Below are 111,203 nucleotides of genomic sequence, written 5' to 3'. Positions count from 1 at the left end.
CACACAACGGCAACATTGAGTATGGTTGCCAGACGCATCTGGCGATAAACGGTATCAAGAAAGCCATCCATGGCCTGACGGGCATATTTCTCCTCGCGATTGGAATGGGAGAACAGCTTGACCGTGGCGATATTGGTGTAACTGTCGACAATGCGACCGGTCATCATCGAGCGCGCATCGGCCTGAGCCTGGGATATTTTGCCCATCCTGGGAATGAAATAAACCATCAAGGCGACATAGCCCGCCAGCCACGCAAGGAACGGCAAAGCCAGACGCCAGTCACTGCTCGCTGCCAAAATGGTAGCGCCGGTAAAATAGACAACTACATAGACCAGCATGTCGAGCAGTTTCATGACCACTTCACGCACGGCAAGCGATGTCTGCATCAGCTTGGCGCCGATACGTCCAGCGAACTCATCCTGAAAATAGCTCATCGACTGGCGGATAAGATAGCGGTGGCTCATCCAGCGGATACGATGAGGGAAATTGCCCAACAGGGTTTGATGCATGGTCGCGGTACTGATCACGACAATGCCGGGCAGAACCAGCAGTACGAATACCCCCATCAGCGCCAGTTTCCAGCCATCGGTTTCGATAAAAGTCGACCGATCGGCCGAGGCCAGCCAATTGACCACGTCGCCGACAAAACCGAACAGAACGATCTCGCCGACGGCAATAAGTGCCGCTGCGCTGGCCATCAGGGCCAACCATTTTTTGGCGCCATGGCTATAGTGCAGGCAAAATGCCAGCAGGCCCTTTGGTGGCTCCGAGGGTTCGGCCTCGGGATAGGGATTGAGTCGGGTTTCAAACCATTGCATCAGCCGCGTAATCATGATCGCCTCTCAACAGGGATCGAGCGACGCGGCAAATCCGTGTTCCAAGTGGAGCGCGACTTCCCGCTGGCCAAACCAGCCCGATCAACCCAATATCTGATACCGTTCCCGCCACGCCGCAGATTTGGCGTTACCGAGACCGTGCTGCGATGCAAATCGTGACCCAATGCCGTCAAATTTGGCGTAGAAGGGTGTGATAGGCGAACGCTAGCCGCACAGAATACACGAAATCGACCAATTGGCTACCGCCCGAATGCGGGATAGAACAAACACAATCGCAACTGGATATTTGCCTATGCGCACCGATACCGAGCACACCATTTTTCTCAAGGACTATGCGCCCAGCCCCTACAGGATAGTTGCGGTCGATCTCGATTTCGATGTTTCGGACAAGGTGACGATTACCCGGGCGCAATTGACCATCGAGCCGGGCGACGACACCCCCCGGGTACGCCGCTGGTGCTTGACGGAGACGGGCTGAGCCTGTCCTCGATTGCCATTGATGGGGCACCGTTGATTCAATCGGCTTTTGCCAATGATGCCAACAGCCTGACCATCATCGAGCCGCCGCAACGCCGATTCGTGCTCGAGACCGAGGTACATTTGACCCCGGAGACCAACACCAAGCTCATGGGACTCTACCGCTCCAACGGTGTGTGGTGCACCCAGTGCGAACCTGAAGGTTTTCGCCGCATAACCTATTATCTTGATCGCCCCGATTGCCTGGCGGTTTTCAAGGTCACGATTACCGCCGACGAAAAAGTGGCGCCGGTGTTGCTTTCCAACGGCAATCTGGTCAACCAAGGCGACGCGGGCGATGGCAGGCATTTTGCCGTCTGGGAAGACCCCCACCCCAAGCCAGCGTATCTCTTTGCCATGGTGGCCGGAGATCTCGGCTCGATTACCGACAGTTTCACAACCGCCTCGGGTCGCAAAGTCGATCTGGCGATCTATTGCGAACATGGCAAGGAAAGCCAGTGCGACTGGGCCATGGACAGTCTCAAGCGCTCGATGGCGTGGGACGAAAAACGCTTTGGCCGCGAATATGATCTCGATATCTTCAACATCGTGGCGGTCAGTGATTTCAATTTTGGCGCGATGGAAAACAAGGGCCTGAATATTTTCAACGACCGGTTGGTTTTCGCCCAGCCCGAAAGCGCCACCGACGCCAATTATGCTGGTATCGAACGGGTCATTGCCCATGAATATTTCCACAACTGGACCGGCAACCGCATCACCTGCCGGGACTGGTTTCAGCTGTGTCTTAAAGAGGGTTTGACGGTTTACCGCGACCAGGAATTTTCCTCGGATGAACGCAGCCGCCCTGTCCAGCGCATCCATAATGTCCAGGGACTGCGCAGCGCACAATTCCCCGAAGACAGTGGTCCTCTGGCGCATGCACCAAGGCCGGATCACTACAAGGAAATCAACAATTTCTATACAACCACTGTCTACGAAAAGGGTGCCGAAATCGTCAGGATGCTGGCAACGCTTCTGGGCGAGGCCGGTTTTCGCAAAGGCATGGACCTCTATTTTGAACGCCATGATGGCGAAGCCACGACAATCGAAGCGTTTTTGCAGGTCTTTGCGGACAGTAGCGGCATGGATCTTGACCAGTTCAAGACCTGGTACCTGCAAGCAGGTACGCCCCAGGTCAGTGTGCGCGACAGTTACGACGCAAAGAGCCAGACCTACAGTCTCGAACTTGACCAACTCACCGCCTCGACCCCGGGTCAGTTAGAAAAATCTGCCCTGACCATACCAATCCGGTTCGGGCTTATTGGCCCGAATGGCAGTCCATTGGGTTGGACAAGCGTCAGCGGCGCAGAGGTGCGTGACGATTTGATCGTCCTGAGTGAAGACAGCGCGATGCTGCGGTTTGAAGGCGTCGCCAACCGACCGGTTCCATCGCTGTTTCGCGAGTTTTCGGCGCCGGTTCAGGTCCATGCCGACCGCTCGCAGGAAGACATGCTGTTTCTGGCCCGGCATGACAGCGACCCGTTCAATCGCTGGGAAGCGTTGCAGGAGGTCAGTTCGACCCTGCTGATCGATGCCGTCGGGGGCAAGCCCTGGAGCGCGCCGGCGCTTGATGGCCTGCGCAGCGCCATGCTGGAAACGCTGGAAAGTCGCGAATTGGACAATGCGTTCAAGGCGCTGGCGCTCGATATTCCCGACACATCGGTACTTGGCCAAAAAATCGGCAAGGACATTGATCCGGCAAATATCAGCGCCACGCGCAAGGCCTTCATTGCCGCACTGTTTGCTCCGGCAGTCGAGACGCTGGAAACTGCCTATGACGGTTTGTCGAGCAGCAAACCCTATGCGCCCGATGCCGAACAGGCCGGGCGCCGTGCCCTGCGCAATCAGTTGCTCAAGCTTGTGGTCACCGCGAGCAAGGATGACCAACTGGCGGTCAAGCAATATGACGACGCCAGCAACATGACGGACCGCTTCGCGGCTTTGGCGATTGTTGGTACGCAATGGACCAACGATGCGTCGGCCATGCTGGCGGATTTCCACACGCACTATGCCATCCACGACCCACTGGTTCTGGACAAATGGCTGACGGTCAGCGCCCGTGCCGACGATGACGATGTCATTGGCCGGATGGAAGCAATATTGGCCGACCCTGCCTTTCCAAAGAGCAATCCAAACCGGTTGCGCTCATTGGTGGGAAGCTTCGTTTTGGCTAACCCCGTACAGTTTACCCGTGTCGACGGGGCCGGGTTCCGATTCGTGACCAGGTTTGTAGCGGATGTGGACGGGCGCAACCCGCAGGTGGCGGCACGGGTTCTGACCGGGTTCAGAATCTGGCCGATTCTCGAGCCAAAACGGCGAGAAGCCGCCCGTGCGGCCCTGACGAGCCTTGCAGCAATCGGCCAGCCTCAGTCGCAATACTGCCGACATTCTGGGACGGATGCTTGCGGACTAGCAGAGAGGACAGACGAGTGCCAAAGATTGGAAGATTTTTTCTTCGGCGCTAAGTGATTCAACAGACTCACGAAAATGGCGCGCGGGCAATCGCGCCGCTTAGTGGGGTCTGGACAATCACACCCGGCTTGATTCATTGTTTGTTAAGGACAAATCGGGCGGGGACTATTTCCCGAAAACTATGGAGACGGGCATGCGGTCGTCGGATATTTCCGACGTCGGCGCCGAAGGATTCGGTACCGACGATCAGGCAACAATTGCTTGCCAAACCGCACCCAATGTCGGGCTTCTCCGCCTTTCAGTCTGCCGAAATCCGTCTTTCAATGCGGTCGCCATTACCGCGCTCACCAGCGCTGGCCTGTTCATAATCTATGATATGGCCCGCACCAGCGCCGAGGTCGGTTCGATAGACGGCGTCTGGCAGCGCGCCGCAATTGTCGGGCTGATGGCGCTGGTGCTGATCTGTATCACGTTGCTCAGATATGGGCCGCGCCCCGATGCCAGTCAGCGCGCCAGTTTCCAAACCCTGGTCGGCGCGATGCCCTTGGGTGTGGCGTGCTGGACCGAATCCGGGCGCATGATCGTATGCAACGAACAATATCGAAATCGACTGAACCTGACGAGCAGCGGTCTGCGCGACGCCGCCACCTATCACGAGGCCGTCAAGCACCTGATCCAGGGTGGCTATATGAAGCTGCTCAATGACGACGACAACAACCGTCTTCTCGAATTGCACCGGCACGATGGCAGTTGTCTGTTGATCGATGAGCGTCCGCTGGAAACCGGTGGGTTCATGACGTTGGTGTCAGATGTTACCGAACGCAAAAAAACTGACCTGCTGCTCGATTCAATCCGACAGGAGCAACGGCTTCTGGCACGCCGCTATCACGAGGAAAAGCTGAAGGCGGAAGCTGCCAGCCGATCCAAAACCAACTTTTTGGCCCACCTCAGCCACGACATTCGTACCCCGCTCAATCACATCATTGGCTTTGCCGAACTAATGGCCCATGAAACCTATGGCGCGCTCGGCGATCAACGATATCGCGACTATGTCGAGACGATAAAATCCTCAGGCGAGGGCCTGCTGGCTTCGTTTGCGACAATCCTTGACCTGGCCGAGCTTGAAAGTGGACAAAAAGTGCTGCGCAGTGAGCCGATGCAGGTCGACGCTCTGATCGAGAGTGCAGTCTTGCGTTATCGCGGACAGGCGGCGCGCGCCGGCGTGGAGTTCCTCCTCGGCGATGGAACACAGGCGATAGTGTGTGCCGACAAGCTGGCGTTGCAGCGGATGCTGGGTAATCTTATTGACAATTCGCTCCGTTTTACCCCGCGCGGCGGCTCCATAACAGTTGCAGCCTATGCGGCGGCTGACGGGGTGGTGATCGAAGTGTCCGATACCGGTCTTGGCATGTCGGAGGAGCGGCTTGAAAGCCTTCAGCAACCATTCGCACTGGGAGACGCGCGGTTCACGCGCGAGGGCGTCGGTCCCGGCCTTGGGATTTCGATTTCACGCGCCATTGCCGAATTGAGTGGCGGGCATATGGCCATCGACTCCAGTCCAGCAACCGGGACCACGGTCGCGATTTCCCTGCCCGCTATGGACGGCAGCACGGGCGTCATGCAGGCGGCGGAATGAGTTAAAGTCGAGCAGCCTTTTCATACCATCGTGCCGCCGCCTTACTCACCTCATCCTGCATCGTCACCAGATCCAGTTCCAGTCGCGAAAAGTCGGGATAGTTGGTCAAACCAGCCAATAGTTCCCGGAATGCGACACTCCAGGCTTCGTCCTTGAACGGGCTGATCAGCGCAACGCTCATGACTTGCAGGATCGTTGAGTAGACGCTGTGGATTTCAGCCAACCGGGTGCCCTGCTCCAGCAAACCGGTTTCACCCATCCGCTGCAATACCTTGGTCGTCAGTGCCTGCGGAGCGGCGACCTTGGCACCGGCTACAAGCTGGGCCGACTGCGCGATAAATTCGAGGTCGACCAACCCCCCGGCGGCGAGCCTTGAGGTCGAACGGATGACGAGCGGGCCGCTCCTCGGCCATCAGTTTTCGCATCGCCAGGACGTCGGCAATGGTCTTTGTCACATCGCGCGATCGCTCGATAATCTCGGCGATGGCGTCGTCAATGACGTAGCCCAGATCGCCGTCGGCCATGACAACGCGGGCGCGGCTCAGCGCCAGATGTTCCCAGGTCCAGGCGTTGTCGCGATGATAGGATTTAAAGCCCGCAAGACTGGTGGCTAGGGGCCCTGCATTGCCTGAGGGCCGCAGGCGCATGTCCGCTTCATAGAGTACACCTTCAGCGGTTGGTGCCGTTATCGCGGCGACCAGCCGTTGCGTCAGGCGCGTAAAGTAATGATTGGTGGTGAGGGATTTATCGCCATCCGACTCGGCTTCGAGCGGCGCGTCATAAAGCAATATGAAATCGAGATCGGACGAAACGGTCATTTCGCGGCTGGCCATTTTGCCAAAGGCCAGCAAGCCCACCTTGGCATCGGCGATCTTGCCATGACGCTTTTCGAATTCGGCCCGCACGGCATCAAACAGGCGGCGCAAGAGCGCCTGGGCCAGCGCAGTGAACTGTTCCCCGGCAATTGTTGCACTCAAGGTGCCCGACAATAGACCGGCGGCGATCAAAAATTGCTGTTCCTGACCAATGATGCGGGCGCGGTCGATGGTTTCCTCGTAGGAGCGCCCTTCCCCCAGAAAGGCGTCGACCTTGGCCACCAGCACATCCTGGTGGGTCACGTCATCTGCAAAGGCGGGGTCGATCAACCCGTCCATGACATGGGCGCGATGAATGACGGCCTCGGCCATTCGCGGCGCCGATGCCATGAATTGAACCAGCAGCTTGCGAAGTTGCTGATGGTTTCGGATCAAGGCGAACAGTTGCACACCGGTGGGCAGGCGAGACAGAAAATTGTCAAACTGCGCCAGCGCCTGATCGGCATTTCCGGCATTGCCCAGTGTGTTCAGCAAGGCGGGCAGGAGTTCTGTCAGATGGGCGCGCGCGGCTGAAGCGCGGGTTGCCGGGTAGCTGCCATAGTGCCATTTTCGAACCGTCTCGATAGCCTTGCTCGCGTCGGAAAACCCCATCGCGGTCAAGTTCTCCAGCGTACCCGGATCATCGTCAGAACCGGTAAATACCAGATTGCCCTCGCCGCTTCCCAGAGTTTCGCCGTCGGCGAACAGGTCCGAGTAGTAGTGGACTACCAATTCAAGTGCGGCGCGATAATCGGCTTCAAATTGCGCCAGATCCGCCTGCCTCATGAGAAGCGCGATGGTGGCAACCTCGTCGCGGGTGCCGGGCATGGTGTGGGTTTGCTCATCGGCCAGCATTTGCAGACGGTTTTCAACCGCGCGTAGATACCAATAGGTATCTGTGAGACTCAGTTGCGGTCTTGTCGCTTATCCAGTTGGCTTCGGCCAGCGCCGCTAACGCCATGGTCGTCGGCTTGACGCGCAGGGTGGCGTCGCGCCCCCCCGCAATCAGTTGCTGGGTCTGGGTGAAAAACTCGATCTCGCGGATGCCGCCCCGCCCCAGTTTGACATTATGCCCCTCGACCCGGATATCGCCGACCCGCTTGGCGATATTGATCTGGCGCTTCATGGCTTGAATATCGGCAATGGTGGCAAAATCGAGGTGCTTGCGCCAGATGTAAGGTGCCAACTCCTTGAGAAATGCCGCACCCACCTGTTGATCGCCTGCGCAGGCGCGCGCCTTGATCCAGGCGGCACGTTCCCAGTTCTGGCCCCGGCTTTCATAATAGGCAAGGGCGGCATCAAATGAGATGGCAACGGGGGTGGAGCCGGGATCGGGGCGCAGGCGCAAATCGGTGCGGAACACATAGCCATGCTCGCGTCGATCCTCCATCAGGCCGACCAGCTTCTGGACCATGCGGGAATAGATTTTTGTGGCTTCGCCGGGATCGGTCAAAACGCCTTTTTCCGGATCGAAGAACACCACAATATCGATATCGGAGGAATAGTTGAGTCTCGCGTCCGCCATGTTTACCCAATGCAAAAATGGCGAGGCCGCAACTGGTTGCAGTCGCATCTTCAACCGATAAATTCAATTGCCCCTTTTGTGCTGCCTGGCGAACCAACAGATTGAGCGCGGCGTCCAGCGCCGCGTCGGCAAGATCGGACAATGCCGCGGTAGACTGCGCGGTACTCCAGGCACCGCCCGTTTCCGCCACAGCCGCCAGCAGCGCGGTGCGCCCCTTGGCGATCTGCAAAACTGGCGCCAACGACTCTTCGTCTGCCGCCGATTTACCAACGGCTTCGACGTTGGCGAGAATATCGGCAAACGCTGCATCGGCTTGGTCGGCCAAAACCTCGGCCAACCATTGTGCGTTGGCGCGGGCCATATCGAGCAGAAAGGGTGCCGACTGCAACAGTGGACCAAGACACGGCGTTGCAGCGCTCATGCGCTCCTGAAGTTCGGGCGGCAGTTCGCTCAACCAAAGATCGACATCCGGATGATCAATTTTGGGCAGGGGTGAAAGATCAATGCTCATTGCCAAGGGATAGCGTGGCGGCTTGAGCGCGACAAGGGGCACGAGCACCAGCGCCACGCCCCGCTACATGGACGTGGGCCGCGATTGCAATCGCTCTCAAGCAACGGGCAGGTCGATGATGGCGCGAACGCCGGGAGCGTTGTCGTCGAGCCTGGAACGTGCCCTTGTGCAGGCGGGTGACTGCATCCACCAAGGACAGGCCAAGCCCGGAGCCTGGTTCGGTACGACTTTTTTCGAGTCTGACGAAGCGCTCCAGCACGCGTTTGCGGTCCGCCTGCGGGATGCCGGGGCCGTTATCGCTGACCTCGATGATCACGCGACTGTCTCGTTGCTCGACGCTCACCCGGATTTTTCCGGCGACGCCCGCGCCCGGCTCATGATATTTCATGGCGTTCTCAACCAGATTGACCATGGCCTGACCGATCAATTCGCGATTGCCGTGCAAGTGGATGCCGTCGGCAATCGCTGCCTCCAGCTCAAGCCCGGCGTCTTCAGCGACGGGGCCGTAAAGCTCGGCGACGTCGGCGACAACCGCGCTGACATCAACATCGCTCAGGGCGCCCGAGGGCGCACCTGCTTCGGCTCTGGCAATCATCAGCAGCGCGTTGAATGTCTGGATCAGCTTGTCGCTTTCAACAATGGTGGTTTCGAGCGCGATGCGGCGCTGTTCATTGTCCGCCCCATCGCGCAGCGCCGACTCGGCCTGATTGCGCAGGCGGGACAGCGGTGTTTTCAGGTCGTGGGCAACATTGTCGGTGACTTCCTTGAGGCCCTGCAGCAGCTGTTCGATGCGGTCCAGCATGGCGTTGAGATTGGTCGCCAACCCATCAAACTCGTCATTGCGACGGGTAATGGGAATGCGCTCGGACAGATTGCCGGACATGATGGTGGTCGAGGTGGCACTGATGGCATCGATGCGCCGCAGCACGCGGCGCGCAGTGACGCCGCCGGCTATCAACGAGAACAGCAATATGCCGCCCACCCCCACCAGAAAGCTCTGAATGATGATGGCGGTAAAGCCGCGCCGTTCGACAACGTCGCGGCCGACGATTAGGCGCAAGCCGCTATCGAGCAATATTGAACGGGCAACCGCATAACCGCGCCGGACGTCCTCGGGGCTGTCATCGTTGGCATCGATAGGCAGCGAGCGCTGATATTCAAAACTGTACATCCCCGGATTTTGCAGCACATCGGCGGGAATGGTTGAAACATTGCCGAGCAGATACTGGCCCGACAGGTCGCCAAGATAATAGATGCCCGGGCCGGGATTGCGCGAGAGCCGTTCAATGGCAAAGGCGATGCCGCGCACGCCCTGCTGATGTTCCAGGCGCTGGACCTGACGCACTTCGCGATCAATGTCATTGGCCTGCTGGCGTTGAATCTGAACACTGGACTGCCAACCGATAAAGCCCATCAGCAATATCGAGAACAATACAAAAATCAGAATGAAGGTCGCGGTCAGCCGAACGGTTGAGGTGCGCCATATCTGGGCCAGTCGATACACGCGCTACTCGCGGATCATGTAACCGGCGCCGCGCACGGTTTGCAGCAGCGGATTGGCGTGGCCCTTGTCGATCTTGGCGCGCAGACGCGACATGTGGACGTCGATCACGTTGGTCTGGGGGTCGAAATGATAGTCCCAGACATTTTCCAGCAGCATTGTCCGGGTCACGACCTTGCCGGCGTTTTTCATCAGATATTCGAGCAGGCGAAATTCGCGTGGTTGCAGCAGAATGGTATCGCCGTCGCGCTCGACCTTGCGGGACAGTCGATCCAGCGACAGCCCGGCGACTTCATAGCTGGTGGCCGCCTCAGAGGGGCTTGTGCGCCGCGCCAGCACCTCGACGCGCGCCAGCAATTCGGTGAAGGCGTAGGGTTTGGTCAGATAATCATCACCGCCGGCCCGCAGGCCGGTAACACGATCATCGACCTCGCCAAGCGCGGACAATATCAAAACGGGTGTCTTGTCGTCTTCAGCCCGCAGTGACTCAACGATGGAAAGTCCATCGCGGCGGGGCAACATGCGGTCGACGATGAGCACGTCATAGTCCATGCCCGAAGCCATGGCGTAGCCGGTTTCACCGTCAGCGGCGTGGTGGGTAACGTGGCCAGCTTCGTCCAGCGCCTGGATGAGATAGCTGGCGGCCTCACGATCATCTTCGATTAGCAGGATTTTCATGTGCGGCCCCAACGATGCGACCTCGGGACCAAGCCCCGAGGTCGCCAAATTGATTATTCAGACAGTGGCAAGCCGACGAAGCGGGCCTGCCCATCACGGCTGGCTTTCACCAAAGCTGTGCTCAATCCCTTGTCCTTGACACCCTTGATGGCGGCTTCGAATTCGTCAAGCGTGGCAACAGGCTTGTTGTCGACTTCGAGAATGGCGTCACCGACGGCAAAGCCTTTTTCCGCTGCGGGGCTGTTCTCATCGATATTCTGGATGAGAAGGCCACCGCTGCCATCAGAATTGGGCACCAGGGTCAATCCAACGCTGGACTTTGCCGGCGCAACTTCTTCCTGGGGCACAGGCGTTGCGTCCTGCGCATCGGCGGTCTCTTCCTTGAGCGTCTCGAGCGTGACCTTGACCTTGGTTTCAGCACCATCGCGCCAGATGGTCAGTTCGACCGGTGTGCTTGGTGCCTTGCTGGCAATGGTGCGCGACAGATCGAGCGCGTCACTGATCTGCTTGCCGTCGACAGCGGTAATGATATCGCCGGAAACAATGCCCGCCTTGCCGGCAGGACCATCAGGGGTCGGTTCACGTACGATGGCACCCTTTGGCGAGGGCAAACCGACACTGTCGGCAATGTCGCGCGTTACGTCCTGAATGGACACACCCAGGAAGCCACGAACAACCGTGCCACCCTTGATCAACTGATCAACGATTTGCTTGACTGTCGATGCAGGAATAGCGAAGGCGATACCAACATTACCACCATTTGGCGAATAAATTGCGGTATTTACGCCGACAACCTCGCCCTTCAGGTTAAAGTCGGGCCCACCCGAGTTACCCGAATTGACAGCCGCGTCGATCTGAAGGAAATCACCGTAGCTGGAGCCACCGATGTCACGGCCTTCGGCCGAGATGATGCCAACCGTTACGGTGCCACCAAGACCGAATGGATTGCCAACGGCCACCACCCAGTCACCAATGCGGCTACGCTCGGTTTCAAGTTTGACGAACGGCATATCGGTGCCATCGATCTTGAGCACGGCCAGATCGGTCCGCTCGTCGGTTCCGACAATGGAGGCAACCTTTTCGTCGCCATTGTCAAACACCACGGTAACCTTGGTGGCGTCCTTGACCACATGGTTGTTGGTGACGATATAGCCGTCCGCCGAGATCACAAATCCCGAACCGGCAGCAAGAAACTTACGCGGCTGAGGCTTATCCTGACCATTGCCGCCCTGCTGGCCAAAATTGTCGAAAAAGTCCTTGAACGGATGCCCGTCTGGCAGATCGGGGAAGTTGAAATTCGGCTGCCCGCGGCGCGAACCGGATGCACCGGTCTCCTGCGCTTCAACCAGAATTGAGACCACCGCCGGTTTAACCGCCTCGACCAGATCCGCAAAACCTTGCGTTGGCGCGACACCCGGCGGCACGATCTGCGCGGCGGGTTGGACTTGAACCTGCGCTGTTGCCTGTTCACTGGTCATGACCAGGGCGGTGGATACACCACCCATGGCAACGATTAATGCCAGGGCGGAGGCACCGAGCCAGCGACGGGTACGCGAAAGAAATGTCGAACGCATCTAATCAGTCTCCTTGGTAAAGCTCTCAACAGCTTGTGGGCCTATAGATATAAGAGCCGTCATTGCTGCTAAGTTGCGCTCACATTAAACTATGGTAATGCTCGCGGCAGCACCAAGGCGCCAGGGTGCCCAGCTTTGATCACATTGTAACCGTTCAGCGCCGATCCGGGTCCGCAAGGTTGCGCGACAGATCGTTGAGCGCTGTCTGCTCCTCCTTTGTCAGCTTTTCGGGACGACTGGGCTGGGCGCGCCTTGCCGCAAAGAACAGGATGAGCAGACCCGCCAGCAGCAGCACCGGCGCCGCACCCCACAACAATATTGTCCGGGGTTCGATGCGGGGACGGAGCAAAACAAATTCGCCGTAACGATCAACAAGATATTGGCGCACCTGATCGTCACTGTCTCCGGCAACAAGACGCTCGCGCACCAAAAGGCGAAGATCGCGCGCCAGATCGGCGTCAGAATCATCGATGGACTGGTTTTGACACACCAGGCATCGGATCTCGGCGGAAATATCACGCGCCCGGGATTCAAGGGCCGGATTGTCCAGCACTTCATCGGGGCTGATAGCCAGCGCAGACATGGGCGACAGGCACAGCACCATCACCAGCACCGCGCGCAGCCACCCCATCATGCCGCCCCGCTGGTCTGGCGCGCGGCGCGTTTGGGAACGCCGACCCGCAAGCGACGATCCGTCAGTGACAGCGCGCCGGCAAATGCCATAAACAGCGCGCCGATCCAGATCAGCGTGATGTAGGGTTTGTGCCAGAGACGCACAACATGGGTGCCGTTAACCGCTTCCCCGAGTTGCAGGTAAAGCTGGGAAAACCCATAGGTCTGGATCGCCGCTTCGGTGGTTTGGGACCCACTGGCCAGATAGGTGCGCCGAGCCGCCTGCATCTGGCGCGTACTATGGTCGGTGCTGGTCACGGTAAAGGTGCCGACCTCTGCGGTGAAGCCTGCGCCATTGACCGGACCAAAACTGTCAAAGGCGATGGTGTAGTCGGCCAATGTTGTTGTTTCACCGGGATTGAGTGTTGTGACCAATTCGGTTTCCCAGGCGCTGGTCGCCACAATACCCAGCACGGTGACGCCGACGCCGAAATGGGCAATCGCGGTTGCCCATGTGGTGCGCGGCAACCCGGCCAGACGCCGCACGCTGTCCATTGGTGGAATGCGACCGATCCGGCCGCGTTCGACCAGTTCGGCAAAGGCACCAAACGCAACCCAGAAACCCAGCAGCAGACCGATGGGTGCCATGGAAATTGTCACGCCGCTCAGTGCCGAAATCAACACCGCCAGGAAAATCGCCAGCGCCGCCACGGCGATCAGGCGCTGGGCGGCGGCAACCACATCGGCGCGTTTCCAGGCGAGCAGTGGCCCGAAGGGCAGCACGATCAAGAGCGGCGACATCAAAACGGCAAAGGTCAGATTAAAGAAAGGTGGGCCCACCGATATCGACACGCCGGCCAATGCGTCCAGCACCAACGGATAGAGCGTGCCGACCAATACAGCGCCGGTTGCTGTTGCCAGAAACAGATTGTTGAGGATCAGTGCCCCTTCGCGGCTGACCGGTGCAAACAGGCCGCCAAGGCGCAGCGACGACACTCGCAGGGCAAACAATAGAAATGCCCCACCGATGAACAGCGCCAATAACGACAGGATAACCAGACCGCGCGTGGGGTCACTGGCAAAAGTGTGTACAGAGGTCAGAATACCCGAGCGCACCAGAAAGGTACCGAGCAGCGACAGCGAAAAGGTGATGATCGACAGGAACACTGTCCACACCTTGAGCGCGTTTCGTTTTTCCATCACCAGGGCCGAATGCAGCAGCGCCGTACCGGCCAGCCAGGGCATGAAACTGGCATTTTCCACCGGGTCCCAAAACCACCAGCCGCCCCAGCCGAGTTCGTAATAGGCCCAATAGGACCCCATGGCGATGCCCAGAGTCAGGAACAGCCAGCTCAAAATGGCCCAGGGCCGTACCCAGCGGGCCCAGGCCCCGTCGATCCTGCCGGAAATCAGCGCGGCGATGGCGAATGAAAAGCAGATCGAAAAGCCGACATAGCCGACATAAAGCAACGGCGGATGAATGGCCAAGCCAACGTCCTGCAGGACTGGATTGAGATCAGACCCTTGAAGCGGGGCCGGAGAGAGGCGCCAGAACGGGTTGGAGGTGAAAATCGTGAAGCCGGTGAAGGCGGCGGTCAGCAGTGCCTGCATCGCCAGTACCAGTGTCAGCAGGTCGCGGGGCAGGTTTTTACCAAAGACGGCAACCATGGCGCCAAAACCGACCAGGATCAAAATCCATAGCAACATGGAGCCTTCATGATTGCCCCAGACGCCGGAAATCTTGAACAGCAGGGGAATGACCGGGTTGGAGTTGTTGGCCGCCAGCGCCAGGGAAAAATCTGACACAATGAATGCCTGGATCAGCGCGACAAAAGCCACCGCCGTCAATACAAACTGCAGCAGCGCGGCCTGGCTGACAAATTGGGCAATTCGCTCGCCGCTGCGCCAGAAGGTAAAGCCGCCAATGGCGGCGACACTGGCGATGGCGAAAGCGAGAATGAGAGCAAAATGGCCGAGTTCGATGGGCATCAGTTTGCGGCCTCTGTCTCGGGGTGCCATTCGCCGCGTGCCCTGAGGGACTCGACAACCTCTTTTGGAATATAGTTTTCGTCGTGCTTGGCCAAAACGTTGGTGGCAGCAAAGTCACCCTGTGGCGTCATCGCGCCTTCGGCCACTACGCCCTGCCCATTGCGAAACAGATCAGGCAGGATGCCGACAAATTTGGCCGTGACCTCGGCGCCGCCATCGGTAATGACAAAGGTGTTGGTCTCCCCGTCCCGCACCCATGAGCCATCCTTGACCAGCCCGCCAAGGCGAATGGCCTGTCCGGGCGCTACAGATTGGGCTCGCAGGTCAGACGGGGCATAAAAGAATACAATCTGATCACGCAGCGCCACCAGCACCAGCGTCGTGGCCAGACCGACGACGATGGCCAAGCCGCCGATGACCGCAAGGCGTTTCTGCTTGCGGGTCCAGCCTCGTTTTTTGCTCAGGGATGGCGATGTCATGGCTTGGCTCCCTCTAATGTCAGCCCGCCGGCGGCGGCAATGGTGTCGAGATCGGCGCGGTCGAACGTTTTGGGATAGGCTTGCACGGCCGCGTCATAAGTCTGTTGGGCCGACTGTTTGTCGCCCAATACCAGATAGGAGCGCACCAGCCGCACCCAATCCTCAATCGGGCCGCCCTGATCCGCCAACCTTGTTGCCAGTCCCCCGACCATGCCCTGGATCATGGCGTTCTGATCCTCAGCGCTGATATCTGCACCCTCCTCGGGCACGCCATCGGCCTCCGCCAGTTTTAACCCACGATTTGCCGTCGCCAGCCAGGGTTCGCCACCCTTGGACAGTGCCAGCAACGCCTTCCAGGCGTCAACGGCGGCAGGATAATCTCCTTGTCGCGTCAACTCACCGGCGACATAAAATCGTGCCCGGACGTCGCCGGGGTCCAGTATCAGGGCATTTTGCAATAGTCTCATCGGCTCGCCTGAGGCATCGCCATCGGCCTGCATCAGGAGCGCTTCGGCCAGATCCGTTTGTGCGGTGGCCGTCTTGTCGCCCAGCGCCACGATCCGGCGATAGGCTTTGGCGGCGTCCGCAAACCGTTGTGATTGCATATAGACCGGTGCCAGGACACGCCAGCCACGCAGATCATCGGGATTGCTGGCCAGTTGCGCTTCAATCCGGGTCACGGCTTCCTTGATGTCTATAGCCTGGGCGGCGTCAGCGCGGCTTGCTAATGGCTGGCTGGGCATATCGGGGCGGCCCACAAGTTGGTAGGTGCCCAGCGCCAGAACGCCAATGGCCAGGATCGCAGCAAACGCCATATTGCCGCCAAATAACAGCCCTTTTGAGGTCGTTGAAACCTCTGCCTTGTGGCGCATGATTTCGCGGGCCAGTTCGCCCTTTGCTGCCTCGGCCTCGGCCTCGCCGAGCTTGCCGGTGGCACGGTCAGCATCGATGGCTGCCAAAACCTGCTGGAAATGCCTGTTGGTTGCTACTGAATCGCCTGCTGCCGCGTTGACCGGACGGGCAGTAGCCGCATAATACAACGCAGCACAGGCGATGGCGGTAACGATAGTGACTATTAACCAGAGCAGCATAGGTTGGGATAGGCTCGACGCCGTGGGAAATTGATGGTCCCGCATCTATAGTCGCAATGTGGCGGAAAACCACAAAAACGCGCGTGATCGGCGGGGGCTTATTGCCACAGGTGAACAATTCGTTGCCGGCGGTCGAGATGCAATGACACCAATCGAGGTTGATTTTGCTGTTGTCGGCAACAGTCCGCTGGCGCTTTTACTCGCCGCCCTGCTGGCAGGTACTCACAAGCAAAAAATTGTTCTGATCGGCCAACCACCATCGCCATTTTCGCTGGCTGGCGGGTTGGCGCTGTCGGTCGCGCCGCTGACCCGGCCCGAAACCTGGTCGATGCTGGCAGCCTGTGTGCCCGAAACTGAAAAGCTGATTGCCCATCTTGGCGGCAAGGCGGCCCTGCTGCGTGCCGATCCAATGTTTTTGGCCAATAGTGCCAGCGGCGTGCAGGCCCTGTCCCATATTCGCCATATGGCGCATGGGTTCGGCCATCCGGTCGAGCGGGTGAGCAGTGGCGAGGTGAACGGACAGGCCATCCGGTGGCGTGACGCTCTCTGGCTCAATCAAGTCACGCTAACCTCGGCCCTTTTGGAATGGCTCGACGACAACAAGATATCGCAGCACCAGACCGCAACACTGGCCACGCGGCGCGATGGAAAGGGGCGCGCGGTATTCAACGCCGGCGAGCATCAGATTGCCGCCCGCAACGCCGTTCTCGCCGATGACGGGGCGATTGTGGCAAATTTGGCGCCTGCGGTGCTGCAATCACGCTTCAACAGGGCAACCGGCACCAGTATCCTGACTGAACCGACAACGCCGCTGGCAGCTACGGTCATGGTTCAGATTGATAGCGGCGTCCAACTGAGCCAAGGTGCCGCCGGGGGGATAGCGGCCACGTCGCCCCTCGCCCCGGATCGGGCCCTGCCCCAGTTGGCGGGCCTTTTGAAGCCGCATCGCCATTTACGCCTCGCGGGTCAGGACCAGTTCACCCATCTGGCGACTCGCCATGGGGCGCCGCTCGTTGGTACCTTGACGCCGTCGGGTCCGACCATATTGGCGGGGCTCGGCCTGGTCGCCCCGTTCCTGGCACCAGCACTCGCCCGCTACCTCGTCGGACAGGCCAGTATCGGCGAATCCACTTATTTCGCCGACCGCGGCGTCGGTGCGGGTCCCCACATTGGCGACTATAGCGCGGTCGTTGCGGCATGAAGCGTCAGATTTACCGCCTCGCCGCATCATCATCCCACCCGTTGACGGGCACTGCCATTGTGCGCAACACGCCGTTGAGCCTTTCGGCTCGATGGTCGCCTGATCAATGGTTTTTCTGGTGACAGCGTTTTAAGCGCCTTGCTGGCCAATGGCATTGATACGCTGGGCACGCATCGCGGCCATCCCATTGGCCTGACACAAAGGCTGGCGCCTGCCGCCATTGAAACAGCGCTCGTCGACGAGCCGGGCCACGCCATCCCGATTTCGCGGCTTCCGGCCACCAATGGCGCCAATTACCAGTTGATCGGCAGTTATCGACGCGCCGGGCCGGTCGGGCGGGTTGCCACCATGGTCGGGCGGGCACCAACATCGCTGGGCTTCAATCTGGACGAGCCGCGCTCGATGCCACCGACATGGCTCGACGCGCCGCACGGGGGGCGCAGCGACGTTGATCTCGTGGTTATCGGTGGTGGCCTTGCCGGCATGAGCGCGGCTGTTGCCGCCGCCAAGCGCGGTAACAGCGTCGTTTTGGTCGAGCGTCAGGGGTGGCTTGGTGGCACCGCCGAACTGTTCGGCACCATCGACGGTGAACCGACGCCTGCTGAAAGCGCCGCCCGGCTGGGCAAAGCCATTGCCGAGCATGCCAACATTACCGTCTTGCTGCGCGCCGAAGTCGTACTTTTGCGTCCCGGACGGGTTTTGGTGCATCACGTGGAAACGGCGGGCGCGCGGCCACGCGGCAAATTGCTGGCGGTGACCAGCAAGCGGTTCATTCTGGCCACCGGCGCCGTTGAGCGCCTGCCATTGTTCAGCGGCAATCGGCTGCCCGGCGTCACCGGTGCCCTCGAAGCCTTCTGGCGCGGTCGGCATTATGGAATATGGGCGGGTAATTCGGCAGTTCTGGCGAGCGTGACCAGTGCGCCCTATCGCCTGGCGATGATGGCCAGCGACGCGGGCATTACCATAAAGCGGCTGGTGGACAATCGGCTGAACCCCCAATCGCGTTTCATCGAATTTGCCAAGGCCTACGGTATGACCCAGGTTGCCGGTTCCGCCCCTGTTCGTGCCGAGCCCAGCAGTTCGCGCACCGAGCGGCTGACCATCAACCTGGCGCTGGCGCTTGAGGGGATGGAACAGCATGTTACGCCCCACCAATGCGACCAGTTGGTGGTGTGCGGGGGATGGCAGCCGGATCTGGCGCTATGGCACGGCGTTGGTGGTGCCAGCCACTGGAGCCGGGACAAGCATCGGTTGGAAGCGCTCGGCGGACCGGACCATATCGTTCTGGCGGGGGCTGCTGCTGGCTGGGTCAGCAAGCATGCCTGCCTGCACAGCGGCACGGACGCGGCCAATCAACTGTTTTCGCGCAAGCGCAAGCCTGTGGTGGAGCGCGTCATTGACCCGATCTACGAAACAGCCGACGGGCCAACGCCGGTGACGCGACCCAATGCCGCTGCCGGCGCACCCGCCTATCTTGATGGTGGCAGCAGCCTGATCGGCATACAGGGCGCCGAGCGCCGCCGCCTGCTTTTTGCCCGGCCGACGCCCTGGTCGCTGGCCGACCAACCCCAGGCACTCGAGGTCGGCGATGTTGCCGCCGGGGTGCAGATCGGGGACATACCGTTTGACCAGGCGGGAATTATCGCGCAGGCCCGCTCGGTCGCCATTGCCGAACTGGATCACTTCGCGCCACAAAAAGCATCTGAGCGACCGGCCCGCGATATGCCGCCTATGGTACCTGACTTTTTGCATGGGCGATTTGGCCGCAGTGCACAATTGTGGCGATTGACACTGGTCGAGACGCGCGCCCTGGATCCCGGTTCGCTGATATTTGCCAATTCAGACCAAACCGACCCGCATCAGGCCATTGGCGTGATCGTTGGTGCCGACAATGGGCGGCCTGTCGGCTTGATCCGGGCTATCTCGGCGGTCGAAGGTGTTGGGGTGAGCGTGCGCGAAATTGATCGCCCCGTTGCGGCCCGGCTCGCCGAACCCTATCGCAGCACGAGTTCAGCCGCGCCGCTCCGCGCTGAGGCGGGCGCGTCGTAACGTATCGGCATATTGGCGATTAAAGCGCACCTCGGCCATCTTGATTCCGACCTCCAGACGCCGAGCCGTCATCACATCGTCGGGGTTGTGGCGCAGCGCGTCAAGATTTCGGTTCAAATGCAGTTCGAGGGTTTCGCCCGCGTGGCTCCATGCCTGATCAAGCAGGGCATTGAGGGCCAGTGAGTCTCTGCAGTCGCGGATCGTTGCCAGTAGATAAATACCGTTGAGCGCCGCCAGCAAGCGATCATCGTCGAGACGGTCGGCGCCTTCACGTCCCTTACGCATGGTTTGGTTGATGTCGGGCAAAATTTGCTTGAGGCGGGGTTCGATCCTTTCGGAAACATGCTTGGTCATGCTCCCCACCACAATGCCCCATCGGCTGTTGCGGCTCAGTTCGACATAACCGGCGACGGCGCGCACCAACCGATGAAATCGCTCAAGACCACGACAGGTCAGGTCAATATCGGCGAAAGTGCCGACCGGTTTGAGTAAATAGGCCTGGTTCTGGGCGTGTGCCAACAGCGCATCGATGAGCGGGGCAAAGCCCGAACGCTCGACCACCGCTTCCTTGCCACTTCCCAGCAGTCGCACGACGCTCTTGACCATCCGGGAGGGATTGGCAACGTGGCCTACGGCGGCGTGCAGCAACAAGGCTGCGACCGGCGCGTCCTGCAACGGCATGGATTGCAGGGCACCACCGAGTGCTGCGTCGTCGCTCATATCGTTGGTGGCCTGACCGAAGGCCTGCGCCTTGACCAGCAGGGCGCGACAGCGTAACGCATCCATTATGATGGGCAGGCGCTCATAACCTGCCTCGCCGCGCAATTGGGCGATAAGACGGCGCTCTGCCTCGACATTGGCCTTGGCGGCCTGGGCAGCATCACGCATTTTTTTCAGAATTGTCGGCATGAGCGGTTCGAGTTCGCTCATCTCAAGACTATTGTCGGCCGCGCGTTCATAGTCGATCACGTCGGCGCACAGATCGCGCGCGACCCATGTCCAGATGGCCTCTGCCCGCTCCCGGCTGATCGAACCGGCAAAGGTAAACTCGACTGGATCCTCCACCAACACCGCGTCGATCAGGCCCGCAAACGGGCGACCGGGGGCCAAAACTTCATGCCGACGGTGCCGGGGCGTTGATGATTGTGCGCTCGCGAGTGAGTTGGATAATGGCATCGGGACTATTACTACTGGACCAGGCTTGGTCACAGCCTAGTCCCGCAAGGTAAACAATCCGTCTTTGTGGTGCCTCAAATGAGCGCCAGCAGATCACCCCACATTGCCGACGACGCCCCAATTGCCCGTCTGCTCGCGACACGAGGTGCCTTTGCGGACATAATCCTTACCTGAGATCGTGACTGTGTGAGTGAAATCGCGGCAATCGAGATTGTTGACGCGCACATAGGGGCCAACATTGACGACACCGCTTACGCCCTTGTCGCCTTTCCAGGCCCGGGGCGCACCGGGGCGGCCGAACTGCAGCGCATAATATTGAGCGCTGCTGGCCTGCGCCGTGTCGTTGGACGACATCAGCGACAGAGCCGCCGAATCGACAAAACCCGAGCCGACGTTGGTGGTTTGCAGCGCTGCCCGCGTGGTTTGGGCCGGAGTCGGACCCGAAAATACCGGCGCGGTGACTGTCGGTGCCGCGGCAACCGGGGCCTGATAGACGGTGCTGGTGCGGCTCATGCCGGTACACCCGGTTAGTGCCAGGGCCAGCAATGGCAGTGCGAAACGGACTGATGTGTTCATGTGCTCAAATCTCTTGCGGGTCGCTGCTTCTATTTTGGGCATGGGGCTAAATTGAGTCTATGCCTGAGCCTTTGGTCATGCCCCCTAGTCGGGCCGTTGGCAAGCGCAGTTCCACCAATAACCCGCCCAGAGCCGATCGCTTCAACTCAAGACTGCCGCCGTACACATCAACCAGTTCCTTGACAATATCGAGTCCCAATCCGCTGCCCGGCGTTTTCTCGTCGAGCCTGACACCGCGGCGCAACACTTTTTGGGCGTCGGCCTCCGAAAGGCCCGGACCATTATCATCAATCCGCAGCAATAGCAGCGCTCCATTGTCGCCGCGCTCGCTCAAAAGCCGCACGCCAACCTGGCCTTTTGACCATTTGCAGGCATTTTCAAGCAGGTTCCCGGCCATTTCCTCGAGATCGGCCTCATCGCCGCGAAACCAGGGCAGCGAGGCGTCTGGTCGCTGGAAGGCGATGGTACAGTCGGGATGAATTTTGCGCATGACGCGGGTCAGGCGCAGCATGATCATGGTGGCGTCAGATTTCTTGCCGACAATCGAGGTTCGCGCCGCCAATCGCGCCCGTTCGAGGTAGGTCGCGACCATGTTGCTCATCTTGTCGCTCTCGGACAAAACGATCTCGGCCAACCCCGCCTTGTCGTTGCTGGCTTCATTGCGCAATACCGCTATCGGGGTTTTCAGGCCATGGGCCAGATTGCCGACCTGATTGCGCGCGCGCTCGATGATCTGCGCATTGGAGCGCAGCAGTTCGTTGACCTCGTCGGCCAGCGGCGCAATCTCGGTGGGATAGGTGCCGTCTACTGATTCGCTATCGCCCTCGCGGACGCTTTCGATGGCGGCGCGCAACCGTCCGACTGGCCGCAACGCGAAACGGGCGACAATGGCGCTCATGATCGCCAGCATGGCGCCGACCGCGCCCAGAACGATAAAAGCCTGGCCGCGAAAATCGCCGACCAATTGCAAAATTTCGGTAAGACTGCCGCTGACCACGATTTCGTAGCTATTGTCGCCGACGGTCACGGTGCGTTCGACAAGCCTGATCTGGGTGCCGAAAACGTCGTTCAACACTTGGGTGCGAACGCCCGATTGCCCCGCATCGCCTTGCAATATGGGCAGATCGATCCCCACCAGTGATGTCGACAGATTGTAGAGTTCGCCATTGCCGCCCCGGATGGCCCAATACCAGCCCGAGCGTGGCCGGTCGAATCGGGGATCATTGAGCGTGATGCTGGCCGCCCTCGGATCACCAGTTTCCAGTAGCGATCCGGTCAGGCTCTCGACGTGAAATTCCAGTGTTTCGGTCAGGCTGGTGTCGAGTGCCCGCGAATAGAGTTCGGTCAGCAGAAAGCCGGTCGCGACCAGGGCCACCACCAGCCAACCGGCCGATAACCAGAACAATGAAGCGGCGATGGAGCCCTTTTTCATCTAGCGCCCTGCCCGCACCAGTCGGCCAAACTAGTCTTCCGCAATCTGATAGCCCAGGCCACGGACGGTCTGGATACATTCGTCCGGCAGTTTCTTGCGCAGGCGGCCGACAAATACCTCGATGGTATTGCTGTCGCGGTCAAAATCCTGATCATAAAGATGCTCGGTCAGTTCGGTGCGCGAAATGACCTTGCCCTTGTGGTGCATCAAATAGCTGAGCAGGCGCAGTTCGTGGCTGGTCAGCTTGATCGAATGGCCGTCGACGGTCACCTTGCCCGAGCGCGCATCGAGCCGCACGGCACCCGCCACAATCTCATTCGAAGCATGCCCGGCGGCGCGGCGGACCAGCGCCCGGATGCGGGCCAGCACTTCTTCCATGTGAAAGGGCTTGGCTACATAATCGTCAGCGCCTGAATCGATCCCCTGCACCTTGTCGCTCCAGCGGTCGCGTGCCGTAAGGAGCAGGACCGGCATGGATTTTCCCGACCGACGCCATTCTTCGAGAACGCTCAGCCCATCCATTTGCGGCAAGCCGATGTCGAGTACGACGGCGTCATAGGGTTCGGTATCGCCGAGAAAGTGCCCCTCTTCACCGTCAAATGCCACATCAACAGCGTAACCGGCCTCGGTCAGGGCTTCCTTGAGTTGACGATTCAGGTTGGTATCATCTTCGACTACCAGAATACGCATCGGCCATCCCCCAACCGCGCACAGTGCTACTGTGCGCCAAGAACCAAGTTCTGTGCCTGCCCGTCAGGGCTCAACACGCCGATAACATACACTAACTGACCGCCTTGGTCACAGACCTGAACGCTAAGGATTTTCTGGTTACCGTCAATGCCCGCGCTCGCCAAAACGGCGTCGAGCGACATGATCTGGCCAGATGAGACCTGTTCCTGAATGGTGCGCTTGTCCAGGCACGCCCCCTGGGCCATAGCAATAGGGCTGGTGGCAAGCACCAAGCCCACCACCATTAACACGCAGGTCAGAAATTTTGCTATCGGTTTTTCCATGGCGCCAAACTATGTCAGTCTTGCTGAATGGGACATGAATGTGGCGGCGCTGTCAAAGTACCATTTTCATTCATGCACTCCCGGCGGTATTTTTGATGCCGTGGCGCAAGAATATCATTGCCAGCGCCTGCATGATCAGTTGGCCTGCCGAACTGCCATCCATCGCTGGCAGGTCGATGCCCAGAATTTGGGCAATCCCCGCCAGCACCATGATTGCCGCCACAATATAGGTCTTGTAGCCACTCAATAAAGCCATGATGGAACTCCAGATTGTTGTTGAAGGGATTTTGGGGCGCGATTTGGCTGCGGCGGCCAGCGCTGCGGCCTGAACGGTTTTGACCCGACGCGTCCAGCCGACGCCGAAATGGGCAAAGGTTGAGAGGGTTTGCAAAAAAACCAGTCGATCCGCGCACAATTGTCTGACCAGGTTACTGGCGCCCGCTGCCGCGATCTTGTCGTCAATCGCCGCCAATGTCCGCACGCCGATGACGCCATCGGCCACGACACCCAACAAGCGTTGCAGGGTTTTTACCGCTCGGCCCGGTCCGGAATTGATGGCAAAATCAAATAGTGCCAGATCAAGGCCCGGCACCAGCGCATCACCCCGGATCACGTCCCAATAATTGGCACGATAAATCTGTGCCGCTTCGGCACGGCTGAGGCTTTTGACCTCGGTCTTGGCCAAATCGGCCCAGGGACGAATCTGGCGCCACGCCGCCAGCGTCCTGCGAGTAATTCCCCTATTGGTGGCGCCGCCGGGGTCGTTGGGATTATCGACATAGCCGCCCTCCAATTTCAGCACCAGGGCGAGGCAGGTCGCGAAGCGCTCAGCCATAAAACTCTCCTGCACCGAGGTTGCCGGGGCCAAAAACCGGATCGATCTGCGCGATGGCAAACTCGAAATGTTCCGGCACGCTGCCGAAATCGGCAATTTGGTCGGCCTGCGTATAGGTCCATTCGGGCGCGTCGCAGTCGATGGTGCGCCGGGTGACGCCCGCCAGCGAAATGGTCAACCGATAGCGTTCAGGAAGCAGCACCAGAGGCGCGTCCTCGGCGACCCAGCCATTATCATCGGCCCGGCTGCGCCGGACCCAGCGACAGACAATATCGTTATTGTCGGGCTGCTTCAGCGCTTGAAGGTGCACGGGTGCCAGCGGCAACACCACCTCGCGCCGACTGGTGAGGCTAAGCGGCGTGCCGGTCACGTCGGCACTGCCACCATAGACCCGCAGGGCGTGATCGCCTTCTAGCCAGGCACCGCCGACCGGCAAGATGGTCGTCTTTCTATCGAGCATTATGATCCGGCGACCCACCGCAACCGGTCCGATGGCTGCGTCCGTCCCCTGAAGTCCGCGCAATAGCTGGCTCAACTCATAGGTTTGCGGGCTCACCAGTTCGGCGTTGGCAAAGCCGATGACCTCCCAACCGCCAGCATCTGTTTCCACCGCCAGACGATTGCCCCCGGCCAGCACCGTTGTGGGCGCCATTGAGGCCAAATGTCCGGCATAGAGCCTTGACCGAAAGCCTGTTGGCCAAGTCCCAAACCGCCGTTGGCCCGGGGCCAAATGCGTCAAGGGTCACGCCAACGGCGCCGCGGCGAGATAGTTGGGCCAGTTGCACACCGCTGACCGTATCGGCCACGCTAACGGCGCCCGGCCATGGTTCAGCATAAGCGGCAATTGCCAGACGCATTTTTGCCGGATCGCTTGGCACTGGCGGTAATTGGGCGATGGCAACCAGCGGCATTGCCCGCGCCATTGGTGCGGCGCGAGTCTGCGCTGAAACTGCCGCCGTTATGGTGATCCCGCCCGGATTAGGCAGGCTTTTGGCCGTGATCGCCCGTGTACCGCCGTCGCGGGTTTCGGTGACCTGCAACAGCGTGCTGAGAATGCCCGAGAGCGTCAGCATGTCGCCGGTTTCGACGGCGCCGAGCGAGGGCGGCAACACCATGCTTACCGTTTCGATATTCTGGTCAAGATCGGCCAATTGCCGCTCCGCCACCAAGCGCGCACTGGACATGTCCAGCACCAGCGCGCTCGTGTGCCCGAAAAGTGTACCCGCATCGTTGCGCACCGCGCTGACTTCAGCAGTCAGATAATCATGCTCGCGATCTATATAGGTCAGCGCCACCCGACTAACCGCTTCACCCGGATCGGCGCGACGCCGCGATATTGTCGGCCTCTCGGTAACCGCCAGCTTTTCGGGATCGACAATCATGTCCACTTGCACGCGGGCGGGCACAATCTGTAATCCTGTCGCCGCCGAGCGAAGGCTCAAACCGCAAGACTTGAGCACCGGCTCCAGCGCGTCGCGGCAGCTTCCCGCGCCGGTCAGTTGATAGCCCGCAAGAAATGGCCCGCTGACCTCCACGCGGTCCAGCGCCACGCCAAAGTCCTCGGCAATCGCGGTGATCAACTCGTCCGCCGCCACGCCGCCGAGCCGCCCGCTCAACCAGTGGCCGGTGGCATAATTGCCGCCATCGGCCCAAACATCGAGCAAGCCGGGAAATGCCGGATAGGGACGCGCGTCCCATGTCCAGAGATAAAGCCGGTCGATATCGACCATCCCCGCCGGATTATTGGTCGGATCACGCCAGAATGCCTGATGCGCCCGCAGGAACTGTCGCTGCATCAGCGGGTCGGCATTGCCATTGGAAAAATAGGGCAAGCCGCTTTCGGCGCTTTTGGGATCGGCAAATTTATTGGGCTGGTTGGCCCCCTTGTCTACCGCCCCACAGCCCAGTTCGGTAAACCAGATTGGTTTGGACTGCGGCACCCAGGCGGTCGATGACGCCTCGCGCACGCCGCCGGGACGGTCATGGTGCGGCTGGTTCCACCAATTGGCGATGTCCTTGAAACGCCATATCCACGGCTCGCCCGCCCCGTCCGTAATCGGTGTTCTGGTGCCCGACAACCGGTCCGTATCGCTGGCATAATACCAATCATGGCCTTCGCCACCGGTAATATTGTCCCGCAAATAGTTCATCTCATAGATCGAATTGGCCATAGACGCATCAGTGTGCGTCTCGCCATCGCGCCAGTCGGCCAGTGGCATGTAATTATCGATGCCCACGGCGTCGATATTGGCCGAAGCCCAGAGCGGGTCGAGGTGAAAGAATTTTTCGCCCGCAGGTTGATAGCCACTATATTCGGACCAGTCGGCGGCGTAGGTGAGCTTTGGTGCCGACCCCGACAATGGCACGCACATCGGCGGCCAGTGTCGTCAGTGCGGCGACAAATGGAAAACCGTTGCCGGCGCCGCGCAAAGTGGTCATGCCGACCATTTCCGAGCCGATCAGCAGTGCATTGACGCCGCCGGCGGTTGCCGCCAGTTGGGCATAGTGCAACATCATCTGCCGATAGCGCGCCGCAAAGGCCGAGATCTGCGCATCGACGGCACTGGTCTTGTCGGGTGTGCCCGCCCGATCCGGCGACGGGTCGCAGGTGATGCGACCGCGCCAGGGATAGGCCGCCTGCCCTGTCCCGCCCGAATAGGGATCGGCCAGACTATTGTCGTTGGCAATGTCCATCAAAATGATCGGATAAAGCGTAACCGCGATGCCGCGAGACTTGAGATCGGCAATGGCTGCCAACACGGCACTGTCCGAAGGCGTGCCGCCGTAGGCCGCCCCGCCATCGTGGCGCGTGACCACCGGCACTTCGCTTCGCCCCAGCCCCGCAACGCTCCAGGTTATCGCGTCTATGACCCGGCTATTGTCCTCGACCCGTGGCCCGATATTGCAATTGGCGCAGCGCAAATCGTCGCCAAACCATGCCACTACCAACGCGACATGCTCAAGGTTGGGGCAAAGCGCCTGCAGCTGGTCAATCGAGACGCTCCAGTCGCTCTGGCTTGCCAGTAAATGACTATTTTCGCCGCGCGTTTCACCCGGCCCCAACAGTTGTAGTCGGGGCGTTGGATCATAGCCAAATTCGGTGGCGCCGGGGATCACCGTGACCGCCTTGATCATCGGTTCCAGCGCGCCGACAACCCGGCACAACTCGATCGAAAATTGCGGAATGCGATTGCCAAAGCGGCTGAGCGGCAATTGCTCGAATACGATATAGCAGATGCCGCGATAGGCGGGCGCTGCGCCCATGCCCTGCGTGGCCTCGATCAGGCTATCGGGCAATTGATCGTCGCTGCCGTCATAAAATCGAAAGTTCAATCCCGCCGGATCAAGCAATTGACCATCAGCCCAGATGCGACCAAGCAATTGCACCGGACCTTCGCCAAAGGCCACCGCGAAACTGGCGCCCACTTCGTCATCGGTATTTTGATCACCAAATCCCTTGGCACCGCTGCCTGCGGCCTCGAGTAATTCGAGTCTCGCGTGCCCAGATCACATTGCCGCTGACCCGGTTCCAGCCGTAAAGCCGGGGGATCGCTCCGCCTTCGCTTGATCCCTGCAGGCGCACATCGGCGCCCTGGGTTTTTGCCGGTTCACCGCCAAAAAGCGCATTGTCGACGGCGCTGCCTGCCAGCGCGCCCAGCGCCCGGCCGACCGTGGCGCCAATCGGTCCGCCGACCAATCCGCCCACAACCTGTCCAGCCAATGACAAGGCCAGAGTTGCCATCGTGGCCTCCTATCAAAAAGAAAAATCAGTTGTTTGGTGGAAAGTCGAACTGCCCGGCCAGCCGTCTGGCCCAACCCGGCGTCATGTTCGCTTCGATCACGCCAAGCCGCTCCTGGGCATGGATGAATTTTTGCGCGCCCAGCATGATGCCGCAGTGCTTGGGGTACGGTGCATTGTTGAGCCTTGAACAGTACGACCTGCCCCACAGCCAATACCCCGCTGGTCTCGGTGAGCAGGAGCCGCGCTGCCCCCAGGAGCGTTTCGGCGTGGGCATGGTCGCGAATGTCGGCCCTATAGGGCGGCATGGCCATCGGCTCGCTGCCATAAAGGGAACGCCACACGCCGCGCAACAGTCCAAGACAGTCGCAACCAGCCCCCAGTGTTGCACTTTGATGTCGATAGGGCGTGCCCAACCATTGTCGGGCCGCCGCCACCACGAGATCGGGGTTCATCGCACCACCGCCCGCCCGTCCAGCGCATCGCCCTGGCGCGGATAGCGCAGCACATAATCGCTGCCGGGAATGTGCGGAAAACCACGAAAATTGACGCTGTTGTCAAACTTTTGGCCGCAGGTGGCAAAACGCCGGTCGCAACCTGCGTAAAGTGTCAACGCATCGCCAACACTGGCCCAATCGCCCACTGGCGCGGCAAATTCGAGCACTTCGACGCCGCCCAGCCGCTGTTGCGCCCGCACCGCGTCGCGCAAACCGGATCGTTGCCCGGTGGTCCAGACGGCATGACCAAAGTTGAACCAGCCGGGCGCAAAGCTGTTCAATCCGCTCAGCGCCAGTCGAAAACGCCCCTCAATAGCGGCAACATTGGCGTAGCCGCGAAAGGCAGGCACGTCCAGATTAATGCCACATTGATTGTCGCCAAGGCTGGCATTGCAGAGGCGCTGATAGACCCGCCCCTTGATCTGGTTGAGCGCTTGCTGACCCGACCGCAATTCGGCGCGAAACACCCCGTCTTCGCGCACAATCTCGCCAATTGTATCATGCCGCAGCAGATCACGCTGGCTGACATCGCGCCAGTTGACGCGAAAGGTTTCAACCCCCGCACCATCATAGCGCCCCAATGCAATATCGATTTCGGTTATCGCATCGGCATGGAGCACACCCAATATTTCGGCAGTATCGACCTGTGCGCCCAGTTTGGCTGGCACCTCGCTGCCATCAAGCCCATGGGCGGGCACAAAGTCGGTGTCTTCAAACCGCAATATTTGATCGTGGTCGGTAAATCCCAGCACCGTCCCATCGGCTCGCGTCAGGCGCCAACAATAGGCCAAAGTCGTCGCCCCGCTGGCGATATGGGCTGCATAGCCTGCGTCCAGCGTCCTCATGGCATTATCTCCACCAGCGGAATATTGGGTGCCTCGGCGCCGTCAAAGCTGGTCAGTTCGATTTCCAGCCGATCAATATCGAACCGCACCGGCACGTCGAACAGAAATCCGGCAGTAATCACGGCATCGGCACTCGGCGCCGTGGCAAATTCGACAATCCCGGTATCAGCATCAACGAGCCAGCCGCTGGTTGCTTCAACGCCATCCACCGCCACCCGTACGCTGCCCACCACCGGTTTGGTGATCGGGCGTAAAAACGGGTCAAAGCTGGCGCCATATTGCTTGGTCAGTTGAAAATGTGCGGCGCTGCCGTCGCCAGTGCCAATGGTCTGATCCGTCGGCGTAGGCACAGCGGCGCCCGACGAATAATCAAGCCCGTCGCGCCACAGAAAACCGTGAAAGCGCCCGCGCCGTTCTTCAAAAAACGCCAATACCGCCTGCATGTCGGTTCGTGACTTGACGCCGTAACCGGCATTGTAGCGCCGCCGCGAAAGCGCCCAGCGGCTGTTTCGTTCCTCGGCCCCGCTGGCCAGGGTGATGATATCGGTCTTGCGTTCCGGCCCGCCTCGCGCGCCAAGCGCAATGTCGAGCGGAAAGCGCACGGCATGAAAAGCCATGTTGCCCTCAGATCTAACTAGGTTTCAGGAATTGAACGGTTGCTAGTTGCCGCGCGCGCCGCGCTTGACCGCCCGCAGCAACATGGCACTGACATCGGCCTCGCTTTGCACGAAGCTGCGCGCATCGCTGGCAGTCACATTAAAGGTCACATTGACCGCGCCGCCGCCCCCTGCGACGCCGAGACGCCCGTCGCTGCCGCGTTGCAAAGGCATGATGGCCTCGGCCCCGGCCTCGCCCATCAGCCCCAGCCCGCTATTCATCGGAAAATAACTCGGGCTGGCAATCACCCCGCCTTTGGCGAACGGGGTCACTCCACCCAAAACGGGATTGGTGGCGCTAAACAGATTGCCCACCGCATTGCCCACCAGATCACCGAGCGGCTTGATGGCAGCCTTGAGCGCAATGTCGCTAAAAGCGCTGGCGATATCCCCCAAAACGCTCTTGAACGATTTGCCATCGGTCAACGCTCCGCGAAATGCCTTGCTCAACGAGCGCGAAACACCGTCGGCCAGATTGCCGATCCGTTCCAGTTCCACCGAGACATCGCCCAGCTCGCTCCCAAAATTGTCCGGAAACAGATTATCGGCCATCGGGATAAAGCTCCATCAATCGGGTCAGTTCACTACGGACCAATGGGCTCGCACTCGTACGTTGCCCGCCCCGCATGGCTGCAGCAAGTTCGCGCGGCGTCATGGTCCATAGGGCCTCGGGCGACAGTTTGAGCACCCCAAAACCGAACTGCATGACATTGGCCCAGGGAAAGGCGTTCACATCGTTTCTCCAAAGGTGACGCGCAACAGGGCGGCAGCGATTTCGGCGGCGCCCTTGAGCCCCCCTTCAATGCTCATGCGCGCCAGATCATCGTCGGAAATGGCATTACCCGCGCCGCGCAATCCAGCGCCAAGAATGGCAGTCAGATCGCGCGCCGAAATGCGCCCACCCGAAAATCGTTCGGCCAGTCCCACCAGATCACCGGTTTGCAACCGGCCCTCCAGTTCGGCCAGTGCGCCCAACGTCAGGCAAAGCGTTTTGCACTCACCGTCAATTCTTGCTTCAACTTCACCGCGCTGCGGATTTGCCATTTTTTGTGCTCCCCTCTAGTTGTCAGGCGGCGGTGAAGGTCAGTTCGCCCGCACTTTCCAGTGCCAGGTCAAACGTGACTTCCCCGGCGTGATCGCCGGAAAATTCCAGCGCCACAATCTGGAACAGGCCCGCCACCGCGCCGAAATCGGGAATGATCAATTGCCAGTTGCGAATGGTGCCGCCAAAAAACAGCGTGCGGATCATGGCGTCGGAGGCCTGGTCCTTGAAAATGCCGGAGCCGGAAACCGAGGCGCGCTTGACCCCGCCGCCGGCCAGCAATTCACGCCAGCGTCCGGCGCTTTCCTGATCGGTGGTATCGACGGTTGTGGCATTGAAGGCCAGCGCGCGGCTGCGCAATCCCGCCACGGTCAAATAACTGCCCGACCCGGTCTGGTCGAGTTTTAGCAACATGTTTTTCCCGCTTTGGGCCGCCATGTCGTATCCTCTCAAATTTGAAAAACGTGCCTTCAGGCAAGCTCGGAGAACAGTCGAAGACTGACCGCCGCCCGCGCCTGCCCGCTCTTGGGGTCAATGTCGGTGTCTGTGCGCAAATGCTCGGCCAACGTCACCCGCCAGTCGCTATCGGACAGGTCCACCGCCAACAGGGCTGCCACCATCGCCTCGACAATAGCCAACACCGCGCTGCGGCTGGCCTGGCTGGCCCAGACATGCAGCAATAATCGATGTTCATTGCCCGTCACCAGATCGGTGTCGTGGGCCAGCACATCATGCCGGGCAATCACCACATAGGGTGCCGTCTTGTGTTTGGGCGGTGCGTCGAACACCGCATCGCTCCCCAGCAATCCGGCCAGTGTCGCATCAGCCGCCAACGCGGCCACCAACCGGGTCTGCACTGCCGCAATCGGATGCATCATGTCCCTAACCAATCATCTGGATTTCGCTGCACAGGCAGCTCAGATAGGCTCGCCGCCCATTGATATCGGCGGTACTGATCACCTCAAGATTGCGGCCGCGATAGATAATCCGGTCCCCGGCGCCAATATCGTTGCGATAGCGCAAGACCACGCTGTGACTCACCACTACGGCCTGTCCATCGGCGCTTCTGCTTGCCCGTCCACTCAAGCGCCGCACCCGCGCCCAGACTGTCGCCAACGGCACCAATAGCGTCGCAATACCGCCCGCGTCCTCAAGGCTCATGTCCTTGCGCTTGAGTTGCACCCGGTCGGTCAGTGTACCGATCGCCGGTATCCGCTCGCTCATAGCCGCACCCGCTTGTGGGGCGCGATCAACCGGTCAAACCCCGTTGGCACCACCGCGCCGGAGCCTGCCACGATCACTGCGTCGCGGTGCTCGAACCAGTACGCAACAAGGCTCAACATCGCCTGGGTCAGATCAGCGGGCACATCTTCGGGGTCGCTGCCAAACCCGGCGACATAGTCAATTTCAATGCCGCCACGCTCACGCAATGTCGGCATCCCCGCGACCATGATCGGCAGCAACAACCGGTTTGGCTCGGCAAAGAACTGTGCTGCCGCGATGGTGTGCGGCTCGCCGTCGCCGTCATAGGCGGTAATGGCCGTAATCGAGACCAGCGGCGCGACGGGCAGTTTGACCACGCGGTTTTCGGGCCAGTAATCCAGCCCCACCCGCCAGGTCTGGGCCATCAGCGCCTTGCCGGTCACCCCTTCAATGTGCAGTCGCGCAGCGGTTATCAGCGTGGTGATCAGGCCGTCTTCGGCTTCATCATCCACCCGCAAAAAAGCCTTGGCCTGGGCGAGCGAAATCGGCTCCCCGGCGGGCCCCGCCAGCAGATAAGAGGTCATGACACTGTTTCCTGTTGTTGATTGGTTGTCACCCTCCCTCTTTGGGAGGGATCGCGGGAGAGGGTGACGTCGCGCCCTTAGGAGACGGCGAACTTGAGCAGTTTGATCGCGTCGAAATCGGCAACACCGCCGCCGACGCGCTTGGTTGTGTAAAACAGCACATAGGGCTTGGCCGAGAACGGGTCGCGCAGGATGGATACGCCCTGCCGGTCAACGATCAGATAACCGCGCTTGAAGTCGCCAAAAGCAATCGAAAGTGCGTCCGAGTCGATATTGGGCATGTCTTCGGCTTCCACCAGATCAAAGCCCATGAAGCGCGCCTTGCCATCGGCACTGGCAGCGGGCTGCCACAGATAATTGCCGTCGGCATCCTTGAGCCTTGCGCAAGGCCCCCTGGGTCTGGCGGTTCATCACCCAGCTGGCGTTCTGGCGATAGCCGGCCTTGAGCGCATAGACCAGATCGACCAGCACGTCGCTGGCATTGCTTGTGGGCAATGCCCCATCGGCGCCCGAGGCGATATAGCCCAGCTTGCCCCAGGCCCAGCTGCTTTCGGCTACCGTTGTCGACGCCAGAAAGCCGGTTGGCTTCTTGACGCCATTGCCGGTGACGAACGCTGTGGTTTCCTGCGCCGCAAACGCTGTGTTGACCTCATCGGCAATCCATTGGCCCACATCGACCGCCGCGTCCTCCAGAAACGCCGAGGTTGCTGCCGGCATGGCGTAAAGCTCCATGGTCGGATAACTCAATTCAACCAGCGGCTGACTATCGGTAATCGGGCGGGTGTCGGTTTCTCCGACCCAGCCCACCGCAGGCCCGGATACCGAAACGGCGCGTTTATAGACAGAACCCGACACCTGCCGTACCCCGGCAATGGCGCGAATGGGCGAAACAGCGGCCAAAAGGCGGGTGATTTCGGTTTCGGTTTCCGAAGGCACCACATAGCCGCCATCGGCATTGACGCCGACCGACAGTGCCTTTTCCTCGCCGCGTTTCACATAGGCGGAAAACGCGTCCTTGTAGCCGTCGGGCTGGGCCGAAACGACGCCGTCGAGCGCGGGACGGGCCCGCTCGATGGCGGCGCGTTCAAGTGCGGACTTTTGTCCGTCGAGCACCTGATTGAGGCGATCGAGCCTTGCCTTCGAGCAAGCCATCGGCAGCACCACGCTTTTCAATGTCCTTGAGCCGTTGGTCATTGGTGGCCTTGAATTCCTCAAAGGCCCCCGCTAGCTCGGCATAGAGCGCATTGATATCGTCGTTTCCGGCCTTGATTTCGAGGCTTGATGTCGTCTGATCCATAGTTGGTCCTTTAAGGTTGGCGTAAGGCTGAAATGGCCGCCGCGATTGCCGCGCCGGTTGCCGGTCTGAGGGCCTGCGCGATGCGGGCCCCGTCCATCATCGGAAAGGTGACAATGGAGATTTCCCAAAGATCGATCTGCCAGAGCCTGGCGTTGACCCCCTGGCTTGCTGCGGGTGGCGCGAATGGTGCGAAAACCGATGGAGAGCCCATCAATCGCGCCGCGTTCGATCAGCGCCCGCAACGCATCGGCACGCGGCACGCCCGCCACCAGGCGTCCCTTGACCCAGAGCCCGAACCCGTCCTCGACAATGGTTTCCCACACCCCGACCGGTTCCTTGGGGTCATGCTGAAACAGCAGCCGCACCCGGTCCGCATTGCGGCGTTTGAGGCTTTTGGCAAAGGCTCCCGGCATCACCACGTCGCCGCTGTCGTCGGGCAAGTTGAAAACGCTGGCATAGCCGACAAATCGGCCATCGGCATCAATCGGTATTGACCGCGTCAACGCTTGCCTCCACCTGCCTTGGCAGGCTTGCTGGTGCCCTTGGCGCTGGCAAGCGTTCCCGCCAGATGCCAGGCAAACTGGCGAAACGTCTGCTGCGCATTGTCCCGGCCGGTTTTTTCCGCCATGGCTCAATCTCCTTTTTTGAACAATTGGTTCAGGCTGGCGATCTCGTGGACAAAGTGGTTGAACCGCCGGTTTGCCGCCGCCAGTTCCCTGAGCGTCCACACCAGCAGCCCGCTGGCCCCACTCGCCCATAAAAACAACGCCAAATGCGCCAGATCGCCCCGCTCGATCACGGTGCGCGTCAACTCATCCATGTTGGAAAATCCCTTGGCTCTAGCCGTTTTCAACGCCGAGCATGGCCCGCTTCTCATCGTCACTGAGAAAATCGGCGGCCCCGATCCGCGCCCACATGGCGCTGCGATCCTCGGCCAGCGCTTCAACGCCGTCGAAATCAGCAGTAATCTGGGTACCTTCAAAAGCCGGGGCCAACCAGTTCGAGAGATCATCGGTCACCCGACGCACCAGCGGAATGATGGTCTGGCGCCATAAGGCGCGGTTGGCTTCAGCCAGATTGGCGTAGGTATTGTCGCCGGGAATGCCCAGCAACATTGGCGGCACGCCAAAGGCCAGGGCAATATCGCGGGCCGCCGCGTTCTTGGCTTCGATAAAATCCATGTCGCGCGGCGTCAGGCCGATGGTTTTCCAGTCCAGCCCGCCTTCGAGCACCATGGGTCGTCCGGCATTGGCGGCCCCGGCAAAGCCCTGTTCCAGTTCGGCCTTGAGCCGGTCAAACTGCTCGCCGCTCAAATTGCCCCCGGCCACTGAATAGACCAGCGCTCCCGAAGGCCGCGCCGCATTGTCGAGCAGCGCCTTGTTCCATTTTCCGGCGGCATTATGAATGTCGAGACTAGTCTGGGCGGCATCGAGCGGGGCCATGCCATAATGATCATCGAGCGGATGAAATAGCGCCATATGCAGGACGCTGGGAACCGGTTCGGTTGTCTGGCTCAGCTGCATTGTGCGTCCGGCGGCGGTATAGGCATAGGCGGCGGGCCAGCCGTCGCGCCCCGGCACCACCCGCATCCGGTCGGGCCGCAGGCAATAGAGCGCCTTGACTTCGCCATCGACCATGCCCGCCTGCAAGTAGGCGTTCCCCGCCGTTTGCAGATAGGCATAGACCGCTTCTAGCATTTCCCCCCGGACTGGCGCGAATTGGGTCGCCCCAATAGCGTCATGACCGGATGTTCGCTCAGGCGCTTTCCGTCATGGTTGGCCACCAGTGGCACCCGATTGGCGGCTTCGGCGATCAGGCGCACGCAGCGATAGACCACCGGATTCTTGGCAAACCCTTCATTGGCCAGCGACGAAAAACCGCGATTGCTCCATTGCGCCTCGCCTAACGGGCTTAAACTCACCATTCCCCGCGCCTTGCTTTCGGCAGGCGCGTTCACCCGCCCGCCCCGCAGGCGGTAGATCCAGTTCGGCATGTTCTGTTCCTTTGCTTGTGGCGTCAGCCCTAGAGGCCGCGCACTCTTGGCGTCAGATCATCGAGCATCAGTTCGGTCAGTGCCCACACCAGCGCATCAACCCGGTCGGGCGAATGGCCCTGGCTGCGCCCATCAGCGCCAAAGCCGCACATTTCGTCTTCCAGATCGGTGAGGCCAGGCACATGGCTGATCAACCCACGGCCATAGAGGGCGGCGACCGGCTCGGCCCGTAGCCACTTGCCGCGTTTGGCCCGCACCGGTTTGACCGGCACATTGGCATCGACCTGAGCAATCACCGATTTGACCAGATCGCCGCCCTGATTGACTTCAACCACGATGGCGTCAGCCCCATGGGCATGAAACGCGGCCACTGCCCGATGCGCCCAGGCCAGCGGCGCTGCCGGCTTAACGGTTCGGTCTTCCAGCACCACCGCGCCCTCGCCAGCGCGTCCGGCAACGACAATGCCGCACGCATCGGATCCGGCATGGCCGGTTACCGGCGGATCAACCGCCACCACGATCCGGCCCATCGCCAGATCATTCGGCGGTTTGAACATGGCGCGGCTCCACAATGCATCGGGCAGGTCCTCGATCATTTCACCATCGAGTTCCTGACGCCCCAGTACCGATCCGCGATAGCGCCCGACAATGGCCTCAAGAAAACTGTCGGCCAGATTGTTTCGGTTGTCGGCGGTTTTCATCCGCGTCACTTCGGTACGCGGGTCGGTCAACAATCGCTTGAGCAGTTTGGTTGGCTTCGGCGTTGTCGTGGCCAGTTGGCGCGGGCGTTTGCCAAGCCGCAGGCCAAATTGCAACATGTCCCAGGCAACCTCGGCATTTGGCCATTTGGCAACCTCATCACACCAGGCAGCGGCAAATTGTGGCCCGCGAAACCGGTCCGGGTCCGATGCTGACAGCACCATGGCTTCCACACCATTGGGCCAGATCAAACTGTTTTGACGCAAGATTGGCCTTTCGTCCGGCAAATGAACATTGAGCAGACCGCTGTCGCCCTTGATCATCACGGCGATGGCCTCGCTGATGGTTTCGCCCACCAGCGCTATCGGGGATACGCCCTGACTGGCCAAGTCCCGCACCCATTCGGCCCCGGCCCTTGTCTTGCCCGAGCCGCGCCCGCCGATCAAAAGCCAGGTGGTCCAGTCCCCTGATGGCGGCAATTGCGCCGGCTCAGCCCAGAATGGCCAGTCAAAGATCAGCCGTTCAAGATCGTCGCGGGCAAGGCTTGCCGCCAGTTCGTCCGCTTCAGCGCTGTTTGAGCCTGGTCAATGCGGCGGGCCAGCTTGTTGCGCAGCTCGGAAATATCCTTTTTCTGAACCGGCTCGCTGCTGCGCTCGGCCTTTTCGATTTCGATCAATTTTTCCAGCGTCTTGGCCATGGTGCCAAGCAAGGCCGCTTCCTTGTCGATTGATTGTGTCATCTGTTTCTCCAGCACACGCACTTGCTGGTCGAGCACCCTGAGCATGCGGTTGATGATGGGACCGCGTCCCTGCACCCTGGTACGGCAGTCCAGCCAGTTTTCCTTCTGGCGGCGATAGCGCAGTTGGAAAATGGTGATGCCGTGCTGCTCGCAGATGGCAGCCGGCGACATCTCGCGGCTTTCATAGGCGGCCCTGATGGCCTCCCAATCGCGCCGGGCAGTGCCCGCTTCGTTCAAACCCAGTTTTTCGACCATGCCTGAACAATAGCATCGCCCCGACACGCGGGGATTAGATGGATAAATTACTGGGCAAAGGCCGCCGCGCGTTCCAGTGCCGCCAGATCGCTTTTTGCCGTCAGGGCGGCGCGGGCGCGTTCGGCGGCATCACGCGCTGTAACCAGCGCAACTTCTGCATATTCCGGTTCACCCGCTGCAATAGTTTCAAGGCCCGCCAGCAGGCGCAGCACCACCTCGACGCTGGCCGCGCCATCGCGGGCGATGGAGCGAAACGCATCCTCGAGCAACTCCGCCGGTTCGAGCGCTGCTACCGACAGGCGGACATATTTTACAGCGCGTGGCCCGTCATCTTCCTTGTGGGCGGCCAATATCCGCACCAGCGTGCCAATCACATCGATGGCCGTGCCGGGATCGTTGATGCCGGGCGACAATGCTTTTCCGGCAATTTCGCTCAAGGTGATCAGCCCATATCGCGGATCACTTTCAAACGTCCTGCTGTCGCCGATGACAAAGGCATTGACCAGCCGTTCGCGCGTCTCGTCGTCAACCTCGCCCATCACCACCATCAGCGGCCAGTTCGGCGCGGCATAGGCGCCAGGGCGCGAGACTATGGCAATTTGCAATTCGTGCTCGTCGGCGACGCGCTGGAGTTTGGACACATCAATATGCTGCACATAGCCGATCTTGTCGGCAACCAGCGGCACGCCGGACGGTTCACCGCGCAAGACCGAGCAGCCGAACAATTGCCGGTTGGACAGCGCATCAAAAGCCTTGGTTGTCGCCGCCTCGACACGGTCGATGGTTTCGGTGACCCGGCCGATTGCCGAAATCTGACCGATCCAGCGGATCAGCGCCGCGATGACCAACACAACCACGACGATGGTCACCGCAAACAGCAATAACCGCCCCGCTTCACTATAAATGCCCGACGACAGGCCGATAATGCCAACAACTGAAAACAGGAACGCCCCGATAAAAATCGAAATCGAGGTCTGGGCGCTGCGATCGCCCACGATCAGCGGCACAGCGCGCGGCGTGGTCGATTGGGAGGCACTGGCCAAGGCGCTGACCATGGTCGACAGGGCAAAGACCGAAACCGTCAGCAGGCTTGATGCCAGAATGGTCAGGATCGACACAACGCTGTTCGAGGGCACGGTGAATGGCAATTTGTCGGCGGCGGGGGCATACTGCGCGCCATAGTAGGCGATTAGAATGGTAACAATGGCGCCTAAGGAGAAGGCCGCGGGCAGAAACCACATGCGTTGCGCCATCTGGCGAAACTGAAAACTGATCTGACTCACCGAAGTCCCCCACTGTTCAAGATGAACGCAGACGAACCTAAAGGGTTGTCAAAAAAGCGAAAGCCCCATCCAGCGGCAAAGCGTGAGATGGTTCGATGACATGGTCGAAATGACAAGCGCCTGGCCGGCGCAGGCAATAATTTCTGAAAGAATCAGGCAGCCTTTGCCTTTTTGGCCGCGCCTGATTTGGCCTTGTCGCCCTTTGGTTTGCGCAGATCGACGGCCTGCATACGCCCAAGGCCACGGCGCGCCGCCTTGGCCTGCGCGGCGGCGGCCACTTCAAAAAATTTCTTGCTGAGATTGCCGCTGGGATTGGCTGCGGCGATCCCGACGCTCGCCGTGACAACGCCCGCATGACTCTCCTTGTGCTGAATGGCCTCGTCGTGCACGGCCTTGATAATCTTGTCGGCGCCCTTGCGCGCCAGCAACAGCGGATAATCAGGCAGTACCACGACGAACTGGTGACGCCCGAAGCGAAAGCATTTGTCGTGTTCGCGCGGCAGGTTGGCATTGATCGTGGCCAGAACTGTGTCGACGCATTCCTCGCTGGCGCTTTTGCCATAGGCGGAAAAATAATCGTCAAACCGGTCGAGATCGATAACCATCAGGCACATTGAAACATTGATCACCCCCGAAACCATCCAGGCCTCGGCAATTTCCGCTTCGGTCCTCGGCGCTCAGACGCGGCTTCATGCCCAGCGATCGCGCTATGGCCGCCTTGCCATAGGCTGGCGTGCGCTCCCGCTCCGGTGTGCGGGTAATGCGCAGGCCACCCAGTGCGGCACGCACCCGGCCCCAGAATAGATCATTGCTTGTGGGGCTTAGGTCGGAAACACTCATGGCTGGCCTGTTCTGGGCTAAGCTGTGGAAAATACTTGGCCTTATCTCGCCATATTATGGTTAATACCAAGTAAACCCCTGGCCCGATTGTCCAGCATCTGACCCGCTACAGTTCTTCGGGTGGCTCCCATTCGGGCCAGTCCACGGCATGATTTTCCCAGTCTCCGGGTGCAATGTCGAGTTCGCTGAAGGTGCGCCCCTTGACCGATACGCCAACATCGACAACTGTTTGCGGATCACCCGATACCAGCGGATGCCACCACGCCAACCCCTTGCCTTCGGCCAATCGGCGATAGGCGCAGGTGGTGGGGATCCATTTTATTTCGGTGATATTTTCGGGCGTCAGCTTGATGCAATCGGGCACCTGTTTTTGCCGTCCTGGATAGTCGGTGCAGGCGCAGGTGTCGCCATCGAGCAGCTTGCAATGCACGTCCGAGGTGATCAGCAGGCCGCTATCCTCATCTTCGAGCCTTGATCAGGCAGCAGCGGCCACAACCGTCGCAAAGCGCTTCCCATTCGGCCGGGCTCATCTCGTTAAGCGATTTTTCGTCCCAGAAGGCCATAATATCCGTTCGTGCCATTCATGATGTTGCGTGTTTGCTCTTGTAGCATGGCGTGCGCAATCATATTCAGGCGATTAACTTGCTATTGTGGCGCCCGCGTTCAACATTTGGGGTGCCCATTGCGGGGCAGTAACGAGCGTGGCGATGCAAGACCCCTTTTATACAAAACAAAAGCACGCCAAGAAGTCCAACATGCTGGCGGCGGATGCATGGCTGGATTCCTCGCTGTTCGAGTTCGGTGAATCGCTGGGCCGTGGCTATACGCGCTTTCAGGATTTCATGGCGATCTTTCGGGTTCGCGGCATCAAACGGCTGTTTGTCGAACTGCTTTCGGACGGGCTGACCTTTGGTGCGCTGGGCACCATCCTGGTGTTGCTGCTGGCATTTCCCGCCTTTGATGTCACGGCGACCGGCGAGTTTAACAAGGCCGAAGATTATTCGGTGATCTTTCTGGACAAGTTCGGCAATGAGATTGGCCGTCGCGGCATTCGCTCCGATGACAGTGTGGCGCTGGCCGATATGCCCGATTATCTGATCAAGGCGACGCTGGCCACCGAGGACCGACGTTTTTACGACCATTTCGGGGTTGATGTGGTGGGCACCTTGCGCGCCATCGTCTCCAATACCCAGGGCGACAACGGCACGCAGGGTGGTTCTTCGATCACCCAGCAACTGGCCAAGAACCTGTTCCTGTCGCCCGAGCGCACTATTGAGCGCAAGGTGACCGAGGCGTTTTTGTCGGTCTGGCTGGAATGGCATTACACCAAGGATCAGATCCTCAAGCTCTATTTTGACCGCGCCTATATGGGCGGCGGCAATTTCGGGGTGACGGCGGCGGCCGAATATTATTTCGGCAAGAAGGTCAACGACATCAATCTGGCGGAAGCGGCGATGCTGGCGGGCCTGTTCAAGGCACCGACCAAATATGCTCCCCACGTCGATCTGGCGGCGGCACGTGGACGGGCCAATGTGGTGCTGACCAATATGGTCAATGCCGGCTTCCTGACCGAGGGTCAGGTAACGGCGGCCCGACGCCATCCGGCCTCCCCGGTCAATCGCACTGACGATGTCGACAGCCCCAATTACTTTCTCGATTACGCCTTTGAGCAGGCCAAGGACATTATCCAGGCCAGTCGCCACACCTCCAATAATTTCACCGTCCGCACCACCATTGATACGACGCTGCAAAAATATGCCGAGGACTCGATCAATTCAGTAATCCGGGAAAATGGCGAACAGTACAAGGTCGGTCAGGCAGCCATGGTGGTCACCGACACCAAGGGCGCCATTCGCGCCATGGTCGGGGGCACCGACTATGGCAAGAGCCAGTTCAATCGCGCCATCGTCTCGACCCGCCAGCCGGGCTCGGCGTTCAAGATTTTCGTCTATTCCCAGGCCTTCGAGCAGTTGGGCCTGACCCCCTCCGACACCATTTCGGACCGGCCGGTCTGTATCGGCGACTGGTGTCCGCAAAACTATGGGCGTAATTACAAGGGGCGCGTCAGCCTGTTGAGTGCGTTTGCCGCCTCGATCAATACCGTGCCGGTTACGCTCTCGATCAAGACGGGTCGCGAGCCGATCGCGGCGCTGAGCCATCGCATGGGCCTGCAGGCCGATTATCCGGTCACCCGCTCGCTGGCGCTGGGGGTTGCCTCGGTTTCGGTGCTGGACATGACCTCGTCCTATGCCGTTCTGGCCGACGATGGATACAAGACGCCCGCCTTTGGCATCACCCGCATCACCAGTCTTACCGGCGACGTCATTTTCAACAAGGATCTCAATGCCCCGCGCGAGCGTGTCCTGAGTGAGAAGACAGTCGCCAACATGAATGTCATGTTGCGCCGGGTGATTACCAATGGCACTGGACGGCGGGCCCAGGTTCCCGGCGTTCCCGCGCTTGGCAAATCGGGCACCACCTCCTCCTATCGCGATGCATGGTTTTGCGGTTTCACCGGCAATTACGTGGCGGCGGTGTGGTTCGGCAACGACAATTACCAGCCTACCAACCGGCTGACCGGCGGCAGTCTACCGGCGATGGCGTGGCAGAAATTCATGGCCTTTGCCCATACCAATGTCCAGATCGAGCCGGTATTCGGGGTCGATTTCGTGCCCGAGCAAACCATTGTCGCCGATGCGGATGCTGACAGCGCTGCCGAGGAAATCGCGCAACGCCCGCCGGGTCTCAAGCCGGGTGCGGCTTCCAAGCTGATCGATCTGGCGGATCGTCTCAAGCTGGCGCAGCAGGCCCTTAAAACATCGCCCGATCAGGCCATGGCCACGCCTGCCATCGCCCCAAACAGTCTTTGAGCGGTTGATGAAGGGGGAAACGCCTTTCTATGCGCGGGCGCGATTGCTATAGGCAAAGGCAGCGGCCTTGCCGGTCGTCGGCGCTGATCGAGCCCCAGATGTCCATTTTAACCCGTTCGGACCGTTAGCCCTTGCGTTTCGTTTTCAATCTTCTGGCCATGCTGGTCGTGGCGCTGGGTACCGGGTTCGGGCTGAGCCTATATGGCGCTGTCAGATACGGGTCTGCTGGGCGGCCTGCATTCAGGCGCCTGGGTTGCCTGGCCCGATGTCGGCACCCCCAATCCCAATCCTTACACGCGCGCTCATCTGGCCCGACAGGCCCAGCTTCAGCTTGGCCAGTCCGAGGGTCTGCAGTTCATGGCCAGCACCGATGACAGTGGCGCGCCACTCAATCTGGGATGCACCTATCGCGTGAGCGGGCGCACGCCGGTCGCTACCCTATGGACACTGGTGGCGCTTGACCCGGCTGGGGTCAATGTTGCCCGCCCGGGCACCACGGGCTGGATTGGCTCCAATCAATTGTCGCGCGGCGCCGATGGCGGCATCGAGCCTATTTGTCGGCACCAGACTTGAGCCACTCAACTGGCTCGAACTCAAGGGCACCGGCCCGTTCAGTCTGGCGCTGACACTTTATGACACCGTGGCGGCGTCCGGCCTCAGTTCAGCCGAGGTCGCGTTGCCTGCCATCTCGAAGGTTGGGTGCTCATGAAGCGCCTGCTGATCTGGTTGTCGGGCGGGGTGCTGCTTGGTGGCATCATTCACCTGATTGTCATTCTGACTCTGCCGGCGCTGGCCGAGCATACCGTCTGGACCCGCATCGAATCGCTGAATGCCAAAAACACGATTGTGCTGCTACCGCAGGTCAAGCCCGGACAGCCCAATCCGTTGGGGCTTGATCCGGGATTGAGTTATGGGGTCTGCCAACTCGATCTTGCCAATGGCCCGGCCTATCTTAACGGCACCCTGCCCGACGCCTTCTGGTCAATTGCGATCTATGATCGCGATGGCACCATCGAATATGCCACAACCAATCGCGATGGCATCGGCAAGACCCTGCAGATGGGCATTTTCAATTCCCGGCAAACCCGCCTGTTGGCCGAACAGCAAATCGATATTGCCGAAGGATTGTTGATCATCGAAGCCAGTACTGATGACCTATTCGTCGTCGTGCGGTTGGCACCGCCGCATCGGGCGGTGCGCCCACGTTATGAGCGGGCGCTTTCGGCCATTTCCTGCGGCCCCAAACCCTGATCCTATTTGAGGTCGATGACTTCATTGTCGATGTGCATCGTCTGATAGCGCGAGGGAATGACAAAGCCCGAACCGGCCCTGCCCCCTGCCATTTGCGAACAGAAATCACCGCGATTGGCCCGGTCGACATATTGCCCCATCGTGGCGAGTTTGGCGTCAACGTCCATTGAGCGCTCATCGGGTGTTTCAACCAGAAGGTGATCCAGGGCATAATTGTAGCTGACGTAGCGATAGTTCAACGCCCTAACGAACCAGGCGATAAAGCTCTGATTTTCGGCGCGGCGCGCATCGACCCCGGCGCGCACCTCCGGTTCCAGGTCCGACAGGGCATTTTTGGTGACCAGCCGTTGCCGGTCGACTTCGATGACCTTGCAGATCGCGGCAAATGTGTCGGGCACCGTGTCGGTGTCGGCCAGAATGTCGGCACCGACAGCGCTATAGCGCACTGGCGCTGATTTGAAGCGCGTGCGCTGCAGCCATTCATAATAGGCTTTTTCTGAAAAATTCTGATCGAGTGCCGGGGTCAGGCGTGTGCGCTGCAATTCCACGGCGGTATTGTGAAACCAGTCGCTGGTGTGCTCGGCAATGAGGAAACGCCAGACGCGGTCGTGCATTTCCACTTCGATATCGGTCTGGTTGAACTGTGAAACCGGCTCGCCGCGCCCGCGGGCGGCAAGGTTTCCGACGAAGGGCATCGCGGTATCATGGGTAAAGCTGGGTTGGGCACGGCCGAAATCGCCAGTCGGACGCGCTACGCAACCGGCCCCGAGCATCAGCACCGTTGCGCACAGGGCACGTGTACCCCAACAAACCAAATTACCCACGCTTGCGGCTGGGCTTGGGCTTCGATGGCCCGATGCACGGGTTCGACATGGCTGTTGGCGTCGTGCCGCGCTCATAACGCACCCCGGTAAACATCAATATCTGGGCATCACCGGTCGTCAACCTGGCCTTGCGGGCCAGGGATCGGCGTTGGTCGAATTTGACAAGCTTTCCCAAGCTGGCCTCCAAAATGTCGGTCCCCCCGTCCCTACCGGAGGCAACACAGTTCGAAAATTACGGTCCGGCGCAACGCCCCTTGCGCCTTTCCCCATTAAGAGATCGTCAAGGTTAACAGTCTGCTAACGAATTGGCGGCAAGAGTGTGGTTACGCACATTCTTCCGCGTTTAATTGAGTCGATGGTTCAAAAATGCTTGGTTTCCAGCCCTACGAAACATTCCAGCTGCTGATTGAATCGGGCGGCGTCGACCGAACAAACACGTTGTTGATTGCGGCGTGCGACGCTTATGCGCGGCGTGGCCGGCCGACTAATCCCGAAATGGAGCAGTTTGAGGCGCTGGCCTCGCGCCTGTTCCCGATTGCCGGCCCGCAGGCCAAAGCCAAGGGTGCCGCCATTCTGGGGCGCGCCGAAACACTGTCCCCGACGCTCGAGGCGCTGGTCGTTGCCAATATTGGCGAAGATCTAGGCGACTTTCTGCAACGGGCCGATGAAATTTCCGAGGCGACCTTGCTCGATATCATTGCGCGCGGCGACGTAACCGCCGCCAGTGTTATCGCGCGTCGTCCCGATCTGACCAATGTAGCGCTGGCCAAGCTGTTCCAGATGAATTCGCGCAAAGTCTACCGGGCGCTGGCCGCCAATGACGCCATCGCGCCACGCGGCGCTTATCTGAGCGCCTTGGCCCGTTCAGCGCAAATGGACCACATGGTGGCCGAATCGCTGGCCGAACGAAATGATTTCGACTGCGCTCTTTTGGCTCCCGCATTCTTTGACCTGTCCGACGACCATCGGATCAAGGTGATCAAGGCCTTCACCAACCGGCAGACGCCGGTAGCGCCGATCAAAAAAACCATTGAAATGCTCTCGGTTGCCAATCAGGAACTGACCAAGGCGCTGATGAAGCTGTTTTCGGAAAATCGTCGCCCCGAGGTCACAAAGCTGCTCGCCCAGATCAGCGGTCTGGACGAAGTACGCTGCGGCCAGATTGCCCATGATGTTACCGGTGCGTCACTATTTGTAGTGCTGCGTGCCTTTGGTTGCAGTGCCTATGACGGGCTAAAAGTACTGATCCATGCCACATCGCACGATGAGGAGCGCTCGCGGGCACTGGCCGACTTTGCCACTCTGTTTGGCAATGTCACGCCCGAATCGATGGCCTATCTGATGAGTGCCTGGCGTGGGGAGGTCAATCTGCTTGATCTGGCCAAACCCGAATACAAGCCGTTCAACCAGACCAGTCGCCGCACCCCGATGCTGGCCCCGGCGCACAATCCGGTGGTCGAACAGGCCATCGAGGCTCTGGCGCGGATCGGGGCCAAACGCGCCGGCTAGTGCCATCATATCGGAACGCTCGCCGCCCTAGTCGATGATCTCGATACCCGGATCGTCGCCGCGCAGGTCGAGGTTCAAAACCCACAGATCAGGATCAAAATCGACTTCGCGGGCAATGCGGGCGTGCACTTTTGCCGGTTCGGCCCGAATCAACCGTCGTTGAAACACCAAATTGGCATTTGACTCGACCAGCGCCATGCCTGGGGCCGGGGTCAACAGGCTCAGCGTACCGTCGAGATGGTCGATTTCAATAAATACCTGCCCGGCAATCGGGTCGCCCCGGCGCGATATTACGCACATATTGCCCAGATCGTTGTGGCGTCGCACGAATGCGCCGCACCACAGGTCACTCCGCAGGCGTGACACTAGAAGGTCGCGCCTGCGGCGGTGAGCATATCAACCAGCTGCGGGCTGACCCGACCGGTCACATCATAATTGTAATAGACTTCAAAATTGCGGATGGCGCGCGCGGTATCTTCACCAGCCTCCCCGTCAATCGGTCCATGCAGGAAGCCAAGGCTGGCAAGTCCACGCTGGACTTTTTCCGTCACCCCGAGATTGGCAGTCGGTGTGGCCTGTCGTACCGGCGCTGCGGGCGGCTGGATGGCCGCAGGCTGCACGATAGCGGCGGGCGTCGCTGCGGGTTGGACATAGGCGGCTACCTGCTGGCGCACCTGCGTACGGCCAACCGGCTGACTCGGCACTGGTGCGCGACTTGACACCGGGGCGCTGCGGCCGCCGTCGATGGCCGCAACAATGCCGTCGATTGTGTCAGCGGCGCTTTGCGCAACGGTGTTGAGCGCCTCGCCAATCTGGTCCTGCGGTTCGATTGATGGCAAGCGACCGATCAGACGGTCGGGCTGCACCGGCTCAACCACGGTGGCACGCACCATGACGGGCGCCTCAGTGTGAGTTGGCGCAATCGGGGCCGGCATAACCGGCGCGGGGATCGGCGCGGCGAGAGCCTGTGGCCTTGGCGCCACGACATTGCCCTGAACATCAGCCCGCATGATGGCGTCGATGATTTCGGGGCTCATGGCGCCGGTTGGCTTATAGCCGTTGCGGGTTTCAAAGGCGCGAATGGCCTGGGCCGTCATCGGACCGTAATAGCCGTCCAACTCGCCCTGAAACAGGCGCATCTCAGCCAGTTTCTTTTGTAGATTGTAAACATCCGTATTGCCGACCGGCCCGGTTGATGGCGCCCCGACGCTACCGGTAATCGGTTCTGGTTCTGCAACCGGGGCTGCAACCACCGGCAGAGGGGCGACACGGCTGGCAGGCATTATCTGGGGCTGCGGCGCTGCAATTGGCGGCGGCATGGTGGGGTCGGCCATAAAGAGCGGCGCGGGATGGATGGCAGTCTGGAAATAGAGCGCATTGCTGGCCGCGAACGCGGTCATGCCTACCAGTGCCACCAGTGCGGTATTGGTCAATGGTGCCCGAAAATATCGCGACAGGGCCCAAAGCCCCATACGCCCAAGCGCGCTTGCGATGGCGCTACCGGCTGCCAGTGGCAGATGGGTCAAGGTCGTAGCTGTCATAATGCGTTTCTTTTTTGGTCTTGCCATGGAATCGTTTCGACGGGCGCCGGATCGGGATAAAGGGGTGTTACGGTCGCAGTATCGGGCAGTTTTATTGCTGGACCGTTTATAGGCAGCAAAACTGTCATTGTTGTGCCCGCGCCATATTCGGACATGGCGCGCAGCGTGCCGCCGTGAAGCTCCACCAGACCCTTGACGATGGACAGGCCAAGACCGGTGCCCTCGTAGGCGCGCGACAGGCCATCCTGCGCCTGAAAGAAGGGTTCACCAATATGGGCAATGGCCTCGGCGGACATGCCGATGCCATTGTCGCTGACCGAAAGATTGAGATATTGGCCCTGCTGGCGGAGCGACACCGTCACTTCGCCGCCGTCATGGCTGAATTTGACGGCATTGGACAGCAGATTGATCAAAATCTGCCGACAGGCCCGCTCATCGGCCACCATGGTCGGCAGCGATTTGGCGATGGTCGAGGCGATCTCGTATCTGACGATCCTTGGCCCCGCCCTGCACCATCTGAAGGCACGGCTCGACCAGATCGCCCGGCGTGACAGTGTCGGTGCTCAACTCAAACTTGCCCGCCTCAATGCGCGACATATCCAGCAGCATCCGCACCACTTCGAGCAAATGGGTGCCGCTTTGGTGGATCAGCGTGGCATATTCACGGTGGGTCGGGGAGATTTCCCCGCCAATGCCGCTGGTCATCATTTCCGAAAAGCCGACGACCGCGTTCAGCGGCGTGCGCAATTCATGCCCGATGGTGGCCAGAAAGCGGGACTTGGCAATCGAGGCCTCTTCGGCGGCATGGCGTGCCGCTTCCATTTCGGCGGCCTGATCGCGGCGGGCTGTCACATCGCGCAACAGGCCAACAACCTCAAAACGCGAGCCGCTGGTACGGGTTTCAATTACCGGGGAAAGATTGACCTCTATCCAGATAAACTGTGGCACAGCCGATTTGGCGCGCGGATCATCCTGGCGCATCCGCACTTCGATGGTGCGCTGGATGCCGGCCTGATTGGCATCGGCAAAAGCGGTCAGGTACGCCGGGCGGTCCAGCACATGAATGCGTTGCCCCAACCCGGCGCCGGTCAATTCGTAACGCGGGCACCCAAACAGCTTTTCAGATGATCGCGACAGAAACAGCAACTCTCCCGCAGTCGAGAACCGGAACACGGCGTCCTGTACATGCTCGATCAGGTGCCGATAGGTCGCCAGCTGCGACTTTTCCTGAATTTCAAAGCTCATGCCGATGCGACCGGCGGTGCGGGCAATCATGATCGCGCCCAACGCAAAACCAGTCAGGCCAATCAAGCTTAAATCCACATATTTAGTGCCCAGCGGCGCCCCATCAAGGGCCGCCGACAGGCCACCAACAGCAGCGATCGCCACCATCAGGATCCAACTGATCCGGCGCATCTGCGGCCGCGACACCAGCGAGGCATAGATCGGTCCCAGCAGGGCAATCGCCAATCCGCCATCGACAAAGCCATGATCGGCCAGCGTCAACAACACCCCGGCGATCAACAATATATGGACCTGAACCGCAGCGGCTTCCTCAAATCGCGCATGGCGCTGCAGCATCAGGCTGATGATCCCACCAATCAGGGCCAGCACGGCGATGAAGAAGGGGAGTGTCGAGCCCTGTAGCGCGACATAGATAACCGCGGGCATGGCCAGGGCACAGGTCGCTGAAATAAAAATGGCATTGTCGGCCAGCAATTGGCGACGCAGATCCTCGGGGCGATTGCCACCGCCGGTGATCGCCTCATTTATCTCTCTGCTTGCGCCAAAAGAGAAAAAGCTACGCATTACATAAACTCACTTCCACGACGCCCGATGGACCAGCCATAGCCTGATAACAACTCAGGTCTCATTGGCTGCCACCCTGCGACCCAAGACCTAAGACACAATTAAATGCGGGCGGTCGATGGGGGGCCAAGCGCGTTTGGGGAGGTTGTTTCTAAGGTTAGCGTAAACAAGACCTTGCCCAAAGTTGAGTGCGGGTGATCGCTTTTAGCTAAAATTCTATCTAATTCTGCCAGCCCGTCTTAAAGCGGTATCGTTAGATATGGTCCCAGCAGGCGAATTGGTTTGCCTGCATTAGTTTACTTGGTGTCGCCCGGCACTTTTGGACCCGGATCATGTTTCTGTTTCGCTCTGCATTCTGGCTACTTCTGGCCTTCATGGTGATCAAACCCGGTGTTGATCTGAGCGTGGCTGCCAGCCTCGCTGTCCGACCAGGCCATGGCGCGCGGCCAGCAACTGATTGCCGAACAGGTCGAGGCAACTCCGTGCGCGAGCCTACAATGCGTCGGCGGCAAAGCCGTGCTGGCGGCCGCCATTTCCGCATCCCCGCAAGTCAGCACCCCCATGCAGGCTTCGCCGACATTGATCCAGGTGCCGCTTCCCCGGCGGCGCCCGGGTCTTGCGGGATAGAGTGCGCGCACCAGCGCATTCTTGACGCTCCGGAGGTCGGCGTTTCCCCAAACGCCCGATAAAACCTCCGGCCTGAGCCACAAGTGCGCTGCCCCGCACTTGTGGCTCCTTTTTTGCGCTCCGCTATACTAGATAGAGCACATGGATCAGCCAAAAGCCTTTCAGGACATTGCCGAAAACCTTACCTTTCTCGACGATTGGGAAGAGCGTTACCGCTATATCATCGAGTTGGGGCAATCGCTCCAGGCGCTTGATGCGGCAGAAAAAACCGATGCCAACAAGGTGCATGGCTGTGTTTCACAGGTCTGGCTTGCCTCAACACAGGCAGAGAAGGCGGGCGAACCGGTGCTCAATTATCGCGGCGAATCCGATGCCATGATTGTTCAGGGGCTGGTCGCGATATTGTTGGCGCTCTATTCGGGGCGCCCCGCGACCGAAATCGCCGCCACCGATGCCATCGAGATTTTTGACAAGCTGGGCCTGCGCGAGCATCTGACGGCCCAGCGGGCCAATGGTCTGGTTGCCATGGTCAACCGTATTCGCGGGGAGGCCAAGGCACTCGCCTGATATAATCCCATCAAGTCCTATTCGAAGCGGTGTGGACGCTGCTCAAACCAGGCATGATTGCCGCGTGCCACCACCCCACGCGCCTCGGCCGACAGGCCCCAGAACGCGGCAAGCTGGTCCAGCCCGATTCGCAGGACCAGTTTGGCGCTGCGGCGTGGCCAACCGCGTTCTGTTTCGATCACCTGCAATCCTTTGAGCAGACCGCAGACGTCCAGCACGACGCCGGCGCAATCAGGCGGCAACGCTCGAGCAATATCATCAAGGCGGCGGCGAGCATCTATTGCAATGTCCCCCGGATCGGCCATGCCGGGCGCCGACCTGGCGCGAATGGAGCGGCTGGCGTCATAGCTCATGGTCGTGCGGGCGCCGAGTTGGGCGCGCTCGACCAATTGGCGCAATCGCTCACCGGCTTCGACCTGATGCGGTGCAAGAAACGCATGGCTTCCGCCGGTGCCTGGCGCTGCCAGTCTGGCCAGCGGGCTTTCGTCGAGATTGCGGACAATGGAGTCGGCGTCAGCGCTCAAGCGGCGGTGTTGATCGGCATAGGCCGTCGCGCTTGATCGCTGGCGCGCCAGCCAATTCGGCGCTTCGGGCGTTGGCCTACAGTGGCGCGCATTGCCGTGCAGCACCCCCATCGAGATCAGCCGGGTGACCGAAGCTGCAGGCAGCCGCGCGGTTTTGGTGGCGGTTTCGAGCACATACTGGCCGTGCTCGTCCCTGTGGGCGGTATCAGCGGGCATCAATGCCTTGACGAAACGGATCGAGCGGACATCAGCGCGGGCCATGACCACCCTCCTGCTCATACTGCAGCAGATTTTCTTCGATCTGCAGTTCCAACTGGCCGACGGCGGCGTCAAAGCGGGCATCGTCGCGGCCATCCTCGATCAGGGCGCAGGCATAGGAGACTGTAGTCCTATCCCGACCAAAAACCCGCCCCACTTCGGTCAGGCTGCGGCCCAGCGAGACATGTACCAGATACATGGCAAGTTGGCGCGCCTGCGCGGTATTCCGACGGCAGCGCGAGGGATGAGTCAAAAGCCGCGCGGCAACGTTTTTTTCTCTTGAAACCAGTTTTATAACCGCCAGGCTGGCGGCGTCTTCGACATAACTATCGGCAACGGCCCGACCCCGTTTCGGGGTCGTTGCAATAGGCCCGGTGACATGCATGATGTGCCTCTATCCATACAAGGAATTAATTCCTATATCATGGATCAGAGGTGGGATGGCGGGGATAAGTTGCACAAAGTCCGTGCTTGATGAAAATTCAGGACGTGTCGTCGTCTGCCCAGGCAACCGAGGTCAGCAGCGACAGGTGCGCCGATTTCAAATGGGCCTGAAACGCGGCGCGCGCCGCCCTCGCATCACCGACCAGAATCGCCTGCAGGACAGCCAAATGCTCCTCAGCTGCCACATGATTCCGCGCCTTTTCACTCTGTTTGTCCCAACGATAGTGAAAGTGGAAAATCATTGACACCATTTCAAAGAAATCGGCAACGAACCGGTTTCTCGATCTCACCAAAAATGTCTCGTGAAACTCGTCGTCAAGGCGCGAGAATTGCGCATAGTCGCGATCAATATTGGCACATAACGCCTCGTGCGCCGTTGCCAATAGCTGCAGTGCCGTCAATTCTTCAGCGCCACACCTGGCCATAAAATCGTCAAAGGCTCGCATTTCGAGGCTTTCGCGCACGAAAAACAGTTCCTCGGCGAAGTCGAGCGTGAAACCATTGAGGATCCAATGTCGATTGGGCTCCTTGGCGATCAGACCGAAACGTGAGAATTTTATCAGGAACTCGCGAATGGCCGGCGTGCCAACTCCAAATTCACGCGCCAATTCCGATTCGCGAAAAATGTCGCCGGGTCGCAGGTCACCGCCAAGGATGAATTCCATGAACTGGAACTCAATCTTTTCGCTGGTAGATTGGGTTTCCGCGTCGGAAAAATAATCGTCGGGCGTCGGCTGCCGCATGATCAGCTTGTTGCGGCCGTGCCATCTTATCAAACCCACAGCATTCAGCCGTTCGAGGACGGCGCGAATCGTGGTGCGACTGGCACTGAGTTGCCGCGCCAATTCGGTTTCTGAGGGCAAGTTTGCACAGTTTGCTGTCCGCCCGATCAGGTCCAGACAGTGATTATAGATGTCCTTGAAGACGCTGTTGTCGCGCGCCAATGGACGCTTCCTCCCCCATTTTGGTCCCTTCGGTCGCCACTATTGAGTTGTGGATTTTCTCGACCGATCCCGCATTTCCCGATGCGCTAGTTCAATGCCACCGGGCCGTGTGGCATCATTGCTGACACTATGCTGGTCACATGCCAGTTCAATAACGCAAACGGGCGACCGCTCGCTAGAACGATCGCCCGTCAAACATATTTCCCTCTGAGATCAGGCGGCCTTGCGGCCCAAACCATTGTCCTTGGCCAGCTTGGAGCGTGTGGCCGAATAGCTTGGCGCTACCATGGGATAGTCGGCCGGCAGGCCCCACTTTTCGCGGTACTCTTCAGGGGACAGATTATAGTGCGTGCGCAAATGGCGCTTGAGCGACTTGAATTTCTTGCCGTCTTCAAGGCAGATTATATAGTCTGGCGCTACCGACTTGCGTACGGGGACCGCAGGCTTGAGATCTTCAACAACAACAGCCGCCTCGCTATTCTGCAGGGCGCGCAGAGCCGCATGTACTTCGCCAATGAGCTTTGGCAAATCGGTCGGGCTCATCGCATTGTGACTTACATAGGCCGACACGATATCTGTGCTCAGCTCAATCAGATCGCTCTCAAAACCACTTGCCGCGGCTGCGGGATCAGACATTCTCAACCTCGTGAATGAGTTTGTTGGCCGGACGAATTTATTCTCGACCAGAACTTTTGGTTTAATTCGCTTCGATTGCTATTGCAAGCTGGTAGAAGCAAATTTGTGGGTAACTAAGGCGCAAGCATGAGCCTACAATTGTGTCTTTATTTCGGAGGATAGTTCATTTGTTACGCAAACGTCTCCGCCATCATTAGAGGAATGAAGACTTGAGCGGGCCAATAGATGTGCAGCCACCGGTGTGGTCAGCAGCAAGAACCCGATTCCCAGTACTGCTCGAACGGCGACGGCCAGCTCGAATGACACCAACGCAACTGCGAGCAATATCAACCCGCAACCGACGCTCCCGGCCATAGAGGCCGCGTGCATGCGGGTATAGAGATCGGGAAACCGCAGGAGGCCGATGGCCGCGAGCAGGACAAACAGGGCGCCAACAACCATGACAATCGCGGCGGCGCCGTAAAACAGATCCGCTATCATGGTTCCTGCTCCAGCTTGGCGTGGGTCAGCATGTAGCGCGCAAAGGCCAAGGTTGCCAAAAACCCCAGCAACCCCAATGCGATGGCAATATCGAGATAGAGCATCAGACCGGTGCGGATGGCAAAGGTTGCCACAAATCCCAACGCCGTATTGGTCAAGAGGTCGAGCGCCAGCACCCGGTCGCCCAGGCTGGGACCGATGATGATTCGCACCGTGCCCAACACCATGGCGGCACCCAAAATGATCAGCGCAATCAAGCTGGCCCAAGCGATCAGCGTAACCCCGGTCATGCGAACACCGCCGCGATTCGCGCTTCAAAGCCCGATGCAATATCGGCAAGCAGTTCAGCCTCGCCCGTCGAGTACCAGAACATGAACAAATAGCACGGTGCTATCCTCGGAGACGTCAACACTGAGCGTGCCGGGGGTCAGGGTTATGAGATTGGCCAAAAGCGTAATCTCCGCGTCAGATTTAACATTGAGCGGCACGGCGATGATGGCCGGGTTGAGCCGCCGATGTACGCCGGGCGACAATGCCAGCATACTGACGCGATAGGTGCTGATCACCAGTTCCTTGAGGAAAAACAGGGCGAGCCTGAACATCCGCATCAGCCGACGCATCGCCACCGGCGGCGCGACGCGGTCGCGCAGCACAAAGGTCACCAGCATGGCGATGGTGACGCCCAGAACCAGGTTAAGGCCGCTGAAGGCGCCGGATACGGCGGTCCAGATCAGCGCCAGCACCAATATCAGTAGCAAGAGACTCATGGTGAATTCCCCGCCAAGCCAACCGCTGCAATATAGCGCGCCGGATCAATCAGGTCACCCGCGCCGCGCTGGGCCGCGTCGAGAAGATAGTTTGGTGCCAGTCCGGCGATCATGATGGCAGCGACAAGCACAACGCAGGGCCAGAGGCCAAGACGGTTGTTGCGATTGCTCAGGGGTTCGACCGGGACCGGCGAATGTTCGGAGGTTTCCCCCTCTGCCCCGGCCCGCCAGAAGATATGGGCCCAAAGCCGGGTTCCTGCGATCAGGGTAAAGAAGGCGTTAAGCAGCAGCGCCACGATGATGCCGATGCCGTAAAAGTCGGGTGGCATGCCTGTTGCGGTGCCGGTGGCGGCATCGAGACCAGCCTGCAACAATAGCAGTTTTGGCCAGAAGCCAAGGAATGGCGGCACTCCGGCGGCGGCCAGAACCAGCAGCAGGAACAATGTCGACACCACCGAATTGGCGGCGTAAACGCCCCCCATCTTGCGGCTGTCGGTTTGTCCGGTGACCTTTTCGACCAGCCCCGCCACCAGATAGAGCGCGGTCATGACCAGCATGGCGTGCACGATATACATGCCCGACCCGGCCACGCCATTTTGTGACGGTATGGCAATACCGGCAAGGACCACCCCGATGCCGCCCATGACAATAAAACCCATTGCCCGGCGCAGATTGGTTTCCGCGATGGCGCCCAACGGCGAAATGATCAGTGTCAGCACGGCAATGATCGTCAGCACCGGCTCCAGCATGTCCCGACTGGCGGGTAGCAGAACCACCAGCACCCGCAAGAGTGCGTAAATGCCAACCTTGGTGAGAAGACCTGCAAACAGCGCCGAAACGGCGGCGGGGGGCGTGTGATAGGAGGCTGGCAGCCAGGCATTGAGCGGAAAGGCCGCGGCCTTGATGCCGAAGGCGAGCAACATCAGAGTGGCCACGCCCCCCAAAGCCGCCGCATTGGCGTGTGGTGCCGCCCCGATGATATCGGCCATGTTGAGGGTGCCGAGCAGGCCATAGATCAGCCCGAGCGACAGCAGGAAAAACGTGGTGGCAAGGAAATTGAGGAACCCATATTTCAGCGCGCCATCGAGTTGAACCGCCCTGCCTCCATTGACGATCAGGCCAAACGAGGAGATCAGCATCACTTCGAACCAGACATAGAGATTGAACAGGTCCCCGGTCAGGAACGAGCCAGTGACCCCGGCCAGCAACAACAATATCAGTGCGTAATAGCCGTCCTCGCCATCGGCGGCTGTGCGTTCGCTCTGCGAATAGACCAGCAGCAGCAGCGTTACCAGCGCTGCCGTCAGGGCAAAACCAGCGCCAAAAATGTCGGCGGTAAAGCTGATGCCGAAGGGGGGCAACCACTTGCCCATGGTCATGCTGACCGGACCGTTTTGCAGGACCTCCGCCAACAGCACGCCATCGCAGGCGATAATGGCGCCAACGATCAGTATGGCAATGCCGGCGTGATAATTCTTTGACCGGCGCGTCATCAGCAACAGCGCCGCCCCCATCAGGGCCAATACCAGCGGCAGCACAATCACCCATGCCCCGGCGGGGGTCATGGTTGAAATCATTGCCTGGGGCAAATCGGTCGCGGGATGTGCGCTGGTGGCCATGATCAGTAACTCAAGGGCGGCTGCGGCCCGTTTCGGGGCTCGGCGACGCGCATATTGTCGGTGTTATCGGCGTCCAGCGTTTGGTAGGCACGATAGGCCAGCACCAGCAGGAACGAGAACATGGCGAAGCCAATGACGATGGCGGTCAGGATCAATGCCTGCGGCAAGGGATTGGCGATGGCGGTTTCGGGTTGGTCCAACCCGTCCGGCACGATTGGCGCGATCGCCCGCATCAGGCGACCGGCGGTAAAGATCAGGAGATTGACGCCGTTTGAGAGCACCACTACCCCCAGCAACATGCGGATGAGCGAGCGCGACAACAGAAAATAAATGCCGAACACAAAAAACAGGCCGACGAGGGCCGCGATCATATATTCCATCAGCCGATTGCCCCCCCATCGTCTTCCAGCGCCAGCGCCACTGAGGTCAGTGTGCCAAACACGACGAAAAACACCCCGATATCAAAGACCATCGGGGTCGAGAACGGAATGGTGTCGCGCCCCACGGGCAGATAAAGCCAGATGCTGGTCAGGAAAGGCGATCCGGTAAACAGCGACAGGAGCCCGGAGAACCCGGCAATGAATACGCCAAAACCGGCATAGCCCAGCGGATCGAATTTTAGCGCCTTGCGCACCGCGTCGACGCCCGATGCCATGCCGAACACCGCCATGGAGGAGGCAGCGATCAGACCGCCGATAAAGCCGCCGCCCGGCTCATTATGGCCGCGCAGGCTGACATAGATGGCAAAGACGATCATCACGGCGACGATAAACGGGGCGATCGTGCGGAAAATTACAGTTTTCATGACCGCCCCTTTGACCGGCTGCGGATCAGCGCCAGAATGGCGATACCGGCGGCCATGACTACCGATATTTCACCCAACGTATCCAGTCCGCGATAGTCCACCAGAATAACATTGACGATGTTGCGGCCGTGCGCCACGGGCAGGCTGGTGGCGGTGAAGAAGTCACTCAGGCGCGTATCCAGTGTGCCGGTGAGGATAACCATCAACATCAGCGCCACGCCGACCCCGCACACCAGCGCGATAAAGCCGTCGCGGAAAATGTCTTCAAAGGGGCGATTGTCACGTTCACGCAGGTTGAGACGGGTCATGACCAGCGCCAGAATGACCACGGAGAGAATTTCGACCATGAATTGGGTAAAGGCGAGGTCCGGTGCGCCAAACAGCAAAAAAATCAAGGCAATCGAGGTGCCCTGAATACCCAGCGCCAGGATCGAACTCAGGCGGTTGCGGGCGACCAGGAGGGCGACCAATCCGAGGACGGCCATGCCCAAGACTATCCATTCATAGGCCATCATGGTGGGCAATAGCGGATGGGCGATCCATTCGCTGAACGGCAGCAGCACATCATAGCCATGATTAAGCGCCAGTGGCAGCACCATGGCCAGCGCCAGTGCGACAAAAACCATCTGCAAATAGCGTTCCAGACGGCCGTGGTGGAAAAACCGCGTGATGGCACCGGCAAAGCTGATCAGCCCAAACATCAGCCCGTCAAAAGCCCTGTCGGCATTGGGCAATTGCTGGGTCAGGCGGCGTATGGCGCTGCGCATGGACACCAGTTGGAAAAATACCAGCGCCCCGAGCGCCCAGGTCAGCGCCGACAGGAATGGAATGAGGCCGGTGAAATCGGGCACCAGTGTCAAATGCGACTCGACTTCAGCATGCAGGATCGCCGAGGCGGTGGGCACCAGCACCGTATGGCCGAACCAGTCGGTTGCCAGCGCCATACCGACCCCCAGTGCCCCCAGCACCAGCGGTCCGACGACCAATCCCGGCGCGCCTTCATGGGGATGTTTGGGGGTGGGGAGCAACGGGCCGAAAAACGGTTTGATGGCGATGGCGAGGCCAACTCCGGCCAGCAGCGCATTGCCGGTAATAGCGACTAGCAACAACACTATTGGCCGCCAATCGGGGTTGGCCAGGGCAATATACATTTCTTCCTTGGCCAGGTAGCCAACGGTCAGCGGCAGGCCAACCATGGCAAGCGCGGCCAACAGGGCGGCGATAAAGGTCAGGGGCATCTTGGTGCGCAGGCCGCCGAGGGCGGTGATATCGCGGGTACCGGTGCCATGATCGATGGCGCCGACCAGCATGAAAAAGCCAGCCTTATAGAGTGCGTGGGCGACGAAATAGACCACCATGCCGGAAATGGCGGCCTCGCTGCCCACCCCGATCAACAACACAAGAAGACCGAGCGAGGCGATGGTGGACTGGGCCAGCATCTGTTTCATGTCGGTCTGGCGCAGCGCCGCGATGCCGCCCCACAATAGCGTGACGCTGCCGAAAACCGTCAAGACCGTGGTCCAGGCCACTGTTTCGCCCAGCATCGGGGTCATGCGCGCCAAAAGATATACGCCAGCCTGCACCATGGTGGCCGAGTGCAAAAATGCCGAGACCGGGGTTGGCGCTTCCATGGCGTTGGGCAGCCAGAAATGAAACGGAAACTGGGCCGACTTGGTAAAGGCTGCGCCCAATATCAGGATCAGCGCCAGCGGGTACAGATCGGCCCCGCGCACTGTATCCCCCAACTCGCGCAGGGCGCTCAGGCTCCCATTGCCCTGTCAGGTGATGCAGGACGATAACGCCGAAAAGCAGCGACAGGCCGCCAATATTGGTGACAACAATAGCCTGGATGGCAGCCCGGCGCGCCGCCTGGCGGGTATGGTCAAAGCCGATCAACAGGAACGAGGTGACCGCGGTCAGTTCCCAAAAGGTGAACAGCGCCACCATATTGTCGGACAGAACCAGTCCGAGCATGGCGCCCATGAAGGCCAACAAAAAGCTCATGAAACGCCCGTGATGGGCGTGGCCCGATACATAAGCGCCCGAATAGATCACGATCAACGTACCGATGCCCGAAATGGTCAGTGCAAAGGTCAGGCTCAGCCCGTCGATATAGAATGACAGCGCCAGATTGAAGCTGGGTATCCAGGCGATGCTGGCCCGTATGGTCTCGCCATGCATTACCGGGTCGATGAACTGGGTCAGGAACAGGAAAATTGCGGCAGGCACCAGCGCCATCACCCAGCCGATATGGCGGCCGGTACCGCGCAGCACCCACGGCGCCACCAGGGCGGCGAGAAATGGTGCTATGGCGACCAGGACAATACTCAGATCAAGCGACAATCCCAAATCCGGCAAATTCCTCAAACATGCTGCCGATTCTGGCGAGCCTGGACGGGCGTCAATCTAACCATTGAGCGCTATCGAACAAGCCTAAAGGGGCATTGTCCCCTCGCAATCTGCGTTTTACCGGCTTACATCTGCATTCGTTTCTGCCACCAAGACGGTCTGGCCCGACCTGTCCGTCGATTTACCGGGATGGTTTCATGCCCCAACGCCTGCCCCCAGTCGCCGCGACAAAAGCCCATCACGCCACCTTTCACGGCATTACCCGCGATGACCCCTATCATTGGCTGCGGGCTGAAAACTGGCAGGAAGTAATGCAGCAACCCGATAACCTGGCGCCCGATATCCGCGCCTATCTCGAGGCCGAGAACGATTTTTTCGAGGCCGAGTTCGGCGCGCCAACCGAAAAACTGCAGGAGGCGATCTACAAGGAAATCCGTGGCCGGATAAAGGAAGATGATAGCGGCGTGCCGACCCCCGACGGTGCCTACGCCTATAATTCGCGGATGCTCGAGGGCAAGCAATATCCCCAGATCGTGCGCACGGCCCGCGATGGCGGCCCTGAAACCGTTTTGCTCGATTGCAATGTCGAGGCGGGCGAGGATTATTTCGGCTTTGCGGGGGCCGAGCATGACCGGTCCCACAAATTCCTCGCCTGGGCAGCAGATCGCAGCGGCTCGGAATATTTCGACATCGTGATCCGCGATCTTGAGACCGGCAAGGACAGTCCCGAAATCATCGCCAACACCGCTGGCGCTTATGTCTGGGCGCCGGACGAGCTCGGCGATCTATTATACCGAATATGATGATAATCACCGCCCGTTCAGGGTGCGCCTGCATGTCATCGGCACGGATCAGGCAAGCGATGCCATCATCTTTGAGGAAAAAGACCCTGGGTTTTTCGTTGGCGTCGGCATTACGCTCTCCAACAAATTCATCGTCATCGATGCCCATGACCATCAAACGTCTGAGTGCTGGCTGGTCGACGCCCGTGCCGGTGGCGAACCGCGTCTGGTCGCCCCACGGGTGACCGATCGTGAATATGAGGTCGATGAGCGCGGCGGCACTCTGTTCATTCGCACCAACGCCGAGGGGGCCGAGGATTTCAAGATCGTCACCGTCTCCGCCGATGCGCCTGCCGCTGAAAACTGGGTGGATCTGGTACCCTATGTGCCGGGCGTACTGGTCCTCGACATCATTGTGATCAAGAATCATTTGCTGCGGCTCGAGCGTTTTGAGGGGCTGCCCCGCATCGTCGTGCGTGATCTGCGCACTGATCGCGAGGAAACAGTCCGGTTCGAAGAGGAAGCCTATGCGCTTGGCATGTCGGTCGGCTTTGAGTTCGATACGTCAGTGTTTCGCCTGACTTACTCCTCGCCCACCACGCCGTCGCGCACCTATGATGTTGATCTCGATACCGGGGCGCGAACCCTGCTCAAAGAGCAGGAAGTGCCCTCGGGGCACGATCCGGCCGACTATGTCACCCGCCGCCTGTTTGCCACCGCCCCGGATGGCGAGACAGTGCCGGTTACATTGCTCTACAAAAAGGGCCTAAAGCTCGATGGCACCGCTCCGGCGCTGCTTTATGGCTATGGCGCCTATGGCATGGCGATGCCGGCGGCCTTTTCAGTGTCGGCGCTGTCGCTGGTTGATCGCGGCATGGTCTATGCCATTGCCCATATTCGTGGCGGCATGGACAAGGGCTATGGCTGGTACGCAAAAGGGCGACGCGAACACAAGACCAACAGTTTTACCGATTTCATTGCCGCCGCCGAAATGCTGATCGAACAAAATTATACCGCCAAGGGCCGAATCGTTGCCCATGGCGGTTCCGCCGGCGGCATGCTGATGGGCGCCATTGCCAATTTGCGGCCGGACCTCTGGGGCGGCATTGTGGCGCAGGTGCCGTTTGTCGATGTGCTCAATACCATGCTCGATGAAACCCTGCCGCTCACGCCCCCCGAATGGCCCGAATGGGGTAACCCACTGGTTTCGCCCGAGGATTATGCCCGCATTGCCGCCTACGCGCCCTATGAGCAGGTCAGCGCCCAGGACTACCCGCCAATCTTTGCATTGGCGGGGCTTACCGATCCCAGGGTCACCTATTGGGAACCAGCCAAATGGGTGGCCAGATTGCGCGCAACCAAGACCGGCGACGCACCGTTGTACCTGCGCACCAACATGGGCGCGGGCCATGGGGGCGCGTCGGGCCGGTTTGACCGCATCAAGGAAACCGCCATGAGTTACGCCTTTGCGCTAAAGGCGGCTGGATTGGAATGATCATTCTCGCCTAAACAATTGTTGCCGCGTCACAAACCGCCTATATCAAAGCGACCACCCGCGCGTTCAGCGTCAAGATTTTCAACAACCGGAGGCTATTATGTCCACCAAGTTTACTTTGCCCGCATTGCCCTACGCCTATGATGCGCTGGGCCCCTACATGTCGGCCGAAACGCTTGAGTTTCACCATGACAAGCATCATCAGGCCTATGTAACCAACGGCGAAAAGCTGCTGGAGGGTTCGGGTCTTGAAGTGCTGGCGCTCGAAGACATCGTCAAGGAAAGCTTTGGCAAGAATGCCGGCCTGTTCAACAATGCCGGCCAGCATTACAACCACACCCACTTCTGGAACTGGATGAAGCCCAATGGCGGTGGCAAGAAATTGCCCGGCGCGCTGCAGGCAGCCATTGATTCCGATCTTGGCGGTTTTGACAAGTTCCGTACCGATTTCATTGCTGCGGGCACGACCCAGTTCGGTTCAGGCTGGGCCTGGCTGTCGCTCAAGAACGGCAAGCTCGAAGTGTCCAAGACCGCCAATGGCGAAAGCCCGCTGGTTCATGGCGGCAAGCCGCTGCTCGGCGTCGATGTGTGGGAGCACTCCTATTATATCGATTACCGCAATGCGCGCCCGAAATATCTCGAGGCCTGGTTCGACAATCTGGTCAACTGGGAACATGTCGAGCAGCTGTTTGAAGAAGCCCGCTAGGGTTTCATCGATAAACCGCGTGATTTCGCCGGCTCATTTGGGCCGGCGTTTTCTTGTGCACTACCGCTTAAGAATTAGTCATTGGCCAAACTGCCCCCTTCAACGGCGCGCCCACTCATGGTAACGGTTTGTTTACCATTGGGAGAAGCACCAGTTGAACCAGACCGTCCGGGTCATTGCCATTTTCGCTGCCAACAGCGCTCTGTCGTCCATTCTGGCGATGGTGGTTGGTGGCGATACGCGGTTGCGGGTTCGGCAATTTGACAGCGTCCACGGCCTGCGCGCCTATATGCGCGTTGCCCCTGTTGATGTGCTGGTCTGCGATTTTGACAGTGAAAGCGCCCCGGCCGGCGATCTGGTTTATGATCTTCGCCGCGACGAGTCTCGTTGAAAATGCCGCATTTTCTGCGATCGGACTGACAAGGTCAATCACCACGACAACACGGCATCGCGCCATCCGCGCCGGCATTGACGAAGTCATCGTCAAGCCGATGTCACCGCGCCATATCTTGACGCGGGTTCAGGCGCATGTGCGCAAGCCCCGTTCAACCATTGCCAGCGGTAGCGGCTATCGCGGTCCCGACCGGCGTGATCGCGTCAGTTTCCAGAACCGCACCACCCAGCCCATGCGCCGCTATACGGACAATGTCGTACCTCTGTTTCCTGATCGTCGCGCCGCGCCCGAACATCCCGGCCTCTAAAAAACCTGCCGTTGTCGATCAATGGGATTCGTTGAGCAGGCGACTGACGCGGCTCCACAGATCTTCAATTGATTCGGTGAACTGCACGATCCGTTCATGGCCTTTCAGGCCGGGTGACAGCACATCGGCGGCATAGCCGCGTAGTACCTCAAACGCCCGGTGTTTGTTGAGGAACACGACCGGGCAATAATGTCCCGCGGCCTTTGCCGAGGTCCAGGAACCAAAAAGCCCGGTTGAGCTGTCCAGTGAGCCGGGCAGGCCGACAAAGGCGTCGGCCAGTTCGCCGACTCGCGTCCAGCGTTGGTCGCGGTCGGCAATGATTTCCACCGGAATACTGGCCAGTGCCCTTGGCAATACCATGCCCGCATCGGCAATGATGGTCACCGCGCCACCGGCGGCGCGGGCTGCGGTTATCAGCGGTACTGGCAGAATGCCGTTCTCGGCAAGACAGAGGATTTTTGCGCCGCGCCGCGCCAGATAGGTGCCCGCCTGCCCCATGATGCTGGCGCGTTCGGCGTCGCCTGGGCCTTTGTCCGAAGCAAAAACCGCCAGCATCGGATGCGCAATAACCGCCATGTCAGCGCCCCCGTTTCAGGCTGCCTAGAATGCCGCGCACCAGCGCATTGCCCAGACGATTTGCCACTGTGCGCGCCAGCGAATTGATTGCGGCTTCGGTTGGCGTCTGTCGGCTGGACCGGGACCGGGTGGTGCGGCGGCGTGGTTCGTGATCCTGTTGATAGTTACGCTCGCGCTTTTCGCGCTCGTCCTCGATCTGCTGGCGCTGCTCGGCATCCTGTTTTTGCCGGGCGCGATCGGCCAGAACTTCAAAGGCGGACTGGCGATCAATGGCGGTGTCATAAAGTCCGGCGACCGGCGAATTGGCGATCAACGCCCGCCGTTCCTCGGGCAATATCGGCCCCAGTCGGGATGAGGGCGGTCGAATCATGGTGCGGCCGACCATTGAGGGAACACCCTTGTCCTCCAGCGTCGAAACCAGCGCCTCGCCGGTGCCGAGTTGGGTTATGACCTCCTCGGTTGAAAAGGCGGGATTGGGCCGGAAGGTTTCAGCCGCGACCCGCACGGCCTTTTGCTCGCGCGGGGTATAGGCGCGCAGGGCGTGCTGCACGCGATTACCCAATTGCGCCAGCACCGGCTCGGGCACATCCATGGGGTTTTGCGTAACAAAATAAACGCCAACGCCCTTGGAGCGCACCAGCCTGACCACCTGCTCGACCTTGTCGATCAGCGCTTTGGGTGCATCATCAAACAACAGATGCGCTTCGTCGAAAAAGAACACAAGTTTCGGCTTGTCAGGATTGCCCACCTCGGGCAATTCCTCGAACAGTTCGGACAATAGCCACAGCAGAAATGTTGCGTAGAGACGCGGCGCGCGCATCAATTCATCGGCGGCCAATACCGAAATATAGCCGCGCCCATCGCTGGCGCTGCGCATGAGATCGGCAATGTTCATGGCCCGCTCGCCAAAGAAATGCTCACCACCCTGCTGTTCCAACACCAGCAGGGCACGCTGGATGGCGCCGATGCTTGCCGTCGAGACATTGCCATATTGAACCGAGACTTCCTTGGCGCGGGCCTGAATATCAACCAGCAGCGCGCGCAAATCCTTGAGATCGAGTATCAACAGACCCTCGTCGTCGGCGAGCTTGAACGCCACGTTCAAAACGCCTTCCTGGGTATCGTTGAGATCAAGCATTCTGGAGAGCAACAGCGCGCCCATTTCCGACACGGTGGTGCGCACCGGGTGGCCCTGCCGACCAAAAGATCCCAGAAAATTGTGGGAAAGGCCTTGAAGTCATATTCGTCGCCCAACCCGATATCGGCGGCGCGTTTGAGCAGAAAATCCTTGCCCTCGCCCGAAACGGCAATGCCGGACAGATCGCCCTTCACGTCGGCACAAAATACCGGCACCCCGGCGCGCGAAAAACCTTCCGCCATGATTTGCAGGGAAACCGTCTTGCCGGTCCCGGTGGCGCCGGTGATCAACCCGTGGCGATTACCATATTTGAGCGCCAGATATTCGGGGCGCGTACTGGTACCAAGGTAGATCTTGTCATCAAGCAGCATAGGTCGGCCATCCTCATTTGGTTCGCCCTTATAGCCGGGTGGAATGCTGCGGGACAAGCGTAGCGGGAAACGTTCACCAATCCAGTGAGCAGTTGTGGCCTCAAGGCGCGGAAAACGGCACAATCACCTCATGAAAACCGCACTCATCTCCAATCGGCGCCGCTTTTTGGCCAGCATCGGCGCTGCCAGTCTGGTCATGTGCACTGCCAGTCGTGCACAATCGCTGCTTGATGGGGCGTCCCTGGGAATTGTTTCCGGGGATGGCACCGATCAGACGGTAGCAGTGCAGCAGGCAATCGATAATGCCGCCGCGTCGGGCCAGACCCTTATACTGCCGCCCGGCGACATTTCGGTTGGAACGCTGGCGTTTCCGGCACGCCTTGCGCTTGAAGGATCGGGCAACGCCACGATTTTGCGCGCTCGTGGTGCGGCGCCTGTCGCCCGCATCGGGACTGCCCAAGCCATCACCATCACCGGGTTAGGATTTGCCGCCAATATAGACGCCCCGACCAGTCAGGGACCGCTGCTCGATATCAGCGCCAGTGACAATATAAGTCTGGTGCGCTGCCAATTCAGCGGCGGTGGCGGCGGTATTGCAACGCGTGATAGTGCGCTCAATATTTCAGACTGCCATTTTGCCGATCTCGCCGATGCCGCCATTCATTCGGCCAATAGTCGCGGTCTGCTGATCACCAATAATCGCATTGCCCGCTGCGGCAATGCCGGTATCCGCATATGGCGCGACGAGGCGGGGCCAGACGGCAGCATCGTGCGCGGTAATCGCATCGCGGCCATCGACTGGCGCGATGGCGGCAATGGCCAGAACGGCAATGGCATCAATATTTACAGGGCCGATGAGGTCATCATCGCCGACAACCATATTGATGGTTGCGCTTTTTCCGCCATCCGTCTCAATTCGACACGCAATAGTCAGGTTTCAGGCAATCTGTGCCTCAATGCCGGGGAAGTCGCGATATTTTCAGAGTTCGCCTTTTCGGGTTCGGTCATTGCCAACAACATCATCGATAATGCCGCCACCGGCATTTCGATCACCAATCTCGATCAGGGCGGGCGTCTGGCAGTGTGTTCAGGCAATATTGTGCGCAACATCACGCCAAATTCAGCGGTCAATCCGGACACCATCCCCATCGGCATTTACGCCGAAGCCGATACCGCGATATCGGGTAACAGCGTCAGCAATGTGCCCGGCATTGCCATCATGGCGGGCTATGGCAGCTTTCTCGATAATGTGCTGATCGCCTCCAATGTGGTCAGCGAAGCCGATTATGGCATTGGCGTCAGCGTCGTTGAGGAAAGTGGCTCGGTGCATATCGCGGGCAATCTCATTGCCGCGCGCAAGGCCAAACTCGTCGGCCTGCGCTGGCAGGAGGTGGTGTCGACCGATCTTGGTGCCGACATCGCCAAATTTCCCAATGTGACGCTGAACGCCAACAGCTAGACTTTTGCGGCACGCAACAGGCCAACCTCGTCGCCGCGCACGCTGCGGACCGGCTGGCGCGCAAGATTTTCCAGCACCGCCCTCTGGTTGGCGTCCGGCTCGGCATAGTGCATCAGCATGGCCGCCAGCATGGCTTGCGAGGCCGGAATATTGCCATCATCGCATTTGAGCGCATAGCCCCAGCCCTTGTCGCGGATGGCGCCACATTGCACGCCGTCGGCCCCGACCTTTTGCATCACCCGCCCGCCAAAGGCCTCCATGATCAGCGTATCGGCATGGCCGGTGCCCGCCACCAGATGCGGATGGCTGGTCGCCGCGTCAAACAGGCGTTGGGCGGCACTGGCGTAATTTTCGGGCAAGCCCCTGCCCGTCGCCATGCGCGCAAAGCCAAAGGCAAAAGCGCGGATCGGGGCGGCAAAAGTGGGGATAGAACACCCATCGGTGCCGCACTTTCCCTCGGACAGCGACTCCCCGATCACTGTCTCGACCGCGTCGCGCACCGCTACCTGCACGGCGTGTTCGCGCCCGACATAGCCGGTGGGCGACACCCCCATGGCCAGCGCCACCGACAACATACCCGAATGTTTGCCCGAACAATTATTGTGCAAGGCGCTCGGCTTTTCCCCGGCAGCGCGCAAGGCAGCACGCGCCGCTGGATTGGTCGGCATGTGCGTGCCGCATTCGAGCACGTCCGGGGTTAAGCCCATGCGTTCAAGAAACGCGTCAACAGTTTTGGTATGAATCACTTCGCCATGGTGGGAGGCGCAGGCCAGCGCAAGTTCCTTGGCGCTATGGTGGAATTTGTCGTCGGCGTGCCGGGTAATGATTGGCAGCGCCTGCATCGACTTGATCGCCGAACGCGGAAAGATCGACCGCTCGATGTCACCGACCGCCGCGATGATCCCTCCATCGGCATCGAGGATGGCAAAGGCGCCGCGATGGCGATTCTCCACCCAGTTGCCGCGCAGGGTTTCGGCGAGAATAGGGTTGGCGTCCATAATAAAACTCCGGTCCGGGCTGTTCTGCGAACAACACCAGACCGGAAAAGTCAACATGCATGGGAGGGAGGCACGGCGAAACTGTTTGGACTAGAGGTCGTGATCGTCGGCCAGGCGCAAATAGCGGCCATTGACCCATCCCCTGGTATTGTTGCGTTCGACAAGGCACCAGTCGGTGCTGTTTTCAACTTCGATACAGCGCTCGATCCAGACGTGGGCATAAGGGGCCAGCGCCCCGACCTTGCGGGAATAAGCGGCGGGCCATTTGCGCACATTGAGTTGGTCCCAATGGGCAACGCCGGTGACGCGGGCCAGATGGTCAACGCCATATCCGGCGGCCATGGTAGGCTGCACGGCAAAGGCGGCAGCGCCGGTGATGATCAGGCCGCAGAGCGTGGCGACCAGTAATTTTTCATGGTTCTTGTTCATTTGCTGTCCCTCAACCGATGCGTTTGACTTGATGATGAGAGCTTACGGTTTGCCGTTTGAACCCGGACTGAAATGCGTGTTCAGAAAGCGTTCATGCAAACCGCAAGCTCCCGGCGAAATCAGCGCATGTCCCGCTGATGCACATAAAGCAGGATGCTGTCATTGGCGCCGAAGCCCAGCGAGACGACATCAAACTGGTCATAATCCATGGCGCGCAATGCCGACATCAGTGTCGAATTGCGGGCAATCGGCATGCGCAGGCGGCCAACATTACCCTCGACAAACAAGGAGCCGTAGCTGGTGCGGCTGACCATGGTCTGATCATCGCAAACCGGGATCAGAACGACTTGCTGCCAGCTTTCGATGTCGGCAATGTCTGCCTGATAAACGCGGCGCATATGGCCCATTTCATCGGCACAGGAGTGCGGCGAATCTGGCGAGGCCTGCGGATAGTTGGGCTTGCCGGGCACAGCGAGCCGGGCGAACTGGGCCGAACTGGGTATCGTTGTCAGGGCCATGGCCAGGGTGGCGATGGTAATCATCAAGCTGGATTTTTTCATTTTTCGTCTCCTCAATCTGGTTTGGTTAAACCGGCTCCGTGGCCGGTGGCGTGGCGTTATTTGCCTTGCTTGATGGCCATAAGACACTCACCGGCTTGAACCGGTCGTGAGCCTCACGTTCATCATCTGTTTAGTTTTGTGATCGACTTGGCAGCGCCGCGTATTCCGTGCGACTTTCGGCGCCAAGGCACTGGTAGCGGTGCAGATATTTTTGTGGAGGCCAGTATGGCAAAAGTTTTGGTAACGGGCGGTAGTGGCAAATTGGGGCGCGCCGTTTTGAGGGACCTGGTGGCCCACGGCTATGACGTGCTCAACCTGGATCAGCACATTCCAGCCGAAAAAATCTGCCAGACCGTCAAGGTCGACCTCACCGATTTCGGCCAGGTCTATACCGCGATCAGCGGCGGCATCGACGAACGCTCGGGCCCGTTTGAAGCGGTGGTACATCTGGCGGCCATTCCGGCGCCGGGGCTGGTGCCCAACGCGGCGACCTTCGCCAATAATGTGCCCTCATCCTATAATGTGTTTGAAGCGTGCCGTCTCTCGGGCATCAAGAATGTGGTGTTTGCCTCGAGCGAAACCGTACTCGGCCTGCCCTTTGACAATCCGCCGCCCTATGCCCCGGTCGACGAGGACTATTTCCCGCGCCCTGAATCGGCCTATTCGCTGGGCAAATTGCTCGATGAAACCATGGCAGCCCAGTATTGCCGCTGGGACCCGGACTTGCGCATGGTCGGCCTGCGCTTTTCCAATGTGATGAACCCCGAGGACTATAAGGCCTTCCCCGGCTTTGATGGCGACGCACGACAGCGCAAATGGAACCTGTGGGCCTATATTGATGCCCGCGATGGTGCCCAGGCGGTCCGTCGCGCCATTCAGGCTGAATTTACCGGCTTTGAAGCCTTCATCATCGCCAATGCCGATGGCGTCATGAGCCGCTCCAACACCTCGCTTCTGGCCGAAGTCTTTCCCGACGTTCCTCAAAAAGGCAACATCACCACCAACGGAACCCTGCTTTCCATTGAAAAGGCCAAACGCCTGCTCGGCTACTCGCCCCAATTCAGCTGGCGCAATGAGGTTGGCGGGCAGTAAACGCCGCACACATATCTGAGCGAAAGGACAACCGATGAGCGCAGGCGCCCATATTCGTACGCGGCACAACGGGTAGAACAGCGAAACAAGCTATGCTGAGGCGAAGGTGACGTTGCCCAATGGGATATCGTTTCTGATCACCGCCTCGGCGCGTGACGATGGCGCCCTCATGCTGCACATTCCCGCTGATGAGAAAGCGCCCAGGCGGGCTTGCGCCTTCTCGATCGTCCCCGGCGCCGCCAACACGATATTTATCTCGGCCAATAAGCTTGTGGCGAAGTAGGATTTGTACACGTACCAAGATGCAGGCAGATCGCGTCACCGCGAGGATGGAGCGTGAGTGGACGTACGCTAAATCTCTCGTTTTACTGAGCGAACGATGTCCCTGGTCTGGTGCAAATCAACCAGCCGCCCTAATTCCGCGCCGCACTTCGAGCAGTTCATTTTCTCATGCTCGCCACTCGCATCGTATACGAGCGTGTTTTTCGTGCCACAGGATGGGCAGGCTAATTCGATGTGAGGTATTTCCTGCATCGCTAACTCCTCGTCGAACTGGTTTATTTACGCGGCAGAATTTTCCGGCGTCAATATTCGCTTCAGTGACCGTTCCAGATCGCATGGTGAAAAAGGTTTTGCCAGAATAGGGGCACCCCCGCATTGACTTGGAACGTCTCGGGCAGTGTATCCTGTGATGAAAATGACTGGTATGCCACGATCTTGGCAACTGGACGCCACGGCTAGGCTGGTGGTGAGACCGAGATTAATATCGAGTAGTGCAACGCGGGGCTGGCATTGTCCCAAAAGTCGGAATGCATCTTCTTCGGTGTGGACACTGCCAACAACCAGCCAACCCAAATCGTGCGCAATATCTTCGATCATGAGCGAGATAAGCGGCTCATCCTCGACGATGATCAGACCTTTACCGATGGTTTCCATGATAGGCTCCGTCTACCAACCGCACCTCCAAATATTCACGCGGCATGAACTTGTTGTAGCTTGATAGATCTGATCGTGCTGGCTTAGTACGATAGATGACATTGCCGGGGGCCGGTTAGGGGCGCACAAGCATTCATCGTTCGCACGTTTACGGGCGCGGACGGCTGAGAGACAATGCGTTTGCTCTTGCCCCAACGGGGGAGAGCATCTTGTCTCTGCACCAAGCCGATTTTCGAAATCGCCTGCTACGTTATTTGTCAGATGATGACTTAGCGGTCATTACCCCACTATTAGAACACGTCGAGTTACCTAAGGGGCTCGGTATATCCGAGCCGAACCAGGCAATTGGGTATTATTATTTCATGGAGTCAGGCATCGGCTCTATAGTGGCTGTCTCGGCTGAGGGGCAACGTGCAGAGGTCGGGCTAGTGGGACGAGATGGGATTATCCCAACCGCTGCTGTCATGGAGTGCGACACCTCCCCTCATGTCATCCTGATACAGATCGAAGGCCAGGGCTATCGTATCGAGGCGGGCGCGCTGGTTCAATTTCTGACCACAAGGCCAGATGCTCGCAGATTGTTTGTGCGCTTCGTGCAAACACTCGCAATACAGACAGCCTGCACGGCGCTCTCGAATTCGGTTCATCATATCGAGGAACGATTGGCGCGGTGGATTTTGATGTGTCATGACCGCACCGAGAATGGGGAAGTAGCGCTCACACACGAGTATATTTCCATCATGCTGGCCGTGAGACGGCCGAGTGTTACGACCGCCCTACATGTGCTTGAGGGTAATCATCTAGTCTATTCTGAACGAGGAATGTTGACCATTCGTGACCGCGCCGCTTTAGAAAACTTTGCCCTTGATGCCTATGGCATTCCGGAGCAGGAATATGCGCGGCTTGTCGGGCCGATGCGATGATTTGCAGAGCATATTCCGGTCCTTCCGTGCCCCGGCGCCCATTGCCGCCCGCACGATATTTGTCTCGGCCAATAAGCTTGTAGCGAAGTAGAACAGCGGCGCTCCTCCGACTGCCCCATAGCGGCCGGTGCCGGTGCGTTATCTTACTGCTGCGGCCCCGGCAGCGCCGTCATGAGATCATCGACCGAAATGCCAAGCGTTTCCGCTGCACTGGCGAAATCGGGGGGCATGCCCAGAGCGTCGCGTAACGCCGTTTCATCGACACCCAATGTCTGGGCTGCAGCAGCGAGGTCTGGCCCGCCACCGCCACCATTGTCGGGGGCCGCCATGGCATCGGCAACGGCAACCTCGCCATGATAGCAATCAACAGAGTATGGCGCTTCATCGGCTGTCAGGTGGTAGTGATAGATGCCATCGGGGAACTCCGGCGTTTCACCGTAATGCCCACTGCATTCGTCCAGATCGCCATCGGTCATGATGGCTCCGGCGGCGCCCTGGTTGCTATATGCCGGAAACCCATCTTCGAGAACGCCGAGCATGGAGGAATGCTCGCCTGCCTGGTCCAGCGTTTGGGAAATGCATAGCGGAATGCCGTGATAGTGGTAATTGGTGCCGTCCACCAGCGTGTGGCCATTGCACGCGTCGACAAAGGACACGTGGTCATGGGTGACATTGTCATCGAGCGCGGCAATCTGCCGATCAAAATCTTCATAATCGTTGAAGAGTTGCGCGCCGCTGATGGTGACCCCGATGCGGCCCAGCGAAGTGTCGGTGACTTGGTCGCTATAGTGCGGCTGCGTGGTAATGGTGGCGTCAACACTGGTTTCGGTAAAATAGTCGGCTGAGTTGACCACAGTGAACTCGTCGACCGTATTGTCCGAAAAGGGCATTGAACCCACATCGTTGGGGATCAGGTATTTTTCGGCAAAGCCATGGTCGGGGATGCCGTTGGACTGATACCGGAAGGTCGCTGCAGCTTCATCAAAACTTATTGTGACAGTGTCGCTCCATTTGGCGGCCGCCACGGCCGCGGCAGTATCGGCCGGCTCGGTTACATCGTGCCCAAAGGCCGATCCGCCGCCCAGCCCAAGCGCGGCCATCACCGCCAGTGCCGACAGGGAAGTCTTTCGGTATTGCGTCCATATGGTCATGACTTGCCCGATCCTTGATGTCTTGACTGTCCATGCCCACCAAAAATCGCGCGAAGGCGCGCCGCCGAGTGGCGGTGCCGGGTCAGGCTCAATGTGGCACCAGAGCCTAACATTTCCGCCCTACCCGGGCAAATTACCATCGGGGCAAGAACATGACAGTCCCGTCATCCCGCCTTCTCGATCGTGGGGGGCAACATGGTATTGTCTCGGCCAACAAGCAAAAACGCGATAGAATCGGTGCAATGATCAAGTGATGTACAGGTCGCATACCCGCGATTATGAAACTGCACGCACTCACGGTCATGGCAAGGTGAACCGCCTGTCTGCATTCCACGCTCGCATTGCTGAAATCAGACGCGACGCAGCATCGTTTAAGCCGCGCCTTGCAGCCCGACGTGCGCTTTGCTACGGCAATTTGGAACGGTACCCATCGCCATTGGCAATCTGCTTGAGCGGGCGCGAGGCCAAGGGCTTGTCTATTCTCCTCTCAAGAAGAATGGTCCACCCCAAGTTTTTTAATGAAGAAAGGACTACAATCATGTCGTTTCAAGCATATCTCGACGCTGTTGAAAACAAGACGGGCCTGACACCCAGGCAGATTGTCGACCTCGCCCGGGCCAAGGGTTTCATCGACCCCTCGGTTAAGGCCACAGTCATCCTCGATTGGTTGAAAGACGACTACGGGCTTGGCCGTGGACATGGCATGGCCATGGTACATGTAATCAAGAAAGGCCCGGAAATCGACGCCAAGCATGTGGGGTCGTCCGGATCGCATCGCGACGAAGCCGACACGCTATGGCTCGATGGCGTAGCAACCAAACCTTCGTGACGGTATAGGGATCCGCATTCGGAATCTGGTCCGATGGGTGTATAAGGGGCCATGGCGGAATTTTCGTCGGGTTCAATCGTCACGCGCGATGGCACCACGCTTGCCTATACCGAGCGCGGCGACGGGGAAACGCTGGTGTTTGTGCACGGCGGCGTTTCGGATCAGCGTACATGGAACGGCCTGCTCGATTTTTTCGCCGCGTCCTACCGTACCATCGCCTATAGCCGCCGCTATGCCGTGCCCAACGCGCCCATCGACCCCACTGCCGATGACCCGATGCAGGTCCATGTCGATGATCTGGCCGACCTGATCAGAGACAGGAAAGCGGGACCGGCTCACATTGCAGGCCATTCCTGGGGCGGTTTTGTTGCGCTCAAGCTGGCTATTCAAGAGCCGGAGCTTTGCAAAAGTCTGGTACTGATCGAGCCGCCCGTTCTCACCCTGCTGTTTGACTTTCCGCCCACACCGGCCAAACTGCTCCGAACTCCTCTTCAAATCACCCAAAACGGCCCTCGCCCTTGTCAAACTGGCCGTAGGCGCAATGGCGCCAGCCGAAAAAGCGTTTAGGCGCGGCGATGATAGGGCGGCCATCGAGGCGTTCGGGTGCGGCGTTCTCGGTGAAAAACGATTTAAGGCGCTCTCAAAGCAACGCTACGAACAGGTTTGGGAAAATCGAGCGCCCGATCGTGCCCAAATGCTCGGCGTCGGTTTTCCGCCCCTGAGCGATCAGGAAGTGGCCCGCGTGACCCAGCCGGTTCTGTTGCTAAGCGGCGCCGAAAGCCCCGCCATTTTTATCCGTCTCAACCAGCATCTGTTACACCTGTTGCCCGACGCCAGCCACCAGACCGTCCCCAATGCCTCCCATCTCCTGCACGAAGATGCCCCCGAGGCTTTTCAAAGCGCTGTTGCGGTGTTTTTGGCAGCGGAGGATTAATGCCCCCTTACAGCAGTGCCTGTTCGTTGCGGCCCATGAAGCGGAAGGCGATGTAGACGGCGGTGCCGCTCAAAAGCAGCAATATGGTGGACAGCGCTGCCGCTGTGCCGAAATCGCCGTCTAGGATCAACAAATAGATGCGCACCGGCATGGTCATGGTGCTGCCGACATAGAGCACCAGCGAGGACGACAATTCGTTGATCGCGGTGACGAAGCTGAGCATGCCGCCTGCAATGATACCGGGGACAATCAGCGGCACGGTGATGCGCATAAAGGCCTGGAACGGGCTATAGCCCAGCGAGACTGCCGCTTCTTCCATGCTGGGCGAAATCTGCCGTAACGAGGATGAGGTTGTGCGCACCGTATAGGGCAGTCGGCGAATAAAGATCGACAGGATGATGATGGTTGCGGTGCCAGTCAGAATGATGGGGCCGGTATTGAAGGCGGCGATGAAGGCGATACCGATGACAATACCGGGCATCACATAGGGCACCATGAAAGCACCATCGAGCAAGGTGGTGTTGAAATTGGTGCGGCGCGCCACCAGCACGCCGATCACCGTGCCGATAACAACGATCATGGCGACCGCGGCGACCGAAAAGGTCACCGAATTGCGCACGACATCGCCGAGATTGAACAGGATGCGCTCATAGCTTTGCAGCGCAAAGCCGTTCTGAAATACCGGCCCGCTGGTTTTGCGGAACGAGTAAATCACCGAAATAATGACGGGCATCGCCCCGCTGAGCCCAATAAAATAGACGGCAAAATGCGCCAATACATTGCGCCAGCCGGTGAGTTTTGTGCGCGTCGGCTTGTTGATCATGTTGCCGTGGTAAACATTGCGCCGCGACATGTAGCGTTGCAGCATGACGAACACCATCGACACAAGGATCAGAATGACACTGATGGTGGTGGCCATCGACATGTTCGAGCCAACCTCGGCCGAATAGAGCGTAAAGGCTTCGGTGGCCAGCACATTATAGCCGCGCCCAAGCAGACGCGGCGTGCCGAAATCGGCAATGGCATGGATCAGCGCCAGCAGCCCACCGGCGCTCAGTGCTGGAAACACCATCGGAAACGATATTTTGAAGGTGCGTTGTAGCGGGGTCAGGCCAAGCCCCTCGGCGGCTTCTTCGAGCGAACGATTGACGTTGCTCAGGGCCCCCGACACCATCAGATATACATAAGGATAGAATTTGAGCGAGAAGACAATCAAAATGCCCCCTACGCCATAGATCGGCGGCATGTTGACGCCCATATCGCGCATGAAGCCGCGCACCACGCCACCGGCGCCGAACAGCACGATCCATGAATAGGCACCAATAAAGGGTGGCGACACCAGCGCCAGAATGGCCAGCAGCGACACAAATCTGCCGCCGCCGATGACAAAGCGCGACACGCAGAACGCCATGATCGAGCCGAGCAGCAAGGCCCCGAGCAGACCGCCGAAACCAACGACCAGCGTATTGACAAAGGCCTGATGAAACCGTGACTCTCCAAGGAATTTCAGATAGTTGGCAACGGTCAGATTGCCACTTTGGTCATAAAGGCTCGAAAGGAGCACCGAGCCAACCGGGATGAACAGCAGCGCAAACAGCAGGCCCCAGGTCAGGATCATCACCACGGTCCAGAAATTGAGGCGTGGCATGCCGGTCACCCTGTGATTCGGACGCCATCGGCGCCAAATGCCATGGGCGCGTCACGCGGCACCAGCACCGAAACGGTTTCTCCGGCCCTGCGTGTCGCTGAAATGCCCGGATTGGCCAGTTGCACGACAATGATCCCGGCCGGGGTTTCGACCTGCACATGGGCCTCGCGGCCGAGATAGGTATATTTGGTGACCTTGCCGGTCAGCACCGCCTTCCCGTTGGCGTCGCTGCCCGGTTCGGCAAGGCCAACGCGTTCGGGGCGCACCGCCCATGCGGCGTCCTTTGATGCGGTCAGCCCCAAATGGCTGAGCAAGGCCTCGCGGCTTTGCCCGGGTGTAAGAACATTGAGCGTGCCGACAAATTCGGCAACGAACCGGGTCTGCGGGTTACCATAGATTTCCTCGGGCGTGCCGACCTGCTCGATCCTGCCGGCATTCATCACGCAAATGCGGTCCGAAATCGCCAGCGCTTCTTCCTGGTCGTGGGTCACATAGATGGTGGCGATATTCACCTGTTTCTGGATATCGTGGATTTCCTCGCGCAGGCTCGATTCGCAGCTTGGCATCGAGATTGGACAGCGGCTCATCCATGAGCAACAGGCGTGGATTGATAACCATGGCGCGCGCCAGCCCGATGCGCTGTTGCTGGCCGCCTGACATGGCGGCGGGCAGGCGGTCGGCCATGGCGCCCAGTCGTACGGCCTCAAGCGCCTGGGTCACGCGGGTCTTGATTTCGGCCGCCGGCACTTTTCGCGGCTTCAGACCAAACGCGACATTGTCGTAAACGCTCAAATGGGGAAACACCGCATAGTCCTGAAAAACCATGCCAATATCGCGTTGGTGCGGCGGCACGATGCGCAGGTTCGAGCCATCGAGCGAGATGTCGCCCGAGGTGAGATCATTGAACCCGGCTATGGAGCGCAGCAGGGTGGTCTTGCCGCAACCGCTGGGACCAAGAAGGGTAAAAAACTCGCCTTGCTCCACCTGCACTGAGACGCCATTGAGCGCCATGAAGCTGGGGCCGAATTGCTTGGTCGCATTGGTAATCGTCAAGTAGCTCATGCGGTCCCTCTCCCCGGCGCCTGTCGCCATATGACACCAATCAAGTTTCGTATTGCAACATTTTTTCGCTTGGTTCAGGATCATTTCGATCTCATCTTGATCAAAAACGAACGGGAGGATTCACATGAACATTCGCAAACGTACATTTTTGACGCTATCGTCCGCCGCACTGATCGCATCCACCTGCCTGACCTCACTGGCGTTCGCCCAGGAAGGGTCTGTGGTGGTTTACACCGCGCACAAATCGTCCATCGTTGACACGCTGCTGCCGATTTTCGAGCAGGAAACCGGGCTCAAGGCCGAAGTGGTCAAACTTGGCTCGGGTGACATTGGCAAGCGCGTCCAGGCAGAAGCAGGCGCCCCGGCGGCCGACGTCATCTGGTCGATTTCGGGCAGCCAGCTCACCGGGCTCAAGGATTTGCTCGAGCCTTACACGCCGCCTGAATTTGACATGATCGACCCGCAATTCATCAAGGATGCATCATGGACCCCCTATACGGCGGTGGTTTATGTGCTGGCGGTCAACACCGACCTGCAGCCGCTTGATACAGCGCCAAAAACCTGGGCCGAGCCTTGCCGATCCAAAGTGGCAAGGCCAGATCGCCAGCGCCCGCGCCGATGGTTCGGGTTCGGCCATGCAGCAGCTCCAGACGGTGCTGACCGTCTTCGGTGACAAGGGGTGGGACGAATATGCGGCAATCGCCAAGAATTTTGTCTTCACTGACTCGTCGGGCGCCGTGCCGCGTTTCGTGGCCGATGGCGAAACCTCGATGGGGCTGACGCTGGAAGACAATGCGCTTGAATATGTTCAGGGCGGCGCGCCGATCTCGATTGTGCACCTGTCGGACGGCACCGCCGCAACGCCGGACGGCGTAGCGCTGGTCAAGGGCGGTCCCAACCCGGAAGGGGGCAAGGCCTTTATCGATTGGGCCATGTCCAAATCGACACAGGAAAAGCTGGCCATGGACATTGGTCGCCGCTCGGTTCGCACCGACGTTGCCGGCCCAACCGGCACGCCAAAACTGTCTGACCTGACGCTGGTCAGTGTCAAGCCATTGAGCGATTTCGGTGGTGTCGAGGCCGTCTTGGCCAAGTGGCGCACCGCTATCGGCGAATAGACCGGCAATTTTGGCAATAAGACTATAGCAGGACCACATGCATCAGCTTGAAGCATTTACTCTGGGCAAGAAGTTCGGACATCCAGAGACCAATGAAGACAGTCTGGTGGTCATGCCAAACATGGGTTACGCCGTCATTGATGGCGTAACCGACCGCAACGGCACCCGTTATGGTGACATGCTGTCGGGCCAGTTTGCCTCCCGCACGGTCCAGCGCGCCATCGAGATTTTCCTCCTGGCGCAGGGGCGTTCCGACCAGCCGGAGCCTGCAATTTCAGGGCGGCGAGCATTTTGTCGATTATCTCGGCAAGGCCATTCATGCTGGCTATGTTGCCCACGGCGCGCTGGCGGCAGTTGAGGCGGACTGGAAACTTCGCGGTGGCTGCACGGTGATGGCGGCCCTGTTGCTCGGGACCCAGCTTGAAGTGGTGGCGGTCGGCGATAGCGGCATTCGCATCAATGGCACCGACATATTGCAGGTTCTCAAGCCGCTCGATGATGTGACCGCCATTTTGCGCCGCGAAACATGGCATTATTTCGAGGCGCAGGGCCTTGCGCCCGAGGCGTGCGACAGCCACGCAACATCAATGACGTGGCAAGGCACCCGCAACCAACCCGAGGGCAGTCCAACGGCGGCCCAGACCATCGTCGACGCCATTGAGCGGCGCGCGTTGGCGGCCTGCCGAGAGCATTTGCCCGAGGTCCCCGATACCGAGATCTTGTTGCTGATCCAGCACGGCATTTCGCATGGCCAAGGCAAGTTCCAGAATGTCACCGAGCCGGTGCTGGGCTATGGTGGCATTGATGGCTTTGCCGTGCCGCAGCGTTTTGTCGAAACGCGCAGCTACACGCTGGCGGATATTGATACGATCGAATTGTTCTCGGACGGCTATTTCAAGCCGGGGGCCGGGTTTGGCGTTGCCGCGTGGGAGGCAGCATTTGACGAGGTCGAAGCCGAGGATGTGCACAAGATCGGCCGCTATATGAGCACCAAGGGCACGACAGCCACCCAGTTGACTGATGATCGCAGCTATCTCGGCGTCCGCCTCAAATGAGTGGAGTGACCACCCCACAATTGCGCACCGAGTCGGCAGAAATTCCGGTGGATGCACCAGCGGCCAATGGCCGGGTCGGCGAGCGTCGACAGGCCATTCTTGAGGCGGTGCGGACCCATGGGGCAGCGTCGGTCGCCGAATTGGCCGAGCGGTTCGATGTCACCTACCAGACCATTCGCCGTGATTTGCGCACGCTGGAAACCCAAGGTCTTTTGCAAAAGGGTTTTGGCGGCGCCTTTGCGTCTCCCGGCGTCGCCCATCATACCCATCATGAGCGCAACGCCGTGCAGGTCGGGGTCAAGCGCCAACTGGTGGCGGCGCTCGAAGAGTTTTTGGCACCCGGCGGCACCGTTTTCGTCGGACTGGGCACAACCTTTGATTCCCTGCACGAAGTGCTGGCCCGTCATCCTGGCGTTCTCATCGCCACGCCTAATCTTGAAGTGGCCCATTCCTGCGCGCTCAAGACCGACGCCACTGTCTATGTTTACGGCGGCTATGTGCGCAACAAGGATTCCTCGGTCCTGACCCTTGCCGATGACAGCCGCCAGCGGTTCAAGTTCGATGTCGCCATCATCGGCGCCAGCGCTATCGACCGCGAGGGCACGGTGCAGGAATTTGACCCGATGGAGGTCGATCTGGTGCGCTCTATCCTGCCCTGTGCGCGGCAGGTCATCCTCGTGGCCCACGATGAAAAATTCGGACGCCGCGCGCCTCACGTGGTGACGCAAATAGCCGACATCGATGTGTTGATCACCAATGGCGCGCCCGCTGGCCGTTTTGATGATCCAGCGATCCTGTCGGGCCTGCGGGTCATCGCCCTGCCCTAAGCCGCGCCGATGGTTGGCATGAGCCTGATCATCCCAATGAACGATACCCGCGTCGAGCCTCAGGCCGTGGCTGACAAGGGCTTTTTCCATGGCCATTCGCGGATGCTGGGCAGCCATGGCGATCGCGGTTTCGGCTGAAGCGATTGACCAGTCCACAATGTTGCGCACCGCCTGGTCCAGACACAGGGCGGACCCGGCCAGATTGGGTTGACCGGGCTGCACCATGGCACCCGCCTCGGTGCGTTCCACCGCCATGCCGGCAAAAACATAGTGCCCGGGTGACGCTGCGGCACCGAGCACCGCATCGGTCACCAATATGCAGTTTTGTGGGCGCTTGATGCGCACCATCGCGCCAAGCGCGCCCGGCGACAGATGATGACCATCGGCAATCAGGCAGGCCGTCAGTCGCGGCTCGCCAAGTTGGGCCAACAGGGGATTTTCCAGCTTGGGCAATTGTTGCGGCAGGCCGTTGCCGAGATGGGTCGATAGTGTCAATCCGGCCTCAATACCTGCCGCTATGTCGGCGAAACCGGCCGCCGAGTGGGCCACGGCAGCAACTTTGCCGCGCGCGGTCAGGGCACGAATAAAAGCGGGCGCCCCAGCGCGTTCGGGCGCCAGTGTAACCAGCAATATCGGTCGGTCGACCAGCCCCTCCAGTTCATCGAGCAGCACCATGGATGGATCGGTCATGGCCTGGGCCGGGTGACAACCGGCAAAACCGGGCTCGGGGTTGAGAAATGGGCCTTCGAGATGATAGCCGGGCACCATGGCGGCGCCCAGCCTGCTGCCGGCAACCGCCGCGTCCAACGCCCGAAACCGCTCTTTTAGCGCGTCAGCCTCAGCGGTTATCAGCGTGGGCAGGCACTGGGTCACACCCGACAGGCGCATGGCGGCCAGCGCCTCATCGAGGCGCGATGGTGTAATGTCGGGATCATTGAAATCGACCCCCGCATAGCCGTTGACCTGCAGGTCGAACAGACCCGGGCTGGTTCTCATTTTGACCGGCGCAAACGACTTGCCGACGCCGGATCGAGATGCAGCGTCGTGTTCTGGTGGCGCTGCAAGATCGAGGCCGGGAACAGATTGGAAATACCGCCCTCCGCAGCGTTGCGGACGGCCTCGGCCTTGCGGGCGTCGGGCACCGAGACAATGATCTGGCGCGATTTCATGATCTGGCGGATGCTCATCGATATGGCGCGAGCGGGCACGGCATCAACGCTCTTGAACCAGCCCTCGCCCATTTGCTGGCGTCGGCAGGCGTCATCCAGTGCCACGACAATATAGGGATCATCAACATCGAAATTGGCGGGCGGATCGTTAAACGCCAGATGGCAGTTTTCGCCGATCCCGGCAAAACACACATCGATTGTCTCAACCCCAATTCGGGCGTTCAGGCGCGCCAGTTCTCCTTCGAGGTCAGCGGCATCGCCTTCCACCATCACAATTTCGCCAAGGGCCGGCAACCGATCAACAAAACGCTCCTGAAGATAGCGCCTGAAACTTGCCGGGTGGTCCGTGGACAGGCCGACATATTCGTCGAGATGAAAGGCCGTTACCCGGCTCCAGTCGAGGTCGGCCTGCACCAGTCTTTCGAGCGTGGCAAACTGGCTGGCACCGGTCGCCACGATGATGGCGCAGGCCCCAGTGGCTGCAATCGCTGCCGAGATTGCATCGGCGCCCTGCGTTGCCGCTGCGGCGCCGAGTTCGGCACTATCGCCATGTGCTACAATGTCCATTCCGGCTCCGATGCGATTTTTGCACAGTCTGGCACGAAGGCGGTGATCGGCGAAAGCGGCAAAACCGGCAATTCACATGCCGATGCAACGCCTTGGCGGCCGGCCCGAACGCCCTATTGCTTGCGAAGGTTTTGCCGCCATTGTTCCAAGAATATTCGACGCTTGTGCTTGTCGAGGCCCGCCAGCAGCACCGGTGACAGGGCAATCGGGCGCAGGCTCGATGGCCCGCCACCGGGCAGGTCGAGGTCAGCGCCATCGCTGGCGCCGATCTTGGCAATCAGGCGCGAACCGGCCAGCGCCGCCTGCCCGTCATTGGCGAGCATAAAATCGATGAAAGCGCCTGCCATACCTGCATGTTCAGCGCCTTTGGGGATCAGCGCGGCACGCGACAGCATCAAGGTATAATCGGTCGGCGCTCGTACCCCGATACGCGGATCGTGTTTGGCGCGGTCGAGCGCATAGGAGCCCAGGACATTATAGGCGATCAGATAGCGACCATCTGCGACCGCGTCGATCAGCTCGGCCGAACAGCAGGTCGCGACTGCCCCCGAACGCCCAAAGGCCTCCAGCAGCCGTCCAAAGGTATTGGCCTGCTGGGAATCGACAAAGGCGAACAGATAACCCAGTCCCGAGGCTTCAATATCATAGGTGGCGACCCGACCCTCAAAGCGGGAATCGTCGGGGCGCAGCAGATCGATCAGGTCAAACCGGGATTGGGGTACCTCCTCGGGCGACACCAGTTGGGTATTGTAGATCAATACAGCCGGTTCCTGGGTGACGCCAAAAATTTCGTTTCGCCAGTTTCGCGCCGCTGGCAGCGCGTCGGTTTGGGGCGAATGGTGGGCGGTGGCACAACCATTATTGACCAGTTGCACCTGCAGATCGACCGCCGAACTGATGACCAGATCGGCGCTGTCACTGCCGCTTGCGCAATTGTCGGCCGAGAGCGAGGCGAGGTCGTTGGACCCCCATTGCTCGTAAAAAATACGCAAATCGGGCGTCGTGGCCAGAAAGGCGTCAATGACCGGCTTGAAAATGTCGATGTCGGTGGTGCTGCGTACCAGCAATGTCCGGCTCGCGGTTTCACGACCAAAAATGGCGGTATCTTCCTGGGCGCGCGCCGCGCTCGACCAACCGACAAGTGCAACCAAAAGCCAGAACAGGCGCATCATTGGGCATCCCCTGACTTGGTGGCCAGCATTTGAATGGCAATCTCAAATCCCTTGCCGGGGGCGGTGTGAACCAGCAGGTCGGCACCATGGGCATCGGCGACGGCACGGGCAATCGAAAGCCCGATTCCAGTGCCATTGGTGCGGTGCTGGTCCTTGGCCCGGAAACGTTGGCTGAATTGGCGGGCCTCGTCGGCGCTCATGCCGGGGCCTTCATCGCGGACCGCCAGTCTGGCCTGATCCCCATCGCGGGAAACCACAATTTTGACGGCGCCCTTGCCGTGACGGGTAGCGTTGCTGATCAGGTTCTTTGCCGCTTCTTCGAGCGATAATGCATCCCCCTTCACCCACACCGGTGACTGGGGTAGCGCCAGACGCATCTGTCCGGTTTCGAACAGATTGCCATCGTCAAACACCTCAGTGGCCGTCATGGCGACTTTTCGAAGGTCAATGACTTCGTGCATGGCGGTATCGGCGCGGTGGATCACCAGCGCCCGGTTGAGCATCTGGTCGGTCAGACGGCTGAGGCCGACCGAGCGGGCATGAATACGCCGAACGATTTCCGACTGTTTTTTAGGGTCGGTCTCTTCTGCTGCAAAGATCTGCCTGGGCACGCAGCGCGGCGATGGGCGTGCGCAATTGATGGGCGGAATCCGAAATCAGGTTCTGCATGCCGTATATTTGTCGGTTGAGCCGCACCATGAAGCGATTGATGGCGCTGGCAATGGCGTGAAGTTCCCTGGGTACCGCCACATCGATTGGTGTCAGGTCCTTGGGATCGCGCTCGAGCAAATCATTGCCGATTCGCCGTAGCGGGTGCAGCGCCGAGCGGATGGAGAAGGCGGCAAGCGCCACCATGCCAAGTCCGGCGGCCCCCAACAAACCCCATGCGTTGCGGGCGATATCCCAGGCCAGTGCCTCGCGGGCAATGGTTGTGTGTCCCACAATCGTGGTCACCGTGCCGCTAAACCCACGATCGGCAAAATGCCGGCGGACCGCGACGTAACGGGCGGGCGCGCCGGTAAACCGCCCGTCAAAGAAACTGATATCATCATGTGCCTGGGGCACGGGCACGGCGTCATAGCCGGTCAATGTATCGCCCTTGGGGCCGATGACGCGATAGGCGATGCGGTCCCGCCGGGCCAGCGCCAACAGCCCGAGCGCTGTGGTTGGCAGATCGACCAGCGGTTCACCATCAACGATGGAAATCGACGCGGAAATCTGTGTCGCGGCGCCCACCAGCAGGCGGTCGAAGGCATCGCGTGCGGCCTGTTGACCATAGCCGAGGGCGGCAATCGTAACCACAATCCCACCCGTCAGCAGGATGAGCCCGATGGCTATGAACAGGCGCGCGGCCAGCGACAGTGGCTGGCGCGTTGTGCGTGTCAAAATGCCGGTGGCCCTATTCATGGGCAACCAATTGATAGCCCAGGCCGCGCAGGGTGGTGATGGCGACCCGGCCGCCCTCAAGTTTCTTGCGCAGGCGGGCAATGTAGATTTCAACGGCGTTCATGCCGACATCGGTTTCATCAAAGGAGAACATGCGCTCGAAAATCTGTTCCTTGGAAATGACACGGCCGCGACTGGCCAGCAGCGCCTCGAGCAGACTGAACTCGCGCCGGGTCAGGGTGAGCGCCGCGCCAGAAAGGCTGGCGGTTTGCCCAGCCAGATCAACGCTTAGATCGGCGTAATTGATCACCGACCCTGCATCCGGATCGCGCAGGGCGCGACGGGCCAGGGCGCGCACCCGCGCTTCAAGTTCGCGCAGATCGAAGGGTTTTACCAGATAGTCGTCGGCACCCCGATCGAGCGCTGCAACCCGATCATCGACCTCGAGCCGCGCGGTCAGCATCAATATCGGCGTGGCGTTACCCTCACGACGCTGATCGGCCAAGAGGCTCAAACCGTCGCCATCGGGCAGGTTGATATCGAGAATGATCACATCATAGCGCTGCACCGCCAGCAGATCGTCGGCTTCCAGCCGGGTCTGGGCATGATCGACCGCATCGCCGCGCCGACCGAAACTGGTGACAACGGCGTCGGCGACATCATGAGTGTCCTCAACGAGCAGTATGCGAATAGGTGACGCCCTCCCATGCGTGGGCGTATTTGATCCCAGGTGCGATTGGCTTTGCAAGCGAAATGGACCGGGCCAAACGACAGGTTGGTGACAGGTTCGGCTGCTAGTGATCTTGGCAGGCCTGCAAGACCGGAACGGCGGCGGGCATAAACTATTGGAGGATCCAATGAGCATTGTTTCCGTGGCGAAAGTCACATTGATCGCGGCTGCGCTAAGCGTGGCCAGCCTTGCGACGGGCGCTATGGCGTTCGAGCCGGACGGCGCCGAATGCATCGCACCGGCTGACGCGGGTGGTGGCTGGGATTTCACCTGCCGCCAGGTAGGCAAGGTATTGCAGGATGAGGGGCTCATTCCCTCAACCATGCAGGTTACCAACATGTCGGGCGGCGGTGGCGGCGTGGCCTTTGCTGAAGTGGTCAACAAGCGCGGCGACGACAGCAACCTGATTGTTGCCGCATCGACCGCAACCGCGACGCGTCTGGCGCAAGGGGCCTATCCGGGCAACAATATGGACGAGGTACGCTGGCTGGCAACAATCGGCGCTGATTATGGCGTGATCGCCGTGGCCGCCGATTCCGACATTTCGACGCTGCCTGAGCCTGCTTGACCAGATCAAGACCGACCCGACTTCGATATCGGTTGCCGGTGGCTCCGCTGTTGGCGGTTGGGATCACCTCAAGGTCCTGATGGCAGCCCAGGCCTATGGAATCGATGATGTTCGCAGCGTCAAATATATCGCCTTTGATGGTGGCGGCGAGGCGGTGACCCAGCTATTGGCCGGTTCGGTGCAGGCCTTTACCGGCGACATTTCCGAAGCCAAGGGGTTTGTCGATTCGGGCGATATCAAGGTGATCGCGGTATTGTCGCCTGAGCGTTTGCCCGGCGCGTTTGATGTGTTCCCCACTGCTCGGGAGCAGGGCGTTGACGTCATCGGTGCCAACTGGCGCGGCTTTTATGCCCCCAAGGGCATGAGCGACGAGGCCTATGATTACTGGACCACCCAAATCGGTACGATGTACGATTCCGAGGAGTGGAAGACGGTGATGGCCAATAATGGCCTCGCCCCACTTGACCTGCGCGGCAAGGATTTTGAGGAATTCGTTGCCAAATCGGTGGCCAATATCACCGATATTTCCAAGCAGATCGGCATCATCCAATAAGCTAGTCACCGGCGGTCAGAAATGGCCGCCGGTTTTTGCTCAGGATCGAGGAGAGGGCAATGAGCGATCGAATCTTTGGCAGCATAGGTCTTGCGCTGGCCATTTTCTTTATCTGGCAGGCGACGCTTATCCAGGAAAGCTTCATCCAGGATGCGGTTGGGCCCAAGACCTTTCCGATCATCATCGGCACGGTCATGGGTCTGGCGAGCCTATATTTCGTGCTCAAACCCGATCCCGATCCGGTCTGGCCCAATGCCGCAGGGCTCATTGAAATCGGTCTGGCGGCGCTGGTGATGTTTGCCTATGCGCAGGCGCTACCCGAGTTCGGATTTGGCATATCGACTGCCATTGCCGCCGCCTATCTGGCTTGGCGGCTGGAGTCCCCGCCAGTGCAGGCGATCATAGCGGGGGTGCTGATTTCGGGCGGTCTTTATCTGATTTTCAGAGTCATTCTGGGGCTTTCACTGGCCCGTGGCCCCTTGGGCTTTTAGGCAGAGGATCGGAAGATGGACGTACTAGTCTCACTGTTCGATGGCTTTGCCATTGCGCTGACCTGGCAAAATCTGCTGCTGGCACTGATCGGCTGCTTTTTGGGCACGGTCATGGGCGCTTTGCCCGGCCTTGGCCCCTCAAACGGCGTTGCCATTCTTATTCCACTGGCCTTTACCATGGGCCTTGGGCCGACCCCGGCAATGATCCTGCTGACATCGGTCTATTACGGCGCCATGTATGGGGGGCGCATTTCCTCGATCCTGCTCAATATTCCGGGCGATGAACCGGCTCTGATGACAACGCTCGACGGGCACCCGATGGCGCTGCAGGGTCGCGCCGGTGAGGCGTTGGCGCTTTCGGGCATTGCCTCGTTCGTTGGCGCGTTTTTCGCCACCTGCGGTCTCGTGCTGCTGGCGCCCCTGCTGGTCAAGGTCGCGTTGCTGTTTGGACCGGCTGAATATTTCGCGCTGTTCACTCTGGCCTTTGCGACGCTGGGCGGCATTGCCTCGACCAATCAGGCCAAAGCCGCGTTTGCAGCGGCCTTGGGTATCGGCATCGCCATGATTGGCGTTGATGGGCAAACCGGTGTGCCGCGCTTCACCTTTGGCGAAGTGCATCTTTATGACGGAATCGATTTTCTCGTCGCCATTGTGGGCATGTTTGCCTTGTCCGAGGTGTTTATTTTCCTCGAACATCGCGCCGTGCATGGGGCGAAACCCGCCGAAAAAATGAAAATCGGCAAGATCGTGCCCTCCTGGAGCCTGATCAAATATTGCACGCCGACAATGATCCGTTCGACAGTCCTGGGTTTTCTGGCCGGCGTGTTGCCGGGCGCCGGCGCGTCGCTTGGTTCGTTCATTGCCTATTCGGTTGAAAAGCGGCTGGTCGACAAGGAAGGCACATTTGGCAAGGGCGATCCGCGCGGTGTGGCAGCGCCTGAGGCAGGCAACAATGCCGCTGCGGGCGGGGCGCTGGTGCCGATGCTGGCGCTGGGCGTTCCCGGTTCGGGAACCACCGCTGTGCTGTTGGCAGTGCTGCTGGCGCTGAACATCACGCCGGGGCCATTGCTGTTCCAGAACAATCCCGATGTTGTCTGGGGCCTGATTGCGGCGCTGTTCATCGGCAATCTGATGTTGCTGGCGATGAATATCCCCATGGTCGGCCTGTTTGTGCGCGTTCTCCTGGTGCCGCCGCGCTTTTTGATGCCCATCGTCGCCATGGTTTCGTTTGTCGGGATTTATGGCATATCGGGGTCCAGTTTTGATCTGATGGTCATGGTCGGTTTCGGCATTCTGGGGTGGCTTTTGCGCAAGCTGGACATTCCCATGGTGCCGGTCATCCTCGGGGTATTGCTCGGGGCTGCCATGGAAAAGAACCTGCGACGGGCGCTGACCATTTCCGATGGTGACTGGTTTGCGCTGGTGGCCTCGCCATTGTCGATCGCCCTGTGGGCAATTGCGATCTTCGGGTTCATCCTGCCCATCGTTCTGGGGCCAACCATCCGCAAGCGCATGCAAATGCGCAAGGATGATGCGGGTGCCGCCGTGGACTAGGGCGTTGGGTCACTCAAGATTTCGGGCGTCAGCGTGTTATCATGCTGGCGCCCGTTTTTTGTCATGCAGCGGCGCGCTTGGCCTGACCGGTCCGTGCCATCAGCCAGCGTTCGAGCGCGGCAAGGCTATCGTAGATCAGCACTGCCAACACACCGACGATCAAGCCGCCCTGCAAGACGAAGGCGGTATTGTTCGAGGTTAGCCCGGCAATGATCACTTCGCCCAGGGTGCGCGCCGCCACGGTCGAACCAATAGTGGCGGTGGCGAGCGAAATCACCGTCGACAGCCGTACGCCCGCCAGAATGACCGGCAGCGCCAGCGGCAGTTCGATCTTGAAAAGACGTTGCGCCCAGGTCATGCCGACGCCTTTGGCCGCTTCGGCAACCGTACCGGGCAGATTGACGAGTCCAGTCAGGGTATTTTCGAAAATCGGCAGCAATCCATAGAGGAACAGGGCCACCAGGGTCGGGGCGGTACCGAAGCCGAGTACTGGGACCGCCAGCGCCAACACGGCAACCGGGGGAAACGTCTGGCCGATATTGGCCAGCGAGCGCGATAGCGGCAGGAACTCGACGCCAAAGGGCCGGGTCACCAAAATGGCGAGACTGACCGCAATCAGGGTCGCAGCGAAGGTGGCGGCAAAAACGATGGCAAGATGGTTGAGCGTCAGGTCGAGCAGACTACCCTGATTATAGATGGCGGGCTGACCGTTCTTGGTCAGCATGCCAAAGAACGGCTCAAACAGGTCCGGCGCGATCAGGAATGTCAGCAGTACCGCAAAGGCGATCAGCCGGACAATGATTCCGGGCCTCATTGCGGTCTCGCGTGGCTGGAAAGCTGGTCGAGTGTGATCTTGCCGATCACCTGCCCTTTCTCGCTCACCGGCAGGGCCGCCCGTCCTGACCAGAGAAGTTCGGCATAGGCGTCGCGCAGGGTGGCGGAGATGTCTATCGGATCGCCCTCGGCGCTGCCCGGTTCGACAAATTTTCCGACGCGGGCCAGCGACAATAATTTGAACGGGCGCTCGCCAGTACCGATCAGTTCGGCAACAAAGGGGGTCGCCGGCTTGGAAATGATCTGTTGAGGGCTGGCAAATTGCAGCAATTTACCCTCGTCCATCACGGCAATCTTGTCGCCCAGATGGATCGCCTCCTCCATGTCATGGGTCACCAGCACGATGGTGGTTTCAAACTGGCGCTGAATGGTCAGCAGATCCTCTTGCGCCTTGGATCGGATTACCGGGTCCAGCGCCCCAAATGGTTCGTCCATCAGCAATATGTTGGGCTTGGCCGCGAGGGCCCGCGCCACGCCGACACGCTGTTGCTGGCCGCCCGACAATTCCCGCGGCAGGCGGTCGCGAAACTGGGCCGGATCGAGTTGAAACAGTTCGAGCAGTTCGGTGACCCGCGCCCGCGTCTTGTCCTTGTCCCAGCCCAGCAGTTTTGGCACCGTGGCAATATTCTGGCCGACAGAGCGGTGCGGAAACAGCCCGTGTCCCTGAATCGCATAACCGATCTTGCGGCGCAATTCATAGGCGTGGGTGTTGCGGGTGTCCTCGCCATCAATGCGGATGGCGCCAGAAGTCGGCTCGACCAGCCGGTTGATCATGCGCAACAATGTCGTCTTGCCGGACCCCGACGTGCCGACCACTGCACAAACGCTACTCGGCTCAATGGTCAGGGTGACATGATCAACAACGACTGTCTGATCATAGGACTTGGTAATGGCGTCGATCTCGATCATTGCGGCTTGCCCGTGCTCGTCATTTCTACAAAGGCGTCCAGCACCACGGCGGCGGCGAAGGCCAGCACAACCGTCGGCACGGCGCCAAGCAACACCAGATCCATGGCGGTCTGGCTGATCCCCTGAAAGATGAATACGCCAAAGCCCCCGCCCCCGATCAGGGCGGCAATGGTGGTCAGGCCGATATTTTGCACCAGCACGATTCGAATGCCGGTCAGGATCACCGGAAAGGCCAGCGGCAGTTCTATCCAGCCCATCCGCTGGGCGCCGGTCATGCCCATGCCCTTGGCTGCATCATTGGCCGCTTCGGGCACGCTTTGCAGGCCCACAATGGTATTGGACACTACCGGCAACAGCGAGTAGGCGAACAGGGCCACCAATGCCGGGGCGACGCCAATGCCCGAAATGCCAATCAATGACGCGCCGGGCACCGTGGCGGCAATCCAGGCCAGCGGCGCGATCAACAGTCCGAACAGGGCAATCGAGGGAATTGTCTGGACGATATTGAGCACATTGAGCAGCGCCGCGCGTAATTTAGGCAGCCGAAAACTGATGATACCGACCGGCACGCCGACGATAGTTGCGATCAGCACCGAGCCAAAGGCCAGCAGCACATGGGTTTGGGCTTCGCTCCAGAATCGATCGGCGCGGGTGGCATATTCCTTGAGGGTGGACACACCATTAAGACTCCCGGTCGCCAGCAAAATGCCGAAGGCCAGCGCCACCAGCGCCAGAATGCCGATGCGCGGCCAGGGTTTTAGGCGCAATCGGGTCAAGGCATCGGCGGCCAACAGGGCGAATGCAAATACCAGCAGCCAAAATCCGGCGCCCGGTGATATGCGGGCAAAATTATCGTCAGGCGGGGTCAGGAAATAGGCGGATCGCCCGACAAGCACAAACAGGGCGATCAGGATGATCAGGCTGGCTGCCAGTTTCAGCCCTGCCCTGAAACGCAACAGGGCGATTACCATGCCAGCCGCCAACAACAATGCAAGCACCAGCGCTTCTGGCGTTGCCAGGGCCTCAAAGATCATCCGGGGCTCGCCCAAAACGATTCGATTGGCGCGGAAAATCATGAAGGGCAGCAGGACGCCGCCCAGCGCAATGACGGCGATCAGAACGCCAAGCTTGTCAAAGCGGGGCAGGATAAATCCTGACTTGGCGGCCGTTTGGGTATCAGACATGCGACCGCCGGTTTTTTCGCTCAGAATTTCCGACACAAACACTATGTGGCGGCGGTAAGGGCCGGCGCGACAACCGGCCCCGGCTGGATTATTTGGCCATACCATTGCTGCTCAGGAAGTCGGCGGCAACAGCGGAGGCGGCTTCGCCACCCACCTGCACGCGGCCGTTGAGATCCTGAAGTGTCGTCAGGTCAAGCTTGGCGAAAACCGGCGCCAGCAAGTCCGCGATCTGCGGATATTCGTTCAGCACGGCCTCCCGGATGATCGGCGCGGGCTGATAGACAGGTTGCACGCCCTTGTCGTCGGTCAAAACGGTCAGCCCCGATGGAGCAATGCCACCGTCGGTGCCATAGACCATGGCGGCGTTGACCCCATTGGTCTGTTGGGCGGCGGCAGCAATGGTTGCCGCCGTGTCGCCACCCGAGAGGGTCACCAACTGGTCAGGATTAAGGGTAAAGCCATAGACTTCCTGAAATTTGGGCAGTGCTGCTGGCGAGTTTACAAATTCAGACGACGCCGCCAACTTGATGTCGCCGCCGCCCGCTACATATTTGCCGAAGTCGGAGAAGGTCTTGATATTATTGGCCTGGGCCACATCGCTGCGCACGGCCACGGCCCAGGTATTGTTGGCAGGGGCTGGCTGGAGCCAGACGATCTTGTTGGCGTCATAGTCGAGTTTCTTGACTTCCTCATAGGCCTTTGCCGCATCGTTCCACAGCGGATCGTCGGCCTTGTCGAAGAAGAAGGCGCCATTGCCGGTATATTCAGGGTAAATGTCGATTTCACCCGCGGTAATGGCGGCACGCACGATCGGGGTCGCGCCAAGCTGGATGCGGTCTTCGACCGGAATGTCGTTGGCCTTGAGCACTTGCAGGATGATATTGCCCAACACGCCGCCTTCGGTGTCAATCTTGGACGACACGACAACTTGCGCACTGGCCGTTGTGATGGTCATGGCCAGGACTGCGGCGGTGCTGAGCATTTTTGTGATGAGGCGCATTGTGGTCTCCATGGCTTTGCCGGTTTGTCACCGGACCGGATCTAGTCTTGCTGATCAGTAGGAAATTTCGGGCCCAAACTACTCCCCATTGGGCTACGCAGAAATTACGGTCTGATGCATAAGCACCCACTGAGAAATTAGTTCAGCATCTTTGGCAAAAAAACCCAAGAAAAATTACGTAGGAATTTTTCGACCGCTTTTTCGGTGGCGGCGTCACGACGGATTTTCGCCAGTTTCTACAAACGACCGAGCTATGCGTTACGCGCATATCAAATGAGCCTAATTGGTGGTGATGGGTGCCGTCAAGGTTAGCAGACTGCTAACATAATGCAGCATCGGCTTGCGCAATGTCACCGGCTTGATAAAAGCGGGAATGTCCAGAACCACCCCCGCCACCCTAGCCCTTAATGCTGCCGGCATCGCCTACAGTTTGGCGACCTATGATTATGATCCGAACGCTGACCGCGTCGGGTTGCAGGCGGCCGAGGCGATGGGCGTTTCAGCCAGTATCGTCTACAAGACACTGATGGCTCTGGTGGACGGCCAGCCTGTCTGTGCCGTGGTGCCATCGGACGAGGAAATCAACATGAAAAAGCTCGCCGCAGCGGCAGGTGGCAAGTCGGCGCAGATGATGAAACCAGCCGACGCCGAACGACAGACCGGCTACCGGGTCGGCGGTATCAGCCCGTTCGGACAAAAAAGGCAAACTATTATATTAATTGAAGAATTATCGATATTGGAGGAAGAAATATTCCTCAATGGCGGCCAAAGGGGCCTGCAGGTCCGACTCAATCCAGCCGACGCCATTCGCGCGCTCGGCGCCATCTCAGCCGACCTCATCCGCTAGGTTTTCCAGACAGACAAAAGGCGCCCGATTGGACGCCTTCATTACCATTCCAAACCTGATTGCGATCAATCAGCGGGCCATGTTGCGGGCCAGATTCTTGATGTCGTAACGGTTGATACCCAGATCATTGAGCGAACGGGTGTCAAGCGAGTTGAGTTCACGCACGGTCTGCTGATACTGAGCGAATTGAGCGAGTTTTTGACGAATGTTCATGACTTGGTTCCCTTTCCTTGGATGAGCAATAACTAAGTTATCCCCGCCCTGCTGAGTAGTGGTATAATCAGAAATCCTGCTATGCGCTGAGTGAATGGGAACTTATCCAACATTTCGTTAATCAGGCTTTTGTCATCGAAACTGGTTCAGACCATATTTCTGGCCTATGCTGAATTTGGCTGGAATCGATTGCGCAAACTTTGCTTTGACATCGTCCCGCCAACATCCGCCGGGTGCCTGCCTGCGCGGTGAAACTGTCTGCCAGAACGAGATTTTATCCGGTTTACGGACGCCTTGGGGGGATATGTGCCGCCTCGTGCGTTCCTGCATATTGAAGGTATTGACGTGTTCGACAGCGAAGGCACCCAGACGGACGCCACGGTTTTATTGGGTATCGGCCTCAAGATTGCGGCGGTTTGCATCTTTGTCAGCATGTCCACCATGCTCAAAGCCGCCGAGGGCATTCCTGCCGGACAATTGGTGTTTTTCCGCTCGGCTTTTGCCATCATACCGGTCTTGATCATGCTGGTCGTTCGGGGAGAACTCAGGCAGGGATTTAGTACAAAGCGGCCACTCGGACACGTTCTTCGCGGCACTATCGGGATTACCTCAATGAGCCTGGGGTTTTACGGTCTTACGCAATTGCCTCTGCCCGAGTCCATTGCCATCAGCTACGCCACGCCGCTGCTGATCGTAGTGCTGAGCGCCATACTCCTCAAGGAGCAGGTCCGGCTATATCGCTGGGCGGCGGTCATTGTCGGATTGGTCGGGGTGTTGGTCATTTTGTGGCCGCGTCTCAGCATTTTGAGCGATGGGAGCCAGATCGGCGGGCAATCAATCGGGGCACTTGCGGCACTTGCGGCAGCGTTTTTCGCGGCCGCCGCAATGCTGCAGGTTCGCAATCTTGTACAGACCGAAATGACGGCGACGATCGTGCTATATTTCTTTGTTACCGGGAGTTTGCTGTCGCTGCTCAGCCTTCCATTCGGCTGGGTCATGCCCAACGGCCAGCAACTGGCCCTGCTGATTGGGGCGGGTCTGGCGGGCGGCGTGGCGCAAATATTGGTCACCCAATGCTACCGCTACGCCGACATGTCGGTCATTGCGCCATTCGATTATACATCAATGCTACTCGGGCTGGCCGTTGGCTACATTCTTTTCGCCGAAATTCCGACGGTGCCGATGCTGGCGGGAGCGCTTTTGGTAGTAGGTGCCGGCATTTTCATTATTCTGCGGGAGCATCAGCTGGGCCTGAAACGGCGACGCGCCAATGCGGCGGCGACTCCCCAAACCTGAGCGCGGCGCGACTGCTGCGCCACACCTGCGGGAAAATCCGGTTACCGACGCGGTGGAAGCACCGATTTTGCTTGCATGTTGTCAAAGCCAAACTCTATCGGTCGGGCAATGCAGGAGAGGCTAAAAATGAATATTTCGTCTATTCGCCGCTCCAGTCTGTCGGCCCTGCTGTTTGTCGCCGCACTGGCGGGCAGCGCCGGTTCGGCACTGGCTCAGTCGGCACCCCTGATGCTGGATGGCACGCGACTGACGCTTAACGCGCTCGGTCACAAATTGACGCTGCCGGCGCCGCATTGGCTCGACAGCGCAGCCGGGCAGTCGCTGGAGGACATGGCCAGCGTTAATTACAGCGAAGATCCGCGCAAGGCTGACCTCGATATTTTCCCCAAGGGTGAGAGCGCCGAAAACTGGACCAGCGCAGTTGGCGCGCGTCTATTGTTGCAGCCAACCCGGCCGCTCGCCGATTACCGCTCGAGCGAGATGACTTATTATTCCCAAACCTGCCAGCCCCAAACCAGCGGCTTTTTTCAGCCTCGAAGCCGACAGTGCCGACAATCTGGCGACGCTGGGATTTGTTTGTGGGGCCTTTATTGACACATTGCCCAACTATGCGGGCGACGGTGAAGTGATGTTGATGCAGTTCAAACGCACGCCGAAGGGCCTGGCGATGGTTTATCAGAAGTGGCGCGGCAAGGCCTTTAATCCTGGCATGCCGGCGAGTTGGCCGGTCGCGACGGATATTGTCCAGACGGCGGTGCTGCAGCTCAAAACCGATGTCGCGCTTTTGGCTGCGGATTGACGGAACAGAACAGAGCGCCTAAGTCGAGCCAATGAGTAGAGAACACAAGCCCACGGGGCCTTCCCAGCGAATGCTGCGGGTTGGTGAACTGGTCCGCCACGCACTGGCGGCGATGTTTGCGCGCGGAGAAGTTGAGGATGACGCGCTGCGCGGCGCCGTCATTACAGTACCGGAAGTGCGCATGACGCCGGACCTGAAACTGGCCAATGTCTATATCATGCCGCTTGGCGGCGAACGGGCCGGAGAAGTGGTTGCGGCGCTCAATCGGCATCGCAAATTCATTCGCGGTCAGGTTGCGCCTCAGATCAATATGAAATACGCGCCCGACGTGCGGTTTTTCATCGATGATACGTTCGAAGAAGCCAGTCGGATCGACGCGCTGTTGCGGTCGGACAAAGTGCGCCAGGATATCGAACGCGGCGAGGACGGGGATGACCAGTAACTTTGGGGCATGGTCAGCTTGAACCAGGTCAAGCGCGTCAAACGCAATGTGTCGGGCTGGCTTGTCCTTAACAAGCCCTACGACATGACTTCGACCCAAGCCGTAGGCAAGGTACGCTGGCTGTTTGGCGCGGCCAAGGCGGGCCACGCCGGCACGCTTGATCCCCTCGCGACTGGCATATTGCCTATTGCGCTGGGCGAAGCGACCAAAACCGTGCCGTTTGTGCAGGATGGCACCAAGGTCTATCGCTTTTCGGTCAAATGGGGCGCGGCAACGGCCACCGACGATGCGGAGGGCGAGGTCATTGCGACCAGCGATCATCGCGCAAGTGCGGCGGAAATTGAGGCGGTTTTGCCCGACTTCATCGGCACGATCAGCCAGGTGCCACCGATCTTTTCAGCACTCAAGATCGACGGCGAGCGGGCCTATGATCTGGCGCGGGCGGGTGAGAAGGTAGAGTTGGCAGCGCGCGAAATCCACGTCGACTCGCTTAAACTGCTGGACCATGGCAGCGAGAAGTCGGTGTTTGAGGCGGTCTGCGGCAAAGGCACCTATGTTCGCGCCATCGCACGCGACATTGCCGAGCAGGTTGGCACGAAAGGCCATGTCGTTGGACTACACCGTGGCGCGGTCGGACCGTTTCATGATGAGGACGCGGTGAGCATTGAACAGCTTGAAGCGCTGGACCTGACAGACCGCGATGCGCTGTTAAAGCCGATTGCGACGAGTTTGATAGAGCTACCCGAGATCCGGCTAACCCAGCAACAATTGAGCGGTGTCAAGCATGGCAATTCTGTGCTTCTGACCGGCGCCGGAGCACCGGTTAGCCTCGACGAAGCGTGGGCCAGCTTTGCGGGTGAGGTTGTGGCTACAGGCCATGTTGAACATGGTCAGTTTGTGCCACGCCGGGTGTTCAACTGAATTGGCGGCTGGGCCATGTCCGGCTTTGCAATAAATTCTGGCGTCGGGCGCCACTTTAGACTATAGAGCGCCCAGCACGGGGCTATTGCTCCCGTGCTATTCATGGCCTCTCCTGGACGACATCCCGGAAGAGGCGACCCAAATCCTCGTATCTGAAAGGATATATCCGATGTCGATTACGCCAGAGCGCAAAGCCGCGCTGATCCAGGAATATGCAATCAAGCCAAACGACACCGGTTCGCCCGAGGTCCAGATTGCAATCCTGTCGGAACGTATTGCCAATCTAACCGAGCATTTCAAGGGCCACGCCAAGGACAACCATTCCCGCCGCGGTCTGCTCAAGCTTGTTTCGACCCGCCGCAGCCTGCTTGACTATGTCAAGAAGGGCGACGACGCGCGCTACAAGTCCTTGATCGAACGTCTTGGCCTGCGTCGCTAGTAGATGCATCAGGACAATACTGGTGCGGGGATATTTCCGCACCGGTGTTCCTGCGATCGCAGGAAACCAGCGTAGACCGGTATTTGACGGAGCATGGCAGGATTATTAGCCGCTCATAGACAGGCCTCAGGTCAACAAATCATCCAGTGATTGGTTTCGTGAGGCTACCCGATTTCTGGGAGCGTCTTGTTGTCTTGCCCATGTTTCGCCAGCAAAAACCGGGCGGAAACCGTGTCTGAATTTGAACCGCTATCGTGCACATGGGGTGCAGTTGCGGTGCGGGCACAACGAATATCTGTGCGGGCGCTACGCCCCGCGCCAGCGGATGTTCGGCAAACGGAAAGCAAAACTATGTTTGACCACCATAAAGTGGAACTCAACTGGGGCGGCCAGCCGCTGACCCTTGAAACGGGCAAGATCGCCCGTCAGGCCGATGGCGCCGTTTTGGCGACACTCGGCGAAACTGTGGTTCTGGCCACGGTCGTTTCGGCAAAGTCGCCGAAACCGGGTATCGATTTTTTCCCACTGACCGTCAATTATCAGGAAAAGTATTTTGCTGCCGGCAAAATTCCTGGCGGTTATTTCAAGCGTGAGGGCCGTCCCTCTGAAGCCGAAACACTGACTTCGCGCCTGATCGACCGGCCCATCCGGCCATTGTTTCCAGACGGGTACAAGCACGAAACCCAGGTCGTGATTACCGTTTTGCAGCACGACATGGAGAACAATCCCGACATTCTGGCCATGGTTGCTGCATCGGCTGCTCTGACTATTTCGGGCGTACCGTTCATGGGACCAATCGGGGCGGCTCGCGTTGGTTATGTCGATGGCGAATATGTGCTCAACCTGCCGGTTGATCGTCGCGACGACAGCAAGCTTGATCTGGTCATCGCCGGTACCGCTGACGCCGTTCTGATGGTTGAATCAGAAGCCAAGGAGCCTGTCTGAAGAAGTCATGCTTGGCGCTGTGCTTTTCGGCCATGAAGAGAGCCGCAAGGTCATCGAAGCCATCATCAAGCTGGCCGAACTTGCCGCCAAGGAGCCTCGCGAGTTTGAAGGGGCAGACCATTCGGCTCTTGAAGAGGAAATGCTGGGCTTTATCGAAGCTGACCTGCGCGACGCCTACAAGAATACCGCCAAGGAGGCCCGTTACGCCGCGATTGATGCAGCCAAGGCCAAGGTCAAGGCGCAGTTTGCTACCAAGATCGAAGACGGCACCTACACCAACGAAGTCATTGGCGCTGTGTTCAAGCATTTGCAGGCCAAAATCGTGCGCTGGAACGTGCTCGACACAGGACTGCGCATTGACGGTCGTGACCTTTCAACGGTTCGTCCGATTGTTTCTGAAGTTGGCATGCTGCCTCGCACCCATGGTTCGGCGCTGTTTACCCGCGGCGAAACCCAGGCACTGGTCGTTGCGACCCTGGGCACCGGTGACGATGAGCAATTCATCGACCAGCTAGAAGGCACCATCAAGCAGAACTTCTTGCTGCATTACAACTTCCCTCCATATTCGGTCGGTGAAGCTGGCCGCATGGGGTCGCCCGGCCGTCGCGAAATCGGTCACGGTAAGCTTGCCTGGCGCGCTATCAATCCAGTGCGCCCAAAGGCAGAAGAATTTCCCTACACCATCCGCATCGTTTCCGAGATCACCGAATCCAATGGTTCATCGTCGATGGCCACGGTATGCGGCACCTCGCTGGCGCTGATGGATGCGGGTGTTCCCCTGCCCCGTCCGGTCGCCGGCATTGCGATGGGGCTGATCCTTGAGGGCGAAAAATTCGCCGTTCTGTCCGATATTTTGGGCGACGAAGATCACCTTGGTGACATGGACTTTAAGGTTGCAGGTACAGAAGCGGGCATTACTGCCTTGCAGATGGACATCAAGATCGCGGGTATCACCGGCGAGATCATGAAGATCGCGCTGGAACAGGCCAAGGGCGGCCGTATCCACATTCTTGGTGAAATGGCCAAGGCTTTGACGACCGCTCGTTCAGAAGTCGGTGAATTTGCTCCCCGCATTGAAACCATGAAGATCCCGACCGACAAAATCCGCGAAGTGATTGGTACCGGTGGTAAGGTCATCCGCGAGATCGTCGAAAAAACCGGCGCAAAGATCAACATCGAAGACGATGGCACGATCAAGGTTGCTTCGTCTGATGGCAAGGCCATCGACGCGGCAATCAAGTGGATCAAGTCGATCACCGATGAAGCTGAAGTTGGTGCCATCTATCAGGGCACCGTCGTCAAGACCGCCGATTTTGGCGCCTTCGTGAACTTCTTTGGTGCCAAGGATGGCCTTGTCCATATCTCCCAACTCGCTCAGGAGCGTGTCGCCAAGACCACCGACGTGGTCAAGGAGGGTGACAAGGTCTGGGTCAAATTGCTTGGCTTTGACGATCGCGGCAAGGTTCGCCTGTCGATGAAAGTTGTCGATCAAGAGACCGGCAAGGAACTGGTCGCAGAAAAAGCCGAGTAATCTCGACTTTTCCCACAGATTTCTACGGAAAAATATTCGGACCCGCGCCAATTTGGTGCGGGTCTTTTTTGTCATTTCCGCCGACAATGTCAGGCATAAATCAAATGCATAATGGCGTGGTAGATTTACTTGGCGTTAGACAAGACATGGTATCTGAATGGTAACCACAAGAATTTCTGGTGTTGCCTAGATTTATCGACGCCGCACAAACTCTTGTGATCACTGAATTATTGGGAACTGAATCAGGAACGCTGCATTTTTCAATCACATCCGCGCGAATTGTGCACCATATAGCGCAATTGCAGCGACTGAGGTTTTCCTGCACTCGACAAAACGGGGCCGGTCGATCTAGGTCGTTATCAATCAAGATTCTTTTGTACAGGTATTACCTCGTGATCAGTCGCCGTTTATTCATGATTGGACTGCCGCTGGCGCTAGCCGCCTGCACCACCACCAGAGCACCAATAGAGCCATCGATCAATCCATTCTACCTGTCGATGTATGGTCCGGTATTGGGCGAACCATATCAGGTAGCTGGCGTTAATTTGCGTCAGGTTGATCCGAAATGGTGGCGTCAGGACGTTCCTTATGCGACGGGCGAAAAGCCTGGCACATTAATTGTGGATACGCAGGCCCACTATCTGTACCTCGTTCAGGAGGGTGGCCGCGCCATGCGATATGGCATTGGCGTGGGACGTGAAGAGGCCTTGCAGTTCAAGGGCAATGCCAGCATTGGTCGTCGGGCGCAATGGCCGACATGGACTCCAACGCGATCAATGATCAAGCGCGAACCGGATCGCTATGGTCCCTATGCCGGTGGCCTGCCGGGCGGCCCGACCAATCCATTGGGGCCGCGCGCGCTCTATCTATATAAGAATGGTCGCGACACGCTGTTCCGCATCCATGGCACGACTGAGCCCTACACTATTGGTACCAATGTGTCGTCAGGCTGCATTCGTCTTATGAATCAGGATATTATCGACCTATATGGTCGCGTACCTACCGGCACGCGCGTCGTCGTTATTAGCTAACGGTTCAAGGGTGCCTCTTGCGGCATCCCTTGTTTACCATCGCGCGAATGTGCGAGGTTGCGGGTACGTCATCCCGGTAACCTCGCCCATGAATCAATCCCCCCTCATCTCAGTTCGTGAACTGGCAGTCCTTCTCGGCCAGCGGGGCGTCAGTATTGTCGATGCGTCTTGGCACATGCCAATCGAGCAACGCGATCCGAACGCGGAATATCTTTGCGCGCATATTCCTGGCGCCGTATTTTTCGATATTGATGCGATAGCCGACCAAACCAGCGGCCTGCCCCACATGCTTGCCGCAGAGAAGATTTTTGGGGCCGCAGTCAGCGATTTGGGGATCAATCAGGACGACAAGATCATCGTCTATGATAGCGTGGGACTATTTAGCGCGGCGCGTATCTGGTGGAATTTCAGGATCGCCGGTGTGCGCCAGGTTTATGTCCTCGATGGCGGCTTGCCGGCATGGCGCGATTTGGGGTTGCCGCTTGAAAAAGGCGCTCCGGCGAAGACACCAGGGCGGTTTCCGGCTCACTATAACAGGGCGCTCGTGCGCAGTTTTGAGCAGATGCTCGCAAACGCGCAATCTGGCGATGAGCAGATCATTGATGCGCGGGCTGGTGACCGGTTTCGCGGCGAAATGGCAGAACCGCGCGCCGGACTGGCGTCGGGTCACATTTTGGGCAGTCTCAGTTTGCCGTTCACAAATTTGATTGTGAATGGTCGATTGCGTCCCGCCGACGAATTGCGCAGGGCGTTTGCCGAGATCGAGATCAATCTGGAGCAACCTGTGGTCACCACATGTGGTTCTGGCGTCACAGCCGCCGTGTTGGCGTTGGCGCTGAGTGTCATCGGTCGGAACGATGTCGCGATATATGACGGTTCCTGGTCGGAATGGGGCGGTCGCCCCGAAAGTGCCGACCTGATTGCAACGGGGAAATAGCGCCAACAAGGCGCTTGCCGATTGTAAACAATGGTCGCCAAACTATAGTGGCGCCATGAAAAATTTCTCTGCTGACGATGTTCGCAAAGGCCTGGAGTGGCCCGTTCTGATCGCTGCGCTCGAACGGGCATTTTCCAAGGGCGCAATGGCGCCAATGCGGCAGCATTTGCAGGTTGGTGGCGACACTATAAACGGCAATCTTTTGCTGATGCCTGCCTGGCAGCCCGGCGAACATATCGGGGTAAAACTGGTCACGGTGTTTCCCGACAATGAAGCGGTGGGTTTGCCAGCAGTGGCCAGTACCTACACGCTTTTTGATGGCAAGAACGGCGCCGTGGTCGCGCAAATTGATGGCGGCGAATTGACGGCGCGCCGTACGGCTGCGGCCTCGGTTCTGGCGGCCAAATTTCTGGCACGCAAGCTGTCTCGGAATCTGGTGATTTTGGGAACAGGACGAGTCAGCACAAATCTGGCGCAAGCCTATTGCGCGACCTTTGATATCGAGACATTGACGATTTGCAGCCGGTCACTGGACAAGGCGGAAAAATTGGCAGGCGAACTCGGGCGGATTGCGCCTAATGTCGTCGCCAGCACCGACGTTGCAGTCGCTTTAGCCGACGCCGACATCGTCAGCGCCGCAACATTGGCGAAAACCCCGATTGTTCTGGGCAACCTGCTTCGACCCGGAACTCATGTGGATCTGGTCGGCAGCTTCCGCACCGACATGCGCGAAGCGGACGATGCGGCATTGGCGCGCGCAAAGGGCATTTATGTCGATACGTTTGAAGGAGCAAGCAAGGAGAGCGGCGACATTACCCAGCCAATGGCAGCGGGGACGTTGCAGCGCGACGGCCTGTTGGCCGACTTGGCGATGCTGTGTCGCGGCGAGCATCCCGGCCGAGAAAGCGAGGACGAAATCACCATATTCAAATCGGTGGGCACGGCGCTCGAGGATTTGGCCACAGCGGTAGCCCTCGCCGCCAATGACGGGCGCCCTTCTATTTGATTTTGGGCCAAGTATCGGACAGGCGGTAACCCGAGGGCCAGGGATCTGCGGGATCAAGCATTTCCTGACGGGTGCCAGTAATCCACGCCCGACCGCTAATTGAAGGAATAATTGCGGGTTTGCCAGCGAGGTCCGTCAATGCCTCCAAACGGCAGAAAAACTCGGAACCGATAATGGAGCGACCGACAAACTCATCGCCAACTGCCATCAGGCCACGCGCCTGCAGCACCGCCATGCGAGCCGAGCAGCCGGTGCCCGTTGGTGAGCGGTCGACTTTTCCCGGTTGGATGACGACGGCGTTGGCGCCGGTCAATCGCCCCTCGACGGTCTTTAACGGGGCTGCAATCTGGCAAAAGGAAATGTGGGCCCAGTCGGGGTTGGTCGGATGGGCAAAGCCCAGCTGTTCGTTTGCGGCGCGGGTAATGCGAATACCGATTTCGGCAATGTCACGTGCTTCATCCTCACGGATGGCGAAACCCAGCGCTTCCCCATCGGCGATGACAAAGCTGTCGCCGCCATAGGCTGTATCGACAGTCAGCGTGCCGATGCCCTCGACATCGATCGTGGCGTCGAGTTGGTCAACAAACGAGGGCACATTACGCACGCTGATCGATTGCGCCTTGCCGTTACGGCATTGGGCAACCACCTCGACCAAGCCGCCGGGCGCTTCAAGCGTCATGCGGGTTTCGGGTTCGGTCATGGGCACGATGCCGCCGTCCAGCAACACGGTGGCGACACAGATAGAATTGGAGCCCGACATCGGCGGGGTATCTTCTGGCTCCATGATGATCCAACCCATAACCGCCCGTTTGTCCTTGGGTGGCACCAAAAGGTTGATATGGCGGAAGACCCCACCGCGCGGCTCGTTCAAAACGAAATTGCGCAGGCTCTGGTCCCTGGCAATATAGCGCGACTGTTCCCAAAGCGTCTCGCCCGGCGGCGGTGCAACGCCACCCACGATCACATCACCCACTTCGCCTTCGGCATGACAGGATACAATGTGGATGGATTTAGTGGTGCGCATGACGTTTGATCCGGCAGTTCGAGGCTATTCGATATGCAAGGCGGGTTCGCCAAGGACGTCTGGTAGAGGCGTAACGCCCAGTCCTGGAGCATCGGGCGCCGTCATGAAACCATTGTCGCGCTGGGGTGCCCCGTCGGCGATGCGTGTTGTCACATAACTATTGAAATCGGTTGCGGAAAAGCAGAACTCCTCGGGGGTAGAGCGCGCCAGATGGGCGATTGCGGCGGTGGTTATATCGCCACCCCACGTGTCCTCAATGGTCATGGGGATGCCGCTGGCGACCGCGAGATCTCGCATCAAACGGGCTTTGGTCAGGCCACCGACCTTGGAAATCTTGAGGTTGATGACGTCCATCGCGTCGTCGGCCAGCCCTTTGACCAGGCTACCGACATTGTCGATGACCTCATCCAGAACGAAGGGTCGACCGGTGCGGCGGCGGATCGACAGGCATTCCTCGTAGGTCGGGCAGGGTTGTTCGATATAAACGTCGACATCAGCAACGGCGGCAACAACGCGAGCGGCTTCGGCGCGCGTCCAGCCGGTGTTGGCATCAGCCACCAATGTGTCGCTGGGCGACAGTATATTGCGACAAGCTTTGATTCGCGCGATGTCCTCGTCGGCATTGCCACCAACCTTGAGTTGGAATTTGGTATAGCCCTCGGCACGATAGCCGGCGATCTTGGTCGCCATTTCCTCAGGCGATTGTTGGGAAATGGCCCGGTAAAGAGCAACCTCGTCCTGTGCGCTACCGCCGAGAATCTTATAGACTGGCAACTCGGTCAGCTTGCCCAAAATATCCCAACAGGCAATATCAATGGGCGCCTTGACGTAGTTGTGGCCGCGCAACACCGCGTCCATGTGGCGATTGATATTGTTGAGATCGGTGGGGTCCATGCCAAGTAGTTTCGGGCCAATTTCGTGCAGACCACTCCGCACGCCCAGCGCGTAGGCTGGTAGATAAGCGGACCCAAGCGGGCAGCATTCGGCGTAACCGGTAATGCCGGCATCGGTCGTGATACCGACAATAGTGGTGTCAAACACATCGACAAAATTGCCGTTGGACCAACTATAGCGACCCTCCTTGAGCGGCAAGTCAACCTGCCAGGCGGTGATGGCGGTAATCTTCATGGAATTGGGTCCTTTGCTCAGGTGACGATAAAACCGTGTTTGAACGGGTCGCGGTCATCGACAAAAATGGTGTTAAGGCCAGTCATGCGTGCCCAGCCTGCGATTGAGGGGATGATGGCGGAGAAATTGCCAACGGTTTGGGTGTTCTCTACCCTGCCCTTAAAAATCGATCCGATGATGCTTTCGTGGATGAAATCATCGCCCGCCTTGAGGCGCCCACGGCCATACCACTGGGCCATCCGCGCCGATGTGCCGGTGCCGCAGGGTGAACGGTCAATGGCCTTGTCGCCGTAAAATACAGCATTTCGGGCGGTTGATCCGGCGTGCTTGGGCGCGCCGGTCCACATAATGTGGCTCAATCCATTGATTTCGGGTTTTTCAGGATGCACGAAGCTGTGCGTCTCATTAAGGCGCTGGCGCAGTACCGGGCTCCAGCGGATGAAATCGGCCGCCGAATATTGGTCCATGTCGCCAAAATTGTCCTGCGGATCGATGATGGCGTAAAAGTTTCCACCATAGGCGACATCGACCTTGAGCGGGCCGAGATCGGGGCATTCTACCTCCAGATCCGTCGCGTAGAGGAACGAGGGCACATTCGTCAGCTTGACCTCTTCGACATAATCTCCCTCCTGCCGATATTCGGCAATGACGAGGCCCGCGGGCACTTCGAGCCGCACGGTGCCCGGCGTCCGAGGGACTATCAGGCCCTGCTCAATGCCCATGGTGACCGTGCCGATGGTGCCGTGGCCGCACATGGCCAGGCACCCAGAGGTTTCGATAAACAGGATAGCGACATCATTGTCGGGATTGGATGGAGGATAAAGGATGGAGCCCGACATGACATCATGCCCGCGCGGCTCAAACATCAACGCGGTACGGATCCAGTCATACTCGGCCAGAAAATAGGCGCGACGCGCTAGCATATTGTCGCCGTTTAGACGCGGTCCGCCGCCCGCCACCAATCGAACCGGATTGCCGCACGTGTGACCATCAACGCAAAAAAAGCTATGTCGTGCCATTGGAAAAGCCTGGATCAGAACCGGTCCGCCCGAAAGGGCGCGACATCGATTGGTGTGGTTTGATGTTGAACAAGATCAGTTACGAGTCGCCCTGTGGCGGCCGATTGGGTCAACCCCAGATGACCGTGACCAAAAGCATAGACGATATTTGGCGAGGCTTTCGAGCGTCCGATGACAGGCAGGCTGTCAGGCATCGAGGGTCGATATCCCATCCATCGTTTGCCGCCGGTGGTTTTGAGCCCTGGCATGAAATCAGCGGCCTTTTTGAGCATGGCGTCGGATCTTGCATAGTTCGGCTTGAGTTTCAGTCCGCCAAATTCCACTGCGCCGCCAACTCGAATACCTTGATCGAGCGGGGTGACGACAAACCCGTGGCCACCGAAAATCAGTTGCCGTTTCAGGTCAAACGCCCCCGAAGGAAGCGTGGTATTGTAGCCGCGCTCGGTATCGAGCGGCACGCTATCGCCCAAACCGGCTGTCAGGGTTTTTGACCAGGCACCGCAGGCGATTACGGCCTGCGCAGCCTGCACAACGCCGCCGTCTTCGAGGGAAACGGTAACGCCGTCGTTGTTTGGCGCTAACGCTGTGACGGATTGGGAAACAAGGGTTGCACCCTGCCCCATGACGGCGTCAGCCAGCGCACAGGCGAACTCATAGGGCTCGGCAACCGTTTGCCATTGCGGCACGTAGGTGCCGATTGCGAAGCGGGATGCAAGTCCAGGCTGTAAGGTCGACAATTCCTGACCGCGCACGTGCTCAAAGCCAATACCGTAGCGCTCGCGGATCGCCCAGCCGGGCAATGAGGCGTTGAATTCTGCTTCGCTTTCGTAAAGTTCAAGCGAACCGTTAGAGCGCACCATGTGGTCGGTGCCAGCAGCCAAAGTGAGGTCGGCCATTTCGGTGCTTGCCAGTTGCATCAAGGCGACCTGGGCAGCAATACCGGCCTCACGTCGGTCGCGCCAACCGGCGCGCCAGAAACGGACGAGCCATGGCAATATTTGGGGAAAATAGGCCGGCGGAATGCTCAGCGGGCCTAGCGGGTCCAGCATCCAGCCCGGCACCTTGGCCATCATGCCTTTGGCCGACAATGGCAGCACGTCAGAAAAGGCGAGAGCGGCAGCATTACCAAAACTGGCGCCCTGGGCAATGCCGGATTTGTCTATCAATGTCACCTGGCGCCCCGCCTGTTGCAGGCGAAACGCAGCAGACAGGCCGATGATACCGGCTCCCACAATGGCGACATCAGCCCGTTTCGATTGGACCATTTACTGTCTTCCGACTAATCGAGGGGCCCGAGTTGGGGGCGGTTGTCGAGCGCTGTCTGGATGATTTTTTCGATCCGCGCCCGCTCCTCGCCAACAAGCGTCAGTCGCGGTGCTCGCACCCATTCGGCGCCTTCACCAGCCATCTGATTGGCGAGCTTGATATATTGGACCAATTTTACAGCCGTATCGAGATGCAGCATCGGCATGAACCACCGGTAGATCGCCAGCGCCTCGTCGATGCGACCGGCCTTGGCCAATCTGTACATCTGGACCGATTCACGCGGAAAGCTGTTGGTCATGCCAGACACCCAGCCCGTGGCACCAAACAGGACATTTTCCAGCATCAGATCGTCAACGCCGCAGAACAGCTTGAAGCGGTCGCCAAGCACGTTGATCATGTCAGTTATACGGCGGCTGTCGTGGCTTGATTCCTTGACCGCAACGATGTTTTCCTGCCCGGTCAGTTCAACAAAGTCCTCGGGTAGCAAATCGACTTTGTAGGCAACGTGATTGTTGTAGATCATTATCGGCAGATCGACGGCATTCGACAGGGTTTTGAAATGCTCGACCGCTTCACGCGCGTCCTGCTGGTACACCATGGTTGGTAAGGCCATGAGACCAACGGCACCTGCCTTTTGCAACCGCTTGGCGGTTTCGATGGCCAAATCGGTGGTGTTTTCGGCCACACCAGCGATCACCGGTGCCCGACCGTTGGCTGCTTCCACCGCGGTTCGGACGACGGTTTCCTTTTCGTTTAGCGACAGCGACGAATTCTCGCCAAGGGTACCGAGCATGATGAAGCCCTCGCACCCTGCATCGAGGCAGGACTCGACGTGGCGCGCGGTGGCAGGCATGTCCAGGGCGCCGCCCTGCTTCATTTCAGTCATCAGGGCGGGAATAACGCCTTGCCAGTTCACAGTCATTTCAGTCTCACATATTCAGGATTGAAGAATGGTCACTCGCCCAGATAGGCTTGGACGATGGAATTATCGGCGCGCAGTGTTGCTGCGTCGCCCTGCATGCGGATGTGCCCGCTTTCGAGCACATAACCGTAGTCGGCGAGTTTGAGCGCCAGCCGCGCGTTTTGCTCAACCAACAGGATCGTTGTGCCCGCTTCGCTCAGCCGCTTGACGATTTGCATGGTTTCGATGACAAGCTTTGGTGCCAGACCCATCGAGGGTTCATCCAGCAATAACAGGCGTGGTCCATGCATCAGGGCGCGACCAATGGCCAGCATCTGCTGCTCGCCGCCCGACAACAGCGACCCGTCGCCATGCTGACGTTTGGCCAGCACCGGAAACAACCCAAAGACCTCGTCCATGCGCTTGCGCCGTGTCGCTGGATCCTTGACGGTGAATGCACCAAGTTCAAGGTTTTCACGCACACTCAATCCGCGTAAGACGTGTCGTCCTTCGGGCACATGCACCAAGCCGCGCCGGGCAATCTCGTGGGCCGGGGTCTGGGTGATGTCTTCGCCTTCGAACAAGACCTTGCCGTCAGTGGCGCGAACCAGACCCGAAATGGTCTTGAGTGTCGTTGTCTTGCCCGCACCATTGGCCCCGAGCAGGGTCGCCATGGCGCCTTTCTCAACTTGCAGGTCAATGCCATTGAGTGCCACGATGCGGCCGTAGCCGGCGGTGACGTTTTCCAATTGCAGGATGGTTTCTGCCTCGGCGCTCATAGCAGGTCCTCCCCGTCTTCCTGGCCGAGATAAGCTTCGATCACCTTGGGATCGGCCTGTATTTCCTTGGGCGCACCCTCAGCGATCATCACACCATGATCGAGCACGCTGATACGCTCCGATATTTTCATCACCATGCCCGTGTCGTGTTCAATCAACAGCACCGAGATATCGAGTTCGTCGCGGATACGGCCGATAAGTTCGAGCAATTCCTGCTTTTCGCCACTATTGAGCCCGGCTGCCGGTTCATCGAGCAACAGCAATTGTGGGCGGGTGGCCAGGGCACGGGCAATCTCGACACGGCGTTGATGGCCATAGGCCAGATTTGTCGCATCGCGATCCATTTCGTCGGCAATGCCGACGAAACGCAGGCACTCAATGGCATGCGCGCGAATGGCCGCTTCCTCGCGACGCTGGCTTGGCAGGCCTAAAATCGCCGATATTGCACCAGCCTTGGAACGACAATGGCTGCCCGACATGACGTTTTCCAGAACGGTCATCTGGTGAAACAGCCGGACGTTCTGAAAGGTGCGAGCAATGCCCGCCTGAGTGACCCGATGCGGCTTGAGTTTCATCAACTCATGGCCATCAATGGTGATCGAGCCGGCCTGGGGCTTGTAAAAGCCGGTGATACAGTTGAACAGCGAGGTTTTGCCTGCCCCGTTGGGGCCAATCAGGCTGACGATGACACCCCGCCCCACCGTGAAATTGACATTGTCGAGCACGGTATTGCCCGCAAAGCTCAGCGACAGTCCGGAGAGTTTGAGAAGAGGATTGCTCATCTTATTTCCCCCTCACCGGCCAGATGCCGCTAGGGCGGAACAGCATGACCAGCAACAGGCCAACTGCGAAAAGCAGGAGGCGATATTCGCCCAGATCGCGCAGGAGTTCTGGCGCCAGCACCACAATGAACGCGCCCAGAATAACACCTGGTATCTTGCCCATGCCACCCAGAATAACCGCCATCAAGATCAACACCGATTGCTGGAAAGAGAAGGCTCTCGGGCGAAATCGCACTGAGGTTGACGGCAAAGAAGGCGCCACCAATCGAACCGAAAATGGCGCCCGTAATGTAGGCGGCCAATTTAATCCGCACCGTATCGATGCCCATGGCCTCAGCGGCGTCCTCATCGTGACGGACATAGAGCCAGGCCCGCCCAAGGCGCGAATGTTGCAGCCTAACGCAAACGATAACGGCGATAATCGCGAGCACTACGAACACATAGTAGAATTCGACCGGCGTATTAATGTGCCAGCCAAATAGCCATGGTTGCTGGATACCCGAGATGCCGCTGGCACCACCGGTGATATCGAGATTGCGGGCGGAGAAACGAACGATTTCTCCAAAACCGAGCGTGACAATGGCCAGATAGTCGGATCGCAGCCGCAAGGTCGGTGTACCAATGACAACGCCGGCAACGACGGCAGCGCCAACCGCAATTGGCAGGGTTAGCCAGAAATTGAGACCGAATGTATGGCTGAGAATGCCAATAGTATAGGCGCCGACGGCAAAGAAAGCTGCATAACCCAAATCGAGCAGGCCAGCATATCCGACCACCACGTTGAGTCCGAGCGCCAGCACCACATAAAGCAGCGCATTGGTCAGGATGACAGTGGCATAGGGGCCAAGGGTCATGGGCGCAATGATGAGCAACCCGATGATGACCGCAAAGGCGATATAGCGGTTACGTGGCTCATCGAACAACGCCAACAGATTGCCGAGAGAGTTTGAGCGGGACTGGGCCATGGCTACATCCGCTCCTGTTCAGACTTGCCCAAA

General features: G+C 59.2%; 123 protein-coding genes and 9 pseudogenes (1 of these 132 running past the window's edge). 41 read left to right on the top strand and 91 right to left on the bottom strand.

Going from position 1 to position 111,203, the window contains the following annotated elements; all coding sequences use genetic code 11:
- Positions 1–833, bottom strand: partial view of an ABC transporter ATP-binding protein gene (locus PSQ19_RS00635; RefSeq protein ID WP_282219182.1) — the 5' end (the start) only. It extends 1,030 nt beyond the left edge of the window; the window shows 833 of its 1,863 coding nt (coding positions 1–833); its start codon is at positions 831–833; its stop codon lies beyond the left edge, outside the window.
- Between the two features lie 295 nt (positions 834–1,128).
- On the opposite strand from PSQ19_RS00635, the pseudogene pepN reads away from it, so the two are divergent.
- Both pepN and PSQ19_RS00625 read left to right on the top strand, forming a co-directional pair.
- Positions 1,129–3,765 (top strand): annotated as a pseudogene (pepN, locus tag PSQ19_RS00630) (aminopeptidase N).
- A 192-nt stretch (positions 3,766–3,957) separates the two neighbouring features.
- Positions 3,958–5,400 carry a sensor histidine kinase gene (locus tag PSQ19_RS00625; protein WP_282219181.1) on the top strand — a complete coding sequence of 481 codons (1,443 nt, stop codon included), beginning with the start codon at positions 3,958–3,960 and terminating at the stop codon, positions 5,398–5,400.
- 1 nt (position 5,401) lies between these two features.
- On the opposite strand, the gene PSQ19_RS00620 is transcribed toward PSQ19_RS00625, so the two are convergent.
- The 11 genes and pseudogenes from PSQ19_RS00620 to ccmI form a co-directional block, all read right to left on the bottom strand.
- Positions 5,402–5,659, bottom strand: a complete 258-nt coding sequence (locus PSQ19_RS00620; RefSeq protein ID WP_282219180.1) for a hypothetical protein — start codon at positions 5,657–5,659, stop codon at positions 5,402–5,404.
- Positions 5,652–7,109, bottom strand: a complete 1,458-nt coding sequence (locus tag PSQ19_RS00615; protein ID WP_282219179.1) for a DUF294 nucleotidyltransferase-like domain-containing protein — start codon at positions 7,107–7,109, stop codon at positions 5,652–5,654. Before PSQ19_RS00615 ends, PSQ19_RS00620 begins: the two co-directional genes overlap by 8 nt.
- A 13-nt stretch (positions 7,110–7,122) precedes the next feature.
- Positions 7,123–7,779 carry a [protein-PII] uridylyltransferase family protein gene (locus PSQ19_RS00610; RefSeq protein WP_282219178.1) on the bottom strand — a complete coding sequence of 219 codons (657 nt, stop codon included), beginning with the start codon at positions 7,777–7,779 and terminating at the stop codon, positions 7,123–7,125.
- Between the two features lie 46 nt (positions 7,780–7,825).
- Positions 7,826–8,140, bottom strand: a pseudogene (locus tag PSQ19_RS19610) (hypothetical protein); the annotation flags it as partial.
- Positions 8,141–8,279: 139 nt separating this feature from the next.
- Positions 8,280–9,794 (bottom strand): sensor histidine kinase, encoded by a 1,515-nt coding sequence (locus PSQ19_RS00605; protein WP_282219177.1) that lies wholly within the window; start codon positions 9,792–9,794, stop codon positions 8,280–8,282.
- Positions 9,795–9,797: 3 nt separating this feature from the next.
- Positions 9,798–10,469 carry a response regulator transcription factor gene (locus PSQ19_RS00600; protein ID WP_282219176.1) on the bottom strand — a complete coding sequence of 224 codons (672 nt, stop codon included), beginning with the start codon at positions 10,467–10,469 and terminating at the stop codon, positions 9,798–9,800.
- A gap of 53 nt (positions 10,470–10,522) precedes the next feature.
- Positions 10,523–12,043 (bottom strand): Do family serine endopeptidase, encoded by a 1,521-nt coding sequence (locus PSQ19_RS00595; protein WP_282219175.1) that lies wholly within the window; start codon positions 12,041–12,043, stop codon positions 10,523–10,525.
- A gap of 154 nt (positions 12,044–12,197) precedes the next feature.
- Entirely contained in the window at positions 12,198–12,677 is a 480-nt protein-coding gene (locus PSQ19_RS00590; RefSeq protein WP_407649053.1) for a cytochrome c-type biogenesis protein, read from the bottom strand.
- On the bottom strand, positions 12,674–14,644 hold the full coding sequence (locus tag PSQ19_RS00585; RefSeq protein WP_282219174.1) for a heme lyase CcmF/NrfE family subunit: 1,971 nt from the start codon (positions 14,642–14,644) through the stop codon (positions 12,674–12,676). Before PSQ19_RS00585 ends, PSQ19_RS00590 begins: the two co-directional genes overlap by 4 nt.
- A complete protein-coding gene (gene ccmE / locus PSQ19_RS00580; protein ID WP_282219173.1) occupies positions 14,644–15,123 on the bottom strand; it encodes a cytochrome c maturation protein CcmE in 480 nt (159 codons plus the stop codon). Before ccmE ends, PSQ19_RS00585 begins: the two co-directional genes overlap by 1 nt.
- Positions 15,120–16,259, bottom strand: coding sequence for a c-type cytochrome biogenesis protein CcmI (gene ccmI / locus PSQ19_RS00575; protein ID WP_282219172.1), 1,140 nt, complete (start codon positions 16,257–16,259; stop codon positions 15,120–15,122). The genes ccmE and ccmI overlap by 4 nt, the downstream gene beginning before the upstream one ends.
- Positions 16,260–16,356: 97 nt before the next feature.
- Here ccmI and PSQ19_RS00570 point away from each other — a divergent pair, with 97 nt between their 5' ends.
- Both PSQ19_RS00570 and PSQ19_RS00565 read left to right on the top strand, forming a co-directional pair.
- Positions 16,357–17,415, top strand: coding sequence for an FAD-binding oxidoreductase/lyase (locus tag PSQ19_RS00570; protein WP_282219171.1), 1,059 nt, complete (start codon positions 16,357–16,359; stop codon positions 17,413–17,415).
- Positions 17,416–17,553: 138 nt separating this feature from the next.
- The gene (locus PSQ19_RS00565) at positions 17,554–19,464 is read left to right on the top strand and encodes an FAD-dependent oxidoreductase (protein ID WP_282219170.1); all 1,911 of its coding nucleotides are present in this window, start codon (positions 17,554–17,556) and stop codon (positions 19,462–19,464) included.
- Here the strand turns inward: PSQ19_RS00565 and PSQ19_RS00560 are convergent.
- The 32 genes and pseudogenes from PSQ19_RS00560 to PSQ19_RS00415 form a co-directional block, all read right to left on the bottom strand.
- The gene (locus tag PSQ19_RS00560) at positions 19,426–20,574 is read right to left on the bottom strand and encodes a hypothetical protein (protein ID WP_282219169.1); all 1,149 of its coding nucleotides are present in this window, start codon (positions 20,572–20,574) and stop codon (positions 19,426–19,428) included. The genes PSQ19_RS00565 and PSQ19_RS00560 overlap by 39 nt on opposite strands.
- Positions 20,575–20,733: 159 nt before the next feature.
- Positions 20,734–21,216 carry a hypothetical protein gene (locus PSQ19_RS00555; protein ID WP_282219168.1) on the bottom strand — a complete coding sequence of 161 codons (483 nt, stop codon included), beginning with the start codon at positions 21,214–21,216 and terminating at the stop codon, positions 20,734–20,736.
- Positions 21,217–21,262: 46 nt separating this feature from the next.
- Positions 21,263–22,648 carry a sensor histidine kinase gene (locus tag PSQ19_RS00550; protein ID WP_282219167.1) on the bottom strand — a complete coding sequence of 462 codons (1,386 nt, stop codon included), beginning with the start codon at positions 22,646–22,648 and terminating at the stop codon, positions 21,263–21,265.
- A 30-nt stretch (positions 22,649–22,678) separates the two neighbouring features.
- On the bottom strand, positions 22,679–23,338 hold the full coding sequence (locus PSQ19_RS00545; protein ID WP_282219166.1) for a response regulator transcription factor: 660 nt from the start codon (positions 23,336–23,338) through the stop codon (positions 22,679–22,681).
- 26 nt (positions 23,339–23,364) lie between these two features.
- A complete protein-coding gene (locus tag PSQ19_RS00540; protein ID WP_282219165.1) occupies positions 23,365–23,661 on the bottom strand; it encodes a hypothetical protein in 297 nt (98 codons plus the stop codon).
- 70 nt (positions 23,662–23,731) lie between these two features.
- Entirely contained in the window at positions 23,732–24,496 is a 765-nt protein-coding gene (locus PSQ19_RS00535; protein ID WP_282219164.1) for a glycoside hydrolase family 108 protein, read from the bottom strand.
- A complete protein-coding gene (locus tag PSQ19_RS00530) occupies positions 24,489–25,226 on the bottom strand; it encodes a GTA baseplate fiber-binding domain-containing protein (RefSeq protein ID WP_456077521.1) in 738 nt (245 codons plus the stop codon). Before PSQ19_RS00530 ends, PSQ19_RS00535 begins: the two co-directional genes overlap by 8 nt.
- Positions 25,227–25,566: 340 nt before the next feature.
- A pseudogene (locus PSQ19_RS00525) lies at positions 25,567–26,868 on the bottom strand (glycoside hydrolase/phage tail family protein); the annotation flags it as partial.
- Positions 26,804–27,922: a baseplate megatron protein TIM-barrel domain-containing protein gene (locus PSQ19_RS00520; RefSeq protein ID WP_282219161.1), complete on the bottom strand. Its 1,119-nt coding sequence runs from the start codon at positions 27,920–27,922 to the stop codon at positions 26,804–26,806. The gene PSQ19_RS00520 and the pseudogene PSQ19_RS00525, both read right to left, overlap by 65 nt.
- A 19-nt stretch (positions 27,923–27,941) precedes the next feature.
- Positions 27,942–28,238: a hypothetical protein gene (locus PSQ19_RS00515; protein ID WP_282219160.1), complete on the bottom strand. Its 297-nt coding sequence runs from the start codon at positions 28,236–28,238 to the stop codon at positions 27,942–27,944.
- Between the two features lie 200 nt (positions 28,239–28,438).
- Positions 28,439–28,690 (bottom strand): annotated as a pseudogene (locus tag PSQ19_RS19605) (peptidase); the annotation flags it as partial.
- Positions 28,687–29,577, bottom strand: a complete 891-nt coding sequence (locus PSQ19_RS00510) for a DUF2163 domain-containing protein (protein ID WP_282219159.1) — start codon at positions 29,575–29,577, stop codon at positions 28,687–28,689. The gene PSQ19_RS00510 and the pseudogene PSQ19_RS19605, both read right to left, overlap by 4 nt.
- Complete coding sequence (locus PSQ19_RS00505; RefSeq protein ID WP_282219158.1) at positions 29,574–30,194, bottom strand: DUF2460 domain-containing protein; 621 nt, start codon at positions 30,192–30,194, stop codon at positions 29,574–29,576. Before PSQ19_RS00505 ends, PSQ19_RS00510 begins: the two co-directional genes overlap by 4 nt.
- Before the next feature lie 42 nt (positions 30,195–30,236).
- Positions 30,237–30,785, bottom strand: coding sequence for a phage tail tape measure protein (locus PSQ19_RS00500; protein WP_282219157.1), 549 nt, complete (start codon positions 30,783–30,785; stop codon positions 30,237–30,239).
- Entirely contained in the window at positions 30,775–30,966 is a 192-nt protein-coding gene (locus PSQ19_RS00495; protein WP_282219156.1) for a rcc01693 family protein, read from the bottom strand. Before PSQ19_RS00495 ends, PSQ19_RS00500 begins: the two co-directional genes overlap by 11 nt.
- Complete coding sequence (locus tag PSQ19_RS00490; protein ID WP_282219155.1) at positions 30,963–31,277, bottom strand: gene transfer agent family protein; 315 nt, start codon at positions 31,275–31,277, stop codon at positions 30,963–30,965. The genes PSQ19_RS00495 and PSQ19_RS00490 overlap by 4 nt, the downstream gene beginning before the upstream one ends.
- Positions 31,278–31,299: 22 nt before the next feature.
- The gene (locus tag PSQ19_RS00485; RefSeq protein ID WP_282219154.1) at positions 31,300–31,713 is read right to left on the bottom strand and encodes a phage major tail protein, TP901-1 family; all 414 of its coding nucleotides are present in this window, start codon (positions 31,711–31,713) and stop codon (positions 31,300–31,302) included.
- 32 nt (positions 31,714–31,745) lie between these two features.
- Positions 31,746–32,153 carry a DUF3168 domain-containing protein gene (locus tag PSQ19_RS00480; protein WP_282219153.1) on the bottom strand — a complete coding sequence of 136 codons (408 nt, stop codon included), beginning with the start codon at positions 32,151–32,153 and terminating at the stop codon, positions 31,746–31,748.
- Between the two features lie 4 nt (positions 32,154–32,157).
- Positions 32,158–32,499 (bottom strand): phage head closure protein, encoded by a 342-nt coding sequence (locus tag PSQ19_RS00475; RefSeq protein WP_282219152.1) that lies wholly within the window; start codon positions 32,497–32,499, stop codon positions 32,158–32,160.
- Positions 32,496–33,062 carry a head-tail connector protein gene (locus PSQ19_RS00470; protein ID WP_282219151.1) on the bottom strand — a complete coding sequence of 189 codons (567 nt, stop codon included), beginning with the start codon at positions 33,060–33,062 and terminating at the stop codon, positions 32,496–32,498. Before PSQ19_RS00470 ends, PSQ19_RS00475 begins: the two co-directional genes overlap by 4 nt.
- Positions 33,063–33,139: 77 nt before the next feature.
- A pseudogene (locus PSQ19_RS00465) lies at positions 33,140–34,359 on the bottom strand (phage major capsid protein).
- Positions 34,287–34,862, bottom strand: a complete 576-nt coding sequence (locus tag PSQ19_RS00460) for an HK97 family phage prohead protease (RefSeq protein WP_282219150.1) — start codon at positions 34,860–34,862, stop codon at positions 34,287–34,289. The pseudogene PSQ19_RS00465 and the gene PSQ19_RS00460 overlap by 73 nt, the downstream one beginning before the upstream one ends.
- On the bottom strand, positions 34,859–34,987 hold the full coding sequence (locus tag PSQ19_RS00455) for a hypothetical protein (protein ID WP_282219149.1): 129 nt from the start codon (positions 34,985–34,987) through the stop codon (positions 34,859–34,861). Before PSQ19_RS00455 ends, PSQ19_RS00460 begins: the two co-directional genes overlap by 4 nt.
- Before the next feature lie 3 nt (positions 34,988–34,990).
- A complete protein-coding gene (locus PSQ19_RS00450) occupies positions 34,991–35,179 on the bottom strand; it encodes a hypothetical protein (RefSeq protein WP_282220763.1) in 189 nt (62 codons plus the stop codon).
- Between the two features lie 19 nt (positions 35,180–35,198).
- The gene (locus tag PSQ19_RS00445) at positions 35,199–36,056 is read right to left on the bottom strand and encodes a phage portal protein (RefSeq protein ID WP_328517706.1); all 858 of its coding nucleotides are present in this window, start codon (positions 36,054–36,056) and stop codon (positions 35,199–35,201) included.
- Complete coding sequence (locus tag PSQ19_RS19230) at positions 36,050–36,352, bottom strand: hypothetical protein (RefSeq protein ID WP_328517705.1); 303 nt, start codon at positions 36,350–36,352, stop codon at positions 36,050–36,052. The genes PSQ19_RS00445 and PSQ19_RS19230 overlap by 7 nt, the downstream gene beginning before the upstream one ends.
- Before the next feature lie 29 nt (positions 36,353–36,381).
- Positions 36,382–37,605, bottom strand: coding sequence for a DNA-packaging protein (locus tag PSQ19_RS00440; protein ID WP_407649185.1), 1,224 nt, complete (start codon positions 37,603–37,605; stop codon positions 36,382–36,384).
- The gene (locus PSQ19_RS00435) at positions 37,566–38,045 is read right to left on the bottom strand and encodes a hypothetical protein (protein ID WP_282219148.1); all 480 of its coding nucleotides are present in this window, start codon (positions 38,043–38,045) and stop codon (positions 37,566–37,568) included. The genes PSQ19_RS00440 and PSQ19_RS00435 overlap by 40 nt, the downstream gene beginning before the upstream one ends.
- A gap of 47 nt (positions 38,046–38,092) precedes the next feature.
- A complete protein-coding gene (locus tag PSQ19_RS00430; protein WP_282219147.1) occupies positions 38,093–39,328 on the bottom strand; it encodes a DUF2254 domain-containing protein in 1,236 nt (411 codons plus the stop codon).
- A gap of 152 nt (positions 39,329–39,480) precedes the next feature.
- Positions 39,481–39,957: a diguanylate cyclase gene (locus PSQ19_RS00425; protein ID WP_282219146.1), complete on the bottom strand. Its 477-nt coding sequence runs from the start codon at positions 39,955–39,957 to the stop codon at positions 39,481–39,483.
- Positions 39,908–40,168, bottom strand: a complete 261-nt coding sequence (locus PSQ19_RS00420; protein ID WP_282219145.1) for a hypothetical protein — start codon at positions 40,166–40,168, stop codon at positions 39,908–39,910. Before PSQ19_RS00420 ends, PSQ19_RS00425 begins: the two co-directional genes overlap by 50 nt.
- Positions 40,169–40,274: 106 nt before the next feature.
- Positions 40,275–40,598, bottom strand: coding sequence for a YcgN family cysteine cluster protein (locus PSQ19_RS00415; protein ID WP_328517703.1), 324 nt, complete (start codon positions 40,596–40,598; stop codon positions 40,275–40,277).
- Between the two features lie 277 nt (positions 40,599–40,875).
- Between PSQ19_RS00415 and PSQ19_RS00410 the strand changes: the two genes are divergently transcribed.
- From PSQ19_RS00410 to PSQ19_RS00395, 4 genes are all read left to right on the top strand, one after another.
- A complete protein-coding gene (locus tag PSQ19_RS00410) occupies positions 40,876–43,038 on the top strand; it encodes a transglycosylase domain-containing protein (RefSeq protein ID WP_282219144.1) in 2,163 nt (720 codons plus the stop codon).
- 201 nt (positions 43,039–43,239) lie between these two features.
- Positions 43,240–43,611: a DUF1214 domain-containing protein gene (locus tag PSQ19_RS00405; RefSeq protein WP_282219143.1), complete on the top strand. Its 372-nt coding sequence runs from the start codon at positions 43,240–43,242 to the stop codon at positions 43,609–43,611.
- Positions 43,574–43,747, top strand: a complete 174-nt coding sequence (locus tag PSQ19_RS00400; protein WP_282219142.1) for a hypothetical protein — start codon at positions 43,574–43,576, stop codon at positions 43,745–43,747. Before PSQ19_RS00405 ends, PSQ19_RS00400 begins: the two co-directional genes overlap by 38 nt.
- Complete coding sequence (locus PSQ19_RS00395) at positions 43,744–44,289, top strand: DUF1254 domain-containing protein (protein ID WP_282219141.1); 546 nt, start codon at positions 43,744–43,746, stop codon at positions 44,287–44,289. The genes PSQ19_RS00400 and PSQ19_RS00395 overlap by 4 nt, the downstream gene beginning before the upstream one ends.
- 2 nt (positions 44,290–44,291) lie before the next feature.
- Here PSQ19_RS00395 and PSQ19_RS00390 read toward each other — a convergent pair whose 3' ends face one another.
- A complete protein-coding gene (locus PSQ19_RS00390) occupies positions 44,292–45,062 on the bottom strand; it encodes a hypothetical protein (protein WP_282219140.1) in 771 nt (256 codons plus the stop codon).
- A 43-nt stretch (positions 45,063–45,105) separates the two neighbouring features.
- Positions 45,106–45,288 carry a hypothetical protein gene (locus tag PSQ19_RS00385; RefSeq protein WP_282219139.1) on the bottom strand — a complete coding sequence of 61 codons (183 nt, stop codon included), beginning with the start codon at positions 45,286–45,288 and terminating at the stop codon, positions 45,106–45,108.
- A 191-nt stretch (positions 45,289–45,479) separates the two neighbouring features.
- On the opposite strand from PSQ19_RS00385, the gene PSQ19_RS00380 reads away from it, so the two are divergent.
- Positions 45,480–46,622: a DUF2336 domain-containing protein gene (locus PSQ19_RS00380; RefSeq protein ID WP_282219138.1), complete on the top strand. Its 1,143-nt coding sequence runs from the start codon at positions 45,480–45,482 to the stop codon at positions 46,620–46,622.
- Positions 46,623–46,649: 27 nt separating this feature from the next.
- Here PSQ19_RS00380 and PSQ19_RS00375 read toward each other — a convergent pair whose 3' ends face one another.
- Genes PSQ19_RS00375 through PSQ19_RS00360 form a run of 4 tightly spaced genes read right to left on the bottom strand, consistent with a single transcriptional unit; the run spans position 46,650 to position 49,972 of the window.
- Positions 46,650–46,988 (bottom strand): DUF1491 family protein, encoded by a 339-nt coding sequence (locus tag PSQ19_RS00375; protein WP_282219137.1) that lies wholly within the window; start codon positions 46,986–46,988, stop codon positions 46,650–46,652.
- The gene (locus PSQ19_RS00370; protein ID WP_282219136.1) at positions 46,988–48,163 is read right to left on the bottom strand and encodes a peptidoglycan-binding domain-containing protein; all 1,176 of its coding nucleotides are present in this window, start codon (positions 48,161–48,163) and stop codon (positions 46,988–46,990) included. The genes PSQ19_RS00375 and PSQ19_RS00370 overlap by 1 nt, the downstream gene beginning before the upstream one ends.
- Positions 48,160–48,609 carry a sensor histidine kinase gene (locus PSQ19_RS00365; RefSeq protein WP_282219135.1) on the bottom strand — a complete coding sequence of 150 codons (450 nt, stop codon included), beginning with the start codon at positions 48,607–48,609 and terminating at the stop codon, positions 48,160–48,162. The genes PSQ19_RS00370 and PSQ19_RS00365 overlap by 4 nt, the downstream gene beginning before the upstream one ends.
- Entirely contained in the window at positions 48,596–49,972 is a 1,377-nt protein-coding gene (locus tag PSQ19_RS00360) for a PAS domain-containing sensor histidine kinase (RefSeq protein ID WP_282219134.1), read from the bottom strand. The genes PSQ19_RS00365 and PSQ19_RS00360 overlap by 14 nt, the downstream gene beginning before the upstream one ends.
- Positions 49,973–50,740: 768 nt before the next feature.
- Between PSQ19_RS00360 and PSQ19_RS00355 the strand changes: the two genes are divergently transcribed.
- Positions 50,741–51,166, top strand: coding sequence for a SufE family protein (locus tag PSQ19_RS00355; protein WP_282219133.1), 426 nt, complete (start codon positions 50,741–50,743; stop codon positions 51,164–51,166).
- A 17-nt stretch (positions 51,167–51,183) separates the two neighbouring features.
- On the opposite strand, the gene PSQ19_RS00350 is transcribed toward PSQ19_RS00355, so the two are convergent.
- The 12 genes and pseudogenes from PSQ19_RS00350 to PSQ19_RS19225 form a co-directional block, all read right to left on the bottom strand.
- The gene (locus tag PSQ19_RS00350; RefSeq protein WP_282219132.1) at positions 51,184–51,951 is read right to left on the bottom strand and encodes a DUF6456 domain-containing protein; all 768 of its coding nucleotides are present in this window, start codon (positions 51,949–51,951) and stop codon (positions 51,184–51,186) included.
- Positions 51,938–52,333, bottom strand: a complete 396-nt coding sequence (locus PSQ19_RS00345; RefSeq protein WP_282219131.1) for a helix-turn-helix domain-containing protein — start codon at positions 52,331–52,333, stop codon at positions 51,938–51,940. Before PSQ19_RS00345 ends, PSQ19_RS00350 begins: the two co-directional genes overlap by 14 nt.
- Before the next feature lie 97 nt (positions 52,334–52,430).
- The gene (locus PSQ19_RS00340) at positions 52,431–53,336 is read right to left on the bottom strand and encodes a GntR family transcriptional regulator (RefSeq protein WP_282219130.1); all 906 of its coding nucleotides are present in this window, start codon (positions 53,334–53,336) and stop codon (positions 52,431–52,433) included.
- 213 nt (positions 53,337–53,549) lie between these two features.
- The gene (locus PSQ19_RS00335) at positions 53,550–53,972 is read right to left on the bottom strand and encodes a MucR family transcriptional regulator (protein ID WP_282219129.1); all 423 of its coding nucleotides are present in this window, start codon (positions 53,970–53,972) and stop codon (positions 53,550–53,552) included.
- Between the two features lie 132 nt (positions 53,973–54,104).
- Positions 54,105–54,452, bottom strand: coding sequence for a monovalent cation/H(+) antiporter subunit G (gene mnhG / locus PSQ19_RS00330; RefSeq protein WP_282219128.1), 348 nt, complete (start codon positions 54,450–54,452; stop codon positions 54,105–54,107).
- Positions 54,449–54,742, bottom strand: a complete 294-nt coding sequence (locus PSQ19_RS00325; protein ID WP_282219127.1) for a cation:proton antiporter — start codon at positions 54,740–54,742, stop codon at positions 54,449–54,451. The genes mnhG and PSQ19_RS00325 overlap by 4 nt, the downstream gene beginning before the upstream one ends.
- Before the next feature lie 54 nt (positions 54,743–54,796).
- Positions 54,797–55,219, bottom strand: coding sequence for a Na+/H+ antiporter subunit E (locus PSQ19_RS00320; RefSeq protein ID WP_282219126.1), 423 nt, complete (start codon positions 55,217–55,219; stop codon positions 54,797–54,799).
- Entirely contained in the window at positions 55,216–56,838 is a 1,623-nt protein-coding gene (locus tag PSQ19_RS00315; protein ID WP_282219125.1) for a proton-conducting transporter transmembrane domain-containing protein, read from the bottom strand. The genes PSQ19_RS00320 and PSQ19_RS00315 overlap by 4 nt, the downstream gene beginning before the upstream one ends.
- A 2-nt stretch (positions 56,839–56,840) precedes the next feature.
- Positions 56,841–57,218, bottom strand: a complete 378-nt coding sequence (locus tag PSQ19_RS00310; protein WP_282219124.1) for a Na+/H+ antiporter subunit C — start codon at positions 57,216–57,218, stop codon at positions 56,841–56,843.
- Complete coding sequence (locus PSQ19_RS00305; protein ID WP_282219123.1) at positions 57,218–57,643, bottom strand: MnhB domain-containing protein; 426 nt, start codon at positions 57,641–57,643, stop codon at positions 57,218–57,220. The genes PSQ19_RS00310 and PSQ19_RS00305 overlap by 1 nt, the downstream gene beginning before the upstream one ends.
- The gene (gene mbhE / locus PSQ19_RS00300; protein WP_328517702.1) at positions 57,640–59,376 is read right to left on the bottom strand and encodes a hydrogen gas-evolving membrane-bound hydrogenase subunit E; all 1,737 of its coding nucleotides are present in this window, start codon (positions 59,374–59,376) and stop codon (positions 57,640–57,642) included. Before mbhE ends, PSQ19_RS00305 begins: the two co-directional genes overlap by 4 nt.
- A gap of 97 nt (positions 59,377–59,473) precedes the next feature.
- Positions 59,474–59,824: pseudogene (locus PSQ19_RS19225) on the bottom strand (putative monovalent cation/H+ antiporter subunit A); the annotation flags it as partial.
- Between the two features lie 365 nt (positions 59,825–60,189).
- Between PSQ19_RS19225 and PSQ19_RS19220 the strand changes: the two are divergent.
- From PSQ19_RS19220 to PSQ19_RS00280, 5 genes are all read left to right on the top strand, one after another.
- On the top strand, positions 60,190–60,795 hold the full coding sequence (locus PSQ19_RS19220; protein ID WP_328517701.1) for a S9 family peptidase: 606 nt from the start codon (positions 60,190–60,192) through the stop codon (positions 60,793–60,795).
- Positions 60,749–62,269 carry a S9 family peptidase gene (locus tag PSQ19_RS00295; protein WP_328517700.1) on the top strand — a complete coding sequence of 507 codons (1,521 nt, stop codon included), beginning with the start codon at positions 60,749–60,751 and terminating at the stop codon, positions 62,267–62,269. Before PSQ19_RS19220 ends, PSQ19_RS00295 begins: the two co-directional genes overlap by 47 nt.
- 100 nt (positions 62,270–62,369) lie before the next feature.
- Positions 62,370–62,975: a superoxide dismutase gene (locus PSQ19_RS00290; RefSeq protein ID WP_282219122.1), complete on the top strand. Its 606-nt coding sequence runs from the start codon at positions 62,370–62,372 to the stop codon at positions 62,973–62,975.
- Positions 62,976–63,129: 154 nt separating this feature from the next.
- A complete protein-coding gene (locus tag PSQ19_RS00285) occupies positions 63,130–63,366 on the top strand; it encodes a hypothetical protein (RefSeq protein WP_282219121.1) in 237 nt (78 codons plus the stop codon).
- The gene (locus PSQ19_RS00280; protein ID WP_282219120.1) at positions 63,338–63,676 is read left to right on the top strand and encodes a response regulator transcription factor; all 339 of its coding nucleotides are present in this window, start codon (positions 63,338–63,340) and stop codon (positions 63,674–63,676) included. Before PSQ19_RS00285 ends, PSQ19_RS00280 begins: the two co-directional genes overlap by 29 nt.
- An 18-nt stretch (positions 63,677–63,694) precedes the next feature.
- Here the strand turns inward: PSQ19_RS00280 and PSQ19_RS00275 are convergent, their stop codons facing one another.
- On the bottom strand, positions 63,695–64,252 hold the full coding sequence (locus PSQ19_RS00275; RefSeq protein WP_282219119.1) for an LOG family protein: 558 nt from the start codon (positions 64,250–64,252) through the stop codon (positions 63,695–63,697).
- Between the two features lies 1 nt (position 64,253).
- A pseudogene (locus PSQ19_RS00270) lies at positions 64,254–65,761 on the bottom strand (helicase HerA-like C-terminal domain-containing protein).
- A gap of 130 nt (positions 65,762–65,891) precedes the next feature.
- Between PSQ19_RS00270 and PSQ19_RS00265 the strand changes: the two are divergent.
- Positions 65,892–67,220 (top strand): TIGR03808 family TAT-translocated repetitive protein, encoded by a 1,329-nt coding sequence (locus PSQ19_RS00265; RefSeq protein WP_282219118.1) that lies wholly within the window; start codon positions 65,892–65,894, stop codon positions 67,218–67,220.
- Here PSQ19_RS00265 and PSQ19_RS00260 read toward each other — a convergent pair.
- From PSQ19_RS00260 to PSQ19_RS00250, 3 genes are all read right to left on the bottom strand, one after another.
- Complete coding sequence (locus PSQ19_RS00260; RefSeq protein WP_282219117.1) at positions 67,217–68,218, bottom strand: asparaginase; 1,002 nt, start codon at positions 68,216–68,218, stop codon at positions 67,217–67,219. The two genes, PSQ19_RS00265 and PSQ19_RS00260, sit on opposite strands and share 4 nt — an antisense overlap.
- A 90-nt stretch (positions 68,219–68,308) precedes the next feature.
- The gene (locus tag PSQ19_RS00255) at positions 68,309–68,647 is read right to left on the bottom strand and encodes an SH3 domain-containing protein (protein ID WP_282219116.1); all 339 of its coding nucleotides are present in this window, start codon (positions 68,645–68,647) and stop codon (positions 68,309–68,311) included.
- A 119-nt stretch (positions 68,648–68,766) separates the two neighbouring features.
- Positions 68,767–69,207 (bottom strand): hypothetical protein, encoded by a 441-nt coding sequence (locus tag PSQ19_RS00250; protein ID WP_282219115.1) that lies wholly within the window; start codon positions 69,205–69,207, stop codon positions 68,767–68,769.
- A gap of 225 nt (positions 69,208–69,432) precedes the next feature.
- Here PSQ19_RS00250 and PSQ19_RS00245 point away from each other — a divergent pair, with 225 nt between their 5' ends.
- Both PSQ19_RS00245 and PSQ19_RS00240 read left to right on the top strand, forming a co-directional pair.
- Positions 69,433–70,299, top strand: a complete 867-nt coding sequence (locus PSQ19_RS00245; RefSeq protein ID WP_282219114.1) for an NAD-dependent epimerase/dehydratase family protein — start codon at positions 69,433–69,435, stop codon at positions 70,297–70,299.
- Between the two features lie 106 nt (positions 70,300–70,405).
- Positions 70,406–70,582: a hypothetical protein gene (locus tag PSQ19_RS00240; protein ID WP_282219113.1), complete on the top strand. Its 177-nt coding sequence runs from the start codon at positions 70,406–70,408 to the stop codon at positions 70,580–70,582.
- A 278-nt stretch (positions 70,583–70,860) separates the two neighbouring features.
- On the opposite strand, the gene PSQ19_RS00235 is transcribed toward PSQ19_RS00240, so the two are convergent.
- A complete protein-coding gene (locus PSQ19_RS00235) occupies positions 70,861–71,235 on the bottom strand; it encodes a response regulator (RefSeq protein WP_282219112.1) in 375 nt (124 codons plus the stop codon).
- Between the two features lie 209 nt (positions 71,236–71,444).
- On the opposite strand from PSQ19_RS00235, the gene PSQ19_RS00230 reads away from it, so the two are divergent.
- Positions 71,445–72,158 (top strand): Crp/Fnr family transcriptional regulator, encoded by a 714-nt coding sequence (locus PSQ19_RS00230; protein ID WP_282219111.1) that lies wholly within the window; start codon positions 71,445–71,447, stop codon positions 72,156–72,158.
- A gap of 143 nt (positions 72,159–72,301) precedes the next feature.
- Here PSQ19_RS00230 and PSQ19_RS00225 read toward each other — a convergent pair whose 3' ends face one another.
- Positions 72,302–73,309, bottom strand: a complete 1,008-nt coding sequence (locus PSQ19_RS00225) for a YHYH protein (protein ID WP_282219110.1) — start codon at positions 73,307–73,309, stop codon at positions 72,302–72,304.
- 538 nt (positions 73,310–73,847) lie between these two features.
- Between PSQ19_RS00225 and PSQ19_RS00220 the strand changes: the two genes are divergently transcribed.
- Genes PSQ19_RS00220 through PSQ19_RS00210 form a run of 3 tightly spaced genes read left to right on the top strand, consistent with a single transcriptional unit; the run spans position 73,848 to position 75,072 of the window.
- A complete protein-coding gene (locus PSQ19_RS00220) occupies positions 73,848–74,138 on the top strand; it encodes a DUF4287 domain-containing protein (RefSeq protein WP_282219109.1) in 291 nt (96 codons plus the stop codon).
- 51 nt (positions 74,139–74,189) lie between these two features.
- Positions 74,190–74,705, top strand: a complete 516-nt coding sequence (locus tag PSQ19_RS00215) for an alpha/beta fold hydrolase (RefSeq protein WP_282219108.1) — start codon at positions 74,190–74,192, stop codon at positions 74,703–74,705.
- A complete protein-coding gene (locus PSQ19_RS00210) occupies positions 74,680–75,072 on the top strand; it encodes an alpha/beta fold hydrolase (protein WP_282219107.1) in 393 nt (130 codons plus the stop codon). The genes PSQ19_RS00215 and PSQ19_RS00210 overlap by 26 nt, the downstream gene beginning before the upstream one ends.
- A 7-nt stretch (positions 75,073–75,079) precedes the next feature.
- Here PSQ19_RS00210 and PSQ19_RS00205 read toward each other — a convergent pair whose 3' ends face one another.
- The 3 genes from PSQ19_RS00205 to PSQ19_RS00195 are packed head-to-tail and all read right to left on the bottom strand — an operon-like array spanning position 75,080 to position 77,782.
- Positions 75,080–76,720, bottom strand: a complete 1,641-nt coding sequence (locus PSQ19_RS00205; protein ID WP_282219106.1) for an ABC transporter permease — start codon at positions 76,718–76,720, stop codon at positions 75,080–75,082.
- A 5-nt stretch (positions 76,721–76,725) separates the two neighbouring features.
- Entirely contained in the window at positions 76,726–77,160 is a 435-nt protein-coding gene (locus tag PSQ19_RS00200) for a TOBE domain-containing protein (protein WP_282220761.1), read from the bottom strand.
- Complete coding sequence (locus tag PSQ19_RS00195; protein WP_282219105.1) at positions 77,108–77,782, bottom strand: ABC transporter ATP-binding protein; 675 nt, start codon at positions 77,780–77,782, stop codon at positions 77,108–77,110. Before PSQ19_RS00195 ends, PSQ19_RS00200 begins: the two co-directional genes overlap by 53 nt.
- A 124-nt stretch (positions 77,783–77,906) precedes the next feature.
- Here PSQ19_RS00195 and PSQ19_RS00190 point away from each other — a divergent pair, with 124 nt between their 5' ends.
- The 4 genes from PSQ19_RS00190 (at position 77,907) to PSQ19_RS19600 (ending at position 80,782) form a co-directional block, all read left to right on the top strand.
- Positions 77,907–78,455 carry an extracellular solute-binding protein gene (locus tag PSQ19_RS00190; protein WP_282219104.1) on the top strand — a complete coding sequence of 183 codons (549 nt, stop codon included), beginning with the start codon at positions 77,907–77,909 and terminating at the stop codon, positions 78,453–78,455.
- Complete coding sequence (locus PSQ19_RS00185) at positions 78,382–78,900, top strand: extracellular solute-binding protein (RefSeq protein ID WP_282220760.1); 519 nt, start codon at positions 78,382–78,384, stop codon at positions 78,898–78,900. Before PSQ19_RS00190 ends, PSQ19_RS00185 begins: the two co-directional genes overlap by 74 nt.
- A gap of 170 nt (positions 78,901–79,070) precedes the next feature.
- Positions 79,071–79,955, top strand: a complete 885-nt coding sequence (locus PSQ19_RS00180) for a hypothetical protein (protein WP_282219103.1) — start codon at positions 79,071–79,073, stop codon at positions 79,953–79,955.
- Positions 79,952–80,782: a DeoR/GlpR family DNA-binding transcription regulator gene (locus tag PSQ19_RS19600; RefSeq protein WP_407649051.1), complete on the top strand. Its 831-nt coding sequence runs from the start codon at positions 79,952–79,954 to the stop codon at positions 80,780–80,782. Before PSQ19_RS00180 ends, PSQ19_RS19600 begins: the two co-directional genes overlap by 4 nt.
- 992 nt (positions 80,783–81,774) lie before the next feature.
- On the opposite strand, the gene PSQ19_RS00170 is transcribed toward PSQ19_RS19600, so the two are convergent.
- From PSQ19_RS00170 to PSQ19_RS00150, 5 genes are all read right to left on the bottom strand, one after another.
- On the bottom strand, positions 81,775–82,518 hold the full coding sequence (locus tag PSQ19_RS00170) for a glucosamine-6-phosphate deaminase (protein WP_282219101.1): 744 nt from the start codon (positions 82,516–82,518) through the stop codon (positions 81,775–81,777).
- Between the two features lie 113 nt (positions 82,519–82,631).
- Positions 82,632–83,690: an ABC transporter substrate-binding protein gene (locus PSQ19_RS00165; RefSeq protein ID WP_282219100.1), complete on the bottom strand. Its 1,059-nt coding sequence runs from the start codon at positions 83,688–83,690 to the stop codon at positions 82,632–82,634.
- Entirely contained in the window at positions 83,687–84,301 is a 615-nt protein-coding gene (locus tag PSQ19_RS00160; RefSeq protein WP_282219099.1) for a sensor histidine kinase, read from the bottom strand. Before PSQ19_RS00160 ends, PSQ19_RS00165 begins: the two co-directional genes overlap by 4 nt.
- A complete protein-coding gene (locus PSQ19_RS00155; protein WP_282219098.1) occupies positions 84,261–85,097 on the bottom strand; it encodes a sensor histidine kinase N-terminal domain-containing protein in 837 nt (278 codons plus the stop codon). The genes PSQ19_RS00160 and PSQ19_RS00155 overlap by 41 nt, the downstream gene beginning before the upstream one ends.
- Positions 85,090–85,767: a response regulator transcription factor gene (locus tag PSQ19_RS00150; protein WP_282220759.1), complete on the bottom strand. Its 678-nt coding sequence runs from the start codon at positions 85,765–85,767 to the stop codon at positions 85,090–85,092. Before PSQ19_RS00150 ends, PSQ19_RS00155 begins: the two co-directional genes overlap by 8 nt.
- 166 nt (positions 85,768–85,933) lie before the next feature.
- On the opposite strand from PSQ19_RS00150, the gene PSQ19_RS00145 reads away from it, so the two are divergent.
- From PSQ19_RS00145 to PSQ19_RS00130, 4 genes are read left to right on the top strand one after another with little or no spacing between them, the layout of a single operon-like run.
- On the top strand, positions 85,934–86,374 hold the full coding sequence (locus tag PSQ19_RS00145) for a hypothetical protein (RefSeq protein WP_282219097.1): 441 nt from the start codon (positions 85,934–85,936) through the stop codon (positions 86,372–86,374).
- Positions 86,340–86,927 carry a Bug family tripartite tricarboxylate transporter substrate binding protein gene (locus PSQ19_RS00140; RefSeq protein ID WP_328517782.1) on the top strand — a complete coding sequence of 196 codons (588 nt, stop codon included), beginning with the start codon at positions 86,340–86,342 and terminating at the stop codon, positions 86,925–86,927. Before PSQ19_RS00145 ends, PSQ19_RS00140 begins: the two co-directional genes overlap by 35 nt.
- A 59-nt stretch (positions 86,928–86,986) precedes the next feature.
- Positions 86,987–87,418, top strand: coding sequence for a tripartite tricarboxylate transporter TctB family protein (locus PSQ19_RS00135; RefSeq protein ID WP_282219096.1), 432 nt, complete (start codon positions 86,987–86,989; stop codon positions 87,416–87,418).
- Positions 87,419–87,433: 15 nt separating this feature from the next.
- Positions 87,434–88,972, top strand: coding sequence for a tripartite tricarboxylate transporter permease (locus tag PSQ19_RS00130; protein WP_282219095.1), 1,539 nt, complete (start codon positions 87,434–87,436; stop codon positions 88,970–88,972).
- A gap of 61 nt (positions 88,973–89,033) precedes the next feature.
- Here PSQ19_RS00130 and PSQ19_RS00125 read toward each other — a convergent pair whose 3' ends face one another.
- The 4 genes from PSQ19_RS00125 to osmF all read right to left on the bottom strand — a co-directional run bounded on the left by PSQ19_RS00125 (position 89,034) and on the right by osmF (position 92,899).
- A complete protein-coding gene (locus PSQ19_RS00125) occupies positions 89,034–89,786 on the bottom strand; it encodes an ABC transporter permease (RefSeq protein ID WP_282219094.1) in 753 nt (250 codons plus the stop codon).
- The gene (locus PSQ19_RS00120) at positions 89,783–90,715 is read right to left on the bottom strand and encodes an ABC transporter ATP-binding protein (protein ID WP_282219093.1); all 933 of its coding nucleotides are present in this window, start codon (positions 90,713–90,715) and stop codon (positions 89,783–89,785) included. The genes PSQ19_RS00125 and PSQ19_RS00120 overlap by 4 nt, the downstream gene beginning before the upstream one ends.
- Positions 90,712–91,899, bottom strand: coding sequence for an ABC transporter permease (locus PSQ19_RS00115; protein WP_282219092.1), 1,188 nt, complete (start codon positions 91,897–91,899; stop codon positions 90,712–90,714). The genes PSQ19_RS00120 and PSQ19_RS00115 overlap by 4 nt, the downstream gene beginning before the upstream one ends.
- 88 nt (positions 91,900–91,987) lie before the next feature.
- Entirely contained in the window at positions 91,988–92,899 is a 912-nt protein-coding gene (gene osmF / locus PSQ19_RS00110; RefSeq protein ID WP_282219091.1) for a glycine betaine ABC transporter substrate-binding protein OsmF, read from the bottom strand.
- Between the two features lie 373 nt (positions 92,900–93,272).
- Between osmF and ybaK the strand changes: the two genes are divergently transcribed.
- Positions 93,273–93,746 carry a Cys-tRNA(Pro) deacylase gene (ybaK, locus tag PSQ19_RS00105; protein WP_282219090.1) on the top strand — a complete coding sequence of 158 codons (474 nt, stop codon included), beginning with the start codon at positions 93,273–93,275 and terminating at the stop codon, positions 93,744–93,746.
- A gap of 69 nt (positions 93,747–93,815) precedes the next feature.
- Here the strand turns inward: ybaK and PSQ19_RS00100 are convergent, their stop codons facing one another.
- Complete coding sequence (locus tag PSQ19_RS00100; RefSeq protein ID WP_282219089.1) at positions 93,816–93,959, bottom strand: DUF1127 domain-containing protein; 144 nt, start codon at positions 93,957–93,959, stop codon at positions 93,816–93,818.
- Positions 93,960–94,265: 306 nt separating this feature from the next.
- Here PSQ19_RS00100 and PSQ19_RS00095 point away from each other — a divergent pair, with 306 nt between their 5' ends.
- The 10 genes and pseudogenes from PSQ19_RS00095 (at position 94,266) to lhpI (ending at position 103,306) form a co-directional block, all read left to right on the top strand.
- Positions 94,266–95,255 carry a DMT family transporter gene (locus tag PSQ19_RS00095; protein ID WP_282219088.1) on the top strand — a complete coding sequence of 330 codons (990 nt, stop codon included), beginning with the start codon at positions 94,266–94,268 and terminating at the stop codon, positions 95,253–95,255.
- 126 nt (positions 95,256–95,381) lie between these two features.
- Positions 95,382–95,849 (top strand): hypothetical protein, encoded by a 468-nt coding sequence (locus tag PSQ19_RS00090; protein WP_282219087.1) that lies wholly within the window; start codon positions 95,382–95,384, stop codon positions 95,847–95,849.
- A 40-nt stretch (positions 95,850–95,889) separates the two neighbouring features.
- Positions 95,890–96,054 (top strand): hypothetical protein, encoded by a 165-nt coding sequence (locus tag PSQ19_RS00085; RefSeq protein ID WP_282219086.1) that lies wholly within the window; start codon positions 95,890–95,892, stop codon positions 96,052–96,054.
- 31 nt (positions 96,055–96,085) lie between these two features.
- Positions 96,086–96,496 (top strand): 30S ribosome-binding factor RbfA, encoded by a 411-nt coding sequence (rbfA, locus tag PSQ19_RS00080; RefSeq protein WP_282219085.1) that lies wholly within the window; start codon positions 96,086–96,088, stop codon positions 96,494–96,496.
- A 9-nt stretch (positions 96,497–96,505) separates the two neighbouring features.
- Positions 96,506–97,417, top strand: coding sequence for a tRNA pseudouridine(55) synthase TruB (truB, locus tag PSQ19_RS00075; protein WP_282219084.1), 912 nt, complete (start codon positions 96,506–96,508; stop codon positions 97,415–97,417).
- A 169-nt stretch (positions 97,418–97,586) separates the two neighbouring features.
- Complete coding sequence (gene rpsO, locus PSQ19_RS00070; protein WP_282219083.1) at positions 97,587–97,856, top strand: 30S ribosomal protein S15; 270 nt, start codon at positions 97,587–97,589, stop codon at positions 97,854–97,856.
- 351 nt (positions 97,857–98,207) lie between these two features.
- Positions 98,208–100,332: pseudogene (gene pnp, locus PSQ19_RS00065) on the top strand (polyribonucleotide nucleotidyltransferase).
- A 413-nt stretch (positions 100,333–100,745) separates the two neighbouring features.
- Entirely contained in the window at positions 100,746–101,363 is a 618-nt protein-coding gene (locus tag PSQ19_RS00060) for a L,D-transpeptidase (protein ID WP_282220757.1), read from the top strand.
- Between the two features lie 88 nt (positions 101,364–101,451).
- Positions 101,452–102,300: a 3-mercaptopyruvate sulfurtransferase gene (gene sseA / locus PSQ19_RS00055; protein WP_282219082.1), complete on the top strand. Its 849-nt coding sequence runs from the start codon at positions 101,452–101,454 to the stop codon at positions 102,298–102,300.
- 55 nt (positions 102,301–102,355) lie between these two features.
- Positions 102,356–103,306: a bifunctional Delta(1)-pyrroline-2-carboxylate/Delta(1)-piperideine-2-carboxylate reductase gene (gene lhpI / locus PSQ19_RS00050; RefSeq protein WP_282219081.1), complete on the top strand. Its 951-nt coding sequence runs from the start codon at positions 102,356–102,358 to the stop codon at positions 103,304–103,306.
- On the opposite strand, the gene PSQ19_RS00045 is transcribed toward lhpI, so the two are convergent.
- The 9 genes and pseudogenes from PSQ19_RS00045 to PSQ19_RS00005 form a co-directional block, all read right to left on the bottom strand.
- Complete coding sequence (locus PSQ19_RS00045) at positions 103,299–104,330, bottom strand: trans-3-hydroxy-L-proline dehydratase (protein ID WP_282219080.1); 1,032 nt, start codon at positions 104,328–104,330, stop codon at positions 103,299–103,301. The two genes, lhpI and PSQ19_RS00045, sit on opposite strands and share 8 nt — an antisense overlap.
- A 24-nt stretch (positions 104,331–104,354) precedes the next feature.
- Entirely contained in the window at positions 104,355–105,458 is a 1,104-nt protein-coding gene (locus PSQ19_RS00040; RefSeq protein WP_282219079.1) for a cis-3-hydroxy-L-proline dehydratase, read from the bottom strand.
- A gap of 17 nt (positions 105,459–105,475) precedes the next feature.
- Positions 105,476–106,477: a 4-hydroxyproline epimerase gene (locus PSQ19_RS00035; protein WP_282219078.1), complete on the bottom strand. Its 1,002-nt coding sequence runs from the start codon at positions 106,475–106,477 to the stop codon at positions 105,476–105,478.
- A 14-nt stretch (positions 106,478–106,491) separates the two neighbouring features.
- Positions 106,492–107,742: an NAD(P)/FAD-dependent oxidoreductase gene (locus PSQ19_RS00030; protein ID WP_282219077.1), complete on the bottom strand. Its 1,251-nt coding sequence runs from the start codon at positions 107,740–107,742 to the stop codon at positions 106,492–106,494.
- A 14-nt stretch (positions 107,743–107,756) separates the two neighbouring features.
- Positions 107,757–108,665, bottom strand: a complete 909-nt coding sequence (locus tag PSQ19_RS00025; protein ID WP_282219076.1) for a dihydrodipicolinate synthase family protein — start codon at positions 108,663–108,665, stop codon at positions 107,757–107,759.
- 32 nt (positions 108,666–108,697) lie between these two features.
- Positions 108,698–109,423 (bottom strand): ABC transporter ATP-binding protein, encoded by a 726-nt coding sequence (locus PSQ19_RS00020; protein WP_282219075.1) that lies wholly within the window; start codon positions 109,421–109,423, stop codon positions 108,698–108,700.
- Positions 109,420–110,205, bottom strand: a complete 786-nt coding sequence (locus PSQ19_RS00015) for an ABC transporter ATP-binding protein (protein ID WP_282219074.1) — start codon at positions 110,203–110,205, stop codon at positions 109,420–109,422. The genes PSQ19_RS00020 and PSQ19_RS00015 overlap by 4 nt, the downstream gene beginning before the upstream one ends.
- Position 110,206: 1 nt before the next feature.
- Positions 110,207–110,389 (bottom strand): ABC transporter permease family protein, encoded by a 183-nt coding sequence (locus tag PSQ19_RS00010; protein WP_282219073.1) that lies wholly within the window; start codon positions 110,387–110,389, stop codon positions 110,207–110,209.
- A gap of 109 nt (positions 110,390–110,498) precedes the next feature.
- A pseudogene (locus tag PSQ19_RS00005) lies at positions 110,499–111,059 on the bottom strand (branched-chain amino acid ABC transporter permease); the annotation flags it as partial.
- Positions 111,060–111,203 lie beyond the last annotated feature (144 nt).

Source organism: Devosia algicola (assembly GCF_028816455.1).
Lineage (GTDB): Bacteria > Pseudomonadota > Alphaproteobacteria > Rhizobiales > Devosiaceae > Devosia > Devosia algicola.
The sequence above is the reverse complement of the archived record's forward strand: the minus strand, read 5'-3'. Positions and strand labels throughout refer to the sequence as shown.

Bases quoted from the DNA above. Each gene is read 5' to 3' on its own strand.
- PSQ19_RS00130 (WP_282219095.1), top strand. From the start codon at position 87,434: ATGGACGTACTAGTCTCACTGTTCGATGGCTTTGCCATTGCGCTGACC.
- PSQ19_RS00250 (WP_282219115.1), bottom strand. From the start codon at position 69,207: ATGAAAAAATCCAGCTTGATGATTACCATCGCCACCCTGGCCATGGCC.
- PSQ19_RS00540 (WP_282219165.1), bottom strand. From the start codon at position 23,661: ATGGAAAAACCGATAGCAAAATTTCTGACCTGCGTGTTAATGGTGGTG.
- PSQ19_RS00235 (WP_282219112.1), bottom strand. From the start codon at position 71,235: ATGGAAACCATCGGTAAAGGTCTGATCATCGTCGAGGATGAGCCGCTT.
- PSQ19_RS00595 (WP_282219175.1), bottom strand. From the start codon at position 12,043: ATGCGTTCGACATTTCTTTCGCGTACCCGTCGCTGGCTCGGTGCCTCC.
- PSQ19_RS00395 (WP_282219141.1), top strand. From the start codon at position 43,744: ATGAAGCGCCTGCTGATCTGGTTGTCGGGCGGGGTGCTGCTTGGTGGC.
- PSQ19_RS00335 (WP_282219129.1), bottom strand. From the start codon at position 53,972: ATGTCTGATCCCGCAGCCGCGGCAAGTGGTTTTGAGAGCGATCTGATT.
- PSQ19_RS00170 (WP_282219101.1), bottom strand. From the start codon at position 82,518: ATGGACATTGTAGCACATGGCGATAGTGCCGAACTCGGCGCCGCAGCG.
- PSQ19_RS00535 (WP_282219164.1), bottom strand. From the start codon at position 24,496: ATGGCTGAGCGCTTCGCGACCTGCCTCGCCCTGGTGCTGAAATTGGAG.
- PSQ19_RS00060 (WP_282220757.1), top strand. From the start codon at position 100,746: ATGATTGGACTGCCGCTGGCGCTAGCCGCCTGCACCACCACCAGAGCA.
- PSQ19_RS00025 (WP_282219076.1), bottom strand. From the start codon at position 108,665: ATGACTGTGAACTGGCAAGGCGTTATTCCCGCCCTGATGACTGAAATG.
- PSQ19_RS00200 (WP_282220761.1), bottom strand. From the start codon at position 77,160: ATGAATGCCGGCAGGATCGAGCAGGTCGGCACGCCCGAGGAAATCTAT.
- PSQ19_RS00325 (WP_282219127.1), bottom strand. From the start codon at position 54,742: ATGACCGGGGTTACGCTGATCGCTTGGGCCAGCTTGATTGCGCTGATC.
- PSQ19_RS00585 (WP_282219174.1), bottom strand. From the start codon at position 14,644: ATGCCCATCGAACTCGGCCATTTTGCTCTCATTCTCGCTTTCGCCATC.
- PSQ19_RS00350 (WP_282219132.1), bottom strand. From the start codon at position 51,951: ATGGCCCGCGCTGATGTCCGCTCGATCCGTTTCGTCAAGGCATTGATG.
- PSQ19_RS00205 (WP_282219106.1), bottom strand. From the start codon at position 76,720: ATGCCACGCCTCAATTTCTGGACCGTGGTGATGATCCTGACCTGGGGC.
- PSQ19_RS00115 (WP_282219092.1), bottom strand. From the start codon at position 91,899: ATGTCTGATACCCAAACGGCCGCCAAGTCAGGATTTATCCTGCCCCGC.
- PSQ19_RS00215 (WP_282219108.1), top strand. From the start codon at position 74,190: ATGGCGGAATTTTCGTCGGGTTCAATCGTCACGCGCGATGGCACCACG.
- PSQ19_RS00365 (WP_282219135.1), bottom strand. From the start codon at position 48,609: ATGGTGGCCGATGAGCGGGCCTGTCGGCAGATTTTGATCAATCTGCTG.
- PSQ19_RS00040 (WP_282219079.1), bottom strand. From the start codon at position 105,458: ATGAAGATTACCGCCATCACCGCCTGGCAGGTTGACTTGCCGCTCAAG.
- PSQ19_RS00190 (WP_282219104.1), top strand. From the start codon at position 77,907: ATGAACATTCGCAAACGTACATTTTTGACGCTATCGTCCGCCGCACTG.
- PSQ19_RS00590 (WP_407649053.1), bottom strand. From the start codon at position 12,677: ATGATGGGGTGGCTGCGCGCGGTGCTGGTGATGGTGCTGTGCCTGTCG.
- PSQ19_RS00515 (WP_282219160.1), bottom strand. From the start codon at position 28,238: ATGGCAACTCTGGCCTTGTCATTGGCTGGACAGGTTGTGGGCGGATTG.
- PSQ19_RS00015 (WP_282219074.1), bottom strand. From the start codon at position 110,205: ATGAGCAATCCTCTTCTCAAACTCTCCGGACTGTCGCTGAGCTTTGCG.
- PSQ19_RS00360 (WP_282219134.1), bottom strand. From the start codon at position 49,972: ATGCGTAGCTTTTTCTCTTTTGGCGCAAGCAGAGAGATAAATGAGGCG.
- PSQ19_RS00245 (WP_282219114.1), top strand. From the start codon at position 69,433: ATGGCAAAAGTTTTGGTAACGGGCGGTAGTGGCAAATTGGGGCGCGCC.
- PSQ19_RS00090 (WP_282219087.1), top strand. From the start codon at position 95,382: ATGAATATTTCGTCTATTCGCCGCTCCAGTCTGTCGGCCCTGCTGTTT.
- PSQ19_RS00555 (WP_282219168.1), bottom strand. From the start codon at position 21,216: ATGAACACATCAGTCCGTTTCGCACTGCCATTGCTGGCCCTGGCACTA.
- PSQ19_RS00155 (WP_282219098.1), bottom strand. From the start codon at position 85,097: ATGAATAGGGCCACCGGCATTTTGACACGCACAACGCGCCAGCCACTG.
- PSQ19_RS00480 (WP_282219153.1), bottom strand. From the start codon at position 32,153: ATGATGCATCCGATTGCGGCAGTGCAGACCCGGTTGGTGGCCGCGTTG.
- PSQ19_RS19220 (WP_328517701.1), top strand. From the start codon at position 60,190: ATGCCCCAACGCCTGCCCCCAGTCGCCGCGACAAAAGCCCATCACGCC.
- PSQ19_RS00275 (WP_282219119.1), bottom strand. From the start codon at position 64,252: ATGGCGGTTATTGCGCATCCGATGCTGGCGGTTTTTGCTTCGGACAAA.
- PSQ19_RS00615 (WP_282219179.1), bottom strand. From the start codon at position 7,109: ATGCTGGCCGATGAGCAAACCCACACCATGCCCGGCACCCGCGACGAG.
- PSQ19_RS00255 (WP_282219116.1), bottom strand. From the start codon at position 68,647: ATGAACAAGAACCATGAAAAATTACTGGTCGCCACGCTCTGCGGCCTG.
- PSQ19_RS00370 (WP_282219136.1), bottom strand. From the start codon at position 48,163: ATGACAGCTACGACCTTGACCCATCTGCCACTGGCAGCCGGTAGCGCC.
- lhpI (WP_282219081.1), top strand. From the start codon at position 102,356: ATGAAAAATTTCTCTGCTGACGATGTTCGCAAAGGCCTGGAGTGGCCC.
- PSQ19_RS00625 (WP_282219181.1), top strand. From the start codon at position 3,958: ATGCGGTCGTCGGATATTTCCGACGTCGGCGCCGAAGGATTCGGTACC.
- PSQ19_RS00345 (WP_282219131.1), bottom strand. From the start codon at position 52,333: ATGCATGTCACCGGGCCTATTGCAACGACCCCGAAACGGGGTCGGGCC.
- PSQ19_RS00210 (WP_282219107.1), top strand. From the start codon at position 74,680: ATGGCGCCAGCCGAAAAAGCGTTTAGGCGCGGCGATGATAGGGCGGCC.
- PSQ19_RS00020 (WP_282219075.1), bottom strand. From the start codon at position 109,423: ATGAGCGCCGAGGCAGAAACCATCCTGCAATTGGAAAACGTCACCGCC.
- PSQ19_RS00355 (WP_282219133.1), top strand. From the start codon at position 50,741: ATGGATCAGCCAAAAGCCTTTCAGGACATTGCCGAAAACCTTACCTTT.
- PSQ19_RS00045 (WP_282219080.1), bottom strand. From the start codon at position 104,330: ATGCGCACCACTAAATCCATCCACATTGTATCCTGTCATGCCGAAGGC.
- PSQ19_RS00380 (WP_282219138.1), top strand. From the start codon at position 45,480: ATGCTTGGTTTCCAGCCCTACGAAACATTCCAGCTGCTGATTGAATCG.
- PSQ19_RS00030 (WP_282219077.1), bottom strand. From the start codon at position 107,742: ATGGTCCAATCGAAACGGGCTGATGTCGCCATTGTGGGAGCCGGTATC.
- ccmI (WP_282219172.1), bottom strand. From the start codon at position 16,259: ATGCGGGACCATCAATTTCCCACGGCGTCGAGCCTATCCCAACCTATG.
- PSQ19_RS00485 (WP_282219154.1), bottom strand. From the start codon at position 31,713: ATGGCGGCCCAAAGCGGGAAAAACATGTTGCTAAAACTCGACCAGACC.
- PSQ19_RS00410 (WP_282219144.1), top strand. From the start codon at position 40,876: ATGCAAGACCCCTTTTATACAAAACAAAAGCACGCCAAGAAGTCCAAC.
- PSQ19_RS00390 (WP_282219140.1), bottom strand. From the start codon at position 45,062: ATGCTCGGGGCCGGTTGCGTAGCGCGTCCGACTGGCGATTTCGGCCGT.
- PSQ19_RS00420 (WP_282219145.1), bottom strand. From the start codon at position 40,168: ATGAGTGTTTCCGACCTAAGCCCCACAAGCAATGATCTATTCTGGGGC.
- PSQ19_RS00305 (WP_282219123.1), bottom strand. From the start codon at position 57,643: ATGAAAACTGTAATTTTCCGCACGATCGCCCCGTTTATCGTCGCCGTG.
- PSQ19_RS00220 (WP_282219109.1), top strand. From the start codon at position 73,848: ATGTCGTTTCAAGCATATCTCGACGCTGTTGAAAACAAGACGGGCCTG.
- PSQ19_RS00545 (WP_282219166.1), bottom strand. From the start codon at position 23,338: ATGCGTATTCTGGTAGTCGAAGATGATACCAACCTGAATCGTCAACTC.
- ccmE (WP_282219173.1), bottom strand. From the start codon at position 15,123: ATGACATCGCCATCCCTGAGCAAAAAACGAGGCTGGACCCGCAAGCAG.
- PSQ19_RS00100 (WP_282219089.1), bottom strand. From the start codon at position 93,959: ATGAACATTCGTCAAAAACTCGCTCAATTCGCTCAGTATCAGCAGACC.
- PSQ19_RS00225 (WP_282219110.1), bottom strand. From the start codon at position 73,309: ATGACCATATGGACGCAATACCGAAAGACTTCCCTGTCGGCACTGGCG.
- PSQ19_RS00505 (WP_282219158.1), bottom strand. From the start codon at position 30,194: ATGGCTTTTCATGCCGTGCGCTTTCCGCTCGACATTGCGCTTGGCGCG.
- PSQ19_RS00120 (WP_282219093.1), bottom strand. From the start codon at position 90,715: ATGATCGAGATCGACGCCATTACCAAGTCCTATGATCAGACAGTCGTT.
- PSQ19_RS19230 (WP_328517705.1), bottom strand. From the start codon at position 36,352: ATGCCGAACTGGATCTACCGCCTGCGGGGCGGGCGGGTGAACGCGCCT.
- PSQ19_RS00180 (WP_282219103.1), top strand. From the start codon at position 79,071: ATGGTGACATGCTGTCGGGCCAGTTTGCCTCCCGCACGGTCCAGCGCG.
- PSQ19_RS00475 (WP_282219152.1), bottom strand. From the start codon at position 32,499: ATGAGCGAGCGGATACCGGCGATCGGTACACTGACCGACCGGGTGCAA.
- osmF (WP_282219091.1), bottom strand. From the start codon at position 92,899: ATGCGCCTCATCACAAAAATGCTCAGCACCGCCGCAGTCCTGGCCATG.
- mnhG (WP_282219128.1), bottom strand. From the start codon at position 54,452: ATGATAGCGGATCTGTTTTACGGCGCCGCCGCGATTGTCATGGTTGTT.
- sseA (WP_282219082.1), top strand. From the start codon at position 101,452: ATGAATCAATCCCCCCTCATCTCAGTTCGTGAACTGGCAGTCCTTCTC.
- PSQ19_RS00610 (WP_282219178.1), bottom strand. From the start codon at position 7,779: ATGGCGGACGCGAGACTCAACTATTCCTCCGATATCGATATTGTGGTG.
- PSQ19_RS00500 (WP_282219157.1), bottom strand. From the start codon at position 30,785: ATGGCCGATAATCTGTTTCCGGACAATTTTGGGAGCGAGCTGGGCGAT.
- PSQ19_RS00035 (WP_282219078.1), bottom strand. From the start codon at position 106,477: ATGGCACGACATAGCTTTTTTTGCGTTGATGGTCACACGTGCGGCAAT.
- PSQ19_RS00470 (WP_282219151.1), bottom strand. From the start codon at position 33,062: ATGACCTCTTATCTGCTGGCGGGGCCCGCCGGGGAGCCGATTTCGCTC.
- PSQ19_RS19600 (WP_407649051.1), top strand. From the start codon at position 79,952: ATGAGTGGAGTGACCACCCCACAATTGCGCACCGAGTCGGCAGAAATT.
- PSQ19_RS00265 (WP_282219118.1), top strand. From the start codon at position 65,892: ATGAAAACCGCACTCATCTCCAATCGGCGCCGCTTTTTGGCCAGCATC.
- PSQ19_RS00125 (WP_282219094.1), bottom strand. From the start codon at position 89,786: ATGAGGCCCGGAATCATTGTCCGGCTGATCGCCTTTGCGGTACTGCTG.
- PSQ19_RS00450 (WP_282220763.1), bottom strand. From the start codon at position 35,179: ATGGATGAGTTGACGCGCACCGTGATCGAGCGGGGCGATCTGGCGCAT.
- PSQ19_RS00010 (WP_282219073.1), bottom strand. From the start codon at position 110,389: ATGGCGGTTATTCTGGGTGGCATGGGCAAGATACCAGGTGTTATTCTG.
- rbfA (WP_282219085.1), top strand. From the start codon at position 96,086: ATGAGTAGAGAACACAAGCCCACGGGGCCTTCCCAGCGAATGCTGCGG.
- PSQ19_RS00165 (WP_282219100.1), bottom strand. From the start codon at position 83,690: ATGATGCGCCTGTTCTGGCTTTTGGTTGCACTTGTCGGTTGGTCGAGC.
- truB (WP_282219084.1), top strand. From the start codon at position 96,506: ATGGTCAGCTTGAACCAGGTCAAGCGCGTCAAACGCAATGTGTCGGGC.
- rpsO (WP_282219083.1), top strand. From the start codon at position 97,587: ATGTCGATTACGCCAGAGCGCAAAGCCGCGCTGATCCAGGAATATGCA.
- PSQ19_RS00290 (WP_282219122.1), top strand. From the start codon at position 62,370: ATGTCCACCAAGTTTACTTTGCCCGCATTGCCCTACGCCTATGATGCG.
- PSQ19_RS00135 (WP_282219096.1), top strand. From the start codon at position 86,987: ATGAGCGATCGAATCTTTGGCAGCATAGGTCTTGCGCTGGCCATTTTC.
- PSQ19_RS00510 (WP_282219159.1), bottom strand. From the start codon at position 29,577: ATGAGGACGCTGGACGCAGGCTATGCAGCCCATATCGCCAGCGGGGCG.
- PSQ19_RS00295 (WP_328517700.1), top strand. From the start codon at position 60,749: ATGTCTGGGCGCCGGACGAGCTCGGCGATCTATTATACCGAATATGAT.
- PSQ19_RS00445 (WP_328517706.1), bottom strand. From the start codon at position 36,056: ATGCTAGAAGCGGTCTATGCCTATCTGCAAACGGCGGGGAACGCCTAC.
- PSQ19_RS00490 (WP_282219155.1), bottom strand. From the start codon at position 31,277: ATGGCAAATCCGCAGCGCGGTGAAGTTGAAGCAAGAATTGACGGTGAG.
- PSQ19_RS00550 (WP_282219167.1), bottom strand. From the start codon at position 22,648: ATGAAAAAGGGCTCCATCGCCGCTTCATTGTTCTGGTTATCGGCCGGT.
- PSQ19_RS00435 (WP_282219148.1), bottom strand. From the start codon at position 38,045: ATGGTCGAAAAACTGGGTTTGAACGAAGCGGGCACTGCCCGGCGCGAT.
- PSQ19_RS00195 (WP_282219105.1), bottom strand. From the start codon at position 77,782: ATGAGCTACTTGACGATTACCAATGCGACCAAGCAATTCGGCCCCAGC.
- PSQ19_RS00400 (WP_282219142.1), top strand. From the start codon at position 43,574: ATGGCGGCATCGAGCCTATTTGTCGGCACCAGACTTGAGCCACTCAAC.
- PSQ19_RS00320 (WP_282219126.1), bottom strand. From the start codon at position 55,219: ATGAGTCTCTTGCTACTGATATTGGTGCTGGCGCTGATCTGGACCGCC.
- PSQ19_RS00405 (WP_282219143.1), top strand. From the start codon at position 43,240: ATGGCGCTGTCAGATACGGGTCTGCTGGGCGGCCTGCATTCAGGCGCC.
- PSQ19_RS00570 (WP_282219171.1), top strand. From the start codon at position 16,357: ATGACACCAATCGAGGTTGATTTTGCTGTTGTCGGCAACAGTCCGCTG.
- PSQ19_RS00085 (WP_282219086.1), top strand. From the start codon at position 95,890: ATGCAGTTCAAACGCACGCCGAAGGGCCTGGCGATGGTTTATCAGAAG.
- PSQ19_RS00145 (WP_282219097.1), top strand. From the start codon at position 85,934: ATGAGCATTGTTTCCGTGGCGAAAGTCACATTGATCGCGGCTGCGCTA.
- PSQ19_RS00310 (WP_282219124.1), bottom strand. From the start codon at position 57,218: ATGGAATATATGATCGCGGCCCTCGTCGGCCTGTTTTTTGTGTTCGGC.
- PSQ19_RS00620 (WP_282219180.1), bottom strand. From the start codon at position 5,659: ATGGGTGAAACCGGTTTGCTGGAGCAGGGCACCCGGTTGGCTGAAATC.
- PSQ19_RS00600 (WP_282219176.1), bottom strand. From the start codon at position 10,469: ATGAAAATCCTGCTAATCGAAGATGATCGTGAGGCCGCCAGCTATCTC.
- ybaK (WP_282219090.1), top strand. From the start codon at position 93,273: ATGTCCAGAACCACCCCCGCCACCCTAGCCCTTAATGCTGCCGGCATC.
- PSQ19_RS00315 (WP_282219125.1), bottom strand. From the start codon at position 56,838: ATGGCCACCAGCGCACATCCCGCGACCGATTTGCCCCAGGCAATGATT.
- PSQ19_RS00455 (WP_282219149.1), bottom strand. From the start codon at position 34,987: ATGGCGGAAAAAACCGGCCGGGACAATGCGCAGCAGACGTTTCGCCAG.
- PSQ19_RS00260 (WP_282219117.1), bottom strand. From the start codon at position 68,218: ATGGACGCCAACCCTATTCTCGCCGAAACCCTGCGCGGCAACTGGGTG.
- PSQ19_RS00280 (WP_282219120.1), top strand. From the start codon at position 63,338: ATGATCTTCGCCGCGACGAGTCTCGTTGAAAATGCCGCATTTTCTGCG.